The sequence below is a fragment of the Micromonospora andamanensis genome (assembly GCF_016863495.1).
GTDB lineage: Bacteria > Actinomycetota > Actinomycetes > Mycobacteriales > Micromonosporaceae > Micromonospora > Micromonospora andamanensis.
Genome location: NZ_BOOZ01000015.1, coordinates 1 through 115,343 on the forward strand (window position 1 = coordinate 1; position 115,343 = coordinate 115,343).

The following is a 115,343-nucleotide window of genomic DNA, read 5'->3' on the forward strand; positions in this document are numbered from 1 at the left end:
ACGCCTGCGACTTCGTGGTGGGACGGGGACGTTGCTCATGCTTCCTCCTCATGACGGCTGGCCGGTGGCCAGCAGTGCGCTACGAACCGGCGGTCCCGGTGGCCGGGCGGCCACCATCGACTGTCGACGTCGTACCGGGTGGTGGTCTGCCGGTTGTTTGTGATGACCGGCGGAGTAGGTAGCGACAATCGACGATCATCTAACTCGTCGATGGCCAACAGTATTGGCTCGACGTCGCCAACCAGTCAACAACTTCCGGAAATATTCCCGAAACCTTCCCTCGGCCACCCGGCAGCGCGAGGTCACCCCGTTGACCCTGGCCAGTAACGACAAGCTGGCTGACTGTTGCCGCGTAGCAGGTCGGCGGCCTACGCCAGCACCGGGCAACTGTCAACCGGAAGTTCCAGAGACCTTCCGGATACTCGCGGCCGAGGACCCCTCCATGCTGGTGACCAGGGCTGCGACGGCCGGGATCCGGGCACGGGATCGTCGCCTCGTGGCACATCGCAGGCGTGGACTCGCTCCGGTGGGGTAGCCCGATCTGCCGTGGGGTGAGCCGGTCCTCGTACCGGGGCCGCGCGGGCGAACTGCCGAGATTCCCGGAGGGTCGATGTCGGCTGGGTCGGCGGGGCCCGAGGACGTTGTGGAACTGCGGGTGCACGGGGTTTCCGCTCCGGCAGCCGATCAGGCGTCGCAGACGCCCGTGCAGGTGGCGGGAGATCGCAGCGCCGGTTTCTACCGGTCCCGACCCACCTGCGCCGAGACCGGCCCGTCAGGCGGCACCGTGGAGGCGTACCGGTGGAGTGACCTGCCCTCCGGCACCATGGTCCGGACGCTGTCGCTTGTGTTCCTGCTGCCGTTCATGCTGCTCAACGTGGCGGTCTGGATGCGCCCGGGAAACCCCGCCACCGATCCGGTGGTGCGGGCCCTGTGCCGGGTGCTCGGCCTCACCCTCACCGCGCTGTACGTCCTCACCACGGTCGGGGTGGCGCTGGACCTGATCGCCTGGCAGTGCATGTCCTCCCCCGCCTGCCTGTCCGGACGCAGCTGGCTGTCCTGGCTGGGTGGCCGACCGACCGGGCTGCGACTGGCGACCCTGACGCTGGTCCCGGTCACCGCCATCGGACTGATCTGGTGGGCCAGCACCCGCCCCGGACGCTCCTTCAACGCGTTCCGCCCGCCGGAGAGCACCCGGTCCGGGCATCCGCTCAGCGCGGTCGGCCAGTGGGATGCCGAACCGCTCATGGGACGGCTGCGCTCGATCCACGTCGCCGCGGCGTTCGCCACGCTCGACGGCAGCCTGCTCGCCGCCCGGGTCGCCCACCCGCAGGGCCCCGGGCCCGCGACAGTCGCGCTGGCGGTCCTCACCGGAGCCGTACTGACCGGCTGCGTCGTGCTGATCTGCACGCCCGCGCTGATCGAGCGGGACCCCGCGAACCGTCGACTCGACGGCATCGCCCGCACCGTGCGGACCATCGCCATCGGGCTCACCATCGTGGTCGTCGTCGACGTCCTCGCCGCACCCGGCTGGTGGCCCGAGAGGGGCGGCCTGCCCGGCTACTCCCCCACCCTCACCTGGCTGTTCGGGGCGCATGCCGGGCTGCTGGCCGCGCTGGCCGCGGTACTGCTGTGGCGTCGGGGCCGGCGGTCGGAACACCGCGCCTCGGGCGCCCTCGGCGCCCTGGCGGCCGCGGCTGTCGGGGCGGGCATCGCCGTGGCGTTCTCGGCCGAACTCGTGCACCGGGTGGCCGATCTGCTGGACCGGGGCGCGTCGCCCGCCGACCGGACCACCCTTCGACCACCACCCGTCTTCACCTGGGCGATCTACGGCTTCTTCCGGGCGGTGCTGATCACACTCGTCGTCACGGGCCTGGCCGTCCTGTTGTCCCGACGCGGTCGCACCCGCGCGGCAGCCGCGATCCTGGCACACGACTTCCCGAACCCGTCGGGCGAGGCCACCGCCCGGCTGCGACAGGTACGGCAACTGGTCGCGCGGGCCCGGTTCACCGAGTGGCTGCCGTCGCTGGCCGTGGTCTACGCGGGCCTCGCCGGACTCGGCGCGGCGACCACGGTGATCGAACTGATCGGAGAGTATCCAGGCGACGTCATCCAGCGGTACGCCAGCGTGCCCGCGGGATTCGTCGAATTCGGCATCCGGTTCGGCAGCCAGTTGATCTCGGCCACCGTGCTCGGCCTGGTCATCGGCGGGATCTTCGCCTACCGGACGCCTGGTTTCCGGCGTCACGTCGGTGTGCTCTGGGACCTGGCGACCTTCTGGCCCCGCGCGGCCCATCCCTTCGCACCGCCCTGTTACGCCGAGCGGGCCGTGCCGGAACTGGCACGACGCATCACCTACCTGGCCGGCAGCGGCAGGATGGTGCTTGTGACCGGGTACAGCCAGGGCTCGGTGCTTGTCGCCGCGACAGTCCTCCAGTTGGCGCCGCAGGTCAGCGACCGGGTCGCCCTGCTCACCTACAGCTCGCCGCTGCGCCGGCTCTACGCTCGGCTCTTCCCCGCGTACATCGACGACGACATGCTGCGCGAGGTGGGTGACCGGCTCGGCTGGCGATGGGTGAACCTGTGGCGGGACACCGACCCGATCGGCGGATGGGTCTTCTCCGCTCACCGACCGGACGCGCCGCCCACCGTCACCGGTCCCCCGGCGTCAGTGGACCGGCGGCTGCGCGACCCCGACGGCCTGGTCGCGCCGCCGGGTGACAGCGTCCCACCACCGGTCCGGGGTCATGGGCCGGGCGAGTCCGACGAACCGTTCCTGATGGCGGCCCGGGAGCTGGTCGACCGGTTGCGCGACAGGCGACGCAACGGACCGGACGACGACTCCCCACCTGCGTAGTGGCAGCGCCTGTGACATCCGTCAGCCGTTGCCGGGATCGGCGGCGAGCTGGCCGGTCAGCACCACCAGGAGCTCGAAGCGGACGGCCGGGTCGTCCAGGTCGTCGCCGTACAGCTCACGCAGCCGCTTGAGGCGGTAGCTGACCGTCTGCGGATGCACGAACAGCTCGGTGGAGACCTCGGCGCGCGATCCCCAGTGTCGAAGCCAGGCGTGCAGCGTCGCCAGCAGGTTCTCCCGTTGCGCCGGACGTAGGTGCGCCAACGGCGCGAGGCGACGGGCGGTGAGCACCGCCAACGCCCGCTGCTCGCCGCGCAGGGTCAGCGCGACCATGTGGTCGTCAACGAAGACCGGGTCGGGAGCCGGGCCGACCAGAGCGGCGGCCAGCTCGGCGAGCCGGACGGCGGCGGGCACCTGGGGCCAGCCGAGTTCCGGGCCGACCACCGCCCGCCGCCCGGCCAGTGCCTCGGCCAGCGGGGCGCGGGCCGCCCGGGGACCGGACCGCAGCAGCAGCACGGCGTCCCGACCACGCTCGATCACCAGCCCGTCCGGGCCGTACCGGAACCGCACGTCGCGGGCCTGGTCCAGCGGCAGCAGTACGGGCACCACCGCGTCCAGGTCGGTCCAACCGATCCGGGCCGCCGCCGACTCGACGGCGCTGGGCAGACCGTCGCCGCGCAGCAGCAGCTCGGCGAGGTGTCGACGGCGGTCGCCCTCCCCGGCCTGCTCGCGCAGTTGCAGGGCGTACCCGTCGGTGCTCGCGGCGGCGAGTTCCGCGACGTACGCGCTCACCGCGTCGGAGAGGTCGATCAGCTCCTCCGGGTCGATCGGGCGCAGCCGGGCCAGTGACTGTGACGCCGTCCGCAGCAGCAGCCGGGCAGCCGTCCGCAGCGCGGCCAGCAGCGCCTCCGGCCCCCGGTCCTCCCGCGCCTCGGCGGCACCCAACCCGACGAAGACCTCCCGGGACCGGGGTGGCAGCGCCGGTTCTCCGGTGCCGATGAGGTCGAGGAAGCGGTCGAGCGCCACCTGCACGGCGGTGCGTACGTCCCGGGCGAACTTGTCGTCGGCGATGCCGGCGAAGGCGGGAGTGGCCTCGGTGACGGCGACCGCGACGGCGGCCACGGTGGCCGGCAGGTGCGGGCGCATCGCGGCGGCCAGATCGGCGGGCAGGTGTCGCCAGGGCGTCGCGGAGACGGGCGCGCTCACCCGGCGATTTTGTCACGGCGGGATAAGAACTGGAGAGAATCTCGCTGGCGAAGGGACGGTGATTCGATCGGAGCACCCGCGCGACGATGGACCCCACAGGCGACCGGGCCGTACGGGCGCGGCGGCCGACCGACCACCGGAGGAACGCCGTGCAGCACCGACTGTCCCGCCAGCACGTCGTCGACATGTGCCGCACCATGCTCGCCCGTGGCTACCTCAAGGCCACCGAGGGCAACGTGTCGGTCCGGGTGCCCGGGCACCGGCTGTACGCGGTCACTCCGAGCAACTACGACTACGACCGGATGCGAGTCGAGGACATCTGCATCGTGGACTTCGACGGCATGCACGTGCCCGACGGCTCCGGAGCCGACCTCAAGCCGTCAATCGAGTGCGGGATGCACGCCAACATCTACCGCGAGCGGCCGGACGTCAACGCGATAGTGCACACCCACCAGCCGTACGCCTCGGCGCTGGCCTTCCTGCGTAGACCGATCCCGGCGCTCACCGACGAGCAGGTGCGCTTCCTCGGCCGGGAGGTGGCGATCATCGACTACGCCCCGTCGGGCACCGGGTTCCTGGCCCGCAACGTGCAGAAGAAGGTGGCCAGCGGGGACAACGCCTTCATCATCGCCAACCACGGGGTGGTCGCCGTCGGCACCGACCCCGACCGGGCGGTGTTCAACATGGCGCTGTTGGAGAAGGTGTCCATCGCCTACCTGCTGGCGCTGACAACCGAGGCGGGCAAGGTCCACACCATTCCGACAGCGATCCGGGAGATCGCCTTCAGCAAGCTGCGGGCCGACGAGAAGCGGATCGCCGCGCAGCTCACCGAGGCGGTCGAGCCGCTGCGGGTACCGGCCGACGAGGCGCTGCCGAGCGCCGACGTGACAGCCGCCGAGGTGGCCGCCCGGACCACGAGCACCACGCCGGGCGCGGCGGCAAGCGCGGCCGGCAGCGGGACCGCCGACGACGAGGCGGGCGGCGCTCCCGGCATCGAGTCGGCCCGGCTCGGGTACGCGATAAGCGAGTACCCGGACGTCGACGACGTGATGCGGCGGCTGAAGGCACTGACCGCCCAGCCGGTACGCGGGCTGCGCCACGACGCGATGCTCGACGTGCTGAACTACTTCGACACCAAGTGCCGGGCCAGCAAGGAGATCACCGAACGGGCCAAGCGGCGCATCCCGGGCGGGGTGCAGCACAACCTGGCGTTCAACTATCCGTTCCCGCTCGCGGTCGACAAGGCCGACGGCGCGTACCTGGTGGACCGGGACGGCAACACGTACATCGACTTCCTCCAGGCCGGCGGGCCGACGATCCTGGGCAGCAACTACGGCCCGGTCAACGAGCGGGTCGCCGAGGTGGTCCGGGACTCCGGCCCGGTGACCGGCCTGTTCCACGAGTACGAACTCAAGCTCGCCGAGATCATCCACCTGTTCATGCCGCACGTGGAGATGTACCGGTCGCTGGGCTCGGGCACCGAGGCGGTGATGGCCGCCGTGCGAGGCGCCCGCGCCTTCACCGGCAAGAAGATGGTGATCAAGGTCGGTGGCGCCTACCACGGCTGGTCCGACACGATGGTGTACGGGCTGCGGGTGCCCGGCACCTACCGGATGAACGCCAAGGGCATTCCCTTCGGGGCGACGGCCCGTACCCGGGAAGCCTTCCCGCACGACCTCGGGCAGCTCAAGCGCAAGTTGATCGAGAACCGGCTGCGTGGTGGCACGGCCGCGGTGGTGGTCGAGCCGGTCGGCCCGGAATCCGGTACCCGGCCGGCGCCGCGCGACTTCAACGCCCGGGTCCGCGAGTTGTGCGACGAGTTCGGCGCACTGCTGATCTTCGACGAGGTGGTCACCGGTTTCCGGCTCGGGCTGGGTGGCGCCGCCGGTTACTTCGGTGTCACTCCCGACCTGACCGTGCTGGGCAAGGCGGTCTCCGGCGGCTACCCGATGGCCGGCGGCGTCGGCGGGCGGGCCGACGTGATGGCGGTCTTCGGCTCCGGGCTCGACGGCAGGAGCGGCGCGCACATCCAGGTCGGCGGCACCCTGTCGGCCAACCCGCTGTCCTGCGCGGCCGGCTACTTCGCCATCGAGGAGATGGCCCGCACCAACGCCCCGGTGATCGCCGGCCGGGCCGGTGACCGGCTGACCCGGGGGCTGCAACGGCTGATCGACTCCTACGGACTGCCGTACGTCGCGTACAACCAGGGGTCCATCGTGCACCTTGAGTGCAGTGGCGTGATGCTGTTGGACATGCGCAACCCGGTGAAGCTGCTCAAGGAGAACAAGGCCCGTAAGCGGCTGATGGAGCAGATGGGCGCGGCCTACACCGCGCACGGCATCGTCACCCTGGCCGGCTCACGGATGTACACGTCGATGGCCGACACCGACGAGGTGATCGACGACGCGCTCGCCCGGTTCGACCGGGTCTTCGCGCTCGTCGAAGGGGTCTGAGCCGGTGGCCGCCAGTCCGCCCCAGGTCTTCGCGATCGACCTGGGCACGTCGGGCCTGAAGGCCGCGCTGGTGGCCGCGGACGGCACGATCACCGGCTGGGCCGAGCGGCCGGTCCCGCTGCGGGTGCTGCCCGGTGGCGGCGCCGAGCAGGACCCGCTCGCCTGGTGGACGGCGCTCGGGCAGGTCGCCGCCGAGCTGGGACGGGATCATCCCGAGCAGATGCGGGCGGTGGCGACGGTGTGTGCCTCCACCCAGGGCGAGGGGACCATCGCGGTGGACACCGACGGTGAACCGCTCACCCCGTGCATCAGCTGGCTCGACATGCGGGGCGCGTCGCACCTGCGACGGCAGTTCGGCGGGTTTCCCGCGTACCAGGGGATGTCGGTGCGGCGGATCGCCCGCTGGCTGCGGCTCACCGGGGGCATGCCCTCACCGACCGGCAAGGACCCCGCCGCCCACATGCTGTTCGTCCGCGACACCATGCCGCAGGTGTACGCGCGCACCGCGACGTTCCTCAACGTGCTCGACTGGATCAACCTGAGGCTCACCGGACGGACGGTGGCCACCGTCGACTCGATTCTGACCTCGTGGGTGACCGACAACCGGCGTCCCGGCGGCATCCGCTACTCCCCCGCCCTGGTCGCCGACTGCGGCGTCGAGGCGGACAAACTGCCGCCGATCGTCGCCTGCACCGAGGTGATCGGCACGCTGACGCCGACCGCCGCCGCGCACCTGGGCCTGCCGACGACGGTGCGGGTGGTCGCCGGGGCGATCGACAACACCGCAGCGGCGATCGGCGCCGGCACCACCGGCGACAACGAGCCGCACCTGTACGTGGGAACCTCGTCCTGGATCGCCGCCCACGTGCCCCGGAAGAAGACCGACGTCGCCGCCGGCATCGCCTCGGTGCCCTGTGCGATCGGCGACCGTTACCTGCTGACCGCCCTCCAGGCCACCGCCGGCGCCAACCTCACCTGGCTGCGGGACAAGATCGTGGAGTACGACGACCCGCTGCTCAGCGCCGGACAGCTCAGCCGCGACGAGGGGACGATCTTCGACGCCTTCGACATGATCATTCCGACGGTGCCGCCGGGGGCCAACGGGGTGCTCTACACCCCCTGGCTCTACGGCGAACGCGCCCCGGTGGACGACGCCAACCTGCGCGCCGGGTTCTTCAACATCTCCCTCGACACCAACCGCTCCGATCTGCTGCGGGCGGTCTTCGAGGGCGTCGCGTTCAACACCCGGTGGCTGCTCGGCGCGGTGAACCGGTTCCTCGGCGCGCCGGTCTCCTCGATGGCCATCACCGGCGGCGGGGCGCTGTCGGACTCGTGGTGCCAGATCTTCGCCGACGTGCTCGGCGTCGAGATCCGCCGCGACGCCCAACCGCTCGCGGTCAACGCCAGGGGTGCGGGCTGGATCGGCGGGGTCGGCACCGGGCAGCTCACCTTCGCCGACATCCCGGGCCTGATGCGTACCGACCGGATCTTCGTGCCGACGCCCGCCCACCGGGCCACCTACGACGAGATCTTCGATGTCTACCGGCCACTGCACAAGCGGCTGGCCCCCGTCTACCGTCGCCTCAACCGACGCTGACCGGCCGAAAACGCCGCCAGCAGCTGCGGTTTTGGTGAGACTGAGGCCATGGTTGACGCCAGACGGTACGTGGCCGAGTTCATCGGGACCCTCCTCCTGGTCTTCTTCGGCGTGGGCAGCGCCATCGCGGCCCGGATCGAGGGTGGCGTGGTGGTGGTATCGCTGGCGTTCGGGTTCGTCCTGCTCGCGTTGGTCTACACGATCGGACAGCTCTCCGGCAGTCACGTGAACCCGGCGGTGACCCTCGGCGTGTTGCTCTCCGGCAAGATCACGGCGCTCGGGGCCGTCGCATACTGGATCGCGCAGTTCGCCGGTGCCGCCGTGGCCTCGTTCCTGCTCTGGGCGCTGGTGCGTTGGGGAGGGGTGAACGACCAGACAGGCGTGCTCGGCGCCAACGGTTACGGCACCAACATCAACGCCGGTGGGGCGATGCTGCTGGAGACCGTACTGACCTTCCTGTTCGTCCTGGTCGTGCTCGTGGTGAGCAAGCGCAGCACGGACCTGTCGGGCTTCGCCGGCCTGGCGATCGGGCTCGCCCTCGGCGTGGCGAACCTGGTCGGTGTCGCACTTACCGGCGCGGCGGTGAATCCGGCCCGGGCGTTTGGGCCAGCGATCTTCGAAGGCGGCCTCGCGCTCCGTCAACTCTGGGTGTTCATCGTCTTCCCCCTGCTCGGCGGGGTGCTGGCCGCGCTTGTCGCGCCGCTTGTCGAACATGGCTCCGGCGTCACCCGGATCGGCACGCCCCGGCCGTCCGGGCGCTGAGTCGGGCCACCATTGACGTCCGACCACTCGCGGTTTTGCGCCTTCGGTACTTGATCAGCTTTTGCCCGTTTCCCAGCAATCGGGAGCTGCGGCCGACATGGCCACCTGAAAGTTTCGGTAGTCATCGATGATGGCTTTTATCCTCTGATCGATGCGACGCTATGACGTCGGCGCCGGCCATCGACAGGAGGATACGTGCAGGCAATACGTCGAAGGCTACTCGGAGCCCCGTCCGTCGGCCCTGAGCAGGCCGAGCCGGAGCAGTCCGGCCCGGAGCAGGGCGAATCGCAGCCCCGGTCCCGGCCCGGACAGGAACGGCTGGCGGGTACCTTTCGGGTGGCGTCGCGCCTGCTGCGGCATGAATGGACGCTTGCGGCAGTCGCCGGCCTGGCATTTGCCGTTCTACTCACCTGGCCGACGCTCAAGCAGCCGTGGACGACCATCCCCGGCGACATCGGCGACCCCCCGTTGCAGGCGTGGCAGGTCGCCTGGGCCGGGCATGCCCTGGTCACCGATCCGCTCAACCTCTGGCACTCGAATACGTTCTTCCCGAATCTGTACACGTACGCCTACACCGACGTGGTGCTCGGCTACGCACCGGCCGGTCTGCTCGGCCACGGTGTAGCGGCGGCCATCTTCCGCTACAACATCCTCTACGTCCTGGCGCACGCACTCGCCTTCGTCGGGGCGTACGCCCTGGTGCGCCAACTGGGCGGTATCCGGACGGCGGCGGCCGTGGCGGGCGTCGCCTGGGCCTTCGCGCCGTGGCGGCTCGCGCACAGCGGCCATCTGAACATCCTCTCCATCGGCGGCGTCGCGCTGTGCCTGGCCATGCTGGCTCGCGGCCACGGCTGGTCGCTGCGGGACGGTCACCGACCGGCGCTGCACCGCCCCGGATGGGTCGTGGCCGGTTGGTTGGTCGCCGCCTGGCAGGTGACCCTCGGCCTGGCGATCGGCCTGCCGCTCGCGTATTTCCTGGCCGGCACCGTGCTGGTGGTCCTGGTGGCGGTTGGCTGGGCCCGCTGGCGGACCGGCGCCTGGGTGTTGGGTCGACGGGTGGTGCTGGCCAACCTTCTCGGTGGGGCCGTCTTCAGTGGCGTGTGCATCTGGTTGGGGACCGCCTTCCTGCGGGTGGTGGAGTTGCACCCGGAGGCGCGCCGCGACCTGTCCTGGACGGAGATGTTCTCCCCACCCCTGCGGGGATACTTCGTCGCGCCCGCGGACTCGTGGCTGTGGGGCGAGCACTTCGCGGCCGCCCGCGCCCAGTTGTCCTGGCCGCCGGAGATGGCGCTGCTGCCCGGTGTCACATTGATCGTGCTGGCCGTGGCCGGGCTGAGCTACTCGACGTTCCGGGTCCGTCACCGCGTCCTGCTCGGGCTCGGCGTGCTGGTCTCCGGCGCGCTCGGGCTGGGCAGCAACCTGGTCGGTCAGGGCGATCCGGGATACCTGACCCTGTCGCGGCTGCTGCCCGGATGGGACGCGCTACGGACCCCGGGGCGGCTGATGGTGTGGACGAGCCTGCTGCTCGCCATTCTGGCAGCGGGCGCGATAAGCGAGTTCGGCCGGAATCGCCCCAAGCTCGGGTGGCCGAAGTCGGTGAGCGCGGTCGCGCTCCTGCTGCCCCTGCTGCTGGTCACGGTCGAGGGCGTCAACCGGACACCGCACCCCACCGTGCCGACGGCTCCGCCGGCGCTGCGGGCGGCGACCGAGCCGATCCTGGTCCTGCCCAGCAACGGGGTGGCCGAATCCGACATCATGCTCTGGTCCACCGACGGATTTCCCCGCGTCGCCAACGGTTCCGTCACCTTCCTGCCGGCCGCTCAACAGCAGATCCGCGCGGTGACCACGACCTTCCCCGATCCGGGCAGCATCGCATTTCTCCGTCAGATCGGCATCCGGTCGGTGGTCGTCCTGCCGGATCGGCTCGCCGGCACGCCCTGGGACGGCCTGCCCACCCGACCTGTCGACGGCCTCGGCATCACCCGGGAGGAGATAGCCGGCGCCTGGGTGTACCGCCTCGGCTGAGCCGGCACGGGCGTCGTCCACGGACGACGCCCGTCACTCCCGGGTGGCACCCATCGGCTCGCGCACCAGGGCACCGTCGATGTAGCAGTAACGCCAGTCCTCGCCCTCTTCCAGCGACCGGATCAGCGGATGGCCGGTCCGCCGGTAGTGCTCCTCCGCGTGGTTGTTCACCGAGTCGCTGCAACAGCCCACCGCGCCACAGGTCAGACACATCCGCAGCTGCACCCAGTCGTCGCCGCTCTCCAGGCACTGCGGGCACGCCTCGGCGTCGGACTCGGTGATGTTGATCCGGTCGAGGTGGGTGCAGGCGGTGCTGATGGTCTCCTCGCGCACGTACCGCCAGTTGGAGTGCAGCAACCGGTCCGGGATGATCCGGGCCAGGTAGCGCGAGTTCGCCGCCAGCAGCGGGCTCGCCACGGCCAGGATCAGCACGTACAGGGCGATGAAGGGACCGAGGCGCCCGTCCAGGCCGGCGGCGATGGCGAGGGTGGCCAGGATCAGCGAGAACTCGCCCCGGCCCAGCACGGTCAGGCCGACGTTCGCGGCGCCGCGTTGGTTGAGCCCGAACAGCCGACCGGCGATCAGGCCGGCCGACACGTTCGTCACGACCGTCATCAGGACGGCCAGCAGCACCGGCACCGCCACCGAGCCGAAGTCGCCGACGTCGATGCTCAGCCCGAACACCAGGAAGAAAACCGCCGCGAAGACGTCGCGCAGCGGCAGCACCAGGCGTTCGACCCGTTCCCGCAGAGGGGTGCGGGCGATCACCAGACCTATCATCAGTGCGCCGATCGCGTCGGAGACCCCGATCTCGGCCGACACACCGGCGACCAGCACGACCAGTCCGACCATCAGGATGGCCAGCAGTTCGTCCTCGTTGCTGTCGATCACCTTGCCGACCAGACGGGCACCGAAGCGGGCGACGGCGAAGAGCACCACCAGGTAGGCGAAGCTCAGGCCGATACGCAGCACCAGTTCCCCGGCCGATCCGGCACCGGACAGCAGCGGTGACAGCAGCGCCAGGTAGAGCGCGAGGAAGAGGTCCTCGATCACGATGATGCCGAGGATGACAGGCGTCTCCGCGTTCGCCAGGCGGCGCAGCTCGATGAGCAGCTTGGTCACGATCGCCGAGGAGGAGATGCCGAGCGCCCCGGCGATCACGAACGCCTCGTAGCCGCCCCAGCCCAGGGCGAGGCCGAAGAGCAGGCCGGCGCCGACGTTGAGCCCGATGTACGCGCCGGCGGCGACGAAGAGCCGCTTTCCGCTGCCGAGCACCTGGTCGACGGGGAACTCGACGCCCAGGTGGAACAGGAGCAGCACCAGGCCGAGGGAGGCGAGCAGGCTCAGGTCCTCGGGATGGGCGATCAGCACCGGACCGGGGGTGCCGGGCCCGAGCAGGATGCCCGCGAGCATGAAGAACGGCACGGTGGGCAGGTTGATGCGACGACCCGCGCGGGCCAGCAGACCCGCGATCAGGACGAGGGCCCCGAAGCCCACGAGGTCAGCATGCACGGTGAGGTCTCCTGGAGCGGACTGAACGATGGCGCACGGGTCGCGACGACTACTCGGAGAAGTACGTGCCGGCCAGCAGGGCGCCCACCTTACGCGCCTGTTCCTCCGACATCTCGATCACGGCCACCGGGTCGTCCTGCCCGGAGGCGAAGACGTACAGGTCACGGTTGCCGTCCCGGCGTACCACCACGGAGATCCGCTGAGTGTTGCTGCCCAGGTCGACGTCGTACCGCTTGCCGATACCTGGAAGTTCCTGCACATATATCCCTTTACCCATGGCCCCTCCCGCTACGCGGTCCGCGATCTCTGCGCAATGGTACGAGCCGGCCGGCGGCGTGCGGCTGGACACACGGCCTAGATCACCACCTGCTTGTGCTGCGGCAGGGCGTCGATCAGGGACCGGGACACGTTTATGGTGTCCGAGACGACCTCGTGCGGTGTGTTGGCCATCCACTGCATGACCGAGATGTCCTCGAACCGGGGGTGGCGGAACATCTCCAGGAAGACAAGCGGCTCCTCGCCGGTGTTCTCGATGTAGTGCCCGTACGCGAACGGCACGTAGCCGACGTCGCCGGCTTGGAAGTCGAAGGTACGCGCGGCCGCCGAGGCGGCGAAGACGCCCATCCGTCCCCGCCCGGAGATGTAGTACTGCCACTCGTCGGTGGTCGGGTGCCAGTGCAACTCCCGCATCCCGCCCGGTTCGACCTCGACGAGTGCGGCTGCGGTGGTGGTCGAGGCGGCGAAGTTCGTCGAGTCGGCGATGCGTACGGTGCCGCCACGGAAGTGCTGCGGGGTCTGGGCGAGCATCCGGTGCTTGAAGCTGCGCGGCACGTCCCCGGTCGGGCTGACGACGCGGTCCGTCGACAGCGGCGGCGGTACCGTCCCGGCGAAGATGTACTTCTCCCGCTGGGCCAGGTCGTCCAACTGCTCCATCGACCAGCCGAAGTTCTTCGCCAGCACCGGTTTCGGCACGTGCGCGAAAAAGTCGCTGAGCAGGAAGGTGTTGTTCTCCGAGAAGGTGCCGTCGTTGAAGACCAGCAGGAACTGCGCACCGTCCTGCAACGCCTGGATGTGGTGCGGGATGCCCTGCGGGAAGAACCACAGGTCACCGGCCTGGACATCCTCGATGAAGTTGCGCCCCTCGTGGTCGACGGCGCTGATCCGGGCGCTGCCGCTGAGCATGTACGCCCACTCCGACTCCTGGTGCCAGTGGATCTCCCGGTACGCGCCGGGTTCCAGGCCGAACTGCACGCCGGCCAACTGGGTGGCCACCGGCAGGTCCCGCATGGTGACCTCGCGGGTCCAGCCGCCCTTCTCCACCCGGGTGTGTGCCTGCGAGAAGGAGAACTTGAGGTTCGGCACCAGCCGACTGTCCGTGGTGGGCGGCACCAGCAGGTCGGGATTCTGCCGCTCCAGCTCCACGTTGCGTCCGGCGAGCGGGGCTGCCCCCTGGTCACCGCGGCGTGGTTCGGGATCCCTGTTCGCCATTCGGTCAACTCCTCACCTGGTCCAGGCACCGCTGGGCGACGGCAGGCCGGAATACCCGGGACGTCGCGTCGCAAACGGCGAGGGCCCCCACGATCCGGCCGCCGGCACACTCCCGCCGTGGCTGCGCGTGGGCGACGACGGCCGATCACCACCCGGGGCACCCTCGGTGGAGCGGTTTGTCCGATCCGGCCGAGGGTGGGGCGCGCGGACGTCGGCAGGCGCGCCCGGTCCGGCTACGAGGTGATGCGGAAGGTGGCGTCGTTGCGCGCCTGGGCGTCGTTCACCGGATCGAGCCGTAGCTGGTAGTTGTAGTGCCGGACGTACCGGTCGGGGTAGTTGTACGACCGGAACGACGACCAGGACGAGTTGCCCAGGCCGGCGACCTGCCGGAAGGTGGCGTCGGCGGCGAAGACCGAGCTGCCGTCGTTGGCCGCCAGCACGAAGTCGAAGCCGTAGTGCCGCAGGTAGTGGCCGGGGTAGTTGACCGATTCGAACGACACGGCGGCAGCGTCGGCCAGCCCGGGCACCACCCGGAACTGGGCGTCCTGGGCCGGGTTGACGTTCGCGTCGATGCGTACGTCGTAGTTGGCGTGCCGCACGTAGCGGTCCTGATGGGTGTACGCCTGGATCCGGTTGGCCGGGGTGGTGGCACCCCAGCGCCCCAGTACCGCGCTCTCCTCGGCGGCGGTCAGGCTCAGGATCGAGCCGTGCCGTTTGCGGCTGGCACCCAGCTGGTAGTCCGTCCGGGTCCGGAAGTTCGTGACACTGCCCAGGTTGCTGGAGGTGACAGGCAGGTAGCCACGTCCGGTGGCGTACTGGTCGAGCCAGAGCGCCCATTCGTTCCGCCCGTTGAACTGCATCCACATCGGACCTTCGACGACGCTGCCGCCGCCGGTGCCGTTGGAGATGCCGAGGTGCGAAAGGTTGCCCAGCGGCGTCCACGAGCCGAGGATCGCGTTGCTGGCCTCGATGGTGATGTGCCCGTCGGCCGATGCCCGGTAGTAGCGGTAACCGCCGACGGAGCCGGGCACCTCGACGATCTGGGTGTCGATGATGCCCTGACCGCCGCCGGGCCGTTCGATGTAGAGCTGCGGCGCGGTGAAGCTGCGGAAGTCGCTGGTCCGGACGTACCAGATGCGGTGCTTTGTCACGCCGTCGCGCAGGGAGTTCGTCGCCCAGTAGACGACGTAGTCACCTGTCGCCTGGTTGTAGATGGCCTCCGGCGCCCAGGCGTTGCCGGCGCCGGGGATACCGGCCGCGACGTTGAGCAGCCAGGGAGCGGACCAGTTCACCAGGTCGCGGGACTCCCACACCACAAGCGACGTGCTGCCCCGGTTCGCCGCGTCGTTCCACGAGGTGCCGCTGGCGATCCGCAGATCGGTGGCGACGATCCAGTACCGGTCTCCCGTGGGCGACCGCAGGAGGGATGGATCGCGTACCCCACGGGTACCGATCGTGGACAGCAGCACCGGTGCGCCGTTGTTCAGATCCCGCCAGGTCAACCCGTCCCGGCTGTGGGCGAAGTAGACCTGCTCGCCGGTGGCTGACTCGCCGGTGAAGTGCGCCATCAGGTAGCCGGTGAACGGGTCGAGCGCGGCGGCTGCGGCACGCGGCGGCTGGGCCGCCGACAGCAACAGCAGACACAGGGCGGCGAGCAGGGCGATCGCCCTGGTCAGGACTCTGGACATGCGGCTCTCCGTCCGTCCGGCCCGGCCGACGTTAGCGCTAACATTTCGGCGCCGGGGCGGCCCTGGTCACTGTTTCGGGGGTGTTACGCAGTCTCCGCCTCGAATCGACAACCGTCAAGACGGTGATCGGCTCCGCCGACAGGCGACCGTCACCCGGGATTCACTGAAACCCCGGCGCCTCTCCCATCGCATCGTCAGGGTCTGTCAGTCGAGCGGCTGGTCGTCCGCCTCGGCACAGATCGCCGCCATCTCGCTCCGGTAGGCGGCCAGCGTCGGCAGACCCGCCGCCGCTCGTCGCTTGTCGACACCTGCCTCGTCCCGGATCGGGGTGGCGGGGACCGGCCCGTCCGTGCCGCATCGCATCTGCGTCCCGTACGCCTGCGGCTCGCCCTTGGCAACGGCCACCCGATCCTCGAGATACGCGAGGTTGCCGGGCGACGCCTGACCGTCCGCGACGGCCGCGCGCAGCAGGTCGAGCGCCTGCTGCTGAAAGGCGGGATCGAGGTCGGCGTGCTGGGCGATCACCCAGGCCGCGTTCTCGCCGTCCTTGCCGACAAGGTCGAAGGTCGGCCATCCGTACTCTTGGATGATCTCCTTCAATCGGGCGGTGCGCTGCTCGGCGGTGTCGGCCTGGGGGCGACCCTCCAGCTCGGCCTGGTCACGTTCGAGCATCCCGACCAGTTCGTCGTGCAGCGCTTTGTCGAAGCGCACGGCCGGCTGAGAAGCCGTGGGCAGCGACTCGCTCGGCGGCACCGGCGACCCGGACGGCTCGGTGGAGCGAGGCGAGGAGGAGCAGCTCATCAGTGCGGTAAGGACAATCAGCGGCAACGACACCCGTCGTAGGACTCTCATGAGCACCCCCGCCGCTGACGTGTGGGTCCGACGCCGGCACCTTACCGAAAGGGGCGTCCGGGGTGCTGCCCCCCGAAACGGGCCTCGACTGGACTGAGGTCCCACGCCAGGTTCCGCAATCGGCCTGAACGCAGATCAGCTACCCGGTGCCCGCCGCGCTCGAGGTGGCACTGGTACTAGCCCGTGGACCGGCCACACTGGTGCGACACATCGACCGGAACCGGGGGCCATCACGATGACGACCGAGGATCGGATCCAGCCGAACGAGACCGCCGTGCCGCTGCTGCCCTGTGTGGCGGTGGACGAGACGCTTGCCTTCTGGCGGGCGCTCGGCTATGCGGTGACCTGGGAGCAGCGCAAGCCGTACCTGTATCTGGCCTTTCGGTTCAGCGGTTTCGAGTTGCACTACGGCCGGGCGGCGAGCGGGCTCGATCCGGCCGCCGAGCAGAGCGGCGGCTGCCTGGTGATGGTCGACGCGGTGGCGCCCTATCACGCCGCGTTCGTCGCCGGCATGCGTGGCGCGTACGGGAAGGTGCTGGCCCGGGGGCTGCCCCGGATCACCCGCTACCGACCCGGTGCGTCGCGCTTCAGCGTCGTCGACCCGTCCGGCAACACCATCACCTTCATCCGACGGGACGAGCCGGCCGAGTTGGATTACGGCGGATCGGTGCGGTTGTCGGGACTGGCCCGGGTGCTCGACAACGCTCGGATCCTGCGCGAGTTCAAGAACGACGACAAGGCCGCCTTCCGGTCGCTGAACTCCGGGCTGCGCCGGCACGGCGACGACGCGCCCGTCGTGGAGCAGGCGTTGGCGCTCGCCGGACTGGTGGAGTTGGCCACCGCGTTGGGCAAGCTCGACGTGGTGCCCGAATGGGGCGAGCGGCTGCGCGGGCTTGCGCTGACCGGCCCGGAACTCGAACGGGTACGGCTGTCGGTGGCCCAGCCCGACGTCCTCGCGCCGTGGCTGCCCGAAGCCAGGTAGACCTGTCACCCCCAGCGTTGATCAAGAAGTTTTCGTCCGACTGCGCACGGGTCGGCGACGAAAACTTCTTGATCAACGAGATGTGGACCGCAGCGGTTAGAGGTGGTTGGGGGCGGAGATGCCGAGCAGGTGCAGGCCGGTGCGGAGGGTGTCGCCGGTGAGACGGCACAGGGCGAGGCGGTTTCCGCGACTGGAACCAGTGGCGCGCAGCACCGGGCAGTGCTCGTAGAACGCGGTGAAGGTCTGCGCCAGCCGGTACAGGTAACCGCAGAGGCGGTGCGGCTCACTTGCGGCGACCACCTCGGCGAGGGTGTCGGCGAACGCGTCGAGGTCGAGGATCAGCGCCCGCTCCGCCGGTTCCAGGGCGGCGGTCGGATCGACTGTCACGTCGGCACCGTCGGCGCGGGCCAGGATGGAGCGGACGCGGGCGTGCGCGTACTGGAGGTAGACGCCTGTGTTGCCGGCCAGCGCCAGCATCCGCCGTGGCTCGTAGGTGTAGTCGCGGGCCCGGTTGGTGGCCAGGTCGGCGTACTTCACCGCGCCGATGCCTACCTGTCGCGCCCGCTCGTCCAGGGCGGCCCCGGTCAGCCCGGGATTCCTCGCCGCGACCACCTCGCGGGCGTGATCGACCGCCTCGGTGAGCAGGTCGACAAGGCGGACGGTGTCACCGGCCCGGGTCTTGAACGGCCGTCCGTCGGGGCCGAGGACGGTACCGAAGGCGACGTGGACGGCGGACACGGCTGACGGCAGCCACCCGGCCCGCCGCGCGGTGTCGAAGACCATCCGGAAGTGCAGGGCCTGCCGGGCGTCGACCACGTACAGCAGCCGGTCGGCGTGCAGCTCGACGACGCGCTGCCGCAGCGCGGCCAGGTCGGTCGCGGCGTAGCCGAAACCGCCGTCGCGCTTGCGTACGATGAGTGGCGTCGGCTCGCCGTCGGGGCCGCGCAGGTCGTCGAAGAAGACGCAGAGCGCGCCGTCACTCGTCACCGCGACCGCACGCCGCTCAAGCTCGTCGGCGACCTCGGGCAGCGCGGCGTTGTAGGCGCTCTCCCCCACCACGTCGGCGTCTGTCAACCGCACGCCGAGCCGTTCGTAGACGTCGGTGAAGTAGCGGGTCGACTCGGCGACGATGTCCCGCCAGGCGGCCACGGTGCCGGGGTCGCCGGCCTGCAACGCCACCACCCGCCGCCGGGCCCGCTCGGCGAAAGCGGGGTCGGCGTCGAACTCCGCCCGCGCCCGCCGGTAGAGCGTGGCCAGCCGTCCCATGGTGCCGCCGTCGCCGGACAGCGACGGATCGGGGTGCTCGACCTGGTACTGGATGAGCATGCCGAACTGGGTTCCCCAGTCACCGATGTGGTTGCGCCGCACCACTGTGCCGCCGAGGTGTTCCAGGATCCGGACCAGCGCGTCGCCGATGATCGTGGAGCGCAGATGCCCGACGTGCATCTCCTTGGCGATGTTCGGCTGCGAGTAGTCGATCACGGTGGTGACGCCCGCCTCGGGGGTACCCACGCCGAGCCGGTCGTCGCCCATCCGACCGGCGAGCTGAGCCAGCAACGCCCGGTCGGTCAGGTCGATGTTGACGAAGCCCGGGCCGGCCACGCCCGCCCTGGCCACCAGACCGTCGTCGGGTAGGCCGGCGACCAGCTCCGCCGCGACCTCCCGCGGATTGCGGCGCAGCCTCCGCGCCGCCGCCAGCGCGCCGTCGGCCTGGAAGTCGGCGTGCTCGGAGCGACGGATCTGCGGCGCCAGGTCCGCCATTCCCAGGCGGTCCACGACGGCGGTGACGGACTCGGACAACGACGAGGCCAGCGAGGGCACGGTCACGGGAACTCCCTGGGATGGGATGAACGGGATCGTCACGAGGCGTGCCGGCCGCACGGCAGGTGCGGGCACGGCGGAAGGAACGCGCGGGAGAGCCGGACGACTATCGTCGTCGCAGGCGCGAGCGGCGGACGGTGCCCAGCACCCGGTCCATCTCCACCGCCTCGAACGCCGGGCCACGATCCGAGCGCGGCCAGATTCCGGAAGTGTAACCCGCGATCCGGCATGGACGTGGGCAGGGTCGGCGCGTGCGCGGCGGCGACGGGGCTCGTCGCCGTCGAGCGGTGGGGAAAACCCTGATTCCCTCGCGGCGGGCGCTGTCTAGGGTCGATCGCATGGTTCGTCCCGGGTGCGCGCTGGTCTGACCACTTCCGCGCGCAGGGGTGGTGCCGTTCCGATCCGACGAGGAGTCCCGGTGCGCAAGGTTGTCTCGGCTGTCCTCACCGTGGTGCTCGCGCTGACCGCGACGGGTTGCGCCGGCGGGTCACCTGGGGATCCGGGCGTCGACGAGGACCCGTACAGCGAGTCCGCGCTGCGCTACGGCATGGCACCGGTTCCCCATCCCGACCTGACGTACCAGCCCGACGTGGTCCTGGTCGGCGGTGGCGGGCGCTCGGTCCGGTCGGTCACCGCCGACGGCCTGACCTGGCGGCTCGACGGCGACGCGCCCCGCGCCGACGATCTGGCGCCCGGGAAGGTCATGTTCGTCACCGGCCGTGGCGTCGGCCGGGTGCTCGACGTGCAACGCGACGGCGGCGACCTGCTCGTCACGATCGGCCCGGTCACGGTCACCGACGTGATCCGCGACGGCACCCTCGAACAGCGCGGCATCGCCATCGAGAACCCGGTGGTCTACCAGGCCGGTGAACCGATCTGGGCGATGCCCGAAGAGGAGGCCGACGCCCTGGGCGCCACGCCGACCGGTCGGGCCGGCCGGGCCGGGCCGCTACGGCTCGCCCCGCCGCCGCCGCGACCGAACCAGCCGCCACCGAGCCGTGGCGGTGGCGAGGTCAGGACTGTCGTCGCCAACTTCTCCACGGGCGTCAGCCTCAACGATGGTGCGGAGGTCAGCTTCCACTACCACCGCAACGGTACGAAGTTGTCCGGGCGGGCCGCGCTGACCTTCGCCAGGCCGGAGGCGGACTTCCACCTGAAGATCAATGGCGGGTCGGTGACCCGGGCGGAGCTCTCGATAGGCGGCGGCTTCGGCATCCGCTACTCGTTCGAGGCCGGTCTCCGGGACGGGCAGAACATCCGGGCGGTGCTGCCCATCCCGGTGGACTTCAGCATCCCGATGGGCACCGTGCTCGGCGTGCCGCTGGCGCTGACGCTCAGCCAGACGGTGAAGGTCACCACCGCGTTCGGCGCGAAGGTGGGCACGATCAAGGGCAAGGGTGAGTTCTCCCTCGCCGGCTCGCTCGGCTACGGCTACGCCAACGGCACGTTCGGCCCGCAGGTCAGCAAGAACTTCAAGCGCAAGGAGAGCCTGATCAACTCCTTGCATGGCGTCCCGGTCGGGGTGATGGGCCTGCTCATCGAGCATCAGGTCCGCTTCGACGTCGGGTTCAGCGCATTCGTGCTCAAGGCCGGCCTGTTCTTCGAGGTGTCCACCGCCTACGGGACGACGATCGGGTCGGCGCTGGGCGCGCCGCTGGCGGTCTGTCGGGGCGTGGGTATCGGCGTCCGGGCCTCGTACGGTGTGGGTTACACGATCCTGGCCCCGGTGGTAAACGTGATCAACAAGTTCCTCACCCTGATCAATGTCAAGCCGATCGACCCGTCCGGCAAGCTGGGGCCACCACCGTACGTCATCCACAGCGACGAAGAGATCATCCCGCCCGGCACCAAACTCTGCGGCACTCCGAAGCCGTCCGCAGGCTGACCCGGTGTCAACCGGTCCGACGTCTGTGATGGCGGTCGGTGGTCGTCGCGGGCCGCTCAGTCGGGCAGGTCGGCGATCCGGGTCGAGAGCTCGCGCAGCATGGCGAGTTCGTCGGCACTCACATGCTCCAGGAAGCGGGACCGCACCGAGACGACGTGGTGCGGGGCTGCCCGTTCGAGGACGCCGAAGCCGTCGTCGGTCAGGCGCAGGAGACAACCACGGGCGTCCTGCGGATCCGGCTCCTTGTCGATGAGCCCTCGTACCTGCATCCGGGCGGCGTGGTGGGACAGGCGGCTGCGCGACCACTCCATCTTGGCGGCCAGCTCACGGAGCGGCCACCGTCGGTCGGGTTTCTCCGACAGGGTGCTCAGCACCTCGTAGTCCGCGGCGGACAGTCCGGAGTCGCGCGCCAGGTCGCGGCCGATCCGGGCGGGTAGTGCGATGAGCAGCCGCCGGAAGGCACGCCACGCCTGCTCCTCGTCCGCGCTCAGCCATGCGGTGTCCATGACCGTCACCCTACCTTTCGTTGACACGTCATCGAAAGTCCGCATAGGGTCGATGACATGTCATCGAATAGCCCTGTCAACCTTCGGGTCCTCGTCATCATCGCCAGCACCCGACCCGGCCGGCTCGGACCCGCCATCGCCGACTGGTTCGTACGGGCCGTCCGGTCGGACGCCGGGTCCGACGCGACCACTGTCGACGTCGCCGATCTGGCCGACATCGCGCTGCCGTTGCTCGACGAACCCGAGCATCCCGCCAGCGGCAGCTACCAGCACGAGCACACCCGCAGGTGGAGCCGCACCGTGGCCGCCGCCGACGCCTTCGTGGTGGTCACACCCGAGTACAACTTCGGCATGCCTGCGGTGCTGAAGAACGCCTTCGACTTCCTCTACCACGAGTGGGCGTGGAAGCCGGTCGCCTTCGTCAGCTACGGCAACACCTCCGCCGGCACCCGGTCGGTGCAGATGGCGAAGCAGGTCGTCACGACACTGCGGATGATGCCCATCGGCGCCACCGTCGCCCTGCGCATCGCGGACAACGTCCACGACGATCGGGTGACCGGATCCGCGGCGCTCGACGGTGCCGCTCGGGCGGTGCTGGGCGAGCTGAGCCGGGTGGCCCGCGCGTTGCGTCCGTTGCGCGCCGGAACCGACCCGACGGCCGTCGCCGGGCCGGTTCCGGGCCTCACCCTCGGCGAAGCCCGGCCCGGCGACCTGGCGGAGCTGCTCGTCCTGCAACGGTGCTGCTGGGTCCAGGAGGCCATCGCCAACGACACCCTCGACCTGGCACCGCTGCGGGAGACCCTCGGCGACCTGACGGCATCGCTGACGACCTGGCGGTGGTGGTGCGTACGCCGCGACGGCCGCCTCGTCGCCGCGGTACGCGCCCGGGCAGACGAGCGGGCCTGGCTGATCGGTCGCCTGATGGTGGCGCCCGACCAGGCGGGCAACGGCATCGGCTCCTGGCTGCTGTCGTACGCCGAGGGACAGGCACCCGCGCAGACCACGCACTGCACACTCTTCACCGGCCACCGCAGCACCAGCAACATCAGCCGGTACGAGCGCGCCGGCTACACCCTGGTCACGACTGCCGACACCCCGCCCGGTAGCGTCCGCCTCGCCAAGCCCCGCGCCGACCAGCCGACGAGCGCTGTCGGCCACGGTGTCGGTGTGGGGTGATCTCCAGGCATGAGGGTCAGGGTGGTCGGTGCCGTGGCAGGCGGCTTCACCGAGACGGCGTGGACGGCGGCAGCGTCACCGTGACGGTCAGGCCCCCGGCGGTGCGTGGTTCGGCCTCGGCGGTGCCGCCGTGCGCCCGGGCCACCGCCCGCACGATCGACAGCCCGAGTCCGAAGCCCCTGGTGCCGGCCACCCGCTCCCGACTGAGCCGCCGGAACGGCTGGAACATCGTCTCCACGTCGTAGCTCGGGACCACCGGACCGGTGTTGACCACGACCAGTGTGGGTCGTCCGGCCACCTCGTCGGTGCGCACCCGTACCCAGCCGTCCACCGGCACGTTGTGCCGCAACGCGTTCTCCACCAGGTTGAAGGTGAGCCGCTCCAACAGCACCGGGTCGCCCACGGTGCGGGCCGGCGCAAACGACCTGTGTACCTGGACACCCGGGTACACCGGTGCCACCTGCTCGAGCACGTGGGCAGCGATCTCGGCGAGGTCGACCGCCGCGCGCTCGGTCACCTCACTCTCCGAGTCGGCGAGGGTCAGCAGGCCGTCGATCAGCCGCTCATGCCGTTCGTTCACCGACAGCAACGCCTCGCCGAGACGACGCACCTCGGCCGGGGCGTCCGGCCGACTCACCGCCAGCTCGACCAACGCCCGGTTCAACGCCAACGGCGTCCGCAGCTCGTGGGAGGCGTTCGCCACGAACCGTCGCTGCCCGTCGAAGGACCGGTCCAGCCGCTCCAGCATCTGGTCGAACGTGTCGGCCAGCTCCCGTACCTCGTCGCGGGGGCCGGTCAACGCGATCCGTTCGTGCAGACCACGTCCGGCGGAGTCGGCCCCGGCGATCCGCCGGGCCGTCCCGGTGATCTGGTGCAGCGGCTGCAACGTCCGGCCGGCGATGAGCCAACCGATCGCCACCGCCGCCGCCGAGACCACCACCAATGCGATGCCCCCCTGAGTGAGCAGCGACTCCAGGGCGTTGCGCCGGGCCTCGGTCTGCACGTCCTGGATCAGCATGCGGATCCTGTCGAGATCCTCCATCGACGTCGGGATCCGGGCGACCACTGTGGCCCGCTCCGGCAGCTCGGCGCGCATCGGTTGGGCCAGCCGCTGATCCACGAGCACGTACGTGACGCTGAGCAGGACGATGCCGGCGAGCAGCAGCAGACCCCCGTAGACAAGGGTGAGGCGGGCCCGCAGAGTCAGTCGCTTCACCGGATCGCGTACCCCGCGCCCGGCACTGTCTCGATCACCGGAGGGTCGCCGAGCTTGCGCCGCAGCTTCATCACTGTCACCCGGACCACGTTCGTGAACGGGTCGATGTGCTCGTCCCACGCCCGTTCCAGCAACTCCTCCGCGGAGACCACCGCCCCGTCGGCCCGCAGCAGCTCGGCCAGCACCGCGAACTCCTTGCGCGACAGCGGCACGTACCGACCGTCGCGGTGCACCTCACGGCGGCCCGGGTCCACCGCGATGCCCGCCCGGCGCAGCGTCGGCGGCGCGGCGGGCCGGGCTCGGCGGGTCAGCGCGTGCACCCGGGCGGCCAGCTCCACGAACGCGAACGGTTTCACCAGATAATCGTCGGCGCCGAGGGCGAGACCGGCCACCCGGTCACGCACCGCGGCAGCCGCGGTGAGCATCAGCACCCGGGTGTCGCCCCCGGAGTCGACGATCGCCCGGCACACCTCGTCGCCGTGCACCACCGGCAGGTCCCGGTCGAGCACCACCACCGCGTACTCGTTGACCCCGAGCCGTTCCAGGGCGGCGTCACCGTCGTACGCGACGTCGACCGCGAACGCCTCCCGGCGCAGCCACTCCGCGATGGCGTCGGCCAACACGTCCTCGTCCTCGACCACCAGCACTCGCACCGGTCCATGGTGCCGCGACCCGGGATAACGCCGCCGTAAACGTGATCGGTTATGCCCGCGATACGCCCCGTCGCGTGCACTGTCCGGTGTCCGGCGACAGCCGCCGGACGCCGGAAAGGACACCGACGATGCGACGGAGCACACGCACGCTTCCCGTGCTGCTGATCCTGGTGCTGGCCGGCTGCGCCGGCCAGGACGACGACGGGGCCGGGGTGGCCACCGCCGGCGGTGCCGGCGCGACGGCTTCCGCCTCGGCGACCGGCGCCGACGGCAGCGACGAGGAGCGACGGCTGGAGTTCGCCAGATGCATGCGCGACAACGGCGTGGAGATGCCCGACCCGGAGGCCGGCAACGGACCGATGTTCCGGTTCGACGGCGACGTCGACCCGAAGCAGGTCGAGGCCGGCATGGAGAAGTGCCGCCAGCTGTTGCCCAACGGCGGGCAGGTGGCGCAACTCGATGCCGAGCAGCTCGAACAGATGCGGGTGATGGCCCGGTGCATGCGCGAGAACGGGGTGCCGGACTTCCCGGACCCGTCAGCCGACGGCCGGATTCAGATCCAGCGCGACGCCCTGGGGATCGATCCGAACGATCCGGCGTTCCGCTCCGCCCTGGAGGCGTGCCGTCAGCACGCCCCGCAGTTCGGGGGCGGCCAGTGACCCGCCGTACCCGCCTGCCCGCCGCCGGTGGCGTGGCGCTGGTCCTCGTCGCCGGCGTCGGCGTGGCCGCGGCGGTCGGCTTCGGTGGCGGCACCGCAGACGACGCCGCCGAGGCCCGCCCGGGAGCGCCCGGCAACGCCACGGTCACCCGGCAGACCCTCGCTGACGGCGAGACCGTCGACGGTGAACTGGGGTACGGGCCCAGCCGGACCGCAACCAGCCGACTGCCCGGCACGCTCACCGCACTGCCGGACACCGGGGCGCGGGTGACCCGGGGGAAGTCCCTGTACGCCCTCGACAACGATCCGGTGGTCCTGCTGTACGGGCGGCTGCCCGCGTACCGGACGCTGCGACCCGGCGTCGAGGGTGCCGACGTCAGACAGCTGGAACGGAACCTGGAGGCGCTGGGCTACTCCGGCTTCACCGTCGACGACGCGTACACCTGGGCCACCGCCGAGGCGGTCCGTGCCTGGCAGGACGACCTCGGCCTGGCGGAAACTGGCCGCGTCGAACTGGGCCGCGTCGTGTTCGCCGGCGGTGCCGTCCGCGTGGAAGGTCACCAGCTGGACGTGGGCGCGGCCGTCCAGGCAGGGCAGGCGGTGCTCACCTACACCGGCACCAACCGGCTGGTCACCGCCGAACTCGACGTCGACGACAAGCGACTCGCCGACCGTGGCACGGCGGTGCAGGTAACCCTGCCTGACGGCCGGCGGGTGGCCGGAAAGGTCGACACGGTCGAGACGGTGATCCACAACGGTTCGGCGGACGCCGGTGGCGACACCAGCGCCGAGACGAAGATCGAGGTGACGGTCACCGTCGAGGATCAGCAGGCGCTTGCCGAGTTCGACAGGGCGTCCGCCGAGATCACCTTCACCGTCAGCGAGCGTGCGGACGTGCTGACCGTGCCGGTGGCGGCGCTGCTGGCGCTCGCCGAGGGCGGCTACGGGGTGGAGATTCTCGAAAACGGGAGCAGCCAGATCGTCGCGGTGGCCACCGGGCTGTTCGCCGACGGCCGGGTCGAGGTCAGCGGCGACGGAATCGCCGAGGGCACCACCGTCGGGATACCCCGGTGAGCGGGGACGTGGTCGTGCTCGATCAGGTCGGCAAGCGGTACGCCGGAGACGTGGTCGCGCTCGCCGACGTCTCGCTGCGCATCGGGTACGGCGAACTGGTGGCCATCGTCGGCCCGTCCGGCTCTGGCAAGTCGACGATGCTCAACGTCATCGGCACGCTTGACCGGCCGACCTCGGGCACCGTGGTGATCGACGGCCACGACGTGGCGCGGCTGTCCGACCGACGGCTCTCCGCGCTGCGGGCCACCCGGATCGGCTTCGTGTTCCAGCAGTTCCACCTGGCCCCCGGCGTACCCGTGGTGGACAACGTGGCGGACGGGCTGCTCTATGCCGGCGTACCCCGGCGGGAGCGGCGGCGGCGTGCGGAGGCCGCGCTGGACCGCGTGGGTCTCGGGCAGCGGCTCGGTCACCGGCCACACCAGCTCTCCGGCGGCGAACGGCAGCGGGTCGCGGTGGCCCGGGCGGTCGTCGGCGAACCCGCCGTGCTGCTCGCCGACGAGCCGACCGGCAACCTCGACACCGGTTCCGGGGCGGCCGTCCTCGATCTGCTGTACGAACTGCACCGGGCCGGGACGACGGTTGTCGTGATCACCCATGACCGGGAGATCGCCGAGGCGCTGCCCCGGCAGGTGCGGATGCGCGACGGGCGGATCCGTACGGACTCGCGGCTCGCGTCGAGCGGGGTGAGCTGACGTGGCCGTGACGTTAGAGGACCGGCCGACCAACCAGCTCGCCCCGGCCCGGATGCCGACCGCCGACGTGCTGCGGGTGGGCGGCGTCGGGCTCCGGACCCGCCCACTGCGGGCGTTCCTCTCCGCGCTGGGCATCGCCATCGGCATCGCCGCCATGATCGCTGTGGTCGGCATCTCGTCGTCCTCGCGGGCCGAACTGGATCGCACCCTGGCCGCGCTCGGCACCAACCTGCTCACCGTGTCACCGGGCCGGACCCTGTTCGGCGCCGACGCCCAACTGCCCGACGAGTCGGTGACGATGATCAGCCGGATCGGTCCGGTGACCCAGGTGGCGGCCACCGGTCAGGTCGACGACGCGCGGGTCTACCGGACCGATCGCATCCCCGAGGCGGAGACCGGCGGCATCGCGGTGCGGGCGGCGCAGCTCGGGCTCCTGGACACCGTGGGCGCCGAGGTGACGAGCGGCACCTGGCTCAACGAGGCCACCGCCCGGTACCCGGCGGCGGTCCTCGGCGCGACCACCGCCGAGCGGCTCGGGCTCGGTGACGCCGGCCCGGACGTGCGGGTGTGGCTCGGCGGTCGCTGGTTCACAGTGGTGGGCATCCTCGCCCCGGCACCGCTGGCGCCGGAGCTGGACAGCTCGGCCCTGGTCGGCTGGGCGGTCGCCGCGAGCCACCTGGGCTTCGACGGTCACCCGACAACCGTCTACACCCGGGCCGAAGCCGACCAGGTCGAGGCGGTCCGCGCGGTGCTCGGGTCGACCGCCAACCCGCAGGCACCAAACGAGGTGGACGTCTCCCGCCCCTCGGACGCGTTGGCCGCCGCCCAGGCGACCGACGAGACGTTCACCGCGCTGCTGCTCGGGCTGGGTGCGGTGGCCCTGCTCGTCGGTGGCGTCGGGGTGGCCAACACCATGGTCATTTCGGTACTGGAACGGCGGGCGGAGATCGGACTACGCCGCTCACTCGGTGCCACCCGGGGTCAGGTCCGCACCCAGTTCCTCGCCGAGTCACTGCTGCTGTCGGCACTCGGCGGAGCTGGCGGAGTGCTGCTGGGCATCCTGGTCACCGCCGGATACGCGCTCTCCCAGGGCTGGCCGACAGTGGTACCGGCGTGGGCGACGGTCGGCGGGGTGTTCGCGACGCTGCTCATCGGCGGTCTGGCCGGGTTGTACCCGGCTGTCCGCGCCTCCCGTCTCTCTCCCACCGAGGCCCTGGCGACGACCTGAGCCGGTCGAGCACGGGAGCGCCGCCGCAGCGCCGTCGACGCCGCGGGGCATCCGGGTCGGTTCCCGGGTGCCCCGCGGCGTCACCGCCTGGGCCCGCCGCAGGCCGGCCGGGGACTTCCACACAGGGCCTCAGGCGGCTGGCCCGGTGCCGCGGACGCCCTCGGTGAGCCGGGCGGCCATCGCGGTGCGGGAGCGGACCTGGAGCTTGGCGAAGACCCGGTTCAGGTGGGACTCGACGGTCCGTGGGCTGAGAAACAGGCGCGCGGCGATCTCCTTGTTGCTCAGGCCGGTTGTCGCCAGGCCGGCGATCTCCTGCTCCCGCGCGGTGAGAGCGGTGTCGCCGGCCGGTCGTTCGGCGCGTGTCGGGCCGGCGGCACGGTGCCCGGCGAGCACTGCTGCGGCCCACTCGGCACCGCAGGCCCGGTAGCCGGTCTCGGCGTGATCGAGTGCCATGGCTGCGGGACCGTGCCGTCCCGCGCCGAGGTGGGCGGCACCGGCGAGGTGGCGGGACAGCGCCTCCTCCAGCGGCGTTCCGGCCGCCGCGAAACTGGCCGCCGCGCTCTCCGCAAGCGCCGCCGCGCGATCCGGCCCCACCATCCGGTACGCGGTGAAAGCCCTGGCGAACCGGGCCAGCCCGATCTCGTACGGCAGACCGGCGGCCGTCGCCTGTCGTTCCGCCCGCTCACCGACCTCGATGGCCGTGGCGTGGTCACCCCGCCCCACGGCGCAGACGACCGCGACCACATCCCGCGCCACCAGCACCGGTGGATGCCTCGACTGCGGTGTCGCGGGATCGGTGAGCAGGTCGGCACCACCGGTCCAGTCGCCCGCGACCGCCCTGGCCAGGGCCAGCTCCACCCGGTTGATCCGCCACCAGGCCCGGGACCGTGGTCCTCCGGCCACCGGGTCGGACCCGCCGCAGCCCGGGCCGGCAGCGGGGCCGGCCATGGCCAGGGCCGCCGCCGGGCCGGCCGTCCAGAGCACCGGGCGCAGGCGCACCGCCGCCGCCATCGCACCCATCTCGGTACTGCCGACCCGCTCGGCGGCTGCTCGCGCCTGCTCCGCGGCCTGCACCGCCCGGCTCAACCGACCGGCACGGGTGTGCGCCAGGGACTCCATGACGAGCAGATACGGCGAGGCACTGCTCGGTCCGAGGCCGTCCAGGATCCGTCTGGCCCGGGTGAGATGTCGGTACGCGTCGGCGACGTTGCCCAACTGGATCTCCACGAGCGCCAGTGGCGAGACGATCTCGACGTACGGCCGCAGGTCAGCGTCGCTCGTGGCGTCCACCGCGACGACGGCGGCGGCGAGCTGGTCGCGCGCTGAGGTGGCGCTGCCGAGGTACAGGGTGGTGAGCGCCCGCAACGTCCGCGCCGCCGCCACGAGCACCGACCGGCGGTCGTCCAGCAGCTCAAGTGCCCGCTGCGCGTGGTGCACCGCCGAGGTCGGCTCCTCCCGGAAGGCGTCCACAGCCGCCAGCTCCACGTGCAGTTTCGCCTCCTCGACCGGGTCGAGCCCGCCACGGCCGAGCTGTGCGCCGAGCGTCGCGGCCGCCTCGGCGAAGTCGCCGAGCTGCCGGGCCACCGCCACACTGAACGTCTCGGCCCGGGTCTGCACCGGTCCTCCGGCCCGGCGCAGCCGCTGGAGCACCTCTCGGCTGCGGGCCAACTCGCCGCTACGGCCGAGGGCCCGGGCGTACCACATCGCCACCTCGGCGCGCCGCTGGTCGCGCGGACCGGCGTCCGGCATGATGCGCAGCGCGGTACCGAGCCAGCGGGCCGCCTCGGCGGGGGCCTCGTGCGCGAACGCGACGCCCGCGTCGACAAGCGTGGCCACGGCTGTCTCGTCGCCGTGGCGGGCGGACCGTTCCGTGTGGTGGGCCACCAACCGTCGGGAGGCCCGCCGGCCACGCAGGTAGCCGGCGGTGCGGGTGTGCGCTTCGAAGCGCCAGGCGGAGCCGGTCAACGCGTACGCCGAGGCCCGCATCAGCGGATGCCGGTACCGCAGCCGACCGCCGTCGGCGTTGAGCAGCCCCAAGCGTCCGAGCTGGTCGACAGCCGCGGTGACCACGGGCATCGGCAGGCCGGCGACGTGCCCGACGAGGTCTATCGTGGTGTGGTCGCCGACCACCGCGGCGATGTGGGCCACCCGCTGCACCGGCGGCGGCTGGGCGGTGATCTCGGCGGCGAGTCCGGCCAGCACGGACCGTCGCGATCCGGCGAGACAGTCGGCGTCCACCGGGTCGCGCCGCCGGGCCATTGTCGCCAGTGCGTCCAGTTCGTCGTCGGGCAGCCGGGACAGTGCCTGGATGTACAACGGATTGCCGAGACTGGCCCGCAGGATCAGCTCCCGACGGCGGCGTGGCACGCCGGCCAGCAGCACGTCGAGACTGGCCTCGTCCAACGGTGGGAGGTCGATGAGGGTGGCCGCCGCGCCGAGCCGGGTGATGGCGTTCACCAGGCTCGCCGGCGGGCAGGCGCTGCGGAACGCCACCGCGAGCAGCATCGGCACCGGCGGTGGTTTGCCGATCAGATGCTCGGTCAGCTCCAGCGACGCCGAGTCGGCCCAGTGCACGTCGTCGAGCAGCAGCGCGACGCCGGCTTCCGGTGCCTCGGCGAGCATCCGCCGCACCACCGCCGGCATCGACGGCTGTCCCGGGCCGCTGCCGACCGGCTCCACCATCTCGGCGTAGAGCCCGAAGGGCACCCCCTGCTCGAACTGGGTGGCCCGACCGACGCGGACCAGCAGACCCGCGTCGGCGGCCCGTCGGGCCAGCTCGCGGAGGATCCGCGTCTTGCCGAGGCCCGCCTCGCCGCACACCTCGACCGCCACGGACCGTCCGCTGAGCACTGTCGCCACCGCTGCGTCCAGCGACTCCAGCTCGGCTTCCCGGCCAACCAGCACCGGATCGTGCCCGAATCCCACCTCTCGGCTCGCCGTCATCTCGCCTCCCCACGGGGAGTGTCACAGCGACAGCCATCGGTGACCATCAACTATCGGCCCGATCGTGCCCGACGTCGTCGGCGTCGCGCCGGCCGTCGCCGGTTCACTCGATGTCGACCTCGATCTGCGGCGTGCTGAGCAGCGTGTTGTGCACAGTGCAGTGGCTGGCCACGGCCCGCAGCGCGGGCCACCTGTCCGCTGGCAGGTCCGTCGGCGGTCGTACGGTGATCCGGATGGCGGCGACCCGGGCCGGCCGGTCGGTGGCCATCTCGAACGAGGCGGTCACCCTCAGCCCGGCACGGTCGTGCCCGTGCCGGCTGAGGTATCGCCCGGCGTAGTACGCGACGCAGGAGGCGAGCGAGGCGGCGAACAGCTCCGTGGGGCTGGGCGCGGTGTCGGCACCGCCCGCGTCGACCGGCTGGTCGGTGAGCAGCAGGTGATCGCGGACCCTGATCTCGTACGCTTCGCCGGCCCGGAACCGCACGTCGATCGGGTCCAGGCCGATGTCGGCGTTCCTGGCTGTCATGGCCCCTCCTCGCGGTACGTCGTCTCCCCCTCCATCCCAGTCCCGGACGGGCCCGCGTGGCAGGGCCGTTGGACCTGCTGGCCGACTCCCTTCCGACCCGGCCTGCTCCGAGCCCGGCCCGCCGACGGCGCGTACGGTCCTCAGCCGTGCCGGTCCTCACCGCGTGACCCGATGGCCGGGCGCCGGTGCGTCAGGGTGCCGGTGCGTCAGGTGGTGCCGAACTGGCCACGGTGGATGACCGAGCTGGCGTCACGGCGACGCGCGGCGACGGCGGGGTTCTGCGGTGGCAGGTCGTCGGCCCGGTATCCGACACAGATACCGCCGATCGGTGCGTACTCGTCGGGGATGCCGAACTCGGCCTTGAAGGCGGCCGTGTGCGCCGGAACGTCGATCTCCGGCCGGGAGTCCTCACCGGTTACCGGCATGATGCCGAAGAAGCACGCGTCCAGGCCCTCGTCGACGGCCGTGAGCAGCATCATCAGCGCCGCCATACCGGTGTCGACGTACCAGTAGGGTGCCGGCCAGCGGGCCTCGGACCGATCGGCCCAGCCCTTGTCGGCCTCGGCGTACCGGGCAAGGTAGGCCGCCTTGTGCGCGAGCGGTACGACCACGAGCGGCGCGTTCTGCATCGTGGGGGTCTGCGCGACACGGGCCGGCACGAACGGCCAGAATCTGGCGCGGTCATCCGGCTCGGTGAGGGCGAGAAAGGCCCAGCCCTGCGAGAAGCCGGCCGACGGCGCCCGGAGCGCGCTGGCCAGGATCGTCTCGATGACCTCGGGGCTGAGTGGCCGGTCGGCGTAGTGCCGAACCATTCGACGGCGACGGATAACCTCTGCGAACTGCATGCGGGCGATCCTGCCACCGGGGCCGACCGGCCACCACGTCCCGCCGCTGCCACAGCCACACCGATGGATTTACTCTACCTAGCTTGGTAGATTACGAGCATGCCCCACGAGGTACGGATGACCCTGCCGACCCAGCTCGTACTACGTACTCTCCTGGACCGCCCCCACCAGGAGTTCTACGGGTTGGAGCTGTGCGCCGCGGCGGGTCTGGCCAGCGGCACCCTGCATCCGATCCTGGCCCGCCTCGAACGTCTCGGCTGGTTGCGGTCACGGTGGGAGGATCTCGATCCGCACGAGGCGGGCCGGCCCCGGCGTCGCTACTACTCACTGACTCCCGACGGCGCCGAGAAGGCCCGTGTCGCACTCGCCCGGGTCTCCTCATCGGTGGAACGCCTGCGGACCCTGCGTCCGGGGCTGTCCGGAGGGACGGCGTGAACGGGGCACGCCCGGACCGGCCGTGCCCCGCACCGACGGCATGGACCTCGGGCTCGGGAGGGCACGCCGCCATGTCGGAGGCGAGTGACGACGTACTGCGCCGGGTGCTGGCCGGGCTCCGCGATACCGGTCCGGAGGGGATCCTCCTCCCCCGGCACGCATCGGTCACCGCGCCGCTGCCGCGACGGATCCCGGGCGACAATCCGATGCGACTGCCCGCATGGGCCGGGCAGTGGGCGCCGATGCCCGTCACCCGCGACGCGGCCTCGATCGCCGCGAACGCCCACTACTACTTCCGGGGCTACCGGGCCGGCGCGGCAGTGGCCGTCCAGCGGCTCGATCCGGGCGTCGCGGTGCTGCCCACCCCGATCGCGGCGGCCACCGTCGGATCGACCAGACGGTCGTCGCGGGCACGTACGCGACGCGCCGCGATGCGGCTGGTCGACGTCGTCCTACGCGTCATTCCCGAGGTGGAACGGCCGCGCTACGGCGAGGAGTTCCGCGCCGAACTGGCGGAGCTTCGCGGGCTGCACCAGCTGGCCTACGCCGCCCGGCTGCTGATCGCCGCACCGGCGCTGCGGCGCAGCCTGAGCGGCGATCCGCTGCGGGAGAACGGGGGCCGTCGGTGGCCGTTCCGCGACTGAGCGCTCTTGCCGCCGGCGGCGGAGTGTTCTCCGTCCTCGCCCTGGCAGGTTGGCCCGCGGTCGTCGTGCTGCTGGCGGCGGCGGCCATGACCACGGCTCTCCTCGGCTGGGTGGTGAACGACCGGGAACGGCCGGAGCGGCTCGCGCTGATCATCCGAGCCATCCGTCAGCAGCCGACCCGGACCGGCCGGTCCCGCTCGGTGCGCTGACTCGCCCGACACCAACCGCCGCTGGTGGTCACTGTCGCACCGCCCGTACGATCGGGTGGTGCGTGAGCTGCTGCGATCGTGGTGGCACGAGCCACGCCCGGCCGGGCCGCCACGCGGCCGGCGGGACTGGCTGCTTGTCGCCCTGTTCACGACGACAGCTCTGCTGGAGGGGCTCGTACGGTCGGACCTGCCGGCACCGACGCTCGTGCCGGTCCTGATCGGAGTCGGCCTCGTACCGGTGCTGCTCTGGCGACGGACCAGGCCGTTGCTGATGGCCGCGGTCGCCTTTGCGGCCTGTGCCGCTGGCGAGGCCGTGGTGGGCGGCGACCTCAACCTGCACACGCTGGCCTTCCTGCTGATCCTGGTGTTCTCGCTGTCGCGGTGGGGCTCGGGACGCGAGGCCGTGTTCGGAGCGGCAGTCGTCGCTGGGAAGATCACGCTGTCGGCGGTGGTCGGTCACCTCGGTCCGGGCGACGCGCTGGCCGGCGCCGGGGTGGTGTCGGCCGCGCTGGCCCTCGGAGCCGCGCTGCGCTACCGGGCGCGTGCCCGCCAACGCGAGTTCGAGCAGGTGAAGCTCCTGGAACGAGCGCGGCTCGCCCGCGACCTGCACGACACCGTCGCCCATCACGTGTCCGCGATGGCGATCCGGGCTCAGGCCGGGCTGGCGGTGCTCGACACGCAGCCAGGCGCAGCCGCCGACGCGCTACGGATCATCGAGGCCGAGGCGAGCCGGGCCCTCGTCGAGATGCGCGCGATGGTGCGGGTGCTGCGCCGCGACGAGCCGGCCGACCGGACGCCGGCCCCGCGCATCGCCGACCTGGAACAACTGGCCAGCCACTCCGCTCATGGCCCGCCGGTCGAGGTGGAACTGGTCGGCGACCTCGACGGGTTGCCGGCCCCGGTGGCCACCGCGATCTACCGCCTGGCGCAGGAGTCGGTCACCAACGCACGTCGGCACGCGCGGCACGCGACGCGGATCACGGTGCGGGTCGCCGGTGACGGCGAGTTGGTGCGATTGCGGGTGAGCGACGACGGAGAGGGGCCGGGTGCACGCGGTTTCGGACCCACCGGCTTCGGGCTGATCGGCATGCGGGAGCGGGCCCAGCTGCTGGGCGGCTCGGTGGACGCCGGGCCGGACCTGGACCGCGGCTGGACGGTCACCGCGACCCTGCCGCGTACGGCGGCCTGAGCCGACCCTGCCGCGTACGGCGGCCGACCGTCACCGCCGGGCGGGCCACGCCCCGCTGATCACTGACTCCGGGTCATCAGGTCAGCCTCGACCGCAGCGCGGGCAACCAGCCCGTCGCAGGCGGCGGCCGGTTCCGGGCTGCGCCACTCGGCGGCCGGCGCGGGCTCAGCCGGGCTCGCGCCGGCGGCACCGCGTACCCCGGCGATCAGGTCGGCCGTGGTGTGGGCGCGGATGCCGAGCGGCGCGCTGTCGGTGAACCGCCCGACGACCGCTCGGACGTGCTGCTCGGCGGGTTGCGCGAGCCCGTCGTACACGGCCGCGAACAGTTCCCGGGCCGGCTGCCGGAGCCAGCCGGCCGGCAGCAGCTCCAGCGGCAGTTGCGGATCGAGGGTGGGAAATCGACGGAAGGTGTCCATCACCTCGGTACGCGCCCGGACCGCCGCGGCACCGTCGACCTGCCCGGATCTGACCAGGGGCAGCAGCGACGTCCAGCCTTCCAGGAACGCCTCATAGTGCCCGGTGATCGCGTCGATGTCCCATGCCTCGATGGGGGCACGGTCACTTGTCGAACCCAGCGCGCTCTGCCGGCCACGAAAGACGGTGACGGTGCCGAGGGTCAACTGTTCGAGCTGCGCCCGCGCCTGCGGCGTCAGTTCGTACGGTGAGATCCACAGACCGTCGTACAGCGGCGCGTACCCGAGCCAGCGGAGTTGGCTGCGCAGTGCCCGGCGCTGCGCGCTGCGATCCTGTGGCAGCGAGAACGCCACGATCGTCCAGCAACCGTCCCACGGCGCCGCCGCGGTGGCGGAGGTGAGGATCCAGTTGCCGCCGGTGGAGAGGTTGGCGGCGGCGGCGCGGCTGAGCCGGTACGAACTGCGACGGCCGTGCCGACTGCCTTCCAGCACACCACGCCGGGCCAGCCGGCTGATCGCGGTACGGGCACCGGCGGTGGTCACCCCGGACTCGGTGAGCAGCGCGACGATCGCGGCCGAGGGCAGCGCGGCGCGGGTCCGCAGCGTGTAGTCCGCCAGCAGCGTCATGGCGAACCCCTGGGGCGAGTTGCCCACCTGTCGTCGGGGCATCCGGAGCGAGTTGCTCCCGTCGTCGGAGTAGATCTCCTCGATGTGGAACGGGCTTGTCACGGGCGCTCCGGACTCGACTCGGGGACGGGATATCGACTGTAGATGGACGCCGATGAGCCGGTCCGTCGGCCAGGCCGGTACGAAGGCCACAGTTGATCGAGTTATGTCGATTGACACTTCCTGGGCCCAGGAGAACAATATCTGCTACACGACGCCACACGGAGCCGGGCAGGGCAAGCCAGACGTGGTGGACGCGCCGTGGTCACTGCGGGGAGTTGGGCGTACCCGCGAGCACAACGCGCAGACCGAACCCAGCCTGAAACAGGCGTTCGAAGGAGTCGTCCGTGAAAATCAGAAGGAAATTACTGCTCGGCTTGGCCGTGTCGCTTGTGGCGGCCGGCCTGGTGGTCCCCACGTTCAGTCCCGCGTACGCGGCCTCGCTGACCGAGGTGACAAGCTTCGGCGACAACCCCGGCCGGATGCGCATGCACATCTACGTGCCGGACAACCGCCCCGCCCGGCCGGCGACGGTGGTGGCCATGCACGGCTGCGGCGGATCGGGCCCCGGCTTCTACTCCGGAAGCGAGTTCGCCAGCCAGGCCGACCGGTACGGCTTCATCGTGATCTACCCGTCGGCGACCCAGCAGGCCGGTTTCGGCAACTGCTTCGACGTCTGGTCGGACGCCGCCAAGCGCCGTGGTGGCGGCAGCGACCCGGTCTCGATCATGTCGATGATCCGGTACGCGCAGCAGCAGCACAACGCCGACCCGGAGCGGGTCTACGCGACTGGCAGTTCCTCCGGCGGCATGATGACCAACCACATGCTGGCCCTCTACCCGGACGTCTTCAAGGCCGGCGCCGCGTTCATGGGGGTGCCGTTCAACTGCTTCGCCAACGCGGCGGACTACCCGCCCGGCAGCAGCCAGTGCACCGGCGGCAACATGAACCGCACCCCGCAGCAGTGGGGTGACGCGGTCCGCCAGGCATACCCCGGCTACTCCGGTCCGCGGCCACGGGTGCAGCTGTGGCACGGCACCAACGACACGCTCGTGCCGTTCTCACTGCTCCAGGAGACCGTCGAGCAGTGGACGAACGTGTTCGGGCTCAGTCAGACGCCCACCTCCACCGACACGCCGCAGGCCAACTGGAACCGTCGCAGGTTCGCCGACACCAGCGGCACCGTTCAGGTCGAGGCGTACAGCATCCAGGGCGCCGGGCACAGCCTGCCCTCCGGCGGCATGGCCGCGTCCGCCGTCCAGTTCTTCGGCCTGACCAACCCGAACCCGACCACCCCGCCGCCCAACCCCACGACCCCGCCGCCGAACCCGACCACGCCGCCGCCCAACCCCACCACGCCGCCGCCGACCACCCCGCCGCCGGGCTCCGGCGCCTGCCGGGTGGCCGTCGCGATAAACGCGTGGAACAACGGCCTCACCGAGAACCTCACCATCACCAACACCGGCAGCAGCGCGATCAACGGTTGGTCGTTGGTGTTCACCCTGCCCAGCGGCCAGAGCATCACCGGCGGCTGGAACGCCACCTACTCCCCCACCTCGGGACAGGTGACGGCCAGGAACGTCTCGTACAACGCGAGCATCCCGCCCAACGGATCACTGACGATCGGCTTCCAGGCGACCCACACCGGTAACACCGCCAGGCCCGGTTCGTTCACCCTCAACGGGGCGGCCTGCACGGTCGCCTGACATCGCCGGCACTCCCGGGGGCGGCGCGTTCGCGCCCGTCCCCGGGGTACCTGCCGGTGGTGCGCCGCGTCGGCGGCGGGTTCCGTCCCCCTCCGGACCCGGCCCGCCGCGCCTACGCCCTGGCCGCCACGCCCTGCGCGAGCAGGCCGTCGACGAGGGCGCGGAGGCCGTCGACGTAGGTGTCGCGCGGGGCCAGCACCGCCCAGCGGTCACCGAGCGCGGCGAGGTGCGGCAGCTTCTCGGCGTCGATGTTGCCGAAGAACGCGCCGTGGTGGGTGGTCGCCGCGCCGTTGCCCCGGCGGGCGGTGTGCGAGCGGACGAGGATCTCCCCGACCGTGTAGTACCAGATGCTGCGGAAGACGTAGACCGCGTGGTCGGGGGTGCAGCCGTAGTCGATGGCGCCGGCCACGACAGCCTCGACCAGCCCCAGCGGCGAATCGCCGAGCCGGGCGATGAATCCGTCGGTGGTGAGGACCTCGGCTGCCCAGGGCCAGGCCGCCAGCGCGTCGTGGATCGTGGCTGCCGCGGCGATGACGCGTTCCCGCGGCTCCTCCGGCAGCCCGGGGTGGGACACCTGTTCCCCGTACTCGTTGATCAGGAGGAACAGCAGGTCTTCCTTGTCCTGTACGTGGTGGTACAGGGTCGTCGCCCCGACGCCGATCTCAGCGGCCAGCTTGCGGATGGTGAGCCTCTCCCACCCGTTCCGGTCGATGAGACCACGCGCGGCGGCCAGGATCTGGGCGCGCGATGTCGTCGGCGGTCTGCCTGCTTTGAGCCGGGGCGCATTGACTTGGGGCACCGCCCCATCATGCCCCCTCCGCCAACCTGCGTGCTTCGAGGTGACGCGCTAGACAGCGGCCCAGCGACGATGTTAATTTCAGAACGCGTTCGAAAACTCGGGCGCTACCTCGCTACGACAGAGGACCGGTTTGCGGTGACCAACAAGGCATTACTCAACGGACAATCAGCAATCGATCGGGGTGCCCGGCCAGGGCTCACCCTTGCCGCAGTGGCCGTCGTGCAGTTCATGGTGTCGCTGGACCTGTCGGTCGTGAACCTCGGCCTCCCGGAGATCGCCCAGAGCCTCGGCTTCAGCGAACTGGGCCTGACCTGGGTGATCCACGCCTACGCCCTGGCCTTCGGCGGACTGCTCCTGCTCGGCGGCAAGATCGCCGACCGGTACGGCCACAAGCGGATCCTGCTCATCGGGCTCGTCGTGTTCGGTATCGCCTCCCTCGCGGGTGGCTTCGCCGACGTACCCGGTCAGCTGGTGGCTGCCCGGGTCGCGCAGGGCGTCGGCGCCGCGCTGCTGGCCCCCGCCGCGCTGGCGCTGCTGACCGCGACGTTCCCCAGCGGCAAGGCCCGGGTCAAGGCGTTCGGCGTGTGGGCCGCGATGAACGCCGCGGGCGGCGCTCTCGGCGTGCTGATCGGCGGCGTGCTCACCGAGTACGCGGGCTGGGAGTGGGTGATGTGGGTCAGCGCCCCGATGGCCGCGGTCGCCGCCGTCCTGGCCTGGCGTGGCATCGCCCGGGATCTGCCGGTCGCGCCCGACGGCCGCCCGGACGTGCTGGGTGCGCTCCTGGCCACCGGAGGCATGACGCTGCTGGTGCTCGGCATCGTCCGCACCGACCGGTACGCGTGGAGCTCGATGGTCACCCTCAGCACCCTGGCGGCGGCGATCGTGCTGCTCGTCGCGTTCGTCTACGTCGAGCGGACCACCACCCGCGACCCGCTGGTCCGGGTCGGCCTGCTGGCCAACCGGTCGGTCGCCGGGGCCAACACGTACAACCTCATCTTCGGCGCCACCATGGCCTCGGCCTTCTACTTCGTCTCGCTCTACCTGCAGCGGGTGCTCGGCACCAGTCCGGCGGAGACCGGGCTGAAGTTCCTGCCGTTGGCGATCGGCGTGGTCGTCGGCTCCGTCATCGCCATCAAGCTGGGCTACAAGGTCCCAGCCCGGACTCTCATGATCGCGGGCGCGCTGGTGAGCGCTGTCGGGTTCGCCGGATTCGGGCTGATCAACGCCGACGGCTCGTTCGTCGCCGACGTCCTCGGCCCGTCGGTGATCGCCAGTGTCGGCTTCGGGCTCTGCCTCGGGCCGATGGTCTCCACCGCCACGCACGGCGTCGCGCAACACGAGACCGGCACGGCGTCCAGCCTGTTGAACAGCTCCCGCCAGCTCGGTGCCGCGCTCGGCCTCGCCGCGCTCAGCACCGCCGCCTTCGAGTACTCCGGCAAGGAGGGCACGCCCAGCGCACTCAGTGACGGGTACGCCTTCGCCCTGACGCTCGGCGCCGGCCTCTGGGTCGTCGCCGCCGTCATCGCGCTTGTCGTGCTGCCCCGGGTCAACCCGGCGATGCCTGCCGAACAGGACGATCGCGAGCTGGTCGACGTACCGGAGAAGGCGGTCTGACCGGCGCTCGGTAACCAGGCAGCAACCGCGCATCGCGATGTCGGTCGACACGCCGCGACGAGGATTCCGTCACCGCCTTCGGCGGACCCTCGGTCAGTCAGACACGCGGCACTGCGTCGACGGCCGGTACGTCATGAGCGGCTCACTCGGTGACGGCCGGGGTCGGCTCGCGACGAAACATGTGTCGCGCGCCGACCCCGGTCGGACAACACACCGTCGCCGGACTCGCGTGCCCGCACACGGTCGTCCCACCGGCCCCGGAAGTCCGGCCCGGGCCCGGTCCCGCGACCCGGCGGCCGCCCCGCACTGTGGAGCGTGCCGCAGCCGAAGGATGGGAAAATGCCCACAGACGGACCCCGCAGGCGGGGCGCCGGCCGACCACCGCGCCTGTCCCTGGAAGCGATAATCGAAACGGCCACCCGGATCCTGCAGGACGAAGGACTCGAAAGACTGTCGATGCGACGCCTGGCGCACGAACTGGGCGCCGCCCCGATGGCCCTCTACCACCACGTACGTGACCGGGACGACCTGCTGGTGCGGGTGATGGAGTCGCAGGCGCGGACAATCGCCCGGCCCGACCTCCCCGCCGAGCCCCGCGAACGGCTCATCACCGCTTCGATCCTGCTCTACGACCTGCTCGCCGAACGCCCCTGGACAGTCGAGGTGCTGGCCAGCGACAACCTGATCGGTCCCTCGGCACTCTGGATCGTCGAGGAGATGCTGGACGCGGCGGTCGACCACGGCCACTCCACCGACGACGCACACCTCGTCTACCGCACCATCTGGTACTACATCGTGGGGAACCTGCTGATTCGAGGGACCGACGTTCGCCGGCGCGACCGGGCCGGAACGGCGCACCGGGACGAGGTCGCCGCCGACCTGACGACAGCCACCCATCCACGGCTGGCCTCGATCGCCGACCGGTGGGCCGACCTCAACGCCCGGGAGACCCACAAACAGGCGCTGACGGCGATCGTCGACGGTCTGCTGCCCGCCCGCTTCGCCACGAAGTCCCAGTGCACCGCGGCGGGAACCGCACCCGCGGTCACCAGGAAGAGACCCGACCAGCAGGGCAACGTCGATCCGAGCCGGCTGGACCTGTTCGTCTCGTTGTGCATCCCGCCCTACGGTTCTGCTGCCGAGTTCAGCGTGAGCTGGTACCCCGCCCTGCGGACCTGACCGGGCTGGTGCCCGCCGGTCACCACGACGACGTACCCCGGCCATCCGTTTGGCCGGGGTACGTCGACGACGGGGCCCTAGAGCCGAAGCTGGGGCGAGTGCAGGTCCAACCAGGTGTGCAGGTCGAGCACCCGCTCCAGGCCGCCACGCATCGCCACCGACATCCGCGACGGGTCCTGCGCCACGGCCTGCTGGGCCCAGTTCCGGTCGATCACCGCGAACACCTTTGCCTCCCGGTCCGCCACCAGCTCCTTCACCTGCTGCTGGAGGATCCCCGCGTACGCGGGGTTCTGAGTCGACGGGTAGGGGCTCTTGACCCGCTCCACCACGGATCGGGGCAGTACGTGGGCGGCGGCCTGACGTAGCAGGCTCTTCTCCCGGCCGTCGGACACCTTCATCGACCACGGCGTGTTGTAGACGTACTCGACGAGACGATGGTCGCAGAACGGCACTCGCACCTCGAGCCCGACCGCCATCGACAGCCGGTCCTTGCGGTCGAGCAGGGACCGCACGAACCGGGTCAGGTGCAGGTGGCAGGTGATCCGCATGCGCCGCTCCGCCGCGGACTCCCCGTCCAGGTGCTCCACCTCGGCGAGCGCCGACGCGTACTGGTCCGCCGTGTAGGTGCCGACGTCGAGCCGTTCGCGCAGTCCCGGCTCGATGTGGTCGGTACGGCCCGGCAGGGTCAGCGGCGGAATGACTGTCATCCAGGGAAAGGTGCCGGCGTTCAACGCCGCCTCATGGTGGAACCACGGGTAGCCGGCGAACACCTCATCCGCCGCCTCCCCGGACAGCGCCACAGTGGAGTGCTGCCGGATCGCCTTGAACAGCAGGTACAGCGACAGGTCGAGATCGCCGAAGCCGTTCGGGATGTCGCGGGCGGCCACCGCCGCGCGCCGCACCGCGGGGTCGGACAGGTCGGCGGGGTCGAGCACCACGTCCCGGTGGGCCGAACCGACGTGGGCCACGACGTCGCGCACGAACGGCGCGTCCGGGGTGTCCCGCATCTCGTCGGGTACGAAGTTGTCCTCCTGGCCGACGAAGTCCACCGAGAAGCTGCGTACCTGCTCGCCCCGCATGCCGAGCCGCTGCGCGGCGATGGAGGTGATCGCGCTGGAGTCCAGGCCGCCGGAGAGCAGGACGCACTGCGGCACATCGGAGATCAGCTGGTGATCGATCACGTCGGTGAGCAGGTCACGCACCCGGGCCACGGTGTCGTCGAGGCTGTCGGTGTGCTCGACGGCCCGCAGTCGCCAGTACACCCGCTGCCTGATCCCGGCGCGGTCCACGGTGACCAGGGCACCGGGCAGCACCTCGTGCATGCCCTTCCACAGCGCCCAGCCGGGTGCCTTCGTCTGGGCGAACAGCTCACGCAGCCCGTCGGTGTCCACCACCTTGGGCGCCAGCGGGTTCGCCAGGATCGCCTTGGGTTCGGAGCCGAACAGGACGCCGTCCGGCGTCGGGTAGTAGAAGAGCGGCTTGATGCCCATGCGGTCGCGTACCAGGACCAGCTTCTGGTCGCGCTCGTCCCAGACTGCGAAGGCGTACATGCCCTCCAGGTGGTCCACCACGCTCTCCGACCACTGCAGGTACCCGCGCAGTACGACCTCGGTGTCGCTCTCGGTCCGGAAGGTGTGTCCGAGCGCGGTGAGCCGTTCGCGCAGCTCCCGGAAGTTGTAGACCTCCCCGGAGTACACCAGGGCCACCTCGCCCGCCGGCGTACCCACGCTCATCGGCTGCACACCGCCCGGCAGGTCGATGACGGCGAGGCGCCGGTGCCCCAGCGCGGCGTGGGTACGCACGAACACCCCGCGGTCGTCCGGCCCGCGACAGGCCATGGTCTCCGTCATCGCGTCGAGGGTCGGCCCCTGGCGCACCAAATCAGCGTCGAACGACACCCACCCGGCAATACCACACATCTCATCCCCATTTCACTCGTGTCGTGCGCGATGCTCGTCGGTGCGGGTCAAGGGGTGGACGGCCACGGCACCGCCGAGGTGGCGGACATCGCGCGGGCGCGCGCCGTGAGGAGCTCGACCACCGCGTCGCGGTGCTCGTCCAGGTAGAAGTGCCCGCCGGCGAAGACGCGGCACTCGTACGCACCGTCCGTGGCGTCGCGCCAGCCGGCTGCCTCGCCGGCGGTGACCTCCGGATCGCGGTCGCCGTGCAGCACGGTGACCGGTGCCCGCAGCCGCACTCCGGGCAGCGGTCGATAGGTTTCGCTCAGCCGGTAGTCGGACCGGATGACCGGCAGAAACGCCTGGATGAGCACCGGGTTGTCGAGGATGTCCAGGTTGGTGGCCTCGGTGCGGCGCAACTCCTCGACCAGTTCGTCGTCGCTGCCGAGGTGCACCTGGCCCGGGCGGGCCAGGTGCGGCGCGGGATGCCCGGACACCACGAGCGCCACCGGCGGATCGCCCGCCGCCGTGAGACGGCGGGCGATCTCGTACGCGACGACCGCGCCCATGCTGTGCCCGAACAGGACTGTGGGTGTCGGCGGCCCCGCCAGCGGCAGGTCCGCCGCCACCGCGTCGACCAGCTCCCGCATGTCCGTGGGGGCCGGCTCGGCGAACCGGTCCTCCCGACCCGGGTACTGCACGGCGAGAAACTCGATGTCCCAGGGCGCCGACGTGGTCCACGGCCGGTAGTAGCTCGCACTGCCCCCGCCGTGCGGAAACAGCACCACCCGGGCTCGGGCGTAGGGCCGGGGAGCGAGCCTGCGGAACGCCCCCGGGGACAGCTCATCGGCCGGCATCGTGACGACTCACTCGCTCGCGCCGGAGGCCGTGGACAGGCTCCAGAAGTCGGCGTAGCGACCGCCGGAACCGAGCAGCTCGTCATGGCTGCCCTCCTCGACGAACCGGCCATCGTCGACGAAGACGACCCGGTCGGCGCGTTTGACGGTCCGCATCCGGTGCGCGACCATGACCACCGTCCGGCCCGCCATCAGGCGTTCGATGCCGTCGTGGACGGCCGCCTCGTTGACCGGGTCGAGCGCCGAGGTCACCTCGTCGAGCAGCACGATCGGCGCGTCCTTCAGCAGTGCCCGGGCGATCGAGACCCGCTGCCGCTCACCGCCGGACAGGGACGCACCCCCCTCGCCGACGTTCGCGGCCCAGCCACCGGGCAGCCGCTCGACGACCTCGTCCAGCCGCGCGGCAGTCGCCGCCGCCCGCACCTCGGCCTCGCTGGCATCGGGGCGACCGAGCCGCACGTTCTCCTCGATCGTGCCGTCGAACAGGTAGACGTCCTGGAAGACGATGGCGATCTGGGACATCAGCACACCCGTGTCGATCTGCCGTACGTCGACACCGCCCACCCGCACCGCTCCGGCCTCCACGTCGTAGAACCGGGCGATCAACTGCAACAGGGTGCTCTTGCCCGCGCCGGACGGACCGACGACCGCCAGCCGCTGCCCCTGTGGCACCGACAGCGACACGTCGTCGAACACCGTCCGGTCGCCGTGGCGGAACGTGACCCCGTCGAACTCCAGGTCGAACCGCTGCGGTTGGACGGGCTGGGCCGCCTCGGGAAGCGGCTCGGTGCGCAGCACCCTGTCGAGCCGGTCCAGCTCGGCGCGGGCGGTGCGCAGCTTGCCTCCGATGTCGGACAGGGACAGCAGCGGATCCGCGCTGCGGGCGGCGAGCACCAGAATCGCCAGGATCTCCGCGGCCCCGATGTCGCCACCGAGCGCCAGGTAGGTCCCCAGGACCAGCACCGTGGTGAAGACGGCTTGCACGATGACCGTCAGACCGACCGCGCCGGGCAGCACCGACATCGTCTGACGACGGGAGGCCCGCTCGACCCCCTGGAGCGCGTCGTCGAGCAGGCTGAAACGCTCGCCACTGCGGCCACCGGCCCGCAGCACCGGCTGGGCCTGCAGGTACTCGATGACCCGAGCGCTCGCCTCGTTGTTGCGGGCGGCGTTGTCGGCGTCGTTGGCGGCCATCAACCGGGCGGTCCACAGCTGGGTGAGCACCACGAGTGGGGCCGCCACCAGCGCGGCCAGCCCCAGCTGCCAGTTGAACACAGTTATCACGGCCACGATCGTCAACGGCGTCACACAGGCGGAGATGAACGGCCCGAGCAGGTGCGCGGACACCCCCATCGCCGCGAGCAGCCCGCGACTGGCCATGACGGAGACCTCACCGACCCGAGCGGCGTTGTACCAGCCGATGGGCAGCCGGGCCAGGTGCTCGCCGAGGCCGTGGTACATGCCCCGCAGCATCGTGGTGCCGACGCGCATGCCAGACAGGTCGCTGGCGTAGCGCAGGACCGCGTAGACCGCGACGCCGACCCCGAACGCGATGAGCCACGGCCAGGCGTCCGACGGCGTGCTCCCGAACAGGGCCCGCAGCACGGGCACCAGCAGCGCGTAGAGCAGACCCTCCAGTACGGCGGTCACCGTCATCAGGGCGACCGTGCGGCGCATCGGCTTGGCGTACTCGTCGCCGAGCACCCGCAACAACATTCTGATCATCGGGAAAGGTCTCCTTGCAGTACACCACCGCGGGCTTCACTGTCGTCGGCGACCGCCGACTGCTGGGTCCGCCAGAACGCGGCGAACTTTCCGTCCTGGGCGAGCAGGTCGGTCGGCCTGCCCTGCTCGACGACCATCCCGTCCTCGAGCATCACGACAAGGTCGGCGTCGGCGATGGTCTCCAGGCGGTGGGCGATGACCAGGACTGTCCGGTCGCGCAGTGTCGACAGGGTCTGCCGTACCGCCTGGTCGGTCTGCGGATCGGCGAAGGCGGTCGCCTCGTCCAGCACCAGGACGGGGGTGTCGGCGGCCAGCGCACGGGCGATGGCGATGCGTTGCGCCTCACCACCGGAGAGCTTGACCTCCTCGCCGATCACCGTGTCGTAGCCGCGGGGCAGCGCCATGACGCGGTCGTGGATGTGCGCCAGTCGGGCCGCGCTCGTCACCTCGTCGCCTGTCGCGTGCGGGACCGCAAGTGCGATGTTGTCCGCGACCGACGCGCGCAGCAGACGGACGTCCTGCAGGACGAAGGAGACTCGGCGGTAGAGCTCCCGACTGTCGATGTCGCGCAGGTCGACGCCGCCGAGGCGCACCGAACCGGCCGTCGGGTCGAAGAACCGGGGCAGCAGTTGCACGAGCGTGGACTTCCCGCTGCCGGACGGCCCGACCACCGCGGTGAGCGTGCCCGGTTCCAGCAGCAGGTCGACCCCCCGCAGCACCTCGGGGCCGTCGTCGTCGTAGCTGAACCGGACGTCGCGCAGCTCCACCCGGTTGTCCTGCGGGACGGCCGGGCGCGCGGGCTGGGGCAGCGCACCCACCCCGAGGACCTCACGGATGCGGCCCACCGCACGGCCGGCGGCCTGCATGTCGTCGAAGCCGTGGCCGAGGGCCGCGACCGGAGCGGTGAGGCCCAACCCGAGCAGCAGGAAGGGCAGCAGGTCCACCGGGGGCATGTCGCCGGAGGTGATCCGCACCGTGCCGCCGATCAGCACCACCAGCAGCACGAAGGGCGGCGACAGCGCCAGTTGCATGCCAGCGGCGACCGCGGAGACACCCCGCACCCACCGGGTGAAGATGTCGACGAAGTCGTCGGCGGCGGTGAGGAACGTGCGGTGGGCGCGTTCGGAGCCGCCGAACGCCTTGACCACGGCGATGCCCTGCACGAACTCCACGACCGAGGTGGCGATGCGGCCCATCGCCGCGTCAAAGTCCTCCTGCGCGCGGTTACGCGCCGGAGTCATCAGCAGCGGGACGTGCGCGATGGCCAGCACCACGGGGATCAGGGTGATCAGGGTGAGCCGCCAGTCGATGGTCAGCAGGTAGACAAGGGACACGAGCGGCACCACGAAGGCGGAGACCAGCTCGCCGGGAGCGTGGGCGATGAAGGGGTGCACGGCGGCGACGTCGTCACCGACCACCTTCGCCAGCTCACCGCTGCGGCGGCGGGAGAGCCAGCCGATGGGCGCCTGGCCGAGGCTGCGGGCCAGTTCCCGACGCAGCGAAAGCTGCACCTTGCCGTCGAGCACGTGACCGAGACCCGACGACGCGCCGGTGAACACCAGTCGCACGAACAGACCTGTCGCGCCGAGGATCACGGCGGTCCATACGCGGTTAGAATCGACCGGGCCGGGCGACAGCAGCGCGCGCCCCAGCTCGATCACCGCGAACAGCGGCGCCAGCCCCGCGACGGCGCCGATGACCTGAAAGACCACGACGACCGCGAAACTCGGGGCATGAGGACGTAGCAACGGCCCCGTGCTCACCGGCTGCCGTGCCGTGGGAGTGCCTCCCGATGACGGCGTGGACTGCTCTCCTGCCTCAACGGAGTGGGTCGCACTCATCGCTCTCCCGTCCCTATTTTCAAACATGTTCGAGAATTACTGTACCCCGAACCCATCCGCCGAGCTACCGTGAACCGGCAGGCCGCGAATGAACAGCTTGTGGCGCTGGGAGCAGGTCGGTGACCACCAGCGGATCTCCCGGATCCGGGGTGGCGACCTCGGGATAGCCGAGGGTCTCGGTGAGCTCCTTCCAGGCGGTGGCGACGGCCAGGTGACGCTGGCCGCCGCGCAGCGGGTCCACTTTCGCCTCGATCCGTTCGCGCAGGTCGTCGAGGGCGGTCAGCACCCCGTCCCCCCACAGCTCACGCACCACGCCCGACCAGGTGGGTGTCAGCGGTGCGCCCACGTAGTCCCCAGTGGGGCCGAGGACGTCCGACCACCGCGTGTCGGTGTCCGCCGCACCCGCGAGGAAGACGCCTGCCGGATCCGCCGGCGTACGCAGCACCGGGCTCCAGAGCACCGGGCCGTGGGTGTTGGCCAGCAACAGGTTGCCCGCGTCGGTGCCGACGGTGATCCGGTGCAGCAGCAGACTCGTACTGTCGTCGCCCGCCTGCATCCGGTTCTCCACCCGTAGCGTCAGCGGCACACCGGAAACCTGCCCGTCCACGCTTGTCAGCGGCCGGCCGGACCGGTTGCCGACGGCCGACAACGACCATGGCCGCAGCCCGTCGAAAATCTCGGCGAGGATGTCGAGCAGGTCGAAGCAGACCTGCACGGCGCAGATCGCGTCGACGAATACCGGCTGGCGTAACCGGACCAGCGTGCGGGCGGCCGAGATGAACTGCCGGACCGGCTCCACGTGCGGATAGAAGGTGTTGACCACGTACTGGGTGCCGGCACGGCGCGCGGCCCGCAGGCAGTCCGCCAGCTCCGCCGGGTGCACCGGATGCTCCTGCAACACGTGGATGCCCCGGCCGAGCAGCGCCGTGGCCAGCTCGACGCCAGGCCCGCCACCGACCGCTGTCGACACCACCACGCAGGCGGCGTCGACGTCGTCGGGCAGCTCGGCCACTGTGGAGTACAGCGGGACCCCGTACTCCTTCGCCAGGGCCACCGAACGGGTGCTGCCCCGGGCCAGGATGCCGACGAGTTCGAACCGTTCCGGGGCGCGGGCGATGGCCGACAGGTAGACCTGGCCGAACCGCGTTCCGCAGACGACGACCCGCATCGGGCGGGATCGGCCGCTGATCATCGGACCGCCGCCGTCGCCGCCGCGATCACCGTCGCCACGTTCGGCGGCCGGAGACAACTGAAGTGGTCACCGGGGACGTCGATGACCGTCAGCTCACCGAGACAGATCTCCGGCCAGAAGCGGGCCGCCTCGACGCCGGACCCGGGCAGCAGGTCCCGGGGCGCCGTGGGACGAACAAGGGTGATGTCCCCGGCGTAGGGCTCGGGCTGGTGCCCGGCAACGGCCTGAAGGGTCCGCACGAACACGGCCTGGGCCGCCGCGACCCGCGCTGGTCCGCCCCAGGCCGGGTCGCCGTCGGCGACCGCCTGATGCAGCCGTGGGTGTCGCTCGGTGGTGGCGCGCTCCCCGAGGGCACGGAACCGCCCGGCCACCACGGTCAGCCGCTCGTCATCTGTCAGTCGCCCGAGCGCACCTGCCGGAACCACCCCTGGTGAGTCCGCCAGCACCGTCGTGATCGCCTGGTCCACGGCCGCCTCGTCGGCGGGCCAGCCGAGAGCCGCCGGGTCGACGCCGGTGGCGCGCGCGAAGGCGTGGTCCAGCACGAGCCCGTCCTCCACCCGGTACGGGACGCGGTGTCCGGACACGACGGTCAGCCGCACCGTCGCCCCGGCCTCGCTCAGCGCTCTGGCGACCTCCAGGGCGATCGAGGCACCGAGGCAGTAGCCGATCAGTTCGACGTCGTCGAACCCGGCGGCCCGTACCTCAGCGGCGTAGCGTACGGCCAGGTCCTCGACGAGCGTGGCCGGGTCGACATCGGCGATCGCGCCGTCGTCGGCCAGGGCGAGCCCGAACACCGGCCCGCCCGCGCCGAGCCCGGTGGACAATGCCCGCAGCCCGGTCAGTGTGCCGGTGCCGTCGTGCACGAGCAGCCGTACCGGCCCCCGGGCGGCGCCGCCGAGCGGGACAAGTGGTGAGCGTCGAGCCGGCTCGGCCACCACGGGATCCGGCGCGGCGCCCGCCGCCAGTCGCCCGGCCAGACCCGCCACCGTCGGCTCGTCGAGCAGGGCACGCAGCAGGACGTCGAAGGGGAACCGGGCGGCCTCGGGCAACTGTTCGCGCAGTTGCCCGACGAACCGCGCAGCCAGCAGTGAGTTGCCGCCCGCGTCGAAGAATCCCAGCTCCCGACCTGGTGGCTGACCGCCGAGCACGTCGTGCCACAGCTGGGCGACGCGCTGCTCGACGCCCGCCCGGGGCGGCTCGGTACGCCCGTCGGGCGCGGCGGTCGGGGTGGGCGCGGACTCCAGCAACCGCCTGCGGTCGACCTTCCCGTTCGCGGTCAGCGGCAGCGCCCCGACCACGCGTACCCGGGCCGGGACCATGTACGCGGGCAGTCGGTCGGCGACCCAGGCGACGATGTCGGCGGGATCGACGGTGCCGGCCGGTCGCTGCGGTACCACGAACGCGACGAGGGCGCGTTCGAGCACGTCGTCGCCGGCCGCCAGGACCACGCAGGTACTGACCGCCGGGTGCTCGCCGAGCACCGCCTCGATCTCGCCGAGTTCTATCCGGTGCCCCCGGATCTTGACCTGCTGGTCGGCCCGGCCGAGGAACTCGATCTCACCGTCGGGCAGATACCGGCCAAGGTCGCCGGTGCGGTACAGCCGCTCCCCCGTCACCGGGTGGTGGATGAACCGCTCGGCGGTGCGCACCGGGTCGTTGAGGTAACCGTCGGCCAGCCCGACACCGGCGATGAACAACTCGCCGGCGACCAGGTCGGGCCGGTCGCGCAGCGCGGCGTCGAGCACGTGGAACCGTTGGTTGGCCAACGGCAGGCCGTACGGGATGCTGCGCCAGTGCGGTTCGACGGTCCGGATGCGATGGTAGTTCGACCAGATCGCCGCCTCCGTCGCCCCACCGAGGCTTACCAGTTCGGCGTTGGGTAGCTGCCGGGTGGCATGGCCGGGCAGCGACAGCGGGATCCAGTCTCCGGACAGCAGAGCCAACCGCAGGCGCGACAGGTCGGCCGGTTCCACGTCCAGGTAGTGCAGCAGCATCTGCAACTGCGCGGGGACCGAGTTCCACAGCGTGACTTCGTGCGCGGCCACCATCGCCGCCCAGTGCGACGGGTCACCACGACGCGCCGGATCGGGCAGCACCAGCGCGGCACCACGGGCGGGCGGGCCGAAAAGGTCGTAGACGGACAGGTCGAAGCTCAACGCGGCGAGGCCGAGCACCCGGTCGGAGCCGGTGACACCGAACCGTTCGTTTATGTCGTGCACCGTGTTGGCGGCGGCCCGGTGGCTGATCATCACGCCCTTGGGGGTGCCTGTCGAACCCGAGGTGTGCATGACGTAGGCGAGCCCGGTCCGCGCCGGCCCGGGGCCGTCGGGCAGGTCCCCCACCGGCGACAGCGGCGCGTCCGTCACGTCGACGCCGGTGACCTCGGCGGGCAGCGTACCGGCCGGCAGGCCCGCGACGACCGCGAACCGGGCCCCGCTGTCGACGAGGATGCGGTCCCGGCGGACGGCGGGTTGACCGAGGTCCACAGGCACGTACACGCCACCGGCCAGGAGCACGCCGAGCACGCCCACGACCTGCTCACGCGACTTGTCGACGAGGACGCCGACGAGGTCACCCGGCCGGCATCCCGCGCCGCGCAGTCGTTCGGCGACCCCGTGGGCGCGGGCCAGCCAGTCCCCGTAGGTCATCGACCCGACGGCGTCGATGACGGCCACCTGGTCCGGATGCTCGCGGGCGTAGGCGACAAGCGGTTCGTGCAGGAGGCAGTCCGGCACCGGCGCGTCTGTCGCGTTCGCGGCGGTACGACGGGCACGCTGCGCGCTCGGCAGCGGTTGCGGGTCGACAGCCGCCCACGCCTGGTCATCAGCGGCCAACTCGTGCAGCAGGTGCCCGAACGCGGCGAACATGTCGTCGACGAGACGGTCGGGAAAGACGCCCTCCCGGATGTCCCAGTTCATGTCCAGCCCGCCGAACTGGTCGCCCACCTGGCAGTCGATCCACACCTGCGGGGTCTGGCTGATCCCGTACACCGGCCTGGGTTTCCGGCCGACCACCGACGGCTCGCCGCCGCCGACGCCGATGGCGCCGGTGAACACCACGGGCAGCACCGCCGCGGCGTCCCGGCCGCGACGGCGGGCGAGTTCGCGCAGCACCTCCACGCCGCTGAACAGCCGGTGGTCGAGGTCGTCGAAGACCCGCTCACCGAGGGCGCGAGCCCGATCGGCGAAGCTGGTCCGCTCCGGACGTTCCACCGCCAGCACGCTCAGCGAGGTGAAGTCACCGAGCAGGTGGTCGACGTGGGGGTGCAGTGGTATCCGGTTGAGTACCGGCAGCCCGACGCAGAACCGGTCGTTGCCGCTCCAGCGACCGATCGTCTCGGTGTAGGCGGCGAGCACGGCGTTGGCGGGGGTCACGCCGTGCTCGGCGGCGCGGGCCTTCAGCGACCGCCACACCTGGTCGTCGACCGTGGCCGTGAGGCGACGGAACCGAGCCGGCGCGGTGACCGGGTCCTGGTCGTCGCGCAGCGGGAGCGCCGGGGCGCCGGGCAACGTGTCGAGGCGCTCCAGCCAGTACGCCCGGTCCCGGCCGTACCGCTCGGTGTCCCGCAGCCGGCGCTCGGCCAGTACGTAGTCCCGGAAGGTCGCCTCCACCGGGGGCAGGACGCAGTCCGGCTGCCGGTAACGGCTGTCGAGCTCGACGAGCACCCGTTGCAGGCTGAGCCAGTCCAACGCCATGAAGTCGACGGAGACGTGCAGCACGCTGCGGTCGCCGGTCAGGGTGAGGCGCAGCTCGTACATCGGCCGTTCGCCGGTGGGATGCACCCGGTGGGACAGCTCGTCGCGCACCCCGGCGATCGCCTGGCGCACCGCGTCGGCGGACGCCCCGCGCAGGTCGGTCACCGTGATGCCGGTACGCGGTGGCGCGGGCAGCACGCGTTGGGAGCCGTCCTCCTGGATGACCGTACGCAGGGCGTCGTGACGGCGGACCAGGCCGTCCCACGCCTGCCGCATCCGCTCCGGGTCGATCTCCGCCGGGTACTCGAACTCCTGGTAGAGGTGACAGGAGACGCCACCGTAGGCGAAGGCGGGGTTGCGTCCGAACAGGTAGGCCGACTGGATGTCGGTGAGCGGGAAGGGCGCGTCGCGCTCCTCCGGCTGGTCCACCCAGACCGGGTCGGAGTCCTGGCGGGCGCTGTCTGTGGTGTCGGACATGCTGGCGAGCAGCTCGGCCTTGCTGCCGCGCAGCCGGGCCAGGAGTTCGTCGGTCATGCTGCCACGGGGAGCCCGGAAGCGCAGCTGCTGGCCCTCCCGCCAGACCTGGATACCGGCGCTGGCGAACTCGTCGAGCAGGTCGCTGGCGCTCACACCGCACCCTCTTCGAAGTCCTCGGCGGTGTCCCAGCCGGCCGGTCTCGGCTCGCCCGTCGCGTCCCGCAACTCGTCGATGAGCACGCTCAACCCGGCCACCGTGGCCAACCGCATGACGTCCCGCATGGGCAGGTCGACGCCCCACACCCCGCGTACCTCGGCGACGAAGCGGGTGGCGAGCAGGCTGTCGCCGCCGAGCCGGAAGAAGTTCTCGTCGCGGCCCACCGCGTCCAGGCCGAGCAGCTTGGCCCAACGTTCGGCGACGAACGCCTCGGTGCCGCCCCTGGGCGGGGCGCCCACATCGCGAGGTCGGTCGACCGCCTGTTCGAGAACCGTCTGGATGCGTCGCCGGTCCACCTTGCCGTTTGCGCTGAGCGGCAGCGCGGGCAGTACGGCGACATGGGCCGGCACCATGTGCTCGGGCAGCCGGGCCTCGGCCCACCGGCGCAGCCCGTCCGGGTCGACTCCGGCCGCCGTCGCGGGTCGGTCCGCGGTCAGCAGGATCTCGCCGGTGGCCTCGGTGCGCAGCACCCGTACCTCGCCCAGCCCCGCCGCGACCAACGCCCGCGTCCAGCGGTCGGGGCCGTGCAGCCAGCCCGCCCGCGCGGCGTCGTCGAGCCGGCCCGCGCGCGCCTCCAGCGGCAGGGCGCTCACCAGCGCCAGCGGCGTCGGGTGGGCGCGTTCGATCAGGTACAGCCGGCCGCCGGCGGCGAGCAGCAGCCCCATGGAGGCCGCCGCGGTCTCCGGGTCGGACATCCGGTGCAGCACGTTGTTCGCCACCACGGCGTCGAAGGCGTGCACGTGCGGCGCGGCCAGCACGTCCGCACCCTGCACCGCCACCCGGACGCGGTGGCCGTGTTCCCGCAGCAGCGTCTCGGCCTTGGCCAGCGCCGGCCGCGCAGCCCCGAGCAGCGTGTACTCGACCGGGGCCCCGGACAGCGCCGCCAGCAGCCGGGCCGCGCCACGACCGCTGTCGCTCTGCCACTCGGCCACGGCCGCCGGCGCGGTGCCGCCACGCTCCCGCAGGTCGTGCGCGACGGCGGCGAGACACTCGGCGGTGGCCGGCATCAGGTCGTTGAGCGCCTCCGGGGCCAGCACCGGGTCGTCCAGCAACGCGGTGGCGTCGGCGTCACCGGACAGGATGGCCGTGTAGAGCGGCGCGGCCCACTCCAGGGTGGCCGAGACGGCCGCCAGCCGGGTGCCGAGGGTGCTCTGCCGGACCCGCTCGGCCCATCTCGCGTCCGTGACCTCGGTCCACCTCGGTCCGGGCGCGTACCCGTCGGCCGGGCCGGACAGCACGTCGCGGTGCGCCAGGTAGTCGAGCCAGACGTCCACGACCGGTCGTTGCGGGACGCAGACGGTGAACGGTGTGCTCCCCGGCTCGACAAGCGGTGCGACGACCTCGGCCAGCAGCACCTCCACCAGCTGGTGTTCGAGCAGCAGCGGGTCGTCCCCGGTCGCCGGGCCGGTCACCGGCGGCAGGAACTCGTCGCCCGGCCGTCCGGCGGCGGGCTCGACGACCGGGAGGTCGGAATCGGGCGTCGACGATCGCTCGACCACTGCGGCGACCACCTCGCGGCGACCCTCGTTGACGACGACGGCGACAGCCTGAGCGACAGTGGGGTACGCCTGCAGGCAGGACTCGATCTCGCCGAGTTCGACCCGGAAACCGTTGATCTTGACCTGGTGGTCGAGGCGACCGAGGAACTCCAGGTTGCCGTCGGGCCAGTAACGGCCCAGGTCGCCGGTGCGGTACCAGCGCTCGCCGGCCACCAGCGGGAAGCGGGCCGCGCTCAGGTCGGCATCGCCCCGGTAGCCCAGCGCCACCCCCGCGCCGCCGATCCACAGCTCGCCGGGCACCCAGTCGGGGCAGTCCCGGCCACGGCTGTCCACCACGCGGAACTTCTGGTTACGCAGCGGTGTGCCGTACGGGATCGACCGCCAGCCGGCGGACACCTCGACGACCTCGAACGCGTTCGACCAGATCGCCGCCTCGGTGGCACCGCCGAGTGAGATGAACCGGCAACGTCCGTCGGTCGCTGCGGCCAGCCTGCCGGGCAGGTCCAGCCCGATCCAGTCGCCGGAGAGCAGGGCGAGGCGCATCGTGCCCGGAAGCTGGGCGTCGTCGGCGGCGGTGAGCAGCATGTCCAGCAGGGCCGGAACGGTGTTCCAGACGGTCACCGCGTGCTGGCGGCACAGCGAAAGCCACTCGGTGGCGTCGCGCCGACCCGACTCCGGCACCAGGACCGCGGCACCGCCCACCGCGAGCAGCCCGAAGATGTCCCACACCGAGAGGTCGAAGTCCAACGCGGACACCGCCAGCACACGGTCGGCCGGACCGAGGTCGAACCGTTCGTTGATGTCCTCGACGGTGTTGACCGCCGCGCGATGGGTGAGCTCGACACCCTTGGGCAGGCCGGTCGAACCCGACGTGAAGATCACGTACGCGGGGTCGTCGGGGTCGGCGGCGACCGGAGCGGCAAGCGGCTCGGCCTGCTCGGCGGCCTCGATGGTGAGGATCTCGGCAGCCACCCCGGTCGGGCTCAACAGTCCGCTGCCGTCGAGGACGACCCGGGCGCCGCTGAGGTCGAGGATCCGGGCGCGTCGCTCGGCCGGCTGGTCCACGCCGATCGGGACGTACGCCGCTCCGGCGGCGAGCACGCCGAGCACCGCCACGATCTGCGGTACGCCCTTCGGGGCCAGCACGGGCACGTACGATCCACGACCCACACCGCGTCCGGCCAGCGCCCCGGCGACCCGCAGGGCGCGCGCGGCGAGTTCGTCGTGTGACAGCGACTCCTGCTCGCCCCAGAGCAACGCGGGTCGCCGGGCCCGCTCGTCCGCCTGGGCGAAGAACCGCGTGTGCAGGAGATTGTCGGTCATCGCGCGGGTGGACGAGTTGACCGCCGCGCGGGTGCGCCGCGTCGCCGTGGGCAGGTCGATCTCCGGCACCGCGCTCGTCCACGCACCGGCCAGCAGGCCGCGGACCAGCGTCTCGTACGCGGCGAGCATCGCGTCCAGCATGCCGTCGGGAAAGAGCGCCTCGACGGCGTCCCACACCAGGCGTACGGTGCCGTCGCTGGTGCGGTAGATCTGGTGGTCGAGCCAGATCTGCGGGGTCTGGGAGATCATCCACGTCGGCTCACCGAAGCGGGCCGCGAACTCCTCGGGGATCAGCGGAGCCGACAGGTCCACGGAGAACACCACTGGCGCGGTGCGGGGCGACTCCGGGTCGGCGCGGGTGAACTCCCGCAGCACGTCGACGCCGGTGTAGGCGGCGTACCCGATGTCCTCGTGCATCTGCTTCTGCACCGTGCGCGCGCGGCCGGCAAAGCTGTCGCCGGAGAGGTCGACCTCCAGCAGCACCAGACCGGAGAAGTCGCCCACCAGGCGGGGCATCTCGGGATGCACGTCCAGGTCCCGGTCGAACAGCGGGAGGCTGAGCAGGAAGTGCTCGTCCCCGCTCCAGCGACTCAGGACCGTGGCGTAGGCGGTGGCCAGCACCGCCGCGGGCGTCAGTCCCGCCTCGCCCGCCCGGCGTTCCAGGGCCTGCCACTCGGGCACCGTGAGGTCGAAGAAGCGACGGGCGAAACGCTGGACGGTGACCGCCTCCGGATCGACCGCCAGGGGCAGCTTCGGGCCGCCGGGCAGCGTCGGCAGCCGCCGCTGCCAGTACGGGCGGGCCCGCTCCCGCTCGGCGGCCCGGGTACCGGCCTGCTCGGCGAGGTACCTGCCGAAGGTGTAACCGACCTCGCCGAGGGCCGCCGGATCGTCGTAGAGGACGACCAGGTCGGCGAGCATCACCCGGAAGCTGGCCAGGTCCACGGCCAGCAGGTCGATGTTGAAGTGCAGCCGGTCCACCCCACCGGGCAGCCGGGTGAGCAGCACATCGACCACCTCGCCGCGACCGACCTCCAGGATGCGGTGGGAGAGCCGGTCGCGCAGTTCCAGCGCGGCGGTCGCCGCCTCGTCGGCGGGGCGGTCGCGGAAGTCATGCACGGTCAGCCCGGGCCAGGGGGACTCCGGCAGGATCTGCTGGGTGGCGTCGTCGTCGAACCGGGCCCGCAGCATCGGGTGACGCGCCAGCAGCGCCCGGACAGCCCGTTCGAGTCGCTGCGCGTCCACACCTGTCGAGTCGAACTCGAGGTAATTGTGGCAGCCGACACCGCCGAGCGCGTGATCGCCCGAGCGACCGAACAGGTACGCCTGCTGCACCGGAGTCAGCGGGAAGGCCCGATCCGGATCGTGCCGGGCGGCGTCGACCGCCGGCCGAGTGGGTGCCGTGGACTCGGTCGCAGTCACGCCGGTGCCGACAAGCCCGACCCACGCGGACAGTCGCGGGTCGGCGGCCAGCTCGGTGAACGTCACCTCGGCGCCCGCGCCGTTGAGCCGGCTGGTCAGTCGCATCAGGTGCAGGGACTGCAGCCCCAGTTCGAACAGGTTGCTGTCGTCGTCCGCTGTGGTCAGCTCCATGCCGAGCAGGTCGGACACCGCAGCGCGCAGGCCGTCCCGATCCGTCCCGGTGCCGCAGTCGGTGTTTTCCGATAACATTCTCAAGCTCCCTTGCGCGCTATCGACTCCCGCTGCGGAATGTTCGGTTCGAAATACGTCGACGGGCGGGGCGCGAGATTGATGTCAGGCAACTGGCTACATCAGCGCCGGCGCCTGGCCCGACCCTAACAGCAGCCCGCAGCACCGAGCAATCTGTCGCCGCCCGATGGGTGGCTGTGAATATCGTGGACGATGCCGTGAGAAGTACACATCGGTTGTCGGACTACTCGTCGAGCCCTATCAGTTCGGTAAGGGAATCGCCCAGCATTGTTCCGGGGACGCCGAGATCGAAGGCCAGATCGAAGTGGTTGCGCGACGGCACGACGAGGTCGACCACGCGGCTGCCGCAGGCTCGGACGGCCTCGACGAACTCCGCCTGCTGCCGGCCGAACTCGTCGGTCTCGTTCTCGCCCCGCGCGACGACAAGTGGTGGCAGCACCGCCGGCAGCCGGCGCATCGGGCTGTAATCACGCGCGGTCCCCGGATCCAGCCCGAGCGCCCGGTTGACATAGGTCCGGCGGACCGGCTCCAGGTCGTAGACGCCGCTGAGCAGGATCGCGCCCGCCACCGCCCGGTCGGGACGGTCGCCGTCGCGCTGCCCACCGGAGGTGTCGAGCAACGCCATGACGGCCAGGTGCGCGCCCGCAGAGCACCCGCTGAGGTAGACCGACCGGGGGCTCGCCGGCAACTGACAGGCGTTTCGGCAGATCCAGCGAACTCCCTCGGCGACCATGTCGACGATCTCCGGCAGTCCGTACGTGGGCGCCAGGCCGTAACCCAGCGCCGCGACGGAGATGCCGCGCGGCACCAGGTCCAGGGCCATGAAGGACGATTCGAGTCGGCTCAGCTCCTGCCAGTACCCGCCGTGGATGAACACCAGTAACGGGCCGCCCGGCCGGGCCGCGGGGAAATAGTCGAGCAATTGCTCGGGTCGCGGTCCGCAGCGTACGCCCGAAAGCACGTCGAGCCGGTCCCGCGCCTGTGCGCTACGTTCGGCGTACTCGCGTAGGAAAACGTTTATGTCGGCGACGCGGGAACTCGGCGAGTACTGAATGTCCAGGGCTCGTTGGTCGTACGTCAGATACACGTCACTTCGCTTCCGGTGCCGAAACGGTCGCTGCTGGGCCCGTTCCGTCTCCCCGGCGGCCGGCCGCCGGGGAGACGGAACGGACGACTGTCACGCGTTGGCGCGCATCGCGGCGAAGTACTGGTTCTGGGTGGGCAGTTCCTGCACCAGCTTCTCGGCCTTGAGCCGGATGCGCTCGAACTCCGCAAGCGCCGCCCGCTCGTCGGCCAGCTCGACGGCGGGCGAGTGCCGCACGTCGATTCCACCCGTGCCCAGCAGGATGCAGTTGTACGAGTACGGCGGCAGACCGTGGTAGTGCGGGTAGATCGACTCCGAGTCCGGCACCTTGTGCTGCCAGATCTCGATCCGCTCCGCGAGGGCGTCGGGGATCACCCGGGTCTTGGTGTCCTTCCAGTACTGGTTGTCGACCCGCTTCGCACCCCGGTAGTGCAGGCAGAGGAACTCACGTACACCGTCCATGACGTGGGTGACGGACCTGTTGTACTGCTCGCGCAGCAGGTCGTCGCCGCGCCCGGACGGGAAGTACTTGACCATCTGCTCGATGGCGTGGTGGATGAAGAAGATGCCCGTCGACTCCAGCGGCTCGACGAAGCCGCTGGACAGGCCGACCGCGACGCAGTTCTTCACCCACGACCGACGGCTGCGGCCGATACGCATCCGGATGTGGTTCGCGGGCACGTCGGCCGCCTCGGGGCCGACGAACTCGCGCAGCACCCGCTCGGCCTCCTCCGGGGTCGCGTAGTCGCTGGCATAGACGTAGCCGGTGCCGATCCGACTGATCAGCGGGATCGTCCAGATCCATCCGGCGTCCTGCGCGGTAGCGGTCGTGCACGGCCGCAGCGGCTTGCGGTCCATGTCCAGCGGCACCTGGAGCGCGACAGCGCTGTCGTTGGGCAGGGTGTCCTGGTAGGACACGAACGGCTCGCCGAGGGCCTTGTTCAGCAGCAGCGCCCGGAAGCCGGTGCAGTCGACGAACAGGTCACCGGCGATCTCGCCGTGCTCGGCGGTACGCACGTGCGAGATGAACCCCTGATCGTCGAGCGCCACGTCGACGACGTTGTCGACGACGTGCTTGACGCCCCGCTCGGTGGAGTAGCCGGTCAGGAACTTCGCCAGCAGGTGCGCCTCGAAGTGGTACGCGTAGGGAATCTGCGCGCCCTGGTACTCCGCGATCGTCGACCGGGCCGACGTCTCGTCGTGGGTCTGCTCGACGAAGCCCTGGTCGACCAGGCTGCCGTCCAGATACCGGGGCGACCGCTCGGCATCGCACAGCGACGCCATGACGAAGCAGTCCTTGTCGAACCGCGACGTGGTCGGGTAGCGCAGCCACCAGTCACTGAGCGGGAACCCGTCGACGGAGGCCATCTGCTCGAACGGGTGGTAGAAGTGATGGCCCGGCTCGCGCCAGTTCTCGAACCGGACGGCCAGCTTGTACGTGGCGTTACAGGCGGGCATCCACTCGGACTCCTCCAACCGCAGGAACTCGAAGAAGTGCCGGATGTCGCTGAAGGTGGCCTCGCCGACCCCGATCGTGCCGACGGTGGCCGATTCGACGACTGTCACGTCGACCCGTTTACCGAAGGCGGCCGCCAGGTACGACGCTGTCATCCAGCCGGCCGTCCCGCCACCGACGATGACGACTCGCCGTGTCCTGCCGGGGTCGCGCGTGTTCTTGGCGGCGGCACCACTGACAGTCATTGCGGATCCTCCTTGTACCCGATAACCCGGGACTCGACGAATGTGTCTGCTTCGGCTCAGTTCTGGTGGACCCCGCCACCGACGACTGGCGCGAAGACCTCCGGGAACAACGTCCGCTCGGTCGACCGCCACAGGTAGGCGGCCCCGGCCGAGCCGGCCGTGCCGCGTCCCTCGCCGATGAACTGCTCAGCCAGCTGGGCGTGCCGGGCACGCCACGACCGCACCGCGTCGTCGAAGGCCGCCAGCGCGTCGCGGACCCGCTCGACCGGGGCCAGGTCACCGTCGGCCCGGGCACGGTCGCGGTACTCGACGAAGGCGGACGACAGCGACTGCTCCTCGCAGCGGGCAACCAGCCGGGCCCGCTCCCCGGCGGTGAACCCGGGGGTGTTGAGGAATCGACGGTCCCGGGCTCCGCACAGGAACTCGATCTCCCGATACTGGGCGGACTGGAAGCCGCTCGACGAGCCGAGGGTCGCCCGGATCTCGTCGAACGACTCGGGTGTCAGCGTGCTCAGGACGTCGAAGTGTCCGCTGAGCACCCGCATGGCCGCCGGCAGTCGCCCGATGTGGTCGGTGGCGACGTCCGCCTGATCGCGGTTCAGCGCGTCCCGGGCGGACTCGACGTGCCGCAGGATGACCGCGAACCACAACTCGCACGCCTGGTGGGCGGCGAAGAACAGGGTGCGGTCCGGCTCGTCGCGTACGCAGGCGATCTCGAGCAGCTCGTCCAGTCTGAGGATCTCCCCGTACGCGCGGTCGCGCCGGATGTCCGTCGGATTGGTCATCGGTGGACAGGCCTCCTCAGCAAGGTGCCCGGGCGGTGGCTCAGCGGTGCTGGAGCTCACGCCGCCCCGCGCGCAGGGCACTCTTGTCGATCTTGCCCACGGGCGTACGCGGCAGGTCCGGCACGACGACCAGCTCGTCGGGCAGCTTGTACGGCGCCAACCCACGGTCGCGGATGTGCTCCCGGATCGCGCGCAGCGTCGGCGGCGTCCCCGCCTCCTCCGCTTCGGCGGTGAGCACCACGAACACGCAGATGCGTTCGTCGATGGCGTCATCCGGGATGCCGACGACAGCGGCGTCCCGCACCGACGGGTACGTCAACACGTGGCCCTCCACCTCCTCGGCCGAGACCTTCTCGCCGAAGTGGTGGATGATGTCCTTGAGCCTGCCCTCGATGACGATGCGCCCGTCCTCGGTGAGCTTGGCCAGGTCACCTGTGCGGTAGAACCCGTCGGCGGTGAACGCCCGCCGGTTGTGCTCCGGCGCGGCGAAGTAGCCCCGGATCGTGTACGGGCCACGGGTGAGCAACTCGCCTGTCACCCCGGCCGGGAGCGTACCGTCCTCGGGGTCGACGATCTTCACCTCGTCGTCCGGGCAGATCGGCGTGCCCTCGGTGGTGTAGACCACTTCCAGCGGATCGTCGAGACGCGTGTGGGTGATCAGCCCCTCGCCGATGCCGTAGACGTTCATGAGGCGGCACCGCAGGCCCGAGCTGACCCGTTGGGCCGCGGTCGGGCCGAACTTCGAGCTGCCCACCTGGATGGTCATGCCGCTCATGTCGACAGGCATGCTCTGCGCCGCCTCGGTCCACAGCAGCGCGAGTGCCGGCACCAGAGCGGTGTGGGTGACGCCCTCCCGACCGATCAACGGGAAGACGTGGTCCGGGCTCGGGTTGGCGGCCAGGACCGCCTTTCCGCCGACGAGCAACGCGCCCAACACGCCGGGACAGCCGAGCGCGGCGTTGTGCGGTACGGGGTTGGCCGCGAGGTAGACGCTCTCCGCGCCGAATCCGGTCACCTCGGCGCAGGCGAAGATGTTGTAGGCGTAGTCGTCATGGGTGCGGGGGATCAACTTCGGCACCCCCGTGGTGCCGCCGGAGAGCAGCAGCAGTGCGATCTCGGCGGCGTCGACCGGCGGCAGTTGTCGCGGCTCGGACCTGGCCAGCTCGGCAAGCGAGGTGAACTCGGCGCTGTCGCCGGCGATCACGACGTGCCGCACGCTCGGCACGTCGGCGCGGAGCTGACGGGCCAGCGCCCGGTGGTCGAACCCCTGGAAGCGGTCCGGTCCGAGGTAGGCCACCGCGTCCGAGGCGCGGGCCAGGTGGGTGATCTCGTCGCGGCGGTGACCGGGCAGGGCCAGCACCGGAATCGCGCCGATGCTGAACACCGCCAACAGGACTGACAGGAACTCGTTCACGTTGGGCAGGTGCAGGACCAGACGGTCGCGGCTGCCGATGCCGAGATCGAGCAGACCTGCGGCGATCCGGTCGGTCTCGTCCGCCAGCTCCGCGTAGGTGACGCGGCGGGTGGCGTCCACCGCGGCCACCTTGTCCGGATGACGGCGGACACTGTCGTCAAAGAGCTGCCGAAGGGACAAACCTCGCCAGTAACCGGCACGTCGGTAGCGCTCGGCGACGTCGGGCGGCCAGGGCACGAACCCGTCCAGCATCTGTGTGTCCTCCTTCGGTGCGGCAATACCAGATTCCGGTAGCAGCCCAAAGGCCGCGTCGCACCCGACAGAGCCTTGACAGATTGTCCGGATGATCGAGCGGACTCGGTGACGCTCGATGTCGTGAGCCGAACACGGAGATCCAACCGGAGGTGGGTCCGGACGCTCACCAGCGTCGACGACCCCACCGCACGGCTGGTCTGCTTCCCGCACTCCGGAGGCACGGCGGCGGTCTACCGCCCCTGGTCCGCTGCGCTGCCCGCCGGTGTCGCGCTACACGCCGTGCAGTACCCGGGCCACGCCGACCGGCTGGCCGAGGATCCCGTCACCAGCATCGCCGAGATGGCGACCCAGGTGGCCGCAGAGCTGCTTCGGCTGCCGCCCACCCGGTACGCGCTGTTCGGACACAGCCTGGGCGCGCTCGTCGCCTACGAGACGGCGCGGGTGCTGCGGGACCACGGCGATCCCGTGCGGCACCTGTTCGTCTCCGGCGCGGCCGGGCCCTGGCTGGCCGGCGGCGGGACCACCCACCAGCTCGACGACGAGGACCTGTGGTCGGCAGTGACGAAGCTCGGCGGGATCGAGCCGGACATCGCCGACGAGCCCGAACTACGCGACCTGCTGCTGCCAGTGCTCCGATCGGACATCACCGTGCACGAGACCTACCGCCCCGCGCCGGACGCCGCCCCGTTGGGCTGCCCCGTGCGCGGCTACTACAACACCGACGACCCGCTCGTCGACGCCGACCGGGTCGCCGGGTGGGCCGGGGTGAGCAACGCCGCGTTCAGCATGCGTGCCTGGCCGGGCGGCCACTTCCAGTTGCTCGCCCACCCGGACGAGCTGGTCGCCGACATCGTGGCGGCCCTGACGGCAGGCGGTGTGCGACGGTGACGCTCGACGGCAGGTCGGTCGTGGTCACCGGCGCCGGCACCGGAATCGGCCTGGGAATCACCGAGTGCCTGGTGAAGGCGGGGGCCAACGTGACGATCGTCGGCCGCCGCGAACAACAGTTGCGGGCGCTGGCGGACCGGTACCCGTCCGCCGTGGCGGTCGTGGCCGCGGACGTCCGTGCCCCGGACACCGCCGACCGGGTCGTCACGGTCGCCGCCGAAACCTTCGGCGGCCTCGACGCGGTGGTCAACAACGCGGGCCTGGCCCGGTTCGGTCCGATCGAGACACTCGATCCGGCGCACCTCGACGAGATGTTCGCGGTGAACGTCCGGGCGCCCGCCGACCTGATCCGGTGCGGGGTGCCGCTGCTGCGGGCCAGCAGGGGCAGCATCGTCAACGTCTCCTCGGTCGGCGGCGTCCTGTCGATGCCCGGACGGGCCTACTACGGCGCGACCAAGGCGGCGCTGAACAGCCTCACCCGGTCCCTGGCCCGCGAACTCGCACCGGACGTACGGGTGAACGCCATTCTGCCGGGGCCGGTGGACACACCGTTGTGGACCGGAACCGGGCTGGACGACACAGGCATCGAGCGGCTCCGGACCGACCTGGTCGCGTCGACCCCGATGGGGCGTTTCGGAGACCCCGCCGAGATCGGCCAGTGGGTCTGCACGCTCATCGACCCGGCGCTGTCGGGCTGGGTCACCGGCGCGCTGATTCCGGTCGACGGCGGTCGCACCGCATGAGACCTGCCCAGTCAGGTACCAACCTTAACGAAACAGAGGTGGTCAGAGCGTGAGCCCCGAAATCTCGTCCGCTGCCAGCTTCATCCCCTCGTCGTGCCTGCACACCATCTTCCGCGCTGCCCAGGAAGCCGAGCGGCGCACCGGCGCCGAGGTGGTGAAGCTGCACGTCGGCGACCCCTACTTCCACCCGGCGCAGAACGTCGCTGACGCCTTCGTCGCCGCGGTCCGCCGTGGCGACACCAAGTACACGGGCCCGGACGGTCTGCCCGAGCTGCGCGAGGCGGCTGTGGAGAAGCTGCGGACGGACAACGGGGTGGACACGGTTGTCGACCGGGTCCTCGTCACCCCGGGCTCGTGTGAGGGACTTGCCGCCCTGCTGCAGACCCTCAGCGAGCCGGGCGCCGAGATCCTCCTGCCGGAACTGCACTGGCCGGTCCATCTGCAGCAGAGTCTGCTCGCCGGGCTGCGGCCGGTGTTCTACCCGCTCGGGCCCGGTTTCCGACCCGAGGTCGAGCGGATCGCGGCCGTCGCCGGCCCCCGGACCAGGGTGTTGCTGATCAATTCGCCAGCCAATCCAACAGGTGTGGTGCTGACCCCCGACGAGATCAGTGCCCTGCTCGACCTGGCCCGTACCCGGGGTTGGCACGTGGTCAGCGACGAGGCGTACGAGCACTTCTGCTACGAGCGCGAACACCTCTCCGTCGCCTCTCTGGAGCGCGACCTGCCTGTCGACGAGCGCATCGTGCACAGCGTCTTCAGCTTCTCCAAGAGCTTCGCGATGACCGGCTACCGGCTCGGATACGTCGTGTTGGCGAACGACCGCGCCGCCGATGTCATGCGGGTGGTCCAGGAGGCGAACATCATCGGTACCAACACCCCGGTGCAGCACGCCGGGGTCGCCGCGCTGGCCAGCCGGTCCGACGCCGCCGCCACCAACCGGAAGCTGGTGCAGCGTAACCGGGACGTGGCCCTGCCGCCGCTGGTCAAGGCCGGGTTACTGGACGAGCTGCCCGCCGGGGGCTGGTACGCGATGCTCGACGTGGCCAGCACCGGGCTGGACGCCGAGACGTTCGCGCTGCGTCTGCTGGAGCGCAAGGGCGTCGCCGTGGTCGCCGGCAACGGCTTCGCCATGCGTCCCCAGCTCGACGACCGGGGGCACATCCGTGCCCACGACTACGCGCCCTGGGCACAGCATCTGGTCCGGGTCGCGTTCTGCGTGGATCCCGGCTGGTTGGAGACCGGGGTGCGCCGGATCCTGGAGTTCGTCGACGAGTGCGGCGGTGCGGGTCACCGGTCCGCGGGATGAGCCGGAGACCTGCCGTCGGGCCAGCGGCGCGCCGGCAGGTACGGCAGCCCGGGACGTTCCCTGTGCGTTCGAGCGAGGAGGAGGGCACACCATGCCGGAGCCCGTGACAGGCATCGTCGCGCCGCCACTTGTCGACCCGGCGCAGTTCCGCTCCCTCATGGCCGCCCACCCCGCCGGGGTGGCCATCGTCACGACCGCGGCGCGGGACGGCGTTCCGTGGGGGATGACCTGTTCGTCGGTGTGCAGCGTCGCGCTCCAGCCGCCGACGCTGCTGGTGTGCCTACGCGCCGCGAGTCCGACACTGGCGGCCCTGCTCGACGTGTCCGCCTTCGCGGTGAACCTGTTACGCGACCACGCCGAGCCGGTCGCGCAGCTGTTCGCCTCCGGCGCACCGGACCGCTTCGAGAAGGTCGGGTGGGTCCCGGATCCGGAGTCCGGGATGCCGCACCTGGTCGACGACGCCCACACGACCGCGGACTGCCGCGTCAGCAAGGCCCTGCCCGTCGGGGACCACGTCGTGGTCTTCGGGACGGTGTTGCGGGTCCGCACCCACGCGGTCGCCCCGGTGAGCCCGCTGCTGTACGGCATGCGGCGGTACTGGTCGCTGGCCGTCACCCCGGCGTCCGAACCCGACGGGACGGGCCCGGACGGCCGAAGGTGAACGAGATACCTGGAGTGCAGATGAGCAGTGTCCGCACCGGCGCACAGCACGACGCGCCTCGTCCGTCCGGCCCCAGGGCCCGGATCCCCGACTGTCCGCTGGGGCGCACCGTGGAGGTCGTGGGCGCCTGGTGGACGTTGGAGATCCTGCACGAGATCTTCAACGGCCACACCACGTTCGGGGCCATCCAGCACAACCTCGGAACGCCCACCGAGCTGCTGCTGGAGCGTTTCGGTGACCTTCGCGACAGAGGTCTGGTCGAGCCGGCGGTCGGGGCCCCGAACACCGACGGCCGGGAGTACCGGCTGACGCCCCTGGGCCGGACGCTCCGCCCGCTGTTGCTGGTCATCGCGGCGTGGGGCAACCATCGGCTCGCCCCGCAGGATCGCAGCGTCATCCTGGTCGACACCGACACCGGCGTGGAGGTGGACCCGATAGTGGTGGACCGGCGGACGGGTCGGCGTCTCGACACCGAGAACGTGGTGTTCGCCCGGGGTCCGAAGGCCAGCGAGATGGTCACCGCGCGGTACCCGAAGATCATGCTTACCCCCTGAGTATGTCGTCAGGACGGATGGCGGTGCCCCGCCGCATGTGCGCCGTGGAACGGCGTGCTGACGCCGTCGTACCGTAGGCGCAGCATCATGCCCTGATCGGCGTGTGGCAGGTTGTGGCAGTGGTTCATCCAGATGCCAGGGTTGTTGGCCTGGAAGACGACCTCCCACACCTCGCCCGGGCGCACGTCGAAGGTGTCCATCCAGAGCGGACTGCCCGAGGACGGCTGGCCGTTGCGGGACAGGATCAGCACCGGATGGCCGTGCAGGTGCCAGGGATGGGTCTCCAGACTGCGGTTGACCACTGTGAACCGGACGACGTCGCCCTCGGCGACGAGCTGGTCCGGAATCGACGGGTGGCCACGCCCGTTGACCGTCTGCGCGAACGCGGGGCGTCCGTCGACCATGGCCAGCCCCCGGTCGAGCACGAGGGTGAACTGCCGGTCCACGGACGCGGTGCGCAACGGTACGGGGGTCGAGGTGCCGTAGGTGAGCAGGTCGAGTTCCGGCCACGCGGCGGTGTCCTGCGTGGCCGCCTCGCCGTCGGGCGCGTCCGAGCGGGGTCGCAGCCACACCGCGACCACACCGTCGACGAACAGCGCCACGGCGGTCTCCGGCATGACGAACACCAGGTCGCGCCGCCCACCCGCAGCGACCCGTACCGCCGTCCGACTGGTCTCACCGGGGCCCTGCAGGTCACGGCCGTCCACCGCGACCACCCGGTACGAGCTACCCGCCAGCGCGAAACGACGCGGGTCGGAGTCGGTGTTGACCAGGCGCAACCGGACCGTCGAACCCGCCGCCGCGACATGCTCGACACCCGCGACCGCCGCGCCGCCGGTGAAGGTGTGCACCGGGACGACCACGTCCAGATCCGCGGGGTCGGGATCCGTGCGGGGAGCCACGACGAGCACCCCGTAGAGGCCACGCCGCACGCCGACATGGGAGGCGTAATGGGTGTGATACCAGTACGTCCCGACCTGGTCGGCGCGGAACCGGTAGACGAACGCGTCGCCCGGCGCGACCGCCGGCTGGCTGAGGCCCGGCACGCCGTCCTCCCCGCACGGCACGTCGTAGCCGTGCCAGTGCATGGTCACGCCCTCGTCGATGTCCTGATTGACAAGCCGCACCGCGATGAGGTCACCCTCGGTGGCGGTGAGCTGAGGGCCGGGCGCCGCACCGTCGAAGGTCCAGGCGTCGACGTCCTGCCCGGACGGCAGACGCACGGCGGCCTTGCGGGCGGTCACCCCGTACGCGCGTCGCACGCCGCCCGGCGCGGGGGTGTCCGGCCCGCGCAGGTCGGCCACCGACACGGTGGGCCGGCGGCTGGGACCGGGGCCGCCGCCCACCGTGGGGCCGGGGGCGGCGGAGAGCACCGACAGGCTCGCGCCGGTGCCTGTCGCACCGATCGCGACCACGCCACCGGCGACGCCGAGGAAGCCACGGCGGGACAGGCTCGGCCCGGCGTTCGGGGCCTCCTCCCCCACGACGTCCACGTGCGGCGCCGGGAGCGACCGCGCGGTGAGCAACGCGGCCGCCACCACCACACCTACCGCGATCAACGCCGTCGGCAGGGTCAGCGGATAGCCGACGAGGTAGGTGACCACGAAGCCGGCCAACGCGGCGTACCCGGCGGTGAACAGCGCGACGGTGCCGGCCCGCTCCCGGCCGAGCCGCCGGGGCGCTCCGGTGGCCCACGCGCGCAGCGGCGGCCCGGCGACCACCGCCGCGACCAGCGCGGCGGTCGCGAGCAGCGGCATGCCGAGCAGCACCTTCTCCTGGACGAACCACCAGCCCCGCCCGGCCAGCACCGCCACTGACCCGGCCTTGGCGAGGGTGAGCACCAGCCCCGCGACGAGCAGCACCAGGGCTGCCCTGGCGCGGCCCAGCGCCGCGGTCACCCCGGCGGCGAGCCACGCGCCGGCGCCGAGCAGCGCCCAGGCATGGTCCAGGACGGTCAGCGCCGCAGTGGTCATGACCGGGTCGCGTGGCTGAGCTCGGTGCGCTGCCAGGCGATCTGGCGAGCCTCCCGCACCACCCAGATGGTGACCCCGACGATGATCAGCCCGTTGACGGCGTGCACGCCGAAGATGAGGTGACCCGTCTCGGAGCCCTCGCCGAAGGACCTGGCGACCTCCCGGATCAGCGACTGGATGAGCACCAGCCCGGCCACCATGGCCGTCCTGCCGATGACCCGGCCAGGCATTCGGGCGATCGCGGAGACGACCGCGAGCAACGCGGCGAAGAAGAGGATCAGATACCCGAGGATGCGGTGGGGGGAGAACGCTTCCTCGATCGGCGCGGAGTCGAACGCCCCACTGGCAGCGAGATAGAACTGTGCGACCTCGGCGAGCAGCAACAGTGACGCCAGGCCCGCGAAGAGCTTCTTCATGGCACAGATCATCGTGTTCGGTCCACCTGTCGCGCGTGGGGCGAGACGTGGCACCTGGTACGCGGATCCGCGTACCAGGAGTCGGCCCAGATACGTCGCAGGGCGTAGTCGGCCACGCACCGGAGCGTGTGCCGGGTGTCGTAGGATCGCGGCATGAACCTGCGGGCGATGCCGGAACGACTGCGGGCCTGGCTCGCCCGGCGGCCCGCCTGGTTCGCAGACGTCCTGCTGGCACTCTTCGTCACAGTGGTCCAGGTGCAGAGCGTCAGCGACTACGGTGCTGTCCTTCCCGAGCCGGTCGCCCGACCCACGTCGGACTTCGGCTACGCCGGCTACCTCCTGGTGCTGCTGAGCGGCCTGGTCATCGTCTTCCGTCGCCGGTGGCCGGTCGCCGTGTTCGTGGTCACCGGGGTGGCGAGCCTCGTCTACTTCGGCCTCGGGTTCCCCGACCGGCTGGCCTGCCTCGGGCTGTTCGTCGCCCTGTACACCCTCGCCGCCTACGGCGACGGACGCCGGTTCCTGCTGATCGCGGGTACGGGCACCGCGGTGCTGTCCGTCGGATGGTTGATCGCTGGGGCTGACGTCCAGCCGAGGGAAGCAGTGGCCTGGGTTCTCCTGCGGATCGGGGCCTCGGTCATCAGCATCACGCTCGGTGAGTCCGTACGATCCCGCAGGGTCATCGCCGCCGACGCGCAGCGGCGGGCCGAAATGGCCGAGCGGGCCCGCGAGGAGGAGACCCGGGCCCGGGTCGACGCCGAACGGCTGCGGATCGCCCGCGAGGTCCACGACACCGTCGCGCACGCCATCGCCATCATCAACGTGCAGGCCAGCGTCACCGCGCACGTACTCGACAAGCGGCCCGCCCAGGCCCGCGACGCGTTGCGGGCCATCGAACAGACCAGCTCGCGGGCGCTGCACGAGATGCGTGCGGTGCTCGGGGTTCTGCGCGAGGACGACGGCCGTGAACCCCACCCGGGTCTCGACCAGCTCCACGCACTCGCCAGCAAGGCCCGTGAGGCCGGCCTCGACGTCAGCATCGAGAAGAGTTCGGACGTGGCGCCCTTGCCGAGCGCTGTGGACAGCGCGGCCTACCGCATCATCCAGGAGTCGATCACCAACGTGATCCGCCACGTCGGACCAACCCGGGTGACCGTATCGGTCGAGGTCGATTCCGACACACTGGGCATCCGCGTGACGGACGAGGGCACCAGCGATCCGGTGCTCGTCGCGGTGGGCGCCGGTCCGCCGTCGAGCGGCCGGGGCATCATCGGCATGCGGGAACGCTGCCAACTACTCGGCGGTGAACTGCACGCGACGTCCCGCCCCGGCGGTGGCTTCGAGGTCGTCGCCCGCCTGCCGCTCGCGCCGGTTGCGCCACGCCCGTGACCGACATGTCCATCAAGGTGCTGCTCGCCGACGACGAGCGGCTGGTCCGTTCCGGATTCCGGCTGCTGCTCGACCTGGAGGACGACATCACAGTCGTCGGTGAGGCCACGAACGGGGCCGAGGCCGTCGAGCTGGCTCGCGCCACCCGGCCCGATGTCGTCCTCATGGACATCCGGATGCCGCGCCTCGACGGCATCCGCGCGGCGGAGCAGATCGTCGAGATGCCCGGCATGGACCGGGTCCGCATACTCATCCTCACCACCTACGACACCGACGAGAACGTCTTCGAGGCTCTCCAGGCGGGTGCCAGTGGCTTCCTGCTCAAGGATGCCGGCCCCGCCGAGCTGCTGCACGCCATCCGGGTCATCGCCGCCGGCGACGCGCTGCTCGCCCCTCGGGTCACCCGTCGGCTGATCAGTCAGTTCACGGCCCGGCGTAAGGCCGCGCAGGCGGGCGAGGACCGACTCGCGGTGCTCACCGACCGCGAGCGTGAGGTGCTCGTGCTGGTGGCGCAGGGGCTGAGCAACGACGAGATCGGCGCCGCGCTGTTCCTCAGCCCCGCCACCGCGCGCACGCACGTCAGCCGGACGATGGGCAAACTCGGTGCCCGCGACCGGGCGCAGCTCGTGGCGATCGCCTACCAGACCGGGCTGGGCCAGTACACCGAACAGCACTGACCCGGTCCCCCGCACCGGTCCGGAAAGGAACAGGCAAGAGTCCATTCGGGACCGTGGTCCGGCTGTCACCATCGGGCCATGAGCGAGCCCGCCCCCGGCGGCCGGTCCCTGGATCTGGTCGACCCAGCCACCTTCGTCGACAACGACGTGCATGCGTTCTGGCGGGACGTGCGGGCAGAGAGCCCGGTCTACTGGCACCCCGCCACGGAGAGCAACCCGGGGTTCTGGGTGGTGTCCCGGTACGCCGACGTCCAGGCGCTCTACCACGATCCGGCGCTCAGTTCCGAGCGCGGCAACGTGCTGGACGTGGTGCTGCGCGGCAACGACTCCGCGGGCGGCAGCATGCTCGCGGTCACCGACGGGCCGTCCCACCGGAAACTGCGCAACCTGATGTTCAGCGCCTTCACCCCACGGGCGCTCGGCGAGGTGGTGACGAACGTCCAGCTCCGCTCCACCGAACTGGTGTCGGCGGTCGTCGGCGCGGGCTCGTTCGACTTCGCCGCCGAGGTCGCCGACCAGATCCCGATGAACACCATATGTGACCTGCTGTCGGTGCCGCTCGGCGACCGCAGGGACCTGCTCCGGTGGAACAAGATGGCCCTGTCGTCGGACCGGGCCGACAGCAGCGACCTCGACGCGCTCAGCGCCCGTAACGAGATCCTGCTCTACTTCGTCGACCTGGCCGAGGATCGGCGGCGCACGCCCGGTGACGATGTGATCAGCATGCTCGCCAGCGCCGAGGTGGACGGGGTTCGGCTGACCGTCGAGGAGATCGCGGTCAACTGCTACAGCCTGATCCTCGGCGGCGACGAGACGTCCCGGATCTCGGCGATCTGTGCCGTCCTGGCCCTGATCGAGCACCCCGACCAGTGGGACGCCCTGCGGACCGGTGCGGTCGACCTCGACTCGGCTGTGGAGGAGGTCCTCCGCTGGGCGACCCCGGGGATGCACGTGGCGCGCACCGCCCGCAGCGACTTTTCGGTTCACGGGCACCAGATCCGCGCCGACGACATCGTCACGCTGTGGAACATCTCGGCGAACAACGACGAATCGGTGTTCGACAAGCCGCGTCGGTTCACCCTGTCGAGGTCGCCCAACAAGCACCTGTCGTTCGGCCACGGCCCGCACTACTGCCTCGGTGCGTTCCTCGGTCGCGCCGAGCTGCGGGCGCTGCTCACCGCCTTGACCGGTCAGGTGCGCCGGATGGAGCTGTGCGGCAAGCCCCGCCCCATCTACTCGAACTTCGTCTCCGGCTACGACACCCTGCCCGTCCGTTTCGAGATGTCGAGGTGACAGTGAAAAAAGCCGTCTGTGTCATCGGCGCGGGCCCGTCGGGTCTGATCGCGATGAAGGAACTGCTGGACGAGGGCCACACCGTGACCTGCTTCGATCACAACGCCGACCTCGGCGGCGTGTTCCGTGCGGGGGCGGGTACCGACGAGCCGGGCGCCTACGATTCGACGCTGCTGACCATCTCCAACTACATGATGGCGTTCTCCTGCTTCCCGCCGCCGGAGAAGCAGGAACGGCGGTTCTGGACGGCGATCGAGTACCGGCAGTACCTCCACGACTTCGCCGACGCCTTCGGCCTGCGTCAACTCATCCGCCCGCGGACCGACGTGCTGAGCGTGGCCAGGAGCGACAGCGGCGAGGGATACGTGGTCGAGACCGCGCCTGTCGACGATCCCACCGCCCGGATCAGCCACCAGTTCGACGCGGTCGTCGTCTCCAGCGGCACCCACCGGGTTCCGAACAAGATCAACCTGCCGGGGCAGGAGGATTTCACCGGGGTGGTCACCCATTCGGCGTTCTACCGCAACGCCGAACCGTTCCGCGGCAAGCGGGTCCTCTGCCTGGGCATCGGCGAAACCGCTGCCGACGTCGTCAACGAGATCGCCCAGGTGGCGGCGAGCTGCACGCTGTCGGTGCGCCGGTGGCAGTCCGTCGTCGCACGGTTCCCGGGTGATCGGCCGCATCCGAACGACGCCTACACCTCCGAAATGCTGAACGCACTGCCGCTGGCGGCAGCCACCGCTGTGCACCGCGTCGGTACGTTGCTGGGCAAGCGGTTCGGCAAGACCGCCGCGAGTCGGGCGATCGCCGAGTGGAACTCGCACAACAAGAGCTTCTTCAACCATTTTCTGACCAAGAACGAGGCTTTCATCCACCGGATCGTCGACGGCACGCTGACGGTCAACGCCTCCGGCATCGAGCGACTCGGCGCGGACCACGTCGTGTTCAAGGATGGCCGGCGGGAGACGATCGACACGATCGTGCTGAACACCGGGTACACCGAGGACTTCACCCTGCTGAAGGACGTGCACATCACCGATGTGCGCCAGATGTACAAGCACATGATCCATCCGGAGCTCGGCACGGGAGTGGTCTTCATCGGATGGGCCCGCCCCGCTGCGGGTGGTGTACCGGCCTGCTCGGAGATGCAGGCCCGCTACTTCGCGCTGTTGTGCAGCGGCAAGCGGACGCTGCCGCCACCGGACCAGCTCGACCAGTTGATCAAACGGCAGGCGGCGTACGAGGACGAGTTCTTCACCGGCAACCCCGAGCTGCGTACGCTCGTGCACTACAACCGGTACATGATCGACTTTGCCAGGGTGATCGGGTGCTCACCGTGGCGTCCGGAGGTGTTCCGCAACCCGCGCCTGGCCTACCACCTGTGGTGCGGTTCGCAGGTGCCGCTCGTCTTCCGCCTCAACGGGCCGCACAGCGACCGGGTGAACGCAGAGCGCCGGATCCTGGAGCTACCCGTCGCGTTCAACGCCGCGGAGATCGTCCTGGCCACCGCGCTCACCGGCGTCACCCGTGCGCTGGGCGCGGTGGGCCTGGTGAAACGGGACGGGGTTTACTGACGGTCGGGTGCTGCCCGCGACCCACAGCACGAGCAGCACCCGACTCCCGCCTACCGTGACCGCGCCATGATGACGGCCAGCTCGGCCAGGCTCTCGGCCTCGAAGACCGAACGCATCGGTACGGTCACGCCCAGCTCCTTGCGCATCCGGCTGGCGAGCTTGGCGGCGAGCACCGAATGGCCGCCCAGCTCGAAGAAGTTGTCCTGCGGGGTCACCTCGGTGATCTCCAGCGTCTCAGCGACCAGGCCGCACAGCAGTTCCTCGAGCGACGGTGCGGGACCCGAACCGTCGCCAGCGTGGTAGCCGGCGGGCGTACCGGACTCCGACGACGGAGCGCGATCCGGAACGACGCGCTGCTCGGGCGGAGCCGTCGCCGCCCGCTCGGCGAGCGCCTTGCGGTCGATCTTGCCGTTCAGCAGGGTGGGCATCCGGTCGAGCACGACCACAGCCGAGGGGACCATGTGTTCGGGCAGGGCTGCCCGGGCGTGCTCGCGTACCTCCGCCGCCGTGATCGCCCGTGGCCCGGACGCGGTCACGTAGGCGACGATGTGCTGGGTGGAGGCGTCGGCGCCGGCCAGCACCGCCACGGCCAGCTCCACCGCCGGGTGGCTCTCCAAGCGTGTCTCGACCTCGCCGAGTTCGACCCGGAAGCCACGGACCTTCACCTGGTCGTCGACCCGGCCGGTGAAGTAGAGCTCCCCGTCGGCCGCGCGTCGGCCACGGTCGCCGGAGCGGTACATCCGGCTCCCGGGCGGACCGTAGGGGTTGGCGACGAACCGGGCCGCGGTCAGGCCCGGTCGGTGCAGGTACCCACGGGCCACGCCACTGCCGGACAGGTAGAGCTCCCCCTCACCGCCGTCACGCAGATCGCGCAGCCGCTCGTCGAGCACGTACACCGCGCTGCCGTCCCACGGCGACCCGATGCTCACCGCCTCCTGCACGCCCTCGACAGGTCCGCCGATCGACGTGCCGACTGTCACCTCGGTCGGGCCGTAGCCGTTGAACAGCCGCCGGCCCTTCGACCACTGCGCCGCCAGGGCCCTGGTGCAGACGTCGCCGGTGGAGGTGAGCGTGCCGGCGGGCAGCAGCCCCGCGCTGTCGGTGATGCTCAACGCCACCGGCGGTAGCGTGGCGTGGTCCACCCCGTGCCTGAGCATGGTGTCGCGCAGCGACTCCCCCGGCATCAGGTCGTCCTGCGGGGCCATCACGAGCGTCGCGCCGTGCATGAGGGCCATCGTGAAGTCCCAGAACCAGGCGTCGAAGCTGAACGACGCCCATTGCAGCACCCGTTCGCCGCGACGGATGCCGTAGACCCGGGCCTGGGTGGAGACCAGGTCTGCCACCCCGGCGTGGGTGAGGGCGACTCCCTTGGGCACGCCTGTGGAGCCGGAGGTGTAGATGACGTACATCAGGTTGTCGGCGGTGAGGGATGCCAGCCGTTCGTCGGGCGTGACGTTGTCGTCGCGTTCACCTGCGCAGGCCGCCACGAACGCGGGATCGTCGATCACCAGCTCCGGTACGCCCAGGTGCACCGTCGCGACACTTTCGGTACGCAACGACAGCACGGCGCGCGAGTCGGTGACCATGTGCGTCAGCCGCTCGGCCGGATAGGTCGGATCGAGCGGCAGATACGCTCCCCCGGCCTTCAGCACGGCGAGGACCGCCGTGATCAACGTGTCCGAGCGTGGCACCGCCACCGCGACAAGCGAGTCCGGTCCCACACCGGCCATGATGAGCCGGCGGGCCAGCCGATTGGCCCGGGCGTTCAGTTCCGCGTATCCGACGACGGTTCCACCGAAGACGACCGACGGAGCATCACCGGACGTCAGCGCGCTCGCCTCAAAGAACTCCGAAACAGTGTCCACTCCGCCTCCGACGCAGCTTTCCTGCCAATGTGGCAACGACGTTATCCGTGGTCGCACGGCGTCCTGCCGTACGCTTTCCCGGGTCTTTCAATCAGCTCGCGGTCCGACGAACCGCACGTCGGCCGTCGTGGCGCGCGCCGCGCGGTCCCGACCGGAGGCGGTTTGGCGGCAGCGCGTCCGCTCACCGTGGTCGGGTCCTCCTGGACGCCGCCGCGACGGTCCGCCGGGTGTCCACCTGGGGCGTCGACGCCCGTGATCCGGGCTCGACGAAGAAGCCGCGCCCCCACACCGTGCGGATCGCCAGGCCGACGACCTCCAGCCGGCGGCGGAGCCGCATGACGTGCAGGTCGAGTGCGTTGCTGGACGAGCTGGCTCCGGAGGTCTCCAGAATCTCCCGTAGCTCGGTCCGGTAGACCAGCTGGCCGTATCTGGCCAGCAGCGGCGCCAGCATCTCGCACTGCATCAGCGAGAGTGTGACGGACGCGTTGTTGAAGTACAGCATTCCGGCCGGGTCCAGCACCGGCTTCTCGTTGAGTACCGCCCGGGCCGCCAACTGGCGGATCCGGACCTGGAGGTCCTCCCGACCGATTGGTGGGCGCACCCAGTCCTCGTAGAGACTCAGTTGGTCCGGCGGTGCCGCGCCGTGTTCCACGATCAGCAGACAGAGGTGCTGCTGCTCGTGGCATTCCGCGCGGATGTCGCTTTCCGCAGGCCAACGAACGAACTTAACGCGGTTTTTGACATCGACCATCGCCTGCATCCCCCATAGCCACCATGTCTCGATGGGAATCAAGAAATGCCACCCTTGAGACACTCCTCACAGGTCTGTCTTCTTTCCGTTCAGGAGCTTGGCCGGTGCGTCGGTCACCAGCGTGTGGTCGCGTCCGTCGGGCTCGGAGCGCGATGACGGTCCGGCCTGCCCGTCGTGCCGTAGTGACCAGCGCACCAGCGGCCCGGTCGCCGCGGTGGTGACCACTGCGACGAGCACGAGAACGCTGTACCCGAGCTGGTTGAGGAAGCCGGCCTGGTAGCCGATGCTGAGCACGACCAGCTCGGTCACCCCTCGGCAGTTCATCAGCATCCCGAACCGCAGCGCTTCGCCGTTCGGCATCCCGGTGAGCCGGGCCACGCCGCCCGCCCCGATGATCTTGGTTACCACCGCCGCCACGAGCACCCCCGCGAACACCAGCCAGGTGACCGGCGTGGTGCCCAGCAGCCCGATCGAGGTCGTCATGCCCACGCCGGCGAAGAACAACGGCAACAGGATGAGCAAGGTGAAGCCCTCCAACTGCTGGCAGATGCGTTCCACCACCAGGGAGTCGCGCGGAACAGCGACGCCGAAGAGAAAGGCGCCGACCACCGGATGCAACTGGATGGACTGGGTGAGCACCGAGTAGCCGATCGCTCCGGCCACCAGTACCACGGTCAGCGACTGATTGGAGCCCAGCCGCCGGACCAGCGCCACCAGCAGCGGGCGTACGCACAGCGCCGTCACGAGAACCAGGGCGGCCCCGAGCAGCAGGACCCGCACTCCCCCGCCGCCCGCGCTCTGCCCGGCCAGCAGGAATGCGAGCACCAGCCAGAGCAGCCCGTCGCCGATGGCGGCCGCCGAGATGGACAGCGCGCCGACGCTCGTGTGCCGCAGCTTCAGGTCGTCGAGGATGCGCGCCAGCACGGGTAACGCGGTCACCGCCATGGCCAGTCCGACGAACATCATCGTGCCGGCCGGCGAGCCCTGCGAGCCGACGAACAGACCACCTGTGGCGGCCACGATGCCCATGCCCGCCAACCACGGCAGGCCCATGCCGGCGATCACCACCGCCCCGACCACGCCCTTGCGCTCGATCCGGTCGGTACGCAGCTCACAGCCGAGCAGGAAGACGAAGATGACCAGACCCAGTTGCGCGACCTTGTCCAGCCCCTCCATCACCGCCGGGGGGAACAGGAACCCGGTCGCGGACGGCCAGACCGCGCCGAGCAGCGACGAACCGAGCACCAGGCCGCCGACCATCTCGCCGACGACCGAGGGCTGGCGGAACCGGCGGGCCAGCGCCGCGAACGCCTGGCAGGCCACCAGGACCACCGCGACCGCGAGCAGGAACCGGGTGAGCGAGTCTCCGTCGTGTGACCCGGCCGTCCTCCACAGCGGAACCGTGCTGACCAGCACGACGAGCCCGAGGGCCACACCGAGCAGGGTGCGGGTCCGCGGCGACAGGGTGATCACGCCCGCGATCCGGTCGACGGGGCCGGGTCCGGGCTGGCACCGGCACGCCCGGCTGCCGGCCCGGCGTCGCGCAGGCTCCTCGGTCGCATGTCGGTCCAGACCCGGTCGATGTGGTCGATCACCTCCCGCCGGGGCGCCGGACCGTGCACCACCCGCCAACCGTCGGGGACGGTGATGCCCACCGGCCACAGTGAGTACTGCTCCTCGCTGTTGCGGAGGGCCAGGAATTCCGTGCTGTCGTCGTCGAACGGATTGGACACGCGGACAACCCCTAAGGATCTCGAATGGTTTCCGGACGGTGACGGGTCAGGGGTGCGGCAGGCCTCAGTCCTCGTGGCTGGTGTGGTGGTGACCGGCGAGGGGGTGAGGACCGATCGTCAGGCCGGCGCGGGTGCCGGGTTCTCGATGAACAGCTGTCGTGCCTTCGCCCGTTGCAGCTTTCCGCTCGTGGTCTTGGGGATGCTGCGTCTCGGGACGAGGTGCACCTGGGCCACGGGCACGCCTGTCTGTGCGCTGACCGCGGCCCGGATCGCCTGACGCAGCGGCTCATGCTGATCGGTGGGCACGTACGACTCGACGATGAGGTGCAGTTCCTCGGAGTCGCCGTCCTCGGGTCGGTGGCCGACGGCGACGACCGTACCGAGGCGGACGCCCGGCACCGATTCGGCGGCCTGCTCGATGTCGGACGGGAAGTAGTTGGCGCCCCGGATGATGATCAGGTCTTTGGAGCGCCCGGTGATGCGGATCTCGCCGTCTCGCAGGTAGCCGACGTCGCCGGTCTTCCACCAGTCCGGCTCGGCGATGGCCGCAGCGGTCTCCTGCGGCAGGCCGAAGTAGCCGACCGTGCGGGCCGGGCTGCGGAACTGGATGTCACCGATCTGGTTGTCGCCAAGCGGGTTGCCGTCCCCGTCGACGATGCGGATCTCGGTGCCCGCGACGGGCACGCCGCAGGCCACGACCTGCATCCCGCTCGCCTCACCCGGGTCGACATCGATCACCTGGCCGTGGGTGACGGCTGCCGTGCGGTCGATGGTGTCGACCCGGACCGGGCCGTTGCCCGGCGACATGGTGATGGTCAGGGTGGCCTCGGCCATGCCGTAGCAGGGCATGAACACGTCCTGCCGCAGCCCCCACTGCTGGAACCGATCGACGAAACGCTTGATGGTGCCGGGATGGATGGGCTCCGCGCCGCAGAACGCCATCCGCCAGGACGACAGGTCGACACCGTCGAGGTCGCTGTCGCGGACCCGGTCGGCGGTGTACCCGTAGGCGAAGTTGGGGGCCGCCGCGAGGGTTCCCCCCATCGCGGTGATGTTGCGCAGCCACTCGACAGGCGAGCGCAGAAACTGCGTCGGCGGCATGAGCACGCTGCCACTCCCGGTGTAGACCGGAACCATGAGACCCGAGATGAGCCCCATGTCGTGGTAGAGCGGAAGCCAGCTCACCGACCTGTCCTCGGCTGACCATCCGGTCGCCGCGACGCTCTGCGTCAGGTTGGCGGCCAGGTTCGCGTGCGAGATCATGACGCCCTTGGGCCTGCCGGTCGAGCCGGACGTGCACTGGATGAACGCCAGATCGTCCTCGGCGGGCAGGCGGAACTGCGCCAGCGACGCCTCGGCGGACGCTGCACGCTCCAGCAACACGTCACCGTCGATGAACACCGTGTCCGCCACGGCCTCCGACGCCTGAACCACAGCAGCCCTCGCCACCACGGCCGCCGGCCGCAGGTAGGCCACCAGTTCCTTCACCTGACCGTCGAACCCGGACGCACGCCCGAAGCTCGTCGGCACCGCGATCGCCGTCGGGGCAGCACCCAGCAGTTGGCAGCCGAAGAACGCCGTCACGAACGTCCAACTCGTCGGCAGACAGAACAACACCCGGTCGCCACGGCGCACCCCGTACTCGGCGAGAACCGCCGCACAACGCAACGCATCGTCGAACACGGCGTCGTACCGGCGAGGCTCCGCCCGCCCCGGCTCGGGCACGACAGTCATCGTCGCGCCGTCCGGCCCGCGCTCCGCCTGTGCCACAAGCGCGTGCACCACCGTCGGATAACCCGGAACAACAGCACTCATCAACCCCGCTCCTCACACCCTAGGACGGCCCCATTCACCACCCGTGGCGAGCCCGGAGGTCGGTGCTCAGGGAGCACCTGTCCGGCCTGCGACCCGCACGGTCAACTCGTCACCCACGGACGGACCATCGCGATCCGCCGCGTTCCCCTTCGCCCGCGGTGTGCCGTCGGGGCAGACCAACCACACCCGCCGGACACCGACGTGCCTCATCGCCGCACCGCCAGGGCGAACGAGCAACCGCCCTCGGAGCGCACCCACACCGGCACCGACAAGCCGTCGAACGCTGCGACCAGCCCCGCGTCGGAGCGGGCCAGCCCGATCCGCCAGAACAGCAGGCCGTCCCCGGCAGCTGTCCCGTCCAACGCCTTGAATGCCGCTTCCTTGGCCGAGAACAGTTCGACCGGGCTGTAGTCGCCGGCGGGCGCCAGCAAGCTGCGCCGCTCCGACTCGTACAGGACAAAATCGACAACGCGCCGGGTGAGGACCGCGTCCTCGATGTCGACGCCCACCCCGGCGGCACCGGGGACCACCACCGCGACCGCCAGGCGGTCGGTGTGCGCGATGGACCCGGGATACCCGCGTGGAAACTCCGGCCGGCCGCCGACGACCCGAGGCACGGTCCGGACCACCGATCCCGCCGCGGCCAGCGCCGCAGCGGCGGCCTGACGACCCGCCGCGAACTGCTCGCGCGGCCCGTACGGCGGCGCCACCGGACGCCATTCGAGGTACGTGCCCGGTGTGCCGGTGGCGAGGGTCGCGGGTACGGCGGTCACTGAGTCACCTCACACGCGCAGCGCCACGACGTGCTCGGCCAACGAGCTGATCGAACGCAGCACCTCCGGTTGGATGTCGTCGTCCCACTCGAAGCCGAACGCGTCCTCCATCCTGACCAGCAGGCTGACCAGCGCGGCCGAGGACAGGCCCTGCTGCCGCAGCGACACGGTGTCCGAGACCGTCCGGACGAAGCTGTCCGGACCATGCATCTCGATCAGCAGCTCCCGGATGCGCTGCCGGGTCTCCGTCACCTGGTCAGCCATTGGTCTCGACCTCGTCGGCGAACGTCGCCACCAACGCCGGGAAAATCGCCGCGCCGTCCAGGAACGGCAGCTGAACCGCCCCCGATAAATTGTCGAGCGTCACGATGACCTCACCCACAGACACCACATCCCCCTTATTCACCCGTGCGCGCCGAACGCGCATTCGGGTGACTGCAAAACGTCCCGCCGGCGCCCGGTCCGAAATGGGCCCGGACAGGTCAACCGGTGAAACGGCCAGCGGGCTCCGTCTTCAGGACGCCGCCCGCCAATCCGAACGCGCCGATCCGATCTCATGGCACCACGCGGACTTCCGCCCTTATGCTCAAAGCGGCGGAACACTACCGTACGCTATCATCTGATCGACGTACTGCAATCCGTTAATTCTGCATACCCGGTTGTGCGCTTCGCACGCATCACGTATAGAGAGTTCGTCCGGAATCTCAGGAACGTTCTCCGCCGACGCCTTTGTCATCTGCTTCGGACATACACATAAGGCCTGTGGACCGTCGGGTATAAGGCCTTATTCCCGACGGTCCACAGATAGCACTTACCCCGGCCAGCTGGCACTCGGTGAGCCGCCGCCCGACACGTTTGTCCTACCGCGCGTCGCGCCACATGAAACAGGTGTTGATACCGAGAATCGCCTCCTGGGAGACCACCTGGAAACCGAACCTCTCGTAGAGCACGACGTTGCGGTCGACGTCCGCCTGGAGGAACGCCGGCACCTTCTGCCGATCGACGTCGGCGAGGAAGGCGGTGAGCATTGCCGATCCGATCCCGTACCCCTGGTGTTCGGGGTGGACCGCGATCGGCCCGAGGTGCCAGTGAGGTCTGCGCGGCTCGTGCTTGGCTCGCCCGCCCACCACCTTGAGGGCCCGTGGCAGTCCCAGGCCGATCGTCCGGACCTGCGAAGGAATCGACTTGATCTTCTCGCCGACAGTCATCTGGCAGTGCGGCCACTGGGCGGCCTTGAGGACGCCGGCGAGTTCGCCTTTCCGCTCGGCGACCAGCACGTGGCTGGCACTGTTGCCGAGCTTGAGGGTGAGGGCCGCGTGTTCCATGATCCGGGCAGCCTTGTCCCGATTACCGCCGGCGATGGCCAGGTTGCTCGGATTGAGGGCGAACGCGAGCCCGACTATCCGGCTTGCCTCGGCCATCTCAGCCGGGGTGATGCGCCGCACGGTCACATCGCTCATATGTCAACCTCCGGGTCGGTTGTCGGGTAGATGGGGTGTCAACCCGCCACCCACGGCATCGTCGAGACGTCGGCCGCAGTGATGCGGGTGGGATGGAAGCCGTGTCGACCGGCCAGTTCGAGAGCGGACACCACGCCGGCGACGGACAGCCCGCCGTAGGACGGACTCGCCGTGTCCGGTTCGAGCCCCAGCAGGATGGTCTCGGCCAGGCACGAGTAGACGATGCCCGGCGGCAGCGTGATGCCCGGGAAGTGCGGTGTCTGCCCGCCAGGGAGCCGGACCCGGCCACCGGACACGAGGGTGACGTTCGGCAGGTCCGCCACCGCCGGGTGCGCGTCGCCCGGCACCGCGAGATCGCAGACGAGGACGTCCCGGTCAGCGGCCAGGTGGGTGGGCAGGATGACCGGGTCGGCCGCGTTCGTGGCGCTGACCACGATCGGGCAGTCACGCAGCGCGTCGAGGTCCTCGGCGACCGAGACGTCGACCAGGTGGGCCACCCGTTTGGCGACTGCGGCCAGTCTACGGCCGGAGCCGGGCCTGCCGACGAGGACGAGCGACTCGCAGTGCGGGGCGACAAGATCGGCCATCACCGCTCCGATGTTGCCGATGCCGCCGACCAGACCGACCCGGCGGGCACCGGACCCGCTGCTGCTCAGGTGGCGCTGGAGCAGGTCGTAGGCGCAGGCGGCGGTGAGCGAGTTGCCGGAGGTGACGCGTACCTCGTGCTCGATGACGTCCCGCCCGGCGCCGGTGACGATCGAGGTGTAGCCGCCCAGACCGACGACGTCGCCGCCGAGGGAGACGCCCAACTCCACCGCGTCCAGCACCGTCCGGGCCAACCAGGGCCGGTGCCCCGCGCGCAACGCGTCGACCGCCTGAGCGGCGGTGAACGGCACCGCCAACACGCTGACGTCGACCATGCGTCCGGTCTCCGATGCCACCCGGTGCCGCACGACCTCGAAGGGGTTCAGCTCGCCACGCATCCGGTCCAGGGCCGCGGCGCACCGGTCGTCCGACCACTCCGCCAGCTCCGGGGCCAGGGACCGCACCGTGGACGCGTTGTCCAGGTTGGCGAGGAACACCACGTGCGGGACGTCCCCGTCGCGGTGGGCCCGCTGCTGACGAGGCGGCGACGCCACATGCTGGCGTGGCCGCCAGGCTCCGGTGGGCGGCACGGCCAGATGCGCCAGCAACGTCGCGTAGTCGCCCTTGGCGAGCAGGGCGGCCACGTCGTCGAACGCCGCGACGGCCCGCTCGATGTCCTCGGGTTCGAGCAGGGCGGACGGCTGCACCCGTACGGTCGTGGGCGCGGACAGGGTGGGCATGACCCGGACCCGATGGGCGTGCAGCAACCGACCCGCGATCAGGAACCCGAGCGACTCAGCGTCGAACACCGCACGCAGCAGGGCCGACTCCGGCTGCGGCAGGTGGAACTCCACACCGATCAGCAACCCTCGGCCCCGCACCTCCACGACCGCCTCCGGCCACCGTGCCGCCACCTTGGCGAGTTGGTCACGCAGCTCAGCACCGATCGTGGTGATTCGGTCGTGGTGGCTCTGGTAGAGGTCCAGGGCGGCCACCGCGATCAACGCGGAGAAGTCGTCCTCAGCGAAGGTGGACGTGTGGTGACGGCCGAAGTCAGCGACGTACCGGTCGGCCGCGACCATCATCGCCGAGATCTTGGCCAACCCCCCGCCCAGCGATTTCGACAACAGATAGTAGTCGGCCACTACTCCGGACGGCTCCGACGCCAGGAACGTACCGGTCCGGCCCATGCCGCACTGGATCTCGTCGAACACCAGCACCGCGTCGTGCCTGTCGGCCAGGTTCCGCAGGGCGGCCAGGGTCTCGGTCGGCACCTCGCGTACCCCGGCCTCGCCCTGGATGGGCTCGGCGAAGCAGGCCGCGACCGGGGACAGGTTGCGGGCCGTCGAATGCGGCACCCCGTCCGCGTCCACATGGACGGTGCAGACCTCGACGAGCCGGTCGTCGAGCGCCGCCAGCACCACCTCGGGCGTCCAGTCGGCCAACCGCACCCGTCGGGGGCCCGGCACGTGCAGGTCCTCGGGCACGTTGGCGCCGTGCGTCAGGGTGCCCGCAGCTGTCGTCTTGCCGTGGAAGGCGTCCCGCAACGAGACCAGGACCGGCTCGGCCCGCAGCACGTCGACGACCTTCTCGACGGCCTCGGTGACCACCTCACCGCAGGGACGCCCGGCAGCGGGCCCGCTGCCGCACGGGATGTCGGCGAGGCCGTCGCGACGCAGCCGGCGCAGGGACCGCTCCAGTTCCTCGCGCAGCGCGCCGAGCCGCCTGCGCCGCTCGACCACGGCGTGCTTCACCGCGGCCTCCACCGCGTCCGCACCTGTGGACCCCAGCGTCACCACGTAGTCCACGCCTGTGGTGGCCTTCACCAGCGCCGACAGCTTCGCGGCCAGCGCCGCCGCCCCCGGGCGGATGCTCGCCTGTGCGTTGAAGGGAAGTTGCTCGTCGAGGCACCGCCGGGCCGCCGCCACCAACGCCGGATGGTTGTGCCCGAACAGGGACGAGCCGGCACCGCCGACCAGGTCGAGCACCTGATCGGCGGTGCCGGTGCCCGACACCGGCTCCAGCATGAGGCGGTCGCCGCGCCCGCGGCGGTAGGTCACGTCCAGGTTGAGTGCCTGGAAGAGACGGCCCAGCTCGGGGCGGGCAAAGCGACCGAAATCGACCTCGGCGCTCACGGCTGGCCGATCCCGCTCCCGACCCGTACGGTCATCGAGGCGGTCACCTGGTTCACGACGTCACGCAGCGTCCGCATCGACGCCGCCTGGCTGTCGGACATCTGCACCTCGAAGAGAGACTCCATCTCCACGATCAGATCGATCGACCGCACCGAGTCCAGGCCGTAGTCCGCCAACGGCGTGTCCGGATCCAGCTCCGGCACCTGCAACCGGCGACGGAACAACTCGTCAACCACATCCAGAACTTCGCGATCCATTGCGCTCCCCCTCCTCACGCAACGCGCCGTCCCACCCGGCGCCTTGGCAGCCGACTCCTCGGTCGCACGCGACTCGATCGGGTTGTCCTGACCGACACCAGGTCAGGCATTCGTTTCGACCTCGTCGATGAACTTCGCCACCAACGCCTGGAAACCCGCCGCGTCGTCCAGGAACGGCAGGTGACCCGCCCCGGGCATGATCTCGTAGCGCCCGTTGGGGAACTTCCCCGCCAGTTCCCTGGCGCCCGACGGGCTCAGCAACACGTCGTCGTCACCGATGACCACGAACGTCGGCGCCTGGATCCGAGCCAACAGCTCCGCGCTCGTCTCCCCGGTCAACGCCAGCTTCAGCCCGTTGACCAGATCCTCCTTCGTCGACAGAGCCAGGAAGCTCTCCCGCAGCCCGAGGAAGCCGGGCGTGCCCAACTCCTCGATCATCTCCGCGCCGAACACCTCTGGGTACAGGTGCGCGTACAGCGCCGCCATCCCATGGTTCTCCAGCGTCAGCAACCACGCCCGCTGCACCAGACGATGCCGCCGCATGCCCCGGGGGCCGAGCGCCGGACCCGCCAGCACGATCCCCTTGACCCGGTCGGGGTGCTTCAACGCCACGTCCCGCGCCAGCACCGTGGAGATCGACGTGGACAACAGGTACGCCCGGTCGATCTCGAGCGAATCCAGCAGCCCGACGACGTCCTCGACGTGGTCGTCCCACGTCGGATACTTCTCCGGGTGCGACGACCGGCCATGACCGCACAGGTCGTAGCTCACCACGCGGTGGCCCACCGACAACTCGTCCGTGAACACCCGCCACGTCGGAGTCGTCATGAAGAAGTTGTTGAGCGTCAAGACCACCGGCCCCGCACCGGTCGACTCGTAGTACAGCTCAACACCCTCCCGCCCACGAGCCGTAACCGCGTCCTCTCGATACGCCACCTCGAGACGCTCGAGAACCTCACCAGCAGACATCACATCCCCCTCATCCCATATCGACGCGTTGAGCAGCAGCAGGAAGCACGCCGGCGAACCCGGCGACGACATCGGCAGCCGACGTCTCCGCCGACACGGAGTCGCAGGACAGGCCGCAGTACATCGCCATTTCCTCGATCCGACCGGTGGTCGCCACAGTGGGCACCGCGGCACTGAACCTGGGCACCAGATACGACCGGTCCTCGACCGACGTCCGGCCGATGAACTTCTTCGGTTGCGCCGGGTCCTCGGTCACCGGAGTGGCCAGCACCCGGTGGCGGCGACCAGGCCAACCGATCTCGTAGACGTCGGTGATCACCGTGTCGGCACCGTCTGCCGCGCACACCGCCGCCTTGAAGTGGGGATGAGCCCAGGACTCGCGGGCCACCACGAACACGGTCCCCAGCAGGACACCGTCGGCTCCGGCGGCCACCGCCTGCGCGGCGTCGGCGGGGGATCCGATGCCCCCCGCCGCGACGATGCAGGCGCTGGGCAGTCGGTCCCGTAGCCGGGCGACCAACTCGTCGCGGCGCGACACACCGAGCAGGTGCCCGCCCGCTTCGATGCCCTGCGCCACCACCACGGCGCCCCGCTCCGCCGCCAGCACGCCGTCCTCGACCGTGCCGACCTGGACCACGAGGGCCCGGCCGGACGCGGCGACCCGCTCGAACACCGCCGCCTCGGGCATGCCGAAGAGCGACACGTGGACGTGCGGCGGCGTCTCAGCGAGCACCTGCTCCACCTGTCGGGCGAGGTCGTCGGGACCGACCACCTCCGGGATGAAGTTCACCCCCACCGGGCGCGACGTGCCGGCGGCCAACCGTCCCAGCACCGCCGACAGCGCCTCGCCCATGAGCTTGTAGCCGCCCACGCAGCCGGCGGCACCGGCGTTGGAGACCGCGCACGCCAGCTCCGTGCCCGCGACGCCGCCCATGCCCGACTGGAGCAGGGCCACGTCGGTGCCGAGTACCGTCGCCACGCTCGAACGCATCAGCCCAGGCTCTCCACTGCAGACAGCGCGGCCTCGACGCTGCCGAAGCGAGCTGTCAGCGTGTGCACCCACCGCTCGACGCCGAACGCCAGGCAACTGGTGTGGGCGGTGTCGTCGCCGGCTTGGATGTCGCACCGCTCGCCGAAGAAGTTCCGGTGGTAGTTCACCGAGCCGATGGCCAGGCCATCGACGACGAACTCCTCCTTCACCGGGAAGAGGCGCTGCATCTTCGCCTTGCCGCTGTTCTTGTCGAAGAACGGGTCCGTGGCGACTTCGAGCTTGACCTCAAGGCCGAGCTCGGCCATCAGCGCCAGCACCGCCTCCTTGGCCCGGCCGAGGTGCTGCTTGGCGCCCTCCTCCTGGCCGATGAAGACGATCTCGCGCATCGAGAAGCCGAGCAGCCGCTGCAGGCCGTCGTAATGGTCCTCGTTGCGGAAACAGGTGCCCAGGGTGGTCCGCAGGACTCCCCCCGCGGGCAGCACCGAACCGGCCAGGTCCAGGTAGATCGCGTAGCACGCGGCCGAGGGCAGGGCGAACTCGGCGGGCCGCATCACGTCCGCCGGCACCTGCGCCAGGGGCCGGGACTCCGCCGCCAGCAGAGGGCCCACCCGATCCGGATCGAGCCGAGCAGCCGCCAACCCGAGATGCGGGAAGTTGTCGTAGTAGTCGAAGGTGTCCAGGTCCCGCGTGCGCAGCAGGAACGGGAACCGGAACTCCGCGGCGCCCCAGCCGTCGCCCAGGCGGCGGAACACCGCGTCGACCGCCCGCAGCAACCGCAGCTGGCCACCGTCGAGAACCTTCAGGCCATTGTCGGTAACGGTAGTCATGACGCCGCCTTCTGCTTCAGAAACCGCGCCCCGATCGCGTTGAGGGTGCGGAAGTCGTCGAGGTCGAGTTCCTCGGGGTCGATCGACTCGCCGGTCAGTTCCTCCAGCAGGAAGATGAACTCGACGAAGGCCAGCGAATTGATCGCCCGGCTGTCGATCAGGTCGAGGTCGTCGTCCAGCCTGTCGAGTTTGGGGTTGCGCTCCAGGATGAAGTCCCGCACCGCCTGCATCGGTTCGGCCCTCACTTGACCAGTTCCCTGCCCACGCCGGCCTTCGTCAGGAAGCTACGGGTCCGCTTGAGGATCCGCTCGTGCGCGGCGTGCCGGGCCGGGTGCTCCAGCGCCCGGCGGCGCAACGCCAACGCGTCCGGGATGCCGGCGTCGCGGTAGGCGGCCGGGTTGTAGAGCGTGCCGATGCTGTACCGCAGGTAGTTCTCCAGGTACTCGGCGACCAGCGGCACCTCGTCCGGGTCACGCTTGGCCACCTGACCGAGCAGGTTGGTGAAGATCATGCGTCCGAACGCGACGTGCCTGCTCTCATCCTGGTGGTGCACCCGGTTGATCTCCCGGGCGATGTGCGGCAGCGACTCGTCGGTGGCCATGTAGGCGTTGTAGTGGTCGACGATCTCCTCGAAGATGAGGATGCGGGCGAAGACCACCAGCTCGCGGGCCACCGGCGACAGGTGTTCCACCGAGTCGGCCTGCAACGTCGGCTGGGCCGGGTACAGCTTGCCGCCGTAGCGCAGGCAGAACTGCGCGAAGAACCACATGTGCTCGTTTTCCTCACCGATGAAGTGGTGCAGGAACTCCGAGACGTTCGCGTAGGTCCGCTCGTGGATGCGCATGACGACTTCGCTCATCAGCTCGCGGATGCCGTGGATGTTGAGGCTGAAGAAGTTGATCGCCTCGTACTTGGTGAGGGCGATCTGCTGCTCGCGGGTGAGCTCGTCCCACATCGGGGTACCCGCGAGGGTGGTCAGGCTCTCGCTCATCCAGGGCATGTCGGGCTCGATGGCGTCCGGCCAGTCGAACAACGTGTACGGGTTGTAGTAGCCGGACTCGGCCATGTGCTCGAGCCGGTCCAGCTCCAGCTCGATCGGCTCGATCTCTCGTACCGCCATTGTCAGTCGTCCTCCCCGATAGGTGGTTCAAGAGGTCAGGTTCACCGCGCCGACCGGATGTCGGCACGCAACTGCGCCGGCTGCGGCGAACCGCATTCGTGACGTCCGAAGGACGCGTTGCCGGAAGCGGTCGACGGGATGACCTTGTTGTAGAGCGACCCGAGGCACAGCTCCTGGAACTGCTCGGTGTCGGCCGACAGGCGCGCCGCGAGCTGCGCCTTGGCGATGTCGACAGTCTTGGTAACCCCGTCGTCGTCGGTCACCTCGACGCACGCGTGCGGCAGGTCGAGCGCGCCGCCGAGCACCCCGGTGAACCAGCCCCGCTTCGCCTCGGCGCGGTATCCCGCAGCGCGGAAACGCTCGGCCAGCAACAGACTCGCCGCGATGCAGCTCGTCACCCCGAGCTCGTGCACGAGCGCGTAGTCGGCCTGCATCGGCACCGGGATCATCTGCCAGCGGTAGCCGGCGTGCAGGTAGTCCCGGGTCAGCTTCCGCAGGGTCGCGGAGACCAGCGGGGTACGGGCGCCGGTGTTGGTTACTGTCGCGGCGTACTCCGCCGACCCCTCACTCGGCGTGAGCGGCGTGATCTCCTCGAGGTGACCGCCGAACCGGACCACGTCGGGCCCTTCCAGCAGCCACGGCGCCACCCCCGCGCACTCGTGGCATTCCAGCCGGACCCGGAAGCTCCAGGTCTTCGGCCGCAGCAGGTCGTCGACCGGCCGCCCCGCGAACCGGAACAGCATCCGGAACGCCAGCTCCGGCTGCGTGTTCCGGCGGTGCGAGTACATGCCGAGGTTGTACAGGTCGTTCGGGTCGAAATACCGTACGCCGTCACGGTCCTCGACCGGCAGGCCGGCGCCGACCAGTCGGTCCACGTCGGTGGCGTCACAGTGGAGCATCTCCCGCGCCACGGACTCCGGCTGAGTCTTGCGGGAAAACTGGTCGGGAACGAATTCGATCGCTTCGGCGACCTTTTCCCACGGCGGGCACGCAGTCTCTTGTTGCTGTGGCACGGTCTCTCCCCCAGGCAGATTCAACCGGGTCTGCGACCGTGTCAAACACCGGTCACGACCGCACAGGAATACGAAACGCCCGACAACGGGCCATCAGTATGGTTCGCTACATTCTGCCGGGTCCTGCCTGACCCCGCGGAACACCAACGGACGCTACCACCTGTCACGCGTCCCGCAATCCATTAATTTCGCATATCCCGCTGTGCGCTTCCCACGCACCGCACGATTAAGACGATTCATCCGCAACGCCGGAAGCGCCGCCGAAGGTCCCGCCGGAAAACACCCCGGTAGGCCTGCGGGACGGTACCTCCAGAGAGAAGTATGAGCAGCTCAGGATGCTGGTCCACGGTGTCGGACATCCGATCCGCGACCAACCAGGTCCGGGCGATGTGGCAAAGGTCACAGATGCGATAAGCATATGGCGGCGGAATGAAAGTCGAGCGACCGGGCGCCATACGCATCGAGAACATCGCCAAACCCGCATATCAACGCAGGACCGGACCCACGCCCAGCCGCATATTCGATTTGCAGGTTGCATCTGCGCCGCAAGCCGACAGCATTGTCCGGACCACGTCGGATAGCTGACTTCCGCAGAACTGCAGGTCGCCGCAATGACTCCCGCGCCGCATCCCCGTGCATTCCTCACGGTCGTATTCCCATCGAGCGCCGGTATCGTATGGTGCGGCGCGAGGGACGCCGACTCATGGTCGAGGTGCCGTGGGGTCGGCGCGGATCGGCGGCCACAGCCGCCCGACCAAGCCAGTGAAGGGGCCACCATGCCGTTGGATCGGATACTCCGGAGTCTCATCGCCTGGCAACGCGCCGACGGTGCGCCGACCCCGCTTCGCGCGCTCTCGGTCGAGCAGGCCCGCGAGCGTTACCGGGAGAGCGCCATCCGCCCCCGACGCCGGGACGACGCCGACCCGTACCCGATGCTGTCGGTCGTCGACGAGAAGATCGACAGCTCGGACAGCACGCCTGTCGGGTCCAGGGTGTACACGCCACGGTCCGACGCCGGACGGGTGATCACCTACCTGCACGGCGGCGGCTGGGTGACCGGCGACCTCGACACGCACGATGTGGCCTGTCGGATGCTCGCAGGCTCGTTGGGCGCGGTCGTCGTCTCCGTCGACTACCGCAGGGCACCAGAGTTTCCGTATCCCACGCCGCTGCAGGACGCCATCTCGGCCGCCCGGTGGACGAGCCGGATGTTCCCCGACCGCTACCACGTTCTCACCGGCGACAGCGCGGGCGCCCAACTCGCGCTCGGCGTCGCGCTCGACGCCAGGGACAACGACGGCCCGCCGATCGCCGCGCTGCTGCTGATGTATCCACCCGTCGACCCGAGCCTTCGGATCGCCGCGGCAGGCGCGCACACTGATGGTTACCTACTCTCCGTCGACGACCTGACCTGGTGCTACGAGCAGTACGTTCCCGATCCACGACACCGCAGCGATCCCGCCGTCGACCTGCTGCACGCGGACCTGACCTGTCTACCGCCGACGGTGGTCGCCACAGCGGAGTTCGACCCGCTACAACGCGAGGGTGAGCTCCTTGTGGAGAAGCTGCGCGCCGACGGCGTGCCCGCCCGGCACGTGCCGGGGCCGGGCCTGGTGCACGGCTCCTTCCTGATCCAGGACATCGTGCCCGCGGCGGCGGCCAACGCGCGGCAGGTCATCCAGGAGTTCGACGCCGTCCTCACGGGCGCCCGCCGGAACACCGCGTAGTCCGTCCGCGCTGCGCCGGGGTTCAACCCCGGCGCGATCACGACGCCGCGACCATCGACGGCGCCCGGTCGCTGTGGACAGCGTCCAGCTCACCGTCGAGGAACAGCCGGCGCATCACCGGACGCTTGACCTTGCCGCTCGTGGCGCGCCTGACGCCACCACGGCGCAGCAGCACCGTCGTGCCGGGGCTTATCCCGAACTCGCGGGTGAGGGTACGGCTGATCTCGTCGGCCAGGTGGCGCAGGCGGTCCTCAGTCGGCCGCCCGTTGACCTCGGAAACGACGACAAGTGCGTGCTCCGAGCCGGGCCCGGCGAGCGGAACTGTGAAGACCGCGCTGATGATCCCCAGACCGGGCACCTGTGCCCGCAGGGTCCGCTCGATCTCCTGCGGGTAGAGGCACCGGCCGTCCACGGCGAGCAGCTCGGCGGTACGACCGGTCACGTACAACTCGCCCTCGTGCAGCGTGCCGAGATCTCCGGTACGGACGTAACCGTCGGTAGTGGACGTCGTACCGGTCGGGGCATCGTCACGCCAGTAGCCTCGGGAAACGCTGGGCCCCCGGAGCCAGATCTCGCCAACCGACCCGGGGGACAGCGCCTCGCCGGTGGCCGGGTCAGCGATCAGCACCTCGACGTCGCGCGGCGTGCCGCAGCTGACCAGGGCGGCACCGGCCTCGGCTGGTACGAACCGCTGCTGTTCCAGCCCGTGTTCGTCCACCCAGGTCACCACCGGCCTTCGGAACGGGTCCGCGGACACGAACAGGGTTGCCTCGGACAGGCCGTAGCTGGGGCACACAACGTCGTCGCGCAGCCCGGCCGAGGTGAATCGCGCCACGAACGCCGCCACGGTCTCGGCGTGGATCCGCTCCGCCCCGTTGATCGCGATGCGCCATCGGGACAGGTCCAGCCCGGACAGTTGGCTGTCGGTCACCCTGGCCCGGCACATCTCGAACGCGAAGTCCGGAGCGGCCGAGGCGTAGAGTTCGTACCTGTCGATCATGCTGAGCCAGCGGTGCGGATGTCTGATGAAGGCGGCGGGTTGCATCAGCACGCAGCCGCCCCCCACCATCAGGGCGGGCAGCAGGTGGCCGAAGAGACCCATGGCATGGTGCAGTGGCACCCAACCACCGAGTCTGGTTTGCGCGGTCAGACCGAACGCGCGGCGTTGGCTCTCCACGTTGTGCAGGAGGTTGCCGTGGCTGACCATCACTCCTCTGGGCTCGCCGGTCGCGCCTGAGGTGTACTGGAGGACGGCGAGCGCGTCGCGGTCCAGCTCGCGCGGCGACCACGAGTCCGCGTCCGGCACGACGTCGCTGTCGGTGGCCAGCAGAGGCGGGTCGGTCAGCCCGACCGCCTGCGCCCACGCCAGGACGGTGTCGTGATTTGTGGTGTCGGTCAGTAGCGCTGACACCGAGGCGTTCTCGGCGATGCGCAGTGCCCGCGATCGCTCGTGGGGATATCGGCCCGGCAGCGGCGCCGGCACCGCGATCATCCCGGCGTAGAGACAGCCCACGAGCGCTGCCGCGAAGCCGAATCCGGTGGGGTACAACAGCAGCACCCGCTCGCCGACCGGGTAGCGGGCCTGAAGCCACGCCCCGATTCGCCTCGCTTCCGCGTCCAGTTGGGCGAACGACACGCGTCGGTCGCCGCCATCACCCTCGAGGTCGTCGACAATGATCAACGCGGTGCGTTCCGGTGTCGACCGCGCGTGTGCACGGATCGCTGCGGCGGCATTGGCGGTGAGCGACATATCCATCATTGCCCTGGTTTCCCCTCCCAGCCGTGTGCACGACTCATCAGCACCCACGAATGAGCCATCGAGGTGCTTCAGGAACTCAGCATGCGACGAAAGCGTCTTTTGTTGTGGGTTATGAGAACTACACACCCCCGTTATTAGAAACGCATCTGGTCGCGGCACGTCACCCCAGTCGCGCCCCACCAGGACGCAGCCAGCGGTTACCGTACGGAAAGGTTCCGTACGGAAATCCAACAAAGCGGAATGAATGGACTGACGCTGTCATCGCACCAGGCGGAACGGTCAGATCCAGTGCGACTCCCGGGCTATCCGCAACGCGTCGATCCGGTTGCGGGCCTTGAGCTTCGCGACCACCGACGACAGGTAGTTGCGTACGGTGCCGTCGGACAGGCGCAGTCGATCCGCGATCTCGCCTACCGTGTCCCCCTGGTACACGTGCGTGAGCACGGAGAGCTCGCGTGGCGTGAGTGGACAGTCCCCATTGCCCAGCGCGGCCACCGTCAGTTCCGCGTCGAAGACCCGTTCACCCAGTTGGACGCGCCGGATGGCGTCGAAGAACTGGCGCGGCGGAACGTCGCGCGGGACCAGACCCGCGATCTCCCCCGCGAAGGCCCGCCGCACGACCGGCCGGGTGAACGACGTCGCGAGCAGCATGCTCCGACAGCCCGGGATGCTCGCCACCTTCTCGGCGAACGCGACGGCATCGCTCTCCTCACGTTGAAAGCTGATGATCACGACATCAGGTCGATGCAGCTCGGCGAACTCCAATGCATCCGAATAGCCACTCGTCGATCCAACGACGCAGAAATCCTCCTCCTGTGCCAGAAGGGCAGTGAGCGCAAAACGGGACAGATGCAGAACGTCGGACACCAGTACGTCGATTGCCACTTATACCCTCCAGACGGTTCCCCGACCGCGCCGTTGGGGGCCCGGCGCGCACCCTCGACGTCATAATGTCACACGCGTACGAAAATTTGAAGGTCGATATCTGACAGCGCCCGGCCTGCAGAATTGCTACCAGCGTGGACATTCACTGGGTCAAGATTGCGATGGTCGTGACGGTGTCATATTCGCGATAGCTGCTCCCACCACGGCGGATGAGCGCAGGGGCGACAAGATCACGCCACAGGCCGCACCGCCGTGCCGACGGTCCGCGCTAAACGCGAAGGGTGTTAACAATTGTCAACTCCGCATGTGTCAGGTGTGCCCCGCGATCACCGCGCCCTGAGGCCGCCGCCGACACCAGCAGCGCGGCCACCGCAGCCGACTATCGTCACGAACTCATGCCCCTGCCGGCCAGATCCTTGTCGAGGTCGGCGAGCAGGTGGTCCGGCGCCCGCATCCGCCACGCGTCGGTGACCAGCTCGTCGAGTCGGTCGACGGTGACCGCCGACAACCGCACCATGACCAAGGCAAGCCCGTCGTAGGCGGAGGTGGTGAAGAACAGGTCCGGCTCGCCGAGGAGCAGCGCCTGCTTCTCGGCCTCGTCGCCGACGTACAACACGGCGATGTCGGTGCGGATGACCCGCGGCCTGCCCGGCCGGCGCTCGGGATAGGACCAGACGAAGCCCTTGTCCGCGACCCGGAAGTCGAAGCCGTGACTGTCGATCTCCACGGCGTGCGGCAGCGCGAGGGCCAGCCGGCGGACGTCGGTGGCGTCAGCCATCGCCCCTCCCCGAATTCACCGAACGCGGCATGCCGAGAGGTTAACCGCCGGCTCCGACACCGCCGGCACATCGGGCGGGCCACACGTCGATGAGGTCGGCCTGCCCGGGGTGGCGACGCGGTCGCCGGCCGGCCCGCCAGACATCAGGAGGAAGTGACCACCACCCGACGTTCCGACGCACTCCGCCGCCGGCCTCCGGTGAATAGACCGACGGTGATCGGGCACATGTCCGGCACCGGAGGTGTCCCGGGGTGGAGCCGTCCGCGGAAAGGTGGTGCTGACGATGAGTGTGGAGGAGTTCCGGCGGCGCATGCGGCTGCGGGCCTGCTGGTCAGCCGTGCTCGGCATGCTGCTCGGCGCGGTGGGGGCTGTGGTACTGGTGTCGGGCCAGGCGCGTCTGCTGGTGACGGTGCTGTCGGCGGCGGCCGGCGCGGCGCTGGGGTACCTGCTGGCGCGCGGGTTGTCCCGGGGATGACCCGGCGCACCGACGCTGGCCGACGACCCACCCCGCGCTCGTGCGCTCGGCGGGCCGTCGTGCCACAGCGGGACGCCGTACTAGCGGGACAGGGCCTTCTCCAGCTCCGCCTTCGACATCGACGAGCGGCCCTTGACACCACGCTTCTTCGCCTCGTTGTAGAGCTGTTCCTTGGTGCGCCCGCCGGCACCACTGTGCGAGCGCTTGCCGCCCCGGTGACCGGACGAGACATCGTTCAGCGAGGAACGACTCGCGGTCCGTGCCTCGCCGGAACGGGCCCGCTCCTTGTTTACCGTGCGGGCCGCGATCTCCTCGGCCCGGGTGGTGGACACGCCACGCTTCTTGGCGCTCGCCTTGATGTGCTCGTACTGCCGTTCCCGCTTCGGGCTGGATCCCGCAGGCATGAGGGCCTCCCTTCACCGACAGTGTTCCGTGCTCAGGTGCCCTGCCCCCGGGGGGTCCGAAACGCATGCGGTCCAGGCACCTGCCACACCACTCGGGGGATGGCGGGGCGGATCTGTCCGCGCCCCACCGTCCCCCGGGGGTCGGTTGATCAGGAGGTGAACTTGTCCAGCGCCAGCTCGATGGCGCCACTGTCCGGCTGGGCGTACGCCTTCATGGTCTCCTTGTTGTAGGAGATGAAGCTCGGGCAGCGGACCGCCGGGGCGTTGACCCGCCCGCCCTCACCGATCTTCTCGGCGGTCTTGGCGGCGTAGAAGGTGAGCGTGTAGCGCGACGAGACGTAGTCGACGGTGACCTGCTTGTCGTCGCGGTCCTTGTACTGGCACTTGCGAGGGGTGCCCTCGCTGCCCTGCTCGAAGTTGAGGCAGCCGACGACGGAGACCGACGCCCAGTCGGCGGTCTTGGCGTAGTACGGCTTGTCGAAGCCGACCGACTTGCTCAGCCAGGACTCCGGACGCTCCGGCGAGTTGCCGAACGTGTAGACCTTCGTGCCCTTCGCGCCGGTGTAGGGTGCCGCGTTGAGGATCGGGCTGCCCTCACACACGGCGGACATGTCACTGGAGTTGCGGGCGGTCACCGCGTTGTTGTTGTCGGGCTGCTCCTCCGCGGGCGGCGGAGCGATCGACGGTTCGATGCTCGGCGCACCGGGCGCCGTGCTCTGCTGGCCCGCGACCGGCTCCGCGTCGTCGTCACCGCCGAGCACGAAGAAGCCGACCACGCCACCGCAGGCGACGAGGACCGCCATCACCGCGGCACCGATGCCCAGGCCGAGCCAGAGGCCCTTGTTCGACGATTTCGTCGGCTGAGCCCCGTACGGCGGGGGCGGGGGCGGCACCGGCGCGCCGTACGGCGACGGGTAGCCGGGCGGGGTGACCGGGGACCCGGGCGGAAGCGGCTGGCCGACCGGAGAGCCGGGCGGACCGATCGGGGAGCCGGGCGGGGTGCCCCACGGGGCGGCGTTCGGGTCGGGTTGCTGTCCACCGTACGGAGGGTGGCTGTCACTCATCTGATGCCCTTGTCAATGTCGAGATGTTCGCTGGCAGATGATCAGAGTCAGGGTAGTGAGCAGCGCAAGTCGGGGCGCCATGGACTCCCCACCGCCGACCGGATGCCCCGACGACGAGCGTCGCTGGACGGTAAGCGGTGTGCCGGCGTCGCGCGGCGGGTACCTACCGGGGCACCGGAGAGGAGCACGCGATGACTACCGACCCGAGGTACACCCCGATCGCGCTGACCGGGGCCGGCAAGCTTGTCGACGACGAGGACGACGCCGGCACCGGCGAACTGGTCGGCGCGGACGACGCGGCGGCCGATGCCGTTCGAGCCGGCGCCGACATCGATCTGACCTCGGCACGACGGGACACCGATCCGACGCCCGTCGGAGCTGCCGACGCCGACGCCGACCGGCGAGGCGCCGCCGACGAGGACTGAGGCACCGCACCGCCGGTGGCCCGGGCAGCACGCCCCCGGGCCACCGGCGATCTTCTGCTTCGACGTATCGAAATATTGCGTTATCGTTTCGAACCATCGTAGGCTGCCATGGGAGCGCTCCCGGTCTCCTCGTCCGTTGTGGCCGGAGTGCCGTACCCCACCACCACGACCAGATTGCGATGGTCCACCATGAAGCAACCTCCACGCCTGCGGCGCCTGCTGGTCGCGGCCGGCGCCGTCGGCGCGTTGACCGTGGGCGCGTTGACGGCCCTGCCCACCACCAACGCGATGGCCGCAACCGGCTGCTCCGTGGCCTACACGACGAACAGCTGGTCCGGCGGGTTCACCGCGAGCGTCACCGTCACCAATCTCGGCGACGCGCTCAGCAACTGGACCCTGGGGTTCGCCTTCCCCGACGGTGGCCAACGACTCACCCAGGGCTGGTCCGCCACCTGGAGCCAGAGCGGCAGCGCCGTCACCGCACGGAGCGCTAGCTGGAACGGCTCGCTCGCCACCGGAGCCAGCACCAACATCGGCTTCAACGGTAGTTTCACAGGCGCCAACCCGTCACCGAGTTCGTTCACGCTCAACGGCACCGTGTGCACGGGCTCGACCACGCCGACCACTCCCCCGCCGACCACCGCGCCACCGCCGACCACCAACCCGCCGACGACCCCGCCACCGCCGGGCACCCAGACTCCGGTCGGCATCAACGGACAGTTGCGGGTGTGCGGGGTCAACCTCTGCAACCAGTACGGTCGACCGATCCAGCTGCGCGGCATGAGCAGCCACGGCATCCAGTGGTTCGGCAACTGCTACAACCCGGCCTCGCTCGACGCGCTCGCCACCGACTGGCGCGCCGACCTGTTCCGCATCGCCATGTACGTGCAGGAGCAGGGCTACGAGACCGACCCCGCGGGCTTCACCAACCGGGTCAACAACCTCGTCGAGGAGGCCACCCGGCGGGGCATGTACGCGATGATCGACTTTCACCTGCTCACCCCGGGTGACCCGATGTTCAATCTGGAGCGGGCCAAGACCTTCTTCGCCGCCGTCTCCGCCCGGCACGCCGCGAAGAACAACGTGATCTACGAGATCGCCAACGAACCCAACGGGGTGAGCTGGTCGACCATCAAGAACTACGCCGACCAGGTGATCCCGGTGATCCGGGCCAACGACCCGGACGCGGTGGTCATCGTGGGCACCCGGGCCTGGTCCTCGCTGGGCGTCTCCGAGGGCGCCAACCACACCGAGATCGTCAACAACCCGGTCAACGCCAGCAACGTCATGTACGCGTTCCACTTCTACGCCGCGTCGCACAAGGACAACTACCGCGCCGAGGTGGAGCGGGCCGCCGCCAGGCTGCCGCTGTTCGTCACCGAGTTCGGCACCGTCGACTACACAGGTGACGGGGGTGTCGACCTGACCAGCAGCGCCCAGTGGCTCGACCTGCTCGACCGGCTGAAGATCGGCTACGCCAACTGGACCTTCTCCGACAAGGCCGAGGGCAGCGCCGCGTTGCGGCCGGGCACCTGCAACGGCAGCAGCTACACAGGCACCTCGATGCTTACCGCTTCCGGTGTCTTCATGCGCGACCGCATCCGCACCCCGGACAACTTCCCCACCAGCTGATCCGAGCGCACCACCACCACGCGGCCCCGGCGGTACACCGCCGGGGCCGCACTGGTGCGGGGCCCGCTCCGATCACTGTGGGCTGTCGGGCACCGGGCCGATGAGCGAGTCGGCCGGCCCGGCGGAGCCCGCCCGGTACTCCTGGAGCGGCACCGCTCCGGTCTTCCAGGCGGCCAGCACCGGTTCCACCACCCGCCAGCACTCCTCGGCGACGTCGGCGCGTACCGACAGGGTCGGATCCCCCTCGAACGCACCACGCAGCACCTCGCCGTACGCGGGCAGGTCTCCGGGGCCGAAGTCCGCAGTCAGGTTCACCTGTTCCAGCTCGAAGGGGTTCCCGGGACCGTTGATGTTGAGATCCAGGCCGAGCCGGTCCGGGCCGAAGCCGATCCGAAGCCGGTCGGGCCGCTCGTAGCCGGTCAGGCCGTCGGGCACCCGGGTCGGCTGTTTGAAGGTAATGATCGCCTCCTTGCGTACGGCGTCCACCGCCTTCCCGGAACGGAGCCGGAACGGCACTCCCGCCCAGCGCCAGTTGTCCACCGTGACCGCCAGTTCCGCGAGCGTCTCAGTGTTCCGCCGGGGGTCGACGCCGGGCTCGTCGGTGTAGTTCGGCAACCGCCGCCCGTTGATCTCCCCAGCGGTGTAGCGGGCGCGTCGGCTGGCCACCGTCGGATCGTCCCGCCACAGCCGGGTGGCCCGCAGCACCTGCGCCTTTCGGCCCCGCAGCTCCTCGGCCAGCAGGCTCGGCGGTGGATCCATGGCCAGCAGGGCCAGCACCTGGAGCAGGTGGGACTGCACCATGTCCACAAGCGCACCGGCACCGTCGTAGTAACCGGCCCGACCTTCCAGGCCGAGCGTCTCGTCGAAGACGATGTCCACGCAGGCGACGTGGGCGGAGTTGAGCACCGGCTCGAAGATCCGGTTGGCGAAGCGCAGGCCGAGCAGGTTGAGCACTGTCGACTTGCCGAGGAAGTGGTCGATCCGGTGGACCTGGTTCTCCGGTACCAGGATGGCCAGCAGTTCGTTCAGCGACCGGGCCGAGATCCGATCGACGCCGAAGGGCTTCTCCAGCATCAGCCGGGTGCCCGGCGGCACCCCGATGCGGGCCAGCGCGGCGGCCGAGCGGGCGGTCACCAGCGGCGGCAGCGCAAAGAAGATCACCAACGGTCCGGTGCAGCAGCCCAGCAGCGAGCGCAGGTCCTCCTCACGCGTCACGTCGGCGGGTACGTAGCGCGTCTCGCGGATCACCTCGGACTCCGCCGGACCGACCGCACCGACGGCCCCGAAGGAGTCCGCCACCCGGCGCCGCCAGCGCTCGTCGTCCCAGCCGTCCATGCCGCTGCCGATCAGCCGCAACCCGGGTACCGCCCCGGTGGCCAGCAACCGGCCCAGGCCGGGCAGCAGCAGGCGACCGGTCAGGTCGCCACTGGCGCCGAGCACCAGCAGGGTCTGCCGTACCCCGGTGGCGGTGGCGGGTTCTGCGGGAGCGCTCGATTCCGGCGTCGTCATGCCACCACCATGCCCTGTCCCGGCGAGCAGCAGGCACCGGACCCCGCGGACTCGCCGGCTGGTCGCGCATCGTGCCCGGGCCGGTGCGGATCGTCACCCGCGGCCATGGTCGTGGTGTCGGGCTGGCGGGCGGATCTTCGTGTGGCAGTCTGGTCTCACCGTCGGCCGGGAGAAGGCCGCCCGACCCTGCGAGGAGACGATCGATCCGATGGCTGCGGACGTCACCAGCACCGACGAGTGGCAGGCCCTGCGCAAGCACGCCGAGGAGATCCGCGGGACGCACCTGCGGGAGCTGTTCGCCACCGACCGCGACCGGGGGCGACGGTTGACCGTCGAGGTTGCCGACCTCTACGTCGACTACAGCAAGAACCTTTTCACAGACGAGACGTTGCGCCTGCTGACCGCCCTGGCCGAGCGGCTCGGGCTCACCGACCGGATCGCCGCGATGTTCGCCGGAGCCCACATCAACGGCACCGAGGATCGCGCCGTGCTGCATACCGCGCTGCGGTTGCCCTCCGATGCCTCGCTCACCGTCGACGGGCAGGATGTGGCGGCCGACGTGCACGCGGTGCGGCAACGGATGGCCGAGTTCGCCGAGAAGGTGCGCTCCGGCCAGTGGCGCGGGCACTCCGGCGAGCGTATCCGCACCGTCGTCAACATCGGCATCGGCGGCTCCGATCTCGGGCCGGTGATGGCGTACGAGGCGTTGAAGGCGTACCGCGACGCTGGCCTGAGCTGCCGTTTCGTGTCGAACATCGACCCCACCGACATTCACGACACGGTCGCGGACCTGGATCCGGCGACCACCCTGTTCGTGGTGGTGTCGAAGACCTTCTCCACGCAGGAGACGCTGGCCAACGCCGAGCAGGCCCGGCACTGGCTGCTCACCGGCCTCGACGCCGACGCCGACGCGGTGGCCCGCCACTTCGTGGCGGTCAGCACCAACGCCCAGCGGGTGGCGGACTTCGGCATCGACCCGGCCAACATGTTCGGCTTCTGGGACTGGGTCGGTGGCAGGTACTCGCTGCCCTCCGCGGTGGGCCTGTCGGTGATGCTGTCCATCGGGCCGGCGCGCTTCGACGAGATGCTGGCCGGCTACCACGCCGTGGACGAGCACTTCCGTACCGCGCCGCTGGCGGAGAACGCGCCGGTGCTGCTCGGCCTGCTCAACGTCTGGTACACCAACTTCCTGGGCGCGCAGACCCACGCGGTGCTGCCGTACTCGCAGTACCTGCACCGGTTCCCCGCCTACCTGCAACAGCTGACCATGGAGAGCAACGGCAAGTCGGTACGCACCGACGGCCGCCAGGTGTCGTACGACACCGGGGAGATCTTCTGGGGCGAGCCCGGCACCAACGGCCAGCACGCCTTCTACCAGTTGCTGCACCAGGGCACCCGCCTGGTACCTGCGGACTTCATCGGGTTCAGCGAGCCCAACCACGACATCGGCGACATGCACGACCTGTTCATGTCGAACTTCTTCGCCCAGACGGCGGCGCTGGCCTTCGGTCGGACCGCCGAGCAGGTCGCCGCCGAGGGCACCGCGGCGGACCTCGTACCGCACCGGGTGATGCCGGGCAACCACCCCACCACCTCGATCGTGGCCGACCGGCTCACCCCGGCCACCCTCGGTCAACTGGTCGCCCTCTACGAGCACATCGTGCTCACCGAGGGCGCGATCTGGGACATCAACCCGTTCGACCAGTGGGGCGTCGAGCTGGGCAAGGTGATGGCCAACCAACTCGCTCCACTGCTCACCGGCGACGCGCCCGACCTGACCACCCTGGACTCCTCCACCGCCGCCCTCATCGCCCGCTACCGCACCCAGCGCAACCGCCCCTGACCGGCAGCAGACGCCCGTTCGCGGCGGCCACTGCCGCAAGATCCGTACAACTTCACCGATGTTGCTGCCTCGGAGGCATCTGGAGGCAGCAACATCAGCGAAGTTGCGCGAATCTTGACGGGTTTGCGTCGGGGCGAGGGCCGGCGAGGGAACAGTGCCTCGTTCGGTCTCGTGCTTCGAGAACTGTTTGGACGCCGCTGGCGGGCGTCGGGCACAGTCGGAGCGTGACGAACTCCATCACCGTGCGCCACCGCTCCATGGACGAGATCATGGCAGGGCTGCACCTCGTGCGGCGCTCCCCCCGAGGTGTCGGCACCCTCGCGTTGGCCGTACGGCGGCCGGCGGTGGATGCCCGCGAGGTGTTGTCCCGGGCCGAGTTGGATCCGGACGCCGGGCTGCTCGGTGACACCTGGGGCCAACGACCCAGCACGCGAACCGCCGACCACTCACCGCACCCGGACATGCAGCTGAACGTCATCAACTCCCGCTTCGTCGAGTTGATCGCCGGTCCCGACCGGGACGCCTGGGCGCTCGCTGGCGATCAGCTCTACGTCGATCTGGACCTGAGCGTCGACGCCCTGCCGGCCGGTACCCGCCTGGCGATCGGCGACCGGGCCGTCATCGAGGTGACCGACCAGCCACACACCGGTTGCGCCAAGTTCGCCGCCCGGTTCGGCCGGGACGCCCACAAGGTCGTCTGGACCGACGAGGGCAAGCACCTCCGGCTGCGCGGCCTCAACGCCCGGGTGGTCGTCGGCGGGACGATCGAGACCGGCGACACCATCCGGCAGCTCCCCGCCACCCCCGAGCCTGACGCGTCCTCCTGACCGCTGCCGCGCCGGCAGTGGCGCGGGTCACCGTCCACAGTCGCCGCCGCGCCCTCGGTCGTTCGGTTGGCTTTCGGTCCGTTCTGGCCCAATGGGTCACCAGCGGGTACCCGGGCTCCCCCGTTGTCCAGGTACCCGCGTCCGAAAGAGGCGACCGAGGAGCAGCGCATGGGCAGCACCATCCAGGACCTCACCGCACCGGATCTGACCGCGACGCGCGCCGACGACACCCGGCTGCTGGAACAGACCCTGTTCGAGGTGAAGCGGGTGATCGTCGGCCAGGACCGACTGGTGGAACGGCTGCTCACCGCGCTGCTCGCCCGGGGCCACTGCCTGCTGGAAGGGGTGCCCGGCGTGGCCAAGACCCTCGCCGTGGAGACCCTGGCCACGGCGGTGGGCGGCAGCTTCTCGCGGATCCAGTTCACCCCCGACCTGGTGCCGTCGGACATCCTCGGTACCCGGATCTACCGGGCCTCGACCGAGAACTTCGACGTCGAGCTGGGGCCGGTGATGGCCAACCTGGTCCTCGCCGACGAGATCAACCGCGCGCCGGCCAAGGTGCAGTCGGCGCTGCTCGAGGTGATGGCCGAGGGACACGTCTCGCTCGGCGGGCGGAGCTATCCGGTCCCCGCGCCGTTCCTGGTGCTGGCCACCCAGAACCCGATCGAGTCCGAAGGCGTCTACCAGCTGCCCGAGGCCCAGCGGGACCGCTTTCTGATGAAGGTGGTGGTCGACTATCCGACCGACGACGAGGAACTGGGCATCCTCTACCGGATGGGCTCCGGCACCCCGGCCGCCCGGCCGGTGCTGGACCCGCACCGGCTGATGGCGTTGCAGGGCCGGGCCCGGGAGGTGTTCGTCCACCACGCGCTGGCCGAGTACGTCGTCCGGCTGGTGCTGGCCACCCGTGACCCGCGCCGGTTCGGGTTGCCGGAGGTGGCCGCGCAGCTGGCGTACGGTGCCAGCCCTCGCGCGACCCTCGGTCTGGTCGCCGCGGCCCGGGCGCTGGCGCTGCTGCGCGGCCGGGACTACGTGCTCCCCGCCGACGTGCGGGAGATCGCCACCGACGTGCTCGCCCACCGGCTCGTCCTCTCCTTCGACGCGGTCGCCGACGACGTCGACCCCGGCGGCCTGGTACGGCAGGTCGTGGCGGCGGTGCCGCCACCACAGATCGCCCCCGCGCAGGAGGACCAGGGGCCGGGCCTGGGGGCGGCGGCATGAACGAGAACGCGACGAGTCTCGGGCACCTGGCACCGCAGCGTCGGCTGCGCCGGCTGGAGCTGACCATCACCCGCCGACTCGACGGGCTGCTGCACGGGCAGCACCTGGGCCTGCTACCGGGGCCGGGCAGCGAACCGGCGGGCAGCCGGGAATACCGCCCCGGCGAGGACGAGGTACGGCGGATGGACTGGTCGGTGACCGCGCGGACGACAGTGCCACACGTGCGTACCGTCGACGCCGACCGGGAACTGACCACCTGGACGCTCGTGGACGCGACACCCAGCATGGACTTCGGCACCGCCGAGCTGGAGAAGCGGGAGCTGGCGGTGGCGGCCGTCGCCGCCGTCGGTTTCCTGACCGCCGGCTCCGGCAACCGGCTCGGCGCGCACCTGCTCGGCGACGCGGGGGTGCGCCGGTTCCCCGCCCGCACCGGCCGATACCACCTGCTCAGCCTGCTGCGCACCCTGTTGGAGGTGCCGCGCGGTCGACCAGCCACCGACTCCGTCCCATTTGCCGAGGCCATCGACGGGTTGCGTCGCTCGGCGGGCCGGCGCGGGCTGGCGGTGGTCGTCTCCGACTTCATGGACGGTCTGCCCGACGAGGGGGTGGCCGGTGCCGGGGGCGGTCCACCGGACTGGGAGCGGGCGCTGCGGCGCCTTGCCGCGCGGCACCAGGTACTCGCGGTCGAGGTCCGTGATCCACGTGAGCTGGAGCTGCCCGACGTCGGCCTGATCACGCTCGTCGACCCGGAGAGCGGGCGACGGCGGGAGGTCGCCACCGGCAGCCGACGGCTGCGCGACCGCTACGCGGCGGCTGCCGCCGCACAACGGCTGGCCGTGGCGCGGGCCCTGCGCCGGGCCGGTGCGACCCATCTACCGCTGAGCACCGACCGGGACTGGATCGCCGACATCGTCCGGCACGTCCACGCCCAGCGCCGGTTGGCCCGGGCGACCCGCCCGACGAATGGAGGAGCGGCGTGAGCTGGCAGTCTCCGGAACGGCTGTGGTTGTTGGCCGGGGTGGCCGCCCTGGTGGTCGCCTACCTGCTGCGTCAGCGTCGGCACAGCCGGTACGCCGTCCGGTTCACCAACCTGCGCCTGCTGGACAAGGTGGCACCGGCCCGCCCGGCATGGCGGCGGCACGTGCCGGCCGGGCTGTTCATCGCGATGCTGGCGCTGCTGGTGGTCGGCTTCGCCCGGCCGACCGACGAGGTACGGGTGCCCCGGGAACGGGCCACCGTCATCGTGGCCGTCGACGTGTCCCGCTCCATGCTCGCCGACGACGTACCGCCGGACCGGCTGATCGCGGCCCGGCAGGCGGCCCACGAGTTCGTGGCCGACCTGCCGGCGGAGTTCAACGTCGGGCTGGTGGCCTTCGCCGGCAACGCGTCGGTGATGGTCGCCCCCGGTGGTGACCGGGAAACGGTCACCGCCGGAATCGACCAGCTCGACGAGGGCGTCACAGCCCTGCAGGGCACGGCGATCGGCGAGGCCATCCACGCCTCCCTGGAGTCGATCCGCACCCTTGACGCGCAGGCCGCCGAGGATCCGCCGCCGGCCCGGGTGGTGGTGCTCTCCGACGGGGCGAACACGTCGGGGCGCGACCCGGCGCTGGCCGCCGCCGACGCGGTGGCGGCGGGCGTACCTGTCGACACCATCTCCTTCGGCACGCTCGACGGCCGCATCGGTGGCGGCCAGTCGGTCCCGGTCGACGGGGAAACCCTGCGCGCCGTGGCCGAGCAGGCCGGCGGCGGTTACTACGAGGCGGGCAGTGGCGACGAGTTGCGGGCCGCGTACTCCGACATCGGTTCCTCGGTGGGTCACCGACTGGAGCGGCAGGACGTGTCGGCTCGGTTCATCGGCGCCGGCCTGGTGCTCGCGCTGCTGGCCGCCGCCGCCTCGCTGTTCTGGTTCTCCCGACTGCCCTGACCGCCTCCCTACGGTCTTCCCTGAGGAGGGACATCGCATGCCGAGCACGATTCCGGGGCTGGGTGAGCCGCGCGGACCCCGCTTCGTCTCACCCGACCTGTCCCCCGACGAGCAGCCGGCCGGGTCGACGCCGGCCGCCGTACTCCCGGTCGCACCGACCGGGCCCGACGTCCCGGCGTACAGCCCGACGGACCGGGCTGCGGAACCGACCGGCCCGTCGCGCTGGCCCCGGCTGCTGCTGGCGGGATTGACCGTGGTGGCGGTGTCCGCCGGCGCCGGCGGCGTCGCCGGTCACCTGGCCGGCGGCGACCCGCCGGAGGCCGTCCTGGGTGCCGCGCCGACCGGCCCGACCGCGAGCCCGAGTGGTGACGACCTGGTCGCCGCCGCCGACCGGGTGCTGGCCGGGGTGGTGTCGGTACGGGTGACCACAGGCGGCCGGGGTGCCTCCGGATCCGGATTCCTGATCGACGATCGAGGGCACGTGGTCACCAACAACCATGTGGTGGCCGGTGGCGGCACGATCCAGGTGGTCGGTCGGGACGGCCGTCGGCTCACCGCGCGGCTGGTCGGCCGCGACCCGGGTACCGACATCGCCGTGCTGCGGGTCGACCCGGGCAACGGTCTGCGCCCGCTGCCGCTGGCGTCGGCCGGCCGGACGCGGGTCGGTGAGCCGGTGCTCGCCGTCGGTTCACCGCTCGGGCTCTCCGGCACGGTCACCGCCGGAATCGTCAGCGCCCTGGACCGGCCGGTCCGGCTCGGCGGTGGGGCCCGGCAGCCGGCGGTGCAGACGGATGCGTCGATCAACCCGGGGAACTCCGGCGGCCCGCTGGTGAACGGTCGGGGCGAGGTGGTGGGCGTGAACACCGCCATCGCCACGCTGGAGGGCAGCGGCAACATCGGGATCGGTTTCGCCATCCCGGTCGAGCGGGCAGCACAGGTGGCACAGGGGCTGATCGCGAGGGGATAACTGGACGATGCGGCTGCTCGTGGTGGAAGACGAAGAGGATCTGGCCGGCGCGTTGCGGGTCGGGCTGGTCCGGGCGGGCTACGCCGTCGATCTCGCCGCCGACGCGGCACAGGCGTACGACCTGCTGCTGGTCAACGCGTACGACCTGCTGCTGCTCGACGTCAACCTGCCCGACGTGGACGGGTTCGCGGTGTGCCGGGCGATCCGGTCCGGAGAGGTCGAGGTGGCCGGTGGGCGCGACCTTCGGGTGCTGATGCTCACCGCCCGAGGCGCGCTTGGCGACCGGGTCCGTGGCCTGGACGAGGGCGCCGACGACTACCTGGTGAAACCGTTCGCGCTTGTCGAGCTGCTGGCGCGGGTACGGGCGCTGCTGCGCCGCGACACCGGCGGTACCGGGGTGGTCCTCACCGTCGGCGCGTTGACCCTGGACGTGGCCCGGCAGCAGGCCCGGCGGGGCGACCGGCCGCTGCACCTGACCCGCAAGGAGTTCGGCGTCCTGGAGTACCTGATGACCCGCCCCGGGCGGGTGGTGCCGGCCGAGGAGCTGCTGGAGCACGTCTGGGACGCCAACGCCGATCCGTTCACCGAGACCGTCCGGGTCACCGTGGGTACGCTGCGACGCAAACTCACAGGTGCCGGCGACGACCCGGCGATCGAGACGGTCGTCGGACGCGGCTACCGGCTGCGGGAGGTGCTGGCGTGAGTGTTTTCCGGTCGATCCGGTTCCGGTTGACGGTGCTCTACTCGACGCTGCTGTTCGCGCTGGCCGGTGCCGGCCTGCTGGTGGCGTACGTGGCGGTGGACCGGGCTGTCGATCCCAAGCCGATCACCAAGCGGTACGAGGCGCAGCTGGTCAAGCTCAAGAGCGACGGACGTACGGTGCCGACCGGCACCACCCTCGAGGTCGCCGAGGTTCAGCAGATCGAGGACGAGGTGAACCTGCGGCTGTTGCAGACGGTGCGGGACTACTCGTTGATCGCGCTCGGCGGGCTCTTCGTGGCCAGCCTCGGCATCGGCTGGGTGCTTTCCGGCCGGGCCCTGCGCCCGGTGGGTGCCATCGCCCGTACCGCCCGGGAGATCCAGGCCACCGACCTGTCCCGCCGGATCCGCCTGACCGGTTCCCGCGACGAGCTGCGCGACCTCGGCGACACCATCGACTCCATGCTCGACCGGCTCGATCATGCCTTCCACGCCCAGCGGCAGCTCATCGATGACGCCTCGCACGAGTTGCGCAGCCCGTTGGCGATCATCCGAGCCAACCTCGACGCCTCTCTCACCGCGCCGGAGGCCGGTGAGCAGGAGCGGGCCGCCGCGGTGGCGACGATCGACCGGGCCACCACCCGGATGTCCCGGCTGGTGGAGGATCTGCTGGCCACGGCCCGTCGGGACGCCGACTCGATGTCCGACACGGATGTCGATCTCAGCGCCGTGGCCCGCGAGGCGGGTGAGGACTTCGCCGCCCTGGCCACCGGCCGTGGTCTGCGCCTGCGGTACGCGCTCGACCCGGGGCTCACCCTCATCGGCGACCCTGACACGCTGCGCCGGGCCGCCGGCAATCTGCTGTCCAACGCGGTACGCCTCTCCCCGCTCGGTGCAGCGGTCAAGGTGGCGACCGGCCGGGTGGGCGACTGGCTGTGGTTGGCGGTCGCCGACGAGGGGCCGGGCATCGCCGAGGCCGACCAGCCGCGGGTCTTCGACAGATTCTGGCGCGGCGAGACCGCGCGGGGCGGCTCCGGTGACCGCCGGACCGGGCTGGGGTTGGCCATCGTCCGCCAGATCGTCGAGTCGCACGGTGGGCAGGTGGCGGTCTTCTCCCGCCCGGGTACGGGCAGCACCTTCGTGCTGTGGCTGCCGGCCGCCGACCGGACCGGGGACACCCGGCCACCGGTCAGCGCCCCAGTGTGAGCGGGCGGGTGCCAGCCGCCGGACTGTCACGCAAATGTCATCCAACCGTGCGGTCGACTCCAAGGTCGTTGCGCAAGGTGGTGGCGATCGGGACGGCGCGTCGGGTCGCCGGCGTCGACGACGAAGGAGACCGCTGTGGTGATGCCGTGGCCCTGGCCGATGCCCGACGATCATTCCTTCCGGGCCCTGTGGGACGAGCCGCAGCACCACGACGAGGATGTCCGGCTCGCCGCCCTGGTCGCGCAGCGGCTCAGCGCCGACTGGTCGACCCGTCGGCAGCAGATCACGGTGATGGTGCAGAACCGGGTCGTGATCCTCACCGGCCTGGTGGCCAACGCCGAGACCCGCCGCGCGGCCGGCGAGTTGGCCTGGGACGTCGAGGGCGTGACGGACGTCTGCAACGCGCTACGGCTGGCCGGTCACCGGCGGGGCCGCAGCTGACTTCGGCCCGTCCACGGCGCCCGGCACCGGCGACGTGGACGGGCCGGACACACCAGGCCAACGGTCCGGAGCCGAGGAACGAGGACTACGCGGGGTCGGTGTCCGAGGTGTGGCCCCGGAGGCGGGCGAGCGCATCGGCGCGGGTGTCCGCGATGGGGAACACCTCGTCCAGCCGGGTGACCCGGAGCACCTGACGGATCAGCGGCGAGGCCGAGGCAACGCAGAGCTGTGCGCCGCGGTCAGCGGCGGCGCGGTGCGCGCGGACGAGCAGCCCGAGCGCTGTGGAGTCGACGAGATCCGTCCCACCGAGGTCCACCAGGACGTGCCCGCCCATGTCGGCCGCGTGCCCCAACGCCATGCCCAGCGTCTCGCCGGTGTCGACGTCGACGTCACCGGCGACTGTCACCACAGTCACGGCACCGAGGTGTTCGATGCCGAGGATGCCGCCGGGCACACCGGCAGCGGCGGGGCCGAGTTGGGTGCAGTGCGCGCAGCGGTGCGGGCCGTCGGCCAACGGCGAACCGCTCCAGCCGTGCTCGGACACCAACGGCCACACCACCTCCGCGTCGGAGGGCACCCGCGGCGCGGCGACCGTGTCACCGCAGTTGTCACAGGTCAGGGTGATCTGATGGTCATCCAGGACGACGGCCATGGCGTGCTCCTTCCCAGGTCAGAGGGGTCGGGGTCCCACCCTGCCGGGGTCAGGTGGCGGGCACCGCGCGGACACGTGACGGTTGGGTGACGAATCGGCTTCCCCATGCTGGCGGGGTCGGATGGGCGACGACAACGACCGCACCCGCCGTCCGCTTTGGCACGATAGATGCAGAGAGAACAGTTGATCCCTGTGTGCGACGGGAGGTCGAAGTATGCGAAACGCACTACCCGCCGACGAACCGGTCGGCACGCTGGAAGTGGTGCACCGGTTCCGGGGCCCGATGCCCACCGGGGTGACGGTCTCGCACAGTGGTCGGATCTTCGTCAATTTCCCCCGATGGGGTGACCAGGTGCCCGCGACAGTTGTCGAACTGCGGCGCGGGCGGGAGGTTCCCTTCCCCGACCTGCGCTGGAACACGCCGTCCGGCGACGACGACCCGTCGGCGTTCGTGTCGGTACAGAGCGTGGTGGTCGACCCGGCCGACCGGCTCTGGGTGCTCGACACGGGCAGCCCGATGTTCCAGCCGACCTCCCCCGGGGGGCCGAAACTGGTCCGCGTCGACCTGCGGACCGACACCGTCGCCCAGGTGATCACCTTCCCGGCTGACGTGGTGCTGCCCACGTCGTACCTCAACGACGTGCGCTTCGACCTACGTCGCGGTGAGGCAGGGCTGGCGTACATCACCGACTCCGCCGATGGCGCCCCGAACGCCATCATCGTGGTCGACCTGGCCACCGGGACGTCGTGGCGGCGGCTCAACGACCACCCGTCCACCAAGGCCGCGTCGCTTGCGGACTTCCGTCCGGTGGTCGAGGGACGCCCCTTCATGGTCCGTCCCCCGGACGGGCCGCCGCAGCCGGTGGGTGTCGGCGCCGACGGCATCGCGATCTCCGCCGACGGTGCGCGGCTGTACTACTGCGCCCTCGCCACCCGCCGCTGGTACAGCGTCGCCACCGACGCCCTGGCCGACCGGGCCCTGGGCGACGCGGAGGTCGCCGCGACGGTTGTCGACGAGGGCGACAAGGGCGGTGGCGCGGACGGCCTGGAGTCTGACGACGCTGGCCGGATCTACCTCACCAACTACGAGCACAACGCGGTGCTGCGGCGTCGCCCCGACGGTGAGTACGAGACCGTGGTGCATGACCCCCGCCTGCTCTGGCCGGACACTCTGAGTGTGGCCGTCAACCGGCACCTCTACGTCATCGCCAACCAGGTGCACCGGCAGCCGCCGTTCAACCGTGGCCAGGACCGGCGACGCAGGCCGTACGCCCTGTTCCGGACCCGGATCGACGCGGGCCCGGTGCTGCTGCGGCCGTGACCACCGACGCGCCCCGATCGGGTGGCAGTGGCATCCGATCGGGGCGACGCGCCGCCCCGGCCCGTAGCGTCGGAGCGGAATGCCCACGAGGTGAGGAGCGGGTCGTGACCGAGCCGGAGGAAGAGCGCGAGAAGAGCGCGAAGACCGACCCGGTGCTGTTCTCCCCGGACGGCGACCCCCACCACAATCCGGCGCAGACCCCGCTGCCCGACGAGCACCCGCCGGTGACGTACTCCCACGACGGCGAGACCGACGTGATCGACGGCGATCAGTAGGAGCTAACGCGTCGCGGCGGTCAACTCGTCGTCGTAGGTGACCAGGGCACGTCCGTCAGCGGAGTAGGCGACAAGCCGCCCGTGCACCATGGTGGCCGACCGGAACGAGAACGTCCGCACCCCCGGATAGGCGGCAAGCAGCGGGATGCTGCGCGGCGGACCGCCCGGAGCGGAGTGGTAGTCCAACCGCGCCACCTGCTCGGAGACCACGCCGTTGACGCGCACCTTCGTCTTCTCCCGACGGGTGCCGAAGGTGACCGGGGCACCGGTGCCGTAGTGGGCGCACTCGACAGGCCCCCGGCACACGAAGAAGTACCGTGCGTTGACCACGTCGGGGAGGCGGTACGCCTTGAAGGTGGGGTCGGCTCCGGCGGGTAACGGCTGCACGGCGAAGAACGCGAGCGCACCGAGCGCCGCGACGCCCACCCGCGGCCATCCTCGCCCGGTGGGCCGGGTGCGGTGGGTACGGGCGGCGGTGAGCGCGACCGCGCCGAACCCGGTCACGCAGAGCGCGACGGTGCCGATGGCACGGGCGTTCTCGAAGAGGAACTGCACACCTGGTCGCATCGACACCGGAGCCAGCACCGCGCCCAGCGACAGCACCATGCTGGCCAGCAGCAGAGCACCGGCGACCCGCCGGGCGACACCGACGGCACCCACCAGCAGCATCGCGGCGAGGACCGTCCACACCTGGTGGTGGGTCCAGGAGACCGGGGACGCGGCCACCGTGGCGCAGCCGACAAGCACCGCGGCGTGCCCTGGACGCCCCAGCCGGGACAGCGCCCGGGCCCGCAGCAGGGCCAGCGCGCAGATGACGGCCACCAGGGCGGCCCAGACCAACGGGAGGGACCGCTCGTCCAGGCCGAGGCGAAGCAGCATCCCGTGCACGGACTGGTTACCCAGCGACGCCAGGTTGCCGATCCGGGAGGTCTGGGCGACGGTGCCCGCCCAGTAGGTCAGGCTCTCGGCGGGCAGCACCACGAGGGCGAGCGCCCCGCAGGTGACGAAGGCCCCCAGCGCGCGGGCGGCGTCGCGGTACCGGCCGCAGGCCAGGAAGTAGAGCACGAACAGCAGCGGAGTCAGTTTGATCGCCGCCGCCACACCGATCAGCACGCCGCGCATCCGCGACGGCGGCGCCATCGCGTCGAGCAGAGCCATCAGCACGATGAAGATGCTCACCTGACCGAAGCGCAGGTTGCTCTGCACGGGCGCGGCGATCATCAGCACCGCCGCGACCGCCGCGATGCTGACAGGCGCCGACGTCCCCGTGCGAGCACCGGCCACGCCTCGGCCCGGCGCGGCGGTGCGGCCCGTGACCAGCGCGCGACCGACGGGTACGGCGATGGCGACCACGGCCGCGCAGGTCGCCGCCAGCCAGACCGCCTCGACCACGCCGAGCGGAACCGTCGTGATCGGCCAGAGGACGAGCGCCGCGAACGGCGGGTAGGTGAACGGTCCACCGTTGGGCGCCACGTACCCGTACAGCGGACGCCCGGCCCGCAGGTCGGTGAGCGCTCCGTGGTAGATGTGCAGGTCGGACAGGCGATCGGGGCGGCGCAGCACAAGCGCGACGGAGACCAGTGCCGCCACCGCGAAGCCCACCCACAGCAGCGTCGCCCGATGATCCCGCATGGACAGAGAATAGGGGTGCCCGGACCGCTCGGCGCGGCCCCGCCACCGCTCAGCGCGGCTACTCCACCACACCTTGTTACGCGTCCACGCTGGCGAAGACAATCATCGATGTTCTGAGAGCCGGACGAGGTAGGGCACCGGGCAGCCCTCGATCGGAACACCACCATGTCCCCTTCCGTCCGGAGGACCCGTTCCATGAGAAAAGCGATCCGACTGTGGTGCGCCGCCCTGGCAACCATCGTCCTGACCGCGCTCGCCGCGCTGTCGCTCCCGACATCGGCGTCGGCCGCGACGCTCACCGAGGTGACGAACTTCGGTGCCAATCCGAGCAACCTACGGATGTATCTCTACGTACCGGACCGGGTCGCGCCCCGGCCGGGCCTGCTGGTCGTGGCCCACTACTGCACCGGCAACGGGCCCGCGATGTACTCGGGCACCCAGTTCGCACGCCTGGCCGACCAGTACGGCTTCATCGTGATCTACCCGTCGGTGACCCGCAGCAGCCAGTGCTTCGACGTCTACTCGCAGCAGGCGTTGCGTCGCGGTGGCGGCAGCGACCCGGTCGGCATCATGTCGATGGTGGATCATGTGCGGAGCCGCTACTCCGTGGACCCGGCCCGGATCGCCGCGACGGGCACCTCGTCCGGAGCGATGATGACGAACGTCCTGCTCGGGCTCTACCCGGACGTCTTCCGCGCCGGCGCGGCCTTCGCCGGGGTACCCTTCGGCTGCTTCGCCACCACCGGCGGCTCGGAGTGGAACAGCGAGTGCGCCAACGGGCAGATC

General features: G+C 70.7%; 97 protein-coding genes (1 of these 97 running past the window's edge). 44 read left to right on the forward strand and 53 right to left on the reverse strand.

The features are described 5' to 3' along the window. Positions 1–610 precede the first annotated feature (610 nt). Positions 611–2,854 carry a hypothetical protein gene (locus Van01_RS14940; RefSeq protein WP_204007247.1) on the forward strand — a complete coding sequence of 748 codons (2,244 nt, stop codon included), beginning with the start codon at positions 611–613 and terminating at the stop codon, positions 2,852–2,854. Positions 2,855–2,875: 21 nt separating this feature from the next. Here Van01_RS14940 and Van01_RS14945 read toward each other — a convergent pair whose 3' ends face one another. After that, entirely contained in the window at positions 2,876–4,057 is a 1,182-nt protein-coding gene (locus Van01_RS14945; protein WP_239099092.1) for a PucR family transcriptional regulator, read from the reverse strand. 86 nt (positions 4,058–4,143) lie between these two features. Between Van01_RS14945 and Van01_RS14950 the strand changes: the two genes are divergently transcribed. The 4 genes from Van01_RS14950 to Van01_RS14965 all read left to right on the forward strand — a co-directional run bounded on the left by Van01_RS14950 (position 4,144) and on the right by Van01_RS14965 (position 10,894). Beyond that, a complete protein-coding gene (locus tag Van01_RS14950; protein WP_239099093.1) occupies positions 4,144–6,510 on the forward strand; it encodes an aminotransferase class III-fold pyridoxal phosphate-dependent enzyme in 2,367 nt (788 codons plus the stop codon). Positions 6,511–6,514: 4 nt separating this feature from the next. Then, positions 6,515–8,107 carry a xylulokinase gene (locus Van01_RS14955; RefSeq protein ID WP_204007249.1) on the forward strand — a complete coding sequence of 531 codons (1,593 nt, stop codon included), beginning with the start codon at positions 6,515–6,517 and terminating at the stop codon, positions 8,105–8,107. Positions 8,108–8,155: 48 nt separating this feature from the next. Next, a complete protein-coding gene (locus Van01_RS14960) occupies positions 8,156–8,869 on the forward strand; it encodes an MIP/aquaporin family protein (protein ID WP_204007251.1) in 714 nt (237 codons plus the stop codon). A gap of 318 nt (positions 8,870–9,187) precedes the next feature. Then, on the forward strand, positions 9,188–10,894 hold the full coding sequence (locus Van01_RS14965; protein ID WP_239099108.1) for a hypothetical protein: 1,707 nt from the start codon (positions 9,188–9,190) through the stop codon (positions 10,892–10,894). Positions 10,895–10,927: 33 nt separating this feature from the next. Here Van01_RS14965 and Van01_RS14970 read toward each other — a convergent pair whose 3' ends face one another. From Van01_RS14970 to Van01_RS14990, 5 genes are all read right to left on the reverse strand, one after another. After that, positions 10,928–12,406, reverse strand: coding sequence for a cation:proton antiporter domain-containing protein (locus Van01_RS14970; RefSeq protein WP_204007259.1), 1,479 nt, complete (start codon positions 12,404–12,406; stop codon positions 10,928–10,930). A 49-nt stretch (positions 12,407–12,455) separates the two neighbouring features. Continuing rightward, the gene (locus Van01_RS14975) at positions 12,456–12,683 is read right to left on the reverse strand and encodes a cation:proton antiporter regulatory subunit (RefSeq protein ID WP_099845543.1); all 228 of its coding nucleotides are present in this window, start codon (positions 12,681–12,683) and stop codon (positions 12,456–12,458) included. Between the two features lie 77 nt (positions 12,684–12,760). Then, complete coding sequence (locus tag Van01_RS14980; RefSeq protein ID WP_204007261.1) at positions 12,761–13,894, reverse strand: cupin domain-containing protein; 1,134 nt, start codon at positions 13,892–13,894, stop codon at positions 12,761–12,763. A gap of 233 nt (positions 13,895–14,127) precedes the next feature. Next, positions 14,128–15,582: a glycoside hydrolase family 43 protein gene (locus tag Van01_RS14985; RefSeq protein WP_204007263.1), complete on the reverse strand. Its 1,455-nt coding sequence runs from the start codon at positions 15,580–15,582 to the stop codon at positions 14,128–14,130. Between the two features lie 204 nt (positions 15,583–15,786). Continuing rightward, complete coding sequence (locus tag Van01_RS14990) at positions 15,787–16,293, reverse strand: DUF6624 domain-containing protein (protein ID WP_204007265.1); 507 nt, start codon at positions 16,291–16,293, stop codon at positions 15,787–15,789. A gap of 376 nt (positions 16,294–16,669) precedes the next feature. Between Van01_RS14990 and Van01_RS14995 the strand changes: the two genes are divergently transcribed. Further along, entirely contained in the window at positions 16,670–17,416 is a 747-nt protein-coding gene (locus tag Van01_RS14995) for a DUF8817 family protein (protein ID WP_204007267.1), read from the forward strand. Positions 17,417–17,512: 96 nt separating this feature from the next. Here Van01_RS14995 and argS read toward each other — a convergent pair whose 3' ends face one another. Beyond that, positions 17,513–19,243 (reverse strand): arginine--tRNA ligase, encoded by a 1,731-nt coding sequence (gene argS / locus Van01_RS15000; protein WP_204007269.1) that lies wholly within the window; start codon positions 19,241–19,243, stop codon positions 17,513–17,515. 412 nt (positions 19,244–19,655) lie between these two features. Between argS and Van01_RS15005 the strand changes: the two genes are divergently transcribed. Further along, a complete protein-coding gene (locus tag Van01_RS15005; protein WP_204007271.1) occupies positions 19,656–21,122 on the forward strand; it encodes a hypothetical protein in 1,467 nt (488 codons plus the stop codon). Positions 21,123–21,178: 56 nt separating this feature from the next. Here the strand turns inward: Van01_RS15005 and Van01_RS15010 are convergent, their stop codons facing one another. Further along, a complete protein-coding gene (locus Van01_RS15010; RefSeq protein WP_204007273.1) occupies positions 21,179–21,628 on the reverse strand; it encodes a MarR family winged helix-turn-helix transcriptional regulator in 450 nt (149 codons plus the stop codon). A 57-nt stretch (positions 21,629–21,685) separates the two neighbouring features. Between Van01_RS15010 and Van01_RS15015 the strand changes: the two genes are divergently transcribed. Further along, complete coding sequence (locus tag Van01_RS15015) at positions 21,686–22,804, forward strand: GNAT family N-acetyltransferase (protein ID WP_204007275.1); 1,119 nt, start codon at positions 21,686–21,688, stop codon at positions 22,802–22,804. A 46-nt stretch (positions 22,805–22,850) separates the two neighbouring features. On the opposite strand, the gene Van01_RS15020 is transcribed toward Van01_RS15015, so the two are convergent. Together Van01_RS15020 and Van01_RS15025 are read right to left on the reverse strand one after the other, a co-directional pair. Beyond that, on the reverse strand, positions 22,851–24,020 hold the full coding sequence (locus tag Van01_RS15020) for a sensor histidine kinase (RefSeq protein ID WP_204007278.1): 1,170 nt from the start codon (positions 24,018–24,020) through the stop codon (positions 22,851–22,853). Next, positions 24,017–24,673: a response regulator transcription factor gene (locus Van01_RS15025; RefSeq protein ID WP_204007280.1), complete on the reverse strand. Its 657-nt coding sequence runs from the start codon at positions 24,671–24,673 to the stop codon at positions 24,017–24,019. The genes Van01_RS15020 and Van01_RS15025 overlap by 4 nt, the downstream gene beginning before the upstream one ends. A 128-nt stretch (positions 24,674–24,801) precedes the next feature. Here Van01_RS15025 and Van01_RS15030 point away from each other — a divergent pair, with 128 nt between their 5' ends. Genes Van01_RS15030 through Van01_RS15045 form a run of 4 tightly spaced genes read left to right on the forward strand, consistent with a single transcriptional unit; the run spans position 24,802 to position 28,325 of the window. Continuing rightward, positions 24,802–25,332, forward strand: a complete 531-nt coding sequence (locus Van01_RS15030; protein ID WP_204007282.1) for a hypothetical protein — start codon at positions 24,802–24,804, stop codon at positions 25,330–25,332. Further along, on the forward strand, positions 25,329–26,405 hold the full coding sequence (locus tag Van01_RS15035) for a peptidoglycan-binding protein (RefSeq protein ID WP_239099094.1): 1,077 nt from the start codon (positions 25,329–25,331) through the stop codon (positions 26,403–26,405). Before Van01_RS15030 ends, Van01_RS15035 begins: the two co-directional genes overlap by 4 nt. Then, complete coding sequence (locus tag Van01_RS15040; RefSeq protein ID WP_373306261.1) at positions 26,402–27,097, forward strand: ABC transporter ATP-binding protein; 696 nt, start codon at positions 26,402–26,404, stop codon at positions 27,095–27,097. The genes Van01_RS15035 and Van01_RS15040 overlap by 4 nt, the downstream gene beginning before the upstream one ends. Positions 27,098–27,149: 52 nt before the next feature. Further along, positions 27,150–28,325 (forward strand): ABC transporter permease, encoded by a 1,176-nt coding sequence (locus Van01_RS15045; RefSeq protein ID WP_204007622.1) that lies wholly within the window; start codon positions 27,150–27,152, stop codon positions 28,323–28,325. Between the two features lie 129 nt (positions 28,326–28,454). Here the strand turns inward: Van01_RS15045 and Van01_RS15050 are convergent, their stop codons facing one another. The 3 genes from Van01_RS15050 to Van01_RS15060 all read right to left on the reverse strand — a co-directional run bounded on the left by Van01_RS15050 (position 28,455) and on the right by Van01_RS15060 (position 32,639). Beyond that, a complete protein-coding gene (locus Van01_RS15050) occupies positions 28,455–31,268 on the reverse strand; it encodes an ATP-binding protein (RefSeq protein ID WP_204007284.1) in 2,814 nt (937 codons plus the stop codon). A gap of 103 nt (positions 31,269–31,371) precedes the next feature. Continuing rightward, positions 31,372–31,794 (reverse strand): OsmC family protein, encoded by a 423-nt coding sequence (locus Van01_RS15055; RefSeq protein WP_204007286.1) that lies wholly within the window; start codon positions 31,792–31,794, stop codon positions 31,372–31,374. Between the two features lie 206 nt (positions 31,795–32,000). Then, a complete protein-coding gene (locus tag Van01_RS15060) occupies positions 32,001–32,639 on the reverse strand; it encodes a nitroreductase family protein (protein ID WP_204007288.1) in 639 nt (212 codons plus the stop codon). 99 nt (positions 32,640–32,738) lie between these two features. Between Van01_RS15060 and Van01_RS15065 the strand changes: the two genes are divergently transcribed. The 4 genes from Van01_RS15065 (at position 32,739) to Van01_RS15080 (ending at position 35,116) form a co-directional block, all read left to right on the forward strand. Next, positions 32,739–33,074, forward strand: coding sequence for a PadR family transcriptional regulator (locus tag Van01_RS15065; protein WP_239093047.1), 336 nt, complete (start codon positions 32,739–32,741; stop codon positions 33,072–33,074). A gap of 71 nt (positions 33,075–33,145) precedes the next feature. Further along, positions 33,146–33,718, forward strand: coding sequence for a hypothetical protein (locus Van01_RS15070; RefSeq protein ID WP_204007290.1), 573 nt, complete (start codon positions 33,146–33,148; stop codon positions 33,716–33,718). Further along, positions 33,700–33,927, forward strand: a complete 228-nt coding sequence (locus Van01_RS15075) for a hypothetical protein (RefSeq protein ID WP_204007292.1) — start codon at positions 33,700–33,702, stop codon at positions 33,925–33,927. Before Van01_RS15070 ends, Van01_RS15075 begins: the two co-directional genes overlap by 19 nt. 58 nt (positions 33,928–33,985) lie before the next feature. Next, on the forward strand, positions 33,986–35,116 hold the full coding sequence (locus Van01_RS15080) for a sensor histidine kinase (RefSeq protein ID WP_204007294.1): 1,131 nt from the start codon (positions 33,986–33,988) through the stop codon (positions 35,114–35,116). Between the two features lie 59 nt (positions 35,117–35,175). On the opposite strand, the gene Van01_RS15085 is transcribed toward Van01_RS15080, so the two are convergent. Continuing rightward, a complete protein-coding gene (locus tag Van01_RS15085; protein ID WP_204007295.1) occupies positions 35,176–36,258 on the reverse strand; it encodes a PaaX family transcriptional regulator in 1,083 nt (360 codons plus the stop codon). Positions 36,259–36,542: 284 nt separating this feature from the next. Between Van01_RS15085 and Van01_RS15090 the strand changes: the two genes are divergently transcribed. After that, positions 36,543–37,901 carry an extracellular catalytic domain type 1 short-chain-length polyhydroxyalkanoate depolymerase gene (locus tag Van01_RS15090; RefSeq protein WP_204007297.1) on the forward strand — a complete coding sequence of 453 codons (1,359 nt, stop codon included), beginning with the start codon at positions 36,543–36,545 and terminating at the stop codon, positions 37,899–37,901. 112 nt (positions 37,902–38,013) lie between these two features. On the opposite strand, the gene Van01_RS15095 is transcribed toward Van01_RS15090, so the two are convergent. Beyond that, positions 38,014–38,700, reverse strand: coding sequence for a TetR/AcrR family transcriptional regulator (locus Van01_RS15095; RefSeq protein ID WP_204007299.1), 687 nt, complete (start codon positions 38,698–38,700; stop codon positions 38,014–38,016). A gap of 210 nt (positions 38,701–38,910) precedes the next feature. Here Van01_RS15095 and Van01_RS15100 point away from each other — a divergent pair, with 210 nt between their 5' ends. Next, on the forward strand, positions 38,911–40,314 hold the full coding sequence (locus Van01_RS15100) for an MFS transporter (RefSeq protein WP_204007301.1): 1,404 nt from the start codon (positions 38,911–38,913) through the stop codon (positions 40,312–40,314). Between the two features lie 339 nt (positions 40,315–40,653). Further along, positions 40,654–41,493: a TetR/AcrR family transcriptional regulator gene (locus Van01_RS15105; protein WP_204007303.1), complete on the forward strand. Its 840-nt coding sequence runs from the start codon at positions 40,654–40,656 to the stop codon at positions 41,491–41,493. A 77-nt stretch (positions 41,494–41,570) separates the two neighbouring features. On the opposite strand, the gene asnB is transcribed toward Van01_RS15105, so the two are convergent. The 11 genes from asnB to Van01_RS15160 form a co-directional block, all read right to left on the reverse strand. Then, complete coding sequence (gene asnB / locus Van01_RS15110; RefSeq protein ID WP_204007305.1) at positions 41,571–43,412, reverse strand: asparagine synthase (glutamine-hydrolyzing); 1,842 nt, start codon at positions 43,410–43,412, stop codon at positions 41,571–41,573. A gap of 47 nt (positions 43,413–43,459) precedes the next feature. Next, positions 43,460–44,248 carry a thioesterase II family protein gene (locus Van01_RS15115; RefSeq protein WP_204007308.1) on the reverse strand — a complete coding sequence of 263 codons (789 nt, stop codon included), beginning with the start codon at positions 44,246–44,248 and terminating at the stop codon, positions 43,460–43,462. 9 nt (positions 44,249–44,257) lie between these two features. Then, entirely contained in the window at positions 44,258–45,973 is a 1,716-nt protein-coding gene (locus Van01_RS15120) for an ABC transporter ATP-binding protein (protein WP_204007310.1), read from the reverse strand. Beyond that, positions 45,970–47,685, reverse strand: a complete 1,716-nt coding sequence (locus Van01_RS15125; protein WP_204007312.1) for an ABC transporter ATP-binding protein — start codon at positions 47,683–47,685, stop codon at positions 45,970–45,972. Before Van01_RS15125 ends, Van01_RS15120 begins: the two co-directional genes overlap by 4 nt. Positions 47,686–47,878: 193 nt before the next feature. After that, on the reverse strand, positions 47,879–49,006 hold the full coding sequence (locus tag Van01_RS15130) for a Gfo/Idh/MocA family oxidoreductase (RefSeq protein WP_204007314.1): 1,128 nt from the start codon (positions 49,004–49,006) through the stop codon (positions 47,879–47,881). Next, positions 49,003–53,331, reverse strand: a complete 4,329-nt coding sequence (locus Van01_RS15135) for a non-ribosomal peptide synthetase (RefSeq protein ID WP_204007317.1) — start codon at positions 53,329–53,331, stop codon at positions 49,003–49,005. Before Van01_RS15135 ends, Van01_RS15130 begins: the two co-directional genes overlap by 4 nt. Then, positions 53,328–57,884: a non-ribosomal peptide synthetase gene (locus Van01_RS15140; protein ID WP_204007319.1), complete on the reverse strand. Its 4,557-nt coding sequence runs from the start codon at positions 57,882–57,884 to the stop codon at positions 53,328–53,330. The genes Van01_RS15135 and Van01_RS15140 overlap by 4 nt, the downstream gene beginning before the upstream one ends. Before the next feature lie 223 nt (positions 57,885–58,107). Then, positions 58,108–58,971 (reverse strand): alpha/beta hydrolase, encoded by an 864-nt coding sequence (locus Van01_RS15145; protein WP_204007321.1) that lies wholly within the window; start codon positions 58,969–58,971, stop codon positions 58,108–58,110. A gap of 90 nt (positions 58,972–59,061) precedes the next feature. Then, positions 59,062–60,669 (reverse strand): tryptophan halogenase family protein, encoded by a 1,608-nt coding sequence (locus Van01_RS15150; protein ID WP_204007323.1) that lies wholly within the window; start codon positions 60,667–60,669, stop codon positions 59,062–59,064. A gap of 56 nt (positions 60,670–60,725) precedes the next feature. Beyond that, complete coding sequence (locus Van01_RS15155; RefSeq protein ID WP_204007324.1) at positions 60,726–61,454, reverse strand: tryptophan 2,3-dioxygenase family protein; 729 nt, start codon at positions 61,452–61,454, stop codon at positions 60,726–60,728. Between the two features lie 40 nt (positions 61,455–61,494). Further along, on the reverse strand, positions 61,495–63,120 hold the full coding sequence (locus tag Van01_RS15160; RefSeq protein ID WP_204007327.1) for a (2,3-dihydroxybenzoyl)adenylate synthase: 1,626 nt from the start codon (positions 63,118–63,120) through the stop codon (positions 61,495–61,497). A 123-nt stretch (positions 63,121–63,243) separates the two neighbouring features. On the opposite strand from Van01_RS15160, the gene Van01_RS15165 reads away from it, so the two are divergent. From Van01_RS15165 to Van01_RS15185, 5 genes are all read left to right on the forward strand, one after another. After that, on the forward strand, positions 63,244–64,011 hold the full coding sequence (locus Van01_RS15165; RefSeq protein ID WP_204007329.1) for a thioesterase II family protein: 768 nt from the start codon (positions 63,244–63,246) through the stop codon (positions 64,009–64,011). Then, the gene (locus tag Van01_RS15170; RefSeq protein ID WP_204007331.1) at positions 64,008–64,754 is read left to right on the forward strand and encodes an SDR family NAD(P)-dependent oxidoreductase; all 747 of its coding nucleotides are present in this window, start codon (positions 64,008–64,010) and stop codon (positions 64,752–64,754) included. Before Van01_RS15165 ends, Van01_RS15170 begins: the two co-directional genes overlap by 4 nt. 49 nt (positions 64,755–64,803) lie before the next feature. Continuing rightward, entirely contained in the window at positions 64,804–66,060 is a 1,257-nt protein-coding gene (locus tag Van01_RS15175; RefSeq protein WP_204007333.1) for a pyridoxal phosphate-dependent aminotransferase, read from the forward strand. 91 nt (positions 66,061–66,151) lie between these two features. After that, the gene (locus Van01_RS15180) at positions 66,152–66,721 is read left to right on the forward strand and encodes a flavin reductase family protein (RefSeq protein WP_204007335.1); all 570 of its coding nucleotides are present in this window, start codon (positions 66,152–66,154) and stop codon (positions 66,719–66,721) included. A gap of 20 nt (positions 66,722–66,741) precedes the next feature. After that, the gene (locus Van01_RS15185; RefSeq protein WP_204007337.1) at positions 66,742–67,275 is read left to right on the forward strand and encodes a winged helix-turn-helix transcriptional regulator; all 534 of its coding nucleotides are present in this window, start codon (positions 66,742–66,744) and stop codon (positions 67,273–67,275) included. A gap of 8 nt (positions 67,276–67,283) precedes the next feature. Here Van01_RS15185 and Van01_RS15190 read toward each other — a convergent pair whose 3' ends face one another. Beyond that, complete coding sequence (locus tag Van01_RS15190; protein ID WP_204007340.1) at positions 67,284–69,248, reverse strand: multicopper oxidase family protein; 1,965 nt, start codon at positions 69,246–69,248, stop codon at positions 67,284–67,286. After that, positions 69,245–69,664 carry a DUF6220 domain-containing protein gene (locus Van01_RS15195; protein ID WP_204007342.1) on the reverse strand — a complete coding sequence of 140 codons (420 nt, stop codon included), beginning with the start codon at positions 69,662–69,664 and terminating at the stop codon, positions 69,245–69,247. Before Van01_RS15195 ends, Van01_RS15190 begins: the two co-directional genes overlap by 4 nt. A gap of 153 nt (positions 69,665–69,817) precedes the next feature. On the opposite strand from Van01_RS15195, the gene Van01_RS15200 reads away from it, so the two are divergent. The 4 genes from Van01_RS15200 (at position 69,818) to Van01_RS15215 (ending at position 74,594) form a co-directional block, all read left to right on the forward strand. Beyond that, positions 69,818–71,050 (forward strand): sensor histidine kinase, encoded by a 1,233-nt coding sequence (locus Van01_RS15200; protein WP_239093043.1) that lies wholly within the window; start codon positions 69,818–69,820, stop codon positions 71,048–71,050. Positions 71,051–71,055: 5 nt separating this feature from the next. Beyond that, complete coding sequence (locus Van01_RS15205; RefSeq protein WP_204007626.1) at positions 71,056–71,727, forward strand: response regulator transcription factor; 672 nt, start codon at positions 71,056–71,058, stop codon at positions 71,725–71,727. A gap of 78 nt (positions 71,728–71,805) precedes the next feature. After that, a complete protein-coding gene (locus Van01_RS15210; protein WP_204007344.1) occupies positions 71,806–73,020 on the forward strand; it encodes a cytochrome P450 in 1,215 nt (404 codons plus the stop codon). Then, positions 72,939–74,594 carry a flavin-containing monooxygenase gene (locus Van01_RS15215; protein WP_204007346.1) on the forward strand — a complete coding sequence of 552 codons (1,656 nt, stop codon included), beginning with the start codon at positions 72,939–72,941 and terminating at the stop codon, positions 74,592–74,594. The genes Van01_RS15210 and Van01_RS15215 overlap by 82 nt, the downstream gene beginning before the upstream one ends. Positions 74,595–74,644: 50 nt before the next feature. Here the strand turns inward: Van01_RS15215 and Van01_RS15220 are convergent, their stop codons facing one another. From Van01_RS15220 to Van01_RS15295, 17 genes are all read right to left on the reverse strand, one after another. Then, positions 74,645–76,459, reverse strand: coding sequence for a non-ribosomal peptide synthetase (locus Van01_RS15220; RefSeq protein ID WP_204007348.1), 1,815 nt, complete (start codon positions 76,457–76,459; stop codon positions 74,645–74,647). Positions 76,460–76,640: 181 nt separating this feature from the next. Continuing rightward, on the reverse strand, positions 76,641–77,210 hold the full coding sequence (locus tag Van01_RS15225) for a helix-turn-helix domain-containing protein (RefSeq protein ID WP_158240212.1): 570 nt from the start codon (positions 77,208–77,210) through the stop codon (positions 76,641–76,643). Between the two features lie 66 nt (positions 77,211–77,276). Further along, on the reverse strand, positions 77,277–78,683 hold the full coding sequence (locus tag Van01_RS15230) for a cation:proton antiporter domain-containing protein (RefSeq protein WP_204007350.1): 1,407 nt from the start codon (positions 78,681–78,683) through the stop codon (positions 77,277–77,279). Next, positions 78,680–78,943: an MbtH family protein gene (locus Van01_RS15235; protein WP_204007352.1), complete on the reverse strand. Its 264-nt coding sequence runs from the start codon at positions 78,941–78,943 to the stop codon at positions 78,680–78,682. Before Van01_RS15235 ends, Van01_RS15230 begins: the two co-directional genes overlap by 4 nt. 117 nt (positions 78,944–79,060) lie before the next feature. Beyond that, on the reverse strand, positions 79,061–80,758 hold the full coding sequence (locus Van01_RS15240) for a fatty acyl-AMP ligase (protein WP_204007354.1): 1,698 nt from the start codon (positions 80,756–80,758) through the stop codon (positions 79,061–79,063). A 206-nt stretch (positions 80,759–80,964) separates the two neighbouring features. Then, positions 80,965–81,531 (reverse strand): 4'-phosphopantetheinyl transferase family protein, encoded by a 567-nt coding sequence (locus tag Van01_RS15245; RefSeq protein ID WP_204007365.1) that lies wholly within the window; start codon positions 81,529–81,531, stop codon positions 80,965–80,967. A gap of 9 nt (positions 81,532–81,540) precedes the next feature. Next, complete coding sequence (locus tag Van01_RS15250) at positions 81,541–81,795, reverse strand: phosphopantetheine-binding protein (RefSeq protein ID WP_204007367.1); 255 nt, start codon at positions 81,793–81,795, stop codon at positions 81,541–81,543. Beyond that, positions 81,788–81,913 carry a hypothetical protein gene (locus Van01_RS33490; RefSeq protein ID WP_275410343.1) on the reverse strand — a complete coding sequence of 42 codons (126 nt, stop codon included), beginning with the start codon at positions 81,911–81,913 and terminating at the stop codon, positions 81,788–81,790. Before Van01_RS33490 ends, Van01_RS15250 begins: the two co-directional genes overlap by 8 nt. Before the next feature lie 478 nt (positions 81,914–82,391). Continuing rightward, positions 82,392–82,991 (reverse strand): GNAT family N-acetyltransferase, encoded by a 600-nt coding sequence (locus Van01_RS15255; protein ID WP_204007369.1) that lies wholly within the window; start codon positions 82,989–82,991, stop codon positions 82,392–82,394. A gap of 38 nt (positions 82,992–83,029) precedes the next feature. Continuing rightward, the gene (locus tag Van01_RS15260; protein ID WP_204007371.1) at positions 83,030–85,711 is read right to left on the reverse strand and encodes an aminotransferase class III-fold pyridoxal phosphate-dependent enzyme; all 2,682 of its coding nucleotides are present in this window, start codon (positions 85,709–85,711) and stop codon (positions 83,030–83,032) included. Then, entirely contained in the window at positions 85,708–85,968 is a 261-nt protein-coding gene (locus Van01_RS15265; RefSeq protein WP_099845494.1) for an acyl carrier protein, read from the reverse strand. The genes Van01_RS15260 and Van01_RS15265 overlap by 4 nt, the downstream gene beginning before the upstream one ends. 102 nt (positions 85,969–86,070) lie before the next feature. After that, on the reverse strand, positions 86,071–86,904 hold the full coding sequence (locus Van01_RS15270; protein ID WP_204007373.1) for an alpha/beta fold hydrolase: 834 nt from the start codon (positions 86,902–86,904) through the stop codon (positions 86,071–86,073). Positions 86,905–86,947: 43 nt separating this feature from the next. Continuing rightward, on the reverse strand, positions 86,948–87,928 hold the full coding sequence (locus tag Van01_RS15275; RefSeq protein ID WP_204007375.1) for an NAD(P)H-dependent flavin oxidoreductase: 981 nt from the start codon (positions 87,926–87,928) through the stop codon (positions 86,948–86,950). Then, complete coding sequence (locus tag Van01_RS15280) at positions 87,928–88,755, reverse strand: class-II aminoacyl-tRNA synthetase family protein (protein ID WP_204007377.1); 828 nt, start codon at positions 88,753–88,755, stop codon at positions 87,928–87,930. Before Van01_RS15280 ends, Van01_RS15275 begins: the two co-directional genes overlap by 1 nt. Continuing rightward, positions 88,752–89,000 carry a phosphopantetheine-binding protein gene (locus Van01_RS15285; protein WP_204007379.1) on the reverse strand — a complete coding sequence of 83 codons (249 nt, stop codon included), beginning with the start codon at positions 88,998–89,000 and terminating at the stop codon, positions 88,752–88,754. Before Van01_RS15285 ends, Van01_RS15280 begins: the two co-directional genes overlap by 4 nt. Next, positions 88,997–89,875 carry a diiron oxygenase gene (locus Van01_RS15290; RefSeq protein WP_099845490.1) on the reverse strand — a complete coding sequence of 293 codons (879 nt, stop codon included), beginning with the start codon at positions 89,873–89,875 and terminating at the stop codon, positions 88,997–88,999. The genes Van01_RS15285 and Van01_RS15290 overlap by 4 nt, the downstream gene beginning before the upstream one ends. A 41-nt stretch (positions 89,876–89,916) precedes the next feature. Next, positions 89,917–90,888 carry a hypothetical protein gene (locus Van01_RS15295; protein WP_204007381.1) on the reverse strand — a complete coding sequence of 324 codons (972 nt, stop codon included), beginning with the start codon at positions 90,886–90,888 and terminating at the stop codon, positions 89,917–89,919. 776 nt (positions 90,889–91,664) lie between these two features. Here Van01_RS15295 and Van01_RS15300 point away from each other — a divergent pair. Then, positions 91,665–92,615: an alpha/beta hydrolase gene (locus Van01_RS15300; protein WP_204007383.1), complete on the forward strand. Its 951-nt coding sequence runs from the start codon at positions 91,665–91,667 to the stop codon at positions 92,613–92,615. Between the two features lie 37 nt (positions 92,616–92,652). Here Van01_RS15300 and Van01_RS15305 read toward each other — a convergent pair whose 3' ends face one another. From Van01_RS15305 to Van01_RS15315, 3 genes are all read right to left on the reverse strand, one after another. Beyond that, positions 92,653–94,365, reverse strand: coding sequence for a fatty acyl-AMP ligase (locus tag Van01_RS15305; protein ID WP_204007385.1), 1,713 nt, complete (start codon positions 94,363–94,365; stop codon positions 92,653–92,655). Positions 94,366–94,653: 288 nt separating this feature from the next. After that, the gene (locus Van01_RS15310) at positions 94,654–95,259 is read right to left on the reverse strand and encodes a response regulator transcription factor (RefSeq protein ID WP_204007387.1); all 606 of its coding nucleotides are present in this window, start codon (positions 95,257–95,259) and stop codon (positions 94,654–94,656) included. A gap of 385 nt (positions 95,260–95,644) precedes the next feature. Beyond that, entirely contained in the window at positions 95,645–96,037 is a 393-nt protein-coding gene (locus Van01_RS15315) for an MmcQ/YjbR family DNA-binding protein (protein WP_204007389.1), read from the reverse strand. Between the two features lie 283 nt (positions 96,038–96,320). Between Van01_RS15315 and Van01_RS15320 the strand changes: the two genes are divergently transcribed. Next, positions 96,321–96,512, forward strand: coding sequence for a hypothetical protein (locus Van01_RS15320; RefSeq protein WP_204007391.1), 192 nt, complete (start codon positions 96,321–96,323; stop codon positions 96,510–96,512). An 80-nt stretch (positions 96,513–96,592) separates the two neighbouring features. Here the strand turns inward: Van01_RS15320 and Van01_RS15325 are convergent, their stop codons facing one another. Both Van01_RS15325 and Van01_RS15330 read right to left on the reverse strand, forming a co-directional pair. Further along, entirely contained in the window at positions 96,593–96,916 is a 324-nt protein-coding gene (locus Van01_RS15325; RefSeq protein WP_204007393.1) for a plasmid stabilization protein, read from the reverse strand. A 149-nt stretch (positions 96,917–97,065) separates the two neighbouring features. Beyond that, positions 97,066–97,980, reverse strand: a complete 915-nt coding sequence (locus Van01_RS15330) for a flagellar basal body-associated FliL family protein (RefSeq protein ID WP_204007396.1) — start codon at positions 97,978–97,980, stop codon at positions 97,066–97,068. Between the two features lie 191 nt (positions 97,981–98,171). On the opposite strand from Van01_RS15330, the gene Van01_RS15335 reads away from it, so the two are divergent. Then, positions 98,172–98,405: a hypothetical protein gene (locus Van01_RS15335; RefSeq protein WP_204007399.1), complete on the forward strand. Its 234-nt coding sequence runs from the start codon at positions 98,172–98,174 to the stop codon at positions 98,403–98,405. Positions 98,406–98,594: 189 nt separating this feature from the next. Continuing rightward, positions 98,595–100,037, forward strand: coding sequence for a cellulase family glycosylhydrolase (locus Van01_RS15340; protein ID WP_204007402.1), 1,443 nt, complete (start codon positions 98,595–98,597; stop codon positions 100,035–100,037). 72 nt (positions 100,038–100,109) lie between these two features. On the opposite strand, the gene Van01_RS15345 is transcribed toward Van01_RS15340, so the two are convergent. Continuing rightward, positions 100,110–101,546: a glucose-6-phosphate dehydrogenase gene (locus Van01_RS15345; RefSeq protein ID WP_204007404.1), complete on the reverse strand. Its 1,437-nt coding sequence runs from the start codon at positions 101,544–101,546 to the stop codon at positions 100,110–100,112. Between the two features lie 208 nt (positions 101,547–101,754). Here Van01_RS15345 and pgi point away from each other — a divergent pair, with 208 nt between their 5' ends. The 9 genes from pgi to Van01_RS15390 all read left to right on the forward strand — a co-directional run bounded on the left by pgi (position 101,755) and on the right by Van01_RS15390 (position 110,677). Continuing rightward, positions 101,755–103,389 carry a glucose-6-phosphate isomerase gene (gene pgi / locus Van01_RS15350; protein WP_204007628.1) on the forward strand — a complete coding sequence of 545 codons (1,635 nt, stop codon included), beginning with the start codon at positions 101,755–101,757 and terminating at the stop codon, positions 103,387–103,389. 224 nt (positions 103,390–103,613) lie between these two features. Further along, positions 103,614–104,216: an MOSC domain-containing protein gene (locus Van01_RS15355; RefSeq protein ID WP_204007407.1), complete on the forward strand. Its 603-nt coding sequence runs from the start codon at positions 103,614–103,616 to the stop codon at positions 104,214–104,216. Positions 104,217–104,384: 168 nt separating this feature from the next. Continuing rightward, positions 104,385–105,437, forward strand: a complete 1,053-nt coding sequence (locus Van01_RS15360) for an AAA family ATPase (RefSeq protein WP_099845477.1) — start codon at positions 104,385–104,387, stop codon at positions 105,435–105,437. After that, positions 105,434–106,417 carry a DUF58 domain-containing protein gene (locus Van01_RS15365; RefSeq protein WP_204007409.1) on the forward strand — a complete coding sequence of 328 codons (984 nt, stop codon included), beginning with the start codon at positions 105,434–105,436 and terminating at the stop codon, positions 106,415–106,417. Before Van01_RS15360 ends, Van01_RS15365 begins: the two co-directional genes overlap by 4 nt. Beyond that, positions 106,414–107,364: a VWA domain-containing protein gene (locus Van01_RS15370; RefSeq protein ID WP_204007411.1), complete on the forward strand. Its 951-nt coding sequence runs from the start codon at positions 106,414–106,416 to the stop codon at positions 107,362–107,364. The genes Van01_RS15365 and Van01_RS15370 overlap by 4 nt, the downstream gene beginning before the upstream one ends. Positions 107,365–107,401: 37 nt before the next feature. Next, complete coding sequence (locus Van01_RS15375; protein ID WP_204007413.1) at positions 107,402–108,331, forward strand: S1C family serine protease; 930 nt, start codon at positions 107,402–107,404, stop codon at positions 108,329–108,331. Between the two features lie 7 nt (positions 108,332–108,338). Next, complete coding sequence (locus tag Van01_RS15380; protein WP_204007415.1) at positions 108,339–109,034, forward strand: response regulator transcription factor; 696 nt, start codon at positions 108,339–108,341, stop codon at positions 109,032–109,034. Continuing rightward, positions 109,031–110,236, forward strand: coding sequence for a sensor histidine kinase (locus tag Van01_RS15385; RefSeq protein WP_204007417.1), 1,206 nt, complete (start codon positions 109,031–109,033; stop codon positions 110,234–110,236). Before Van01_RS15380 ends, Van01_RS15385 begins: the two co-directional genes overlap by 4 nt. 141 nt (positions 110,237–110,377) lie before the next feature. Continuing rightward, complete coding sequence (locus tag Van01_RS15390; protein ID WP_204007630.1) at positions 110,378–110,677, forward strand: BON domain-containing protein; 300 nt, start codon at positions 110,378–110,380, stop codon at positions 110,675–110,677. Between the two features lie 85 nt (positions 110,678–110,762). On the opposite strand, the gene Van01_RS15395 is transcribed toward Van01_RS15390, so the two are convergent. Then, positions 110,763–111,329 carry an STAS domain-containing protein gene (locus tag Van01_RS15395; RefSeq protein WP_204007419.1) on the reverse strand — a complete coding sequence of 189 codons (567 nt, stop codon included), beginning with the start codon at positions 111,327–111,329 and terminating at the stop codon, positions 110,763–110,765. 214 nt (positions 111,330–111,543) lie between these two features. Between Van01_RS15395 and Van01_RS15400 the strand changes: the two genes are divergently transcribed. After that, complete coding sequence (locus tag Van01_RS15400; protein WP_204007422.1) at positions 111,544–112,650, forward strand: L-dopachrome tautomerase-related protein; 1,107 nt, start codon at positions 111,544–111,546, stop codon at positions 112,648–112,650. Positions 112,651–112,754: 104 nt separating this feature from the next. Continuing rightward, positions 112,755–112,925 (forward strand): hypothetical protein, encoded by a 171-nt coding sequence (locus Van01_RS15405; protein ID WP_204007424.1) that lies wholly within the window; start codon positions 112,755–112,757, stop codon positions 112,923–112,925. A gap of 3 nt (positions 112,926–112,928) precedes the next feature. Here the strand turns inward: Van01_RS15405 and Van01_RS15410 are convergent, their stop codons facing one another. Further along, positions 112,929–114,557 carry a glycosyltransferase 87 family protein gene (locus tag Van01_RS15410; RefSeq protein ID WP_204007426.1) on the reverse strand — a complete coding sequence of 543 codons (1,629 nt, stop codon included), beginning with the start codon at positions 114,555–114,557 and terminating at the stop codon, positions 112,929–112,931. A 195-nt stretch (positions 114,558–114,752) separates the two neighbouring features. Between Van01_RS15410 and Van01_RS15415 the strand changes: the two genes are divergently transcribed. Next, positions 114,753–115,343, forward strand: the 5' portion of a protein-coding gene (locus Van01_RS15415) for an extracellular catalytic domain type 1 short-chain-length polyhydroxyalkanoate depolymerase (RefSeq protein ID WP_204007428.1). It continues 768 nt past the right edge of the window; 591 of the gene's 1,359 nt are visible here — the first part of the coding sequence; its start codon is at positions 114,753–114,755; its stop codon lies beyond the right edge, outside the window.

What these genes read in the sequence shown, in the direction of transcription:
- Van01_RS15155 (WP_204007324.1), bottom strand. Translation starts at nt 61,454, where the DNA reads ATGACCAATCCGACGGACATCCGGCGCGACCGCGCGTACGGGGAGATC.
- Van01_RS15255 (WP_204007369.1), bottom strand. Translation starts at nt 82,991, where the DNA reads ATGAGCGATGTGACCGTGCGGCGCATCACCCCGGCTGAGATGGCCGAG.
- Van01_RS15065 (WP_239093047.1), top strand. Translation starts at nt 32,739, where the DNA reads ATGCCCCACGAGGTACGGATGACCCTGCCGACCCAGCTCGTACTACGT.
- Van01_RS15315 (WP_204007389.1), bottom strand. Translation starts at nt 96,037, where the DNA reads ATGGCTGACGCCACCGACGTCCGCCGGCTGGCCCTCGCGCTGCCGCAC.
- Van01_RS15105 (WP_204007303.1), top strand. Translation starts at nt 40,654, where the DNA reads ATGCCCACAGACGGACCCCGCAGGCGGGGCGCCGGCCGACCACCGCGC.
- asnB (WP_204007305.1), bottom strand. Translation starts at nt 43,412, where the DNA reads ATGTGTGGTATTGCCGGGTGGGTGTCGTTCGACGCTGATTTGGTGCGC.
- Van01_RS14940 (WP_204007247.1), top strand. Translation starts at nt 611, where the DNA reads ATGTCGGCTGGGTCGGCGGGGCCCGAGGACGTTGTGGAACTGCGGGTG.
- Van01_RS14980 (WP_204007261.1), bottom strand. Translation starts at nt 13,894, where the DNA reads ATGGCGAACAGGGATCCCGAACCACGCCGCGGTGACCAGGGGGCAGCC.
- Van01_RS15320 (WP_204007391.1), top strand. Translation starts at nt 96,321, where the DNA reads ATGAGTGTGGAGGAGTTCCGGCGGCGCATGCGGCTGCGGGCCTGCTGG.
- Van01_RS14975 (WP_099845543.1), bottom strand. Translation starts at nt 12,683, where the DNA reads ATGGGTAAAGGGATATATGTGCAGGAACTTCCAGGTATCGGCAAGCGG.
- Van01_RS15365 (WP_204007409.1), top strand. Translation starts at nt 105,434, where the DNA reads ATGAACGAGAACGCGACGAGTCTCGGGCACCTGGCACCGCAGCGTCGG.
- Van01_RS15010 (WP_204007273.1), bottom strand. Translation starts at nt 21,628, where the DNA reads ATGGACACCGCATGGCTGAGCGCGGACGAGGAGCAGGCGTGGCGTGCC.
- Van01_RS15185 (WP_204007337.1), top strand. Translation starts at nt 66,742, where the DNA reads ATGAGCAGTGTCCGCACCGGCGCACAGCACGACGCGCCTCGTCCGTCC.
- Van01_RS15130 (WP_204007314.1), bottom strand. Translation starts at nt 49,006, where the DNA reads ATGATCAGCGGCCGATCCCGCCCGATGCGGGTCGTCGTCTGCGGAACG.
- Van01_RS15390 (WP_204007630.1), top strand. Translation starts at nt 110,378, where the DNA reads ATGCCGTGGCCCTGGCCGATGCCCGACGATCATTCCTTCCGGGCCCTG.
- Van01_RS14960 (WP_204007251.1), top strand. Translation starts at nt 8,156, where the DNA reads ATGGTTGACGCCAGACGGTACGTGGCCGAGTTCATCGGGACCCTCCTC.
- Van01_RS15045 (WP_204007622.1), top strand. Translation starts at nt 27,150, where the DNA reads ATGCCGACCGCCGACGTGCTGCGGGTGGGCGGCGTCGGGCTCCGGACC.
- Van01_RS15160 (WP_204007327.1), bottom strand. Translation starts at nt 63,120, where the DNA reads ATGCTGGACGGGTTCGTGCCCTGGCCGCCCGACGTCGCCGAGCGCTAC.
- Van01_RS15335 (WP_204007399.1), top strand. Translation starts at nt 98,172, where the DNA reads ATGACTACCGACCCGAGGTACACCCCGATCGCGCTGACCGGGGCCGGC.
- Van01_RS15190 (WP_204007340.1), bottom strand. Translation starts at nt 69,248, where the DNA reads ATGACCACTGCGGCGCTGACCGTCCTGGACCATGCCTGGGCGCTGCTC.
- Van01_RS15070 (WP_204007290.1), top strand. Translation starts at nt 33,146, where the DNA reads ATGTCGGAGGCGAGTGACGACGTACTGCGCCGGGTGCTGGCCGGGCTC.
- pgi (WP_204007628.1), top strand. Translation starts at nt 101,755, where the DNA reads ATGGCTGCGGACGTCACCAGCACCGACGAGTGGCAGGCCCTGCGCAAG.
- Van01_RS15195 (WP_204007342.1), bottom strand. Translation starts at nt 69,664, where the DNA reads ATGAAGAAGCTCTTCGCGGGCCTGGCGTCACTGTTGCTGCTCGCCGAG.
- Van01_RS15015 (WP_204007275.1), top strand. Translation starts at nt 21,686, where the DNA reads ATGTCATCGAATAGCCCTGTCAACCTTCGGGTCCTCGTCATCATCGCC.
- Van01_RS14985 (WP_204007263.1), bottom strand. Translation starts at nt 15,582, where the DNA reads ATGTCCAGAGTCCTGACCAGGGCGATCGCCCTGCTCGCCGCCCTGTGT.
- Van01_RS15250 (WP_204007367.1), bottom strand. Translation starts at nt 81,795, where the DNA reads ATGGCTGACCAGGTGACGGAGACCCGGCAGCGCATCCGGGAGCTGCTG.
- Van01_RS15150 (WP_204007323.1), bottom strand. Translation starts at nt 60,669, where the DNA reads ATGACTGTCAGTGGTGCCGCCGCCAAGAACACGCGCGACCCCGGCAGG.
- Van01_RS15340 (WP_204007402.1), top strand. Translation starts at nt 98,595, where the DNA reads ATGAAGCAACCTCCACGCCTGCGGCGCCTGCTGGTCGCGGCCGGCGCC.
- Van01_RS15240 (WP_204007354.1), bottom strand. Translation starts at nt 80,758, where the DNA reads ATGAGTGCTGTTGTTCCGGGTTATCCGACGGTGGTGCACGCGCTTGTG.
- Van01_RS15225 (WP_158240212.1), bottom strand. Translation starts at nt 77,210, where the DNA reads ATGGTCGATGTCAAAAACCGCGTTAAGTTCGTTCGTTGGCCTGCGGAA.
- Van01_RS15265 (WP_099845494.1), bottom strand. Translation starts at nt 85,968, where the DNA reads ATGGATCGCGAAGTTCTGGATGTGGTTGACGAGTTGTTCCGTCGCCGG.
- Van01_RS15055 (WP_204007286.1), bottom strand. Translation starts at nt 31,794, where the DNA reads ATGACAGCCAGGAACGCCGACATCGGCCTGGACCCGATCGACGTGCGG.
- Van01_RS15120 (WP_204007310.1), bottom strand. Translation starts at nt 45,973, where the DNA reads ATGATCAGAATGTTGTTGCGGGTGCTCGGCGACGAGTACGCCAAGCCG.
- Van01_RS15205 (WP_204007626.1), top strand. Translation starts at nt 71,056, where the DNA reads ATGTCCATCAAGGTGCTGCTCGCCGACGACGAGCGGCTGGTCCGTTCC.
- Van01_RS15115 (WP_204007308.1), bottom strand. Translation starts at nt 44,248, where the DNA reads ATGCCGGCCGATGAGCTGTCCCCGGGGGCGTTCCGCAGGCTCGCTCCC.
- Van01_RS15305 (WP_204007385.1), bottom strand. Translation starts at nt 94,365, where the DNA reads ATGTCGCTCACCGCCAATGCCGCCGCAGCGATCCGTGCACACGCGCGG.
- Van01_RS15395 (WP_204007419.1), bottom strand. Translation starts at nt 111,329, where the DNA reads ATGGCCGTCGTCCTGGATGACCATCAGATCACCCTGACCTGTGACAAC.
- Van01_RS15050 (WP_204007284.1), bottom strand. Translation starts at nt 31,268, where the DNA reads ATGACGGCGAGCCGAGAGGTGGGATTCGGGCACGATCCGGTGCTGGTT.
- Van01_RS15375 (WP_204007413.1), top strand. Translation starts at nt 107,402, where the DNA reads ATGCCGAGCACGATTCCGGGGCTGGGTGAGCCGCGCGGACCCCGCTTC.
- Van01_RS14995 (WP_204007267.1), top strand. Translation starts at nt 16,670, where the DNA reads ATGACGACCGAGGATCGGATCCAGCCGAACGAGACCGCCGTGCCGCTG.
- Van01_RS15360 (WP_099845477.1), top strand. Translation starts at nt 104,385, where the DNA reads ATGGGCAGCACCATCCAGGACCTCACCGCACCGGATCTGACCGCGACG.
- Van01_RS15400 (WP_204007422.1), top strand. Translation starts at nt 111,544, where the DNA reads ATGCGAAACGCACTACCCGCCGACGAACCGGTCGGCACGCTGGAAGTG.
- Van01_RS15410 (WP_204007426.1), bottom strand. Translation starts at nt 114,557, where the DNA reads ATGCGGGATCATCGGGCGACGCTGCTGTGGGTGGGCTTCGCGGTGGCG.
- Van01_RS15290 (WP_099845490.1), bottom strand. Translation starts at nt 89,875, where the DNA reads ATGGCGGTACGAGAGATCGAGCCGATCGAGCTGGAGCTGGACCGGCTC.
- Van01_RS15300 (WP_204007383.1), top strand. Translation starts at nt 91,665, where the DNA reads ATGCCGTTGGATCGGATACTCCGGAGTCTCATCGCCTGGCAACGCGCC.
- Van01_RS15030 (WP_204007282.1), top strand. Translation starts at nt 24,802, where the DNA reads ATGCGACGGAGCACACGCACGCTTCCCGTGCTGCTGATCCTGGTGCTG.
- Van01_RS15330 (WP_204007396.1), bottom strand. Translation starts at nt 97,980, where the DNA reads ATGAGTGACAGCCACCCTCCGTACGGTGGACAGCAACCCGACCCGAAC.
- Van01_RS15275 (WP_204007375.1), bottom strand. Translation starts at nt 87,928, where the DNA reads ATGCGTTCGAGCGTGGCGACGGTACTCGGCACCGACGTGGCCCTGCTC.
- Van01_RS15060 (WP_204007288.1), bottom strand. Translation starts at nt 32,639, where the DNA reads ATGCAGTTCGCAGAGGTTATCCGTCGCCGTCGAATGGTTCGGCACTAC.
- Van01_RS14950 (WP_239099093.1), top strand. Translation starts at nt 4,144, where the DNA reads ATGGACCCCACAGGCGACCGGGCCGTACGGGCGCGGCGGCCGACCGAC.
- Van01_RS15280 (WP_204007377.1), bottom strand. Translation starts at nt 88,755, where the DNA reads ATGACTACCGTTACCGACAATGGCCTGAAGGTTCTCGACGGTGGCCAG.
- Van01_RS15180 (WP_204007335.1), top strand. Translation starts at nt 66,152, where the DNA reads ATGCCGGAGCCCGTGACAGGCATCGTCGCGCCGCCACTTGTCGACCCG.
- Van01_RS15325 (WP_204007393.1), bottom strand. Translation starts at nt 96,916, where the DNA reads ATGCCTGCGGGATCCAGCCCGAAGCGGGAACGGCAGTACGAGCACATC.
- Van01_RS15140 (WP_204007319.1), bottom strand. Translation starts at nt 57,884, where the DNA reads ATGTTATCGGAAAACACCGACTGCGGCACCGGGACGGATCGGGACGGC.
- Van01_RS15345 (WP_204007404.1), bottom strand. Translation starts at nt 101,546, where the DNA reads ATGACGACGCCGGAATCGAGCGCTCCCGCAGAACCCGCCACCGCCACC.
- Van01_RS15210 (WP_204007344.1), top strand. Translation starts at nt 71,806, where the DNA reads ATGAGCGAGCCCGCCCCCGGCGGCCGGTCCCTGGATCTGGTCGACCCA.
- Van01_RS15380 (WP_204007415.1), top strand. Translation starts at nt 108,339, where the DNA reads ATGCGGCTGCTCGTGGTGGAAGACGAAGAGGATCTGGCCGGCGCGTTG.
- Van01_RS15200 (WP_239093043.1), top strand. Translation starts at nt 69,818, where the DNA reads ATGAACCTGCGGGCGATGCCGGAACGACTGCGGGCCTGGCTCGCCCGG.